This window comes from Streptomyces sp. NPDC054783 (assembly GCF_053611725.1).
The window spans coordinates 55472-143142 of record NZ_JBSHAY010000024.1 but is presented as its reverse complement, the minus strand read 5'-3'; the positions used below and the strand labels follow the sequence as shown (position 1 = coordinate 143142).

The window sequence follows — 87671 nt, the reverse complement described above, 5'->3', positions numbered from 1 at the left end:
GCTGCGGACTCGACACCCTCGTCCTTGGCCACGTTCTCACTGGTCATCGATGCATCTTCCATGATCGGGAGTTACACCGAACGATTTACAGTCCCGTCAAGGAGAGCGATGCGTCAGGGGTAAAGAGCACCCAGTTCCCGTGCTCGGCGGCGTGGTCCAGGAGGAACTGGTGGCCCTGCGCCGGATCGCTGCCTGCCAGCGGGAAGTTTGCCAGGAAGACCTGCGGACCGGCGACTGCATCCAGGGCGACGCATGCAAGCTTGCCCGTGTCGTAAAACGCCATCAGGCCGCCCGGGAAGTCTTCCTGCCCGTACGGGCCGCCAACCCGTGCCTCCGGCTCGGAGACCAGCAGTGCCTCGGCGACCTCTGCCGGAGACATCCCGTACCGCAGCGGCCCCACGCCGCTTCCGGCCCGCAGCTCCCAGCGCTCGCGCTCCACACTTACGCTCATCCACCCCGCCCCTACGTTTGACCGGCCGATACTCGTGTCCGTTGGTGTGCAGACGGACCGCACGGTGCCCGCGAATCCTGAGACCAGGTGCTGAGGCTATCCCTCGTACCCACCACTCACCCCGCTCCCATCCCGTACGCCGTCGACCCACACGGGACGGCGAGCACATGCCGTGGGCGTGGGCCCGATGTACGGTCGCACTAGGGCACAGGTGCGTGGATCTCGCGGCCGGCGGACGGGCCGGTGGTCGGCACGCACCCGAGGAGCATCCATGTCCCAGCAAACGAACGTCGCCGCACAGACCGCTTTCGGCGAGGCCGTCGTCACCGGCGATCTCGACGCTCTCGAGGAGATCGTCGCGCCCGGCTCGGTCGACCATGACCCAGCGCCGGGACAGGTGCCGGGGCCCGAGGGGTACAAGGCCATGTTCGGCGAGCTGCGCACGGCCTTTCCCGACCTGCGGATCGTGGTGGACCACCTGGTGGCCACCGACGAGGAGGTGGCCTTCGCCTACACCGTCAGCGGGACGCATCTGGGACCGCTGATGGGGCATCGGCCGACCGGCAGGAAGGTGAGCTACCGAGGCATGCAGATCAGCCGCTTCGACGGTGACGGCAAGCTCGTCGAGCGCTGGGGCAGCAGCGACGAACTCGGCATGCTGCGTCAACTCGGCCTCGCCGAAGCCGGACCCACCTCCGGGCGCCCTTCACACGTGTGGTGACGGGCGCCCGGTCATGCCGGCAGCCCGGCCGCGAACCGCCTCAGTGCCGTGAAGTCCGTCTCCCGCAGTCCGACGCGCGGATCGACGTGCCGGAGCAGGGCGGCGCTTGTGTGATGTGCCGTCACATACGCGGTGTCCGCCGCGCCCTGCTCGTCGTCCACCCAGGCGAAGGGACGGCCCGCGGCGTACGCCACGATCGCCTCCGTCTTCCAGTGCACGCCGTCGGGCCGCTCGGCGAACAGACCCGTACCGAAGTCGACGTACGGCAGCTGCGGCAGCCCGAGGACCGGGGCGATCCAGACGTTGGCCTCGGCCATCCAGCTCGTCGCCCAGCACAGGTCGTAGCCGAGCCGGAGCAGGGCCGGGCCGTGGTCCGGATTCAGCCAGACCCGCAGCGGGCGCCGGGCGAGCAGGGGCACCCGGATCGTCGTACAACCCTCGGGCCGGCGTTCCGGCTTGGCCGCGTACGGATTGAGAGGCCCGTCGACGTCAAGGAACAGCAGGGGGCGGCTCACTGGGACACCGTACGGCAGGACAACCGACCGGCCGCCGGAATTTTCTCCCGGTCGGAAGGCATGACGGGCGGCGGGGCCGCACAGGCAGTCCGCGCGCCGAGGACCGCCGTCCTGCCGACCGGCGGCGCCCGGCTCGCCGCCGGGGAGCTGCCGCAGAACGCGCTGGTCAAGGTGGCCGGACGGTGGCAGCGGATCGGCGACTCGAGGGCGTACGTCCGGCGATCCCGTACCGGCAGCAGATCAGTCGGCGGCCGCTGTAGTGGCCGCGGCGGGAGGTGACCGTCACCGAGCTGCGCGCCTGGGAGCGGGGCCCGGACGTGGAGCGGTGCCGGCCCCGGCTGGTGGTGGTCACGATCGGCAGGGCGGAGGCCGTTCCGCTCGGCGGCTTTCAGGAGCCGGAAGCCGGCTGCGGCGAGCAGGACCGGCAGCCGGTTCGCCGGCCGCTGGTCAGGCCGTCGTCAGCTGCTCGTGGTGCGCCAGCAGCGCGTCGGCCGCCTCCCGGTCGGCGGGCAGGAGTGGGGCGCGTACCGGGCCCGAGGGCAGGCCGAGGCGGGTGAGGAGGGCCTTGGCGGTGACCGTGCCGGGCAGGCCCGCGCCCATCATCGCCTCGATCAACGGCGTGGCGCGCAGCTGGAGTTCGGTCGCCCGGGCGGTGTCGCCCGCGTCGAAGGCGTCGAGGATCGCGGCGATCCGGCCGGGTACGGCGTTGGCGACCGTGCTCACACAGCCGGCCGCGCCGACCGCGTACAGCGCCAGCACATGCTCGTCGCAGCCCGCGTAGTACGCCAGGTCCGTGCGGGCCAGCACCTTCTGGGTGCCGAGGAAGTCGTAGGAGCAGTCCTTGACGGCCACGATCCGCGGGTGCGCGGCGAGGCGGATCACCGTCTCCGGCTCGATCCTGGTGCCGGTGCGGCCGGGGATGTCGTACAGCATCACGGGCAGCTCGCTCGCGTCGGCGACCGCGCGGAAGTGCGCCTCCACCGCCTCCTGCGGCGGCCTGCTGTAGTACGGCGTCACCACCAGCACGCCGTCGGCGCCCGCCTCCCCGGCCGCCAGGGCCAGCTCTACGGTGTGCCGGGTGTCGGCGCTGCCCACGCCCGCGACCAGGGACACCTCCTCGCCGACCGCCTCCCGCACGGCCGTGACCAGCTCCGCCTTCTCCGCGTCCGTGGTGGTGGGCGACTCGCCCGTGGTGCCGCTCAGCACCAGGCCGTCGCAGCCCTCGGCCACCAGCCACGCGGCCAGCTTCCGGGCACCGTCCAGGTCGAGGGCGCCTTCCTCGGTGAAGGGCGTGATCATCGCGCAGAGCGTGCGGCCGAAGGGGCGGGCGGTGGTGCTCGAGGTCGTCATAGGGGTAGTGTCGGCGGGCCCTTGGTGAAGCTCTACTTAATTCTGCTACACGGTATGGGTAAGCATTGCTGATGTGTGGGGGTGGCGGCCGAAGGTCCTGTGTCCAACTCGGCCCCTCATGGGTCACTATGGCCGGAGGGTCACCGACGTTCGTCATGGGAGGCACCATGAAGCTCGGCAAGGCACTGGCCACGGGAGTCGCCGAGGAGCGGCCGCTCGTCGACGAGGAGCAGACCCCGCTCGCCGAGGAGACCGCCCGCATCGAACCGGCCGAACCGGCCGAGCCGGCCCGCGAAGAGGCCCCGGCCGACCGATGAGGCTCCGGCTCCCCGCGGAACGCCCGACGGAGCCGCCGACCGGATACAAGATCGCCCACCCGGTGCTGTCCCAGGACGGCACCCGGGCCGGGTTCACCGGTGTCTCGCTCGGCGGCGCGCTGCCGTACGCCGCGCTCGACGACGCCTCCTGCGTCTACGGCCGCCGGCACCGCCCGCCGGCCCGGCTGTGCGACTGCGGCTTCCACTGCGTCCACGACCGCGGTGCCGCCGAGGCCATGCTGTGCACCGCCGAGCACCGGACCGCCCTGCTGCTGGAGGTCTCCGTGCTCGGCGCGTACATCCGCTTCGAGCGTGGCTTCCGCTACGCCCGGCAGCGGGTGCGCACGGCCACCGCCGGACCGTGCTCCTGCGGCGCCGCAGCCGTCGCGGTCGCCGACGCCGGCTGGGGCAGACCCGGCTGGCGGGCCCTCGCCCCCGTCTGCGGCGGCTGTGTGCACGGCCGTACGTCCGTCTCGCTCGCCGGCTTCGCCCGGCTGGCCGGGCAGGGGCTGCGGGTCGTGGCGCAGGGCGGCGGTACGGCACTCCCGTCCGCCGAGTTGGCGCACGGCGCAGAGCTGGGCGTGCCCGAACTCGTCGCGGAGGCCGCGCTGTTGCAGGCTCGACTGGACTGGTTCCAGAGCCAGCTCGCGCGGCTGGGCGGGCTCGGGAACGGGGGCGCCGAGCGGGGCTGAGGGGCCGCGGGCCGGGTACCCGGACCTGTGGGTGCGTACGTGCGGATGGCTGTGGCGGCCCGTGCGGGTGCGTCGTGGCCGGGGTCGCGCCTACGGTGGTCTGTGAGTCGGTGCCGCGCCGGTTGGTGTCCGTCCTCGGTCCGGAGCACTGTCCTTCGACGGGCGCTCCGCGTTTTCGCCGGCCGCTGTGGGCGGACACCACCTGCCACGTCCCCTCCCCGCCGTGCGCGGCGCCAGGACGGATCACGCGCCCGCCTCAGGCAAGACGCTCGGCAGCGTCCGGGCGGACGTCGACGAGATCAGGGAAAGGGCACACCGATGAGGCACAGGATCCCGCACCGCTCGGGCGCCAAGGGCCCCGACGAGCTGCGGCAGCAGATCGAGCACGCCAGGCACCAACTCGGTGACACCGTCGCCCAGTTGGTCGGCAAGGCCGATGTGAAGGATCGGGCCCGGGTGCGGGCCGCCGACCTGAGGGACAAGGCCGGCGCCATGACCGTGCAGCTGCGGGTGAGCGCCGCCCACGCCGGTCACGGCATGCAGGACAGGGCCGCCAAGGCCGGTCATGCCGTCCAGGGCCGGGCGGCCCAGGCCGGTCACGCCATGCAGGGCAAGGCCTCCGAGATGGGGCACGCGCTGCAGGGGCGGGCCGCGCAGGCCGGGCATACGGCGCAGGGGCGGGCGGCCCGGGCCGGGCATGCGGTGCAGGGGCGGGCCGGACGTGCGGGGCATGCCGTCGAGGGCGCCGTCCCGCAGCCGCTGCGCGGCTCGCTGCGCGCGGGCATGCGTCATCCGGGACCGGTCCTCGCCGTGGGGGTGCTGGGCGCCGCCGCGGTGGCGGCCGGCATCGCCTGGCGCAGGCAGCGCCACCACCACTGACCGAACCGGTCCGCACGGGAGGGCGTCGCGTCACCCTCGCGCCGAAAACTTGGGCCGCCTGGACAAAATAAGTTTTCGGTGCGAGGGTGGACGCATGCTGGACGTGACCGTGATCGAGGACCCCGAGGCGGCGGCCGTGTCGCTGGACCCCATCCGGGCCCGGCTGCTCGCCGAGCTGGCCGCCGAGCCGGCGTCGGCGGCGATGCTGGCCGGCAAGGTCGGACTGCCCCGGCAGAAGGTGAACTACCACCTCAAGACGCTGGAGCGGCACGGCCTGGTCGAGCTGGCCGGAGAGCGCCGCAAGGGCAATGTCACCGAGCGGCTGATGCGCGCCACCGCCGCGTCGTACGTCATCTCGCCGGCCGCCCTGCCCGCCGTGCAGCCGGACCCGGACCGCTTCCGCGACCAGCTCTCCGCGCACTGGCTGCTCGCACTCGGCGCCCGCCTGGTGCGCGACGTCGGCGCGCTGATCACCGGCGCCGCCATGGCCAGGAAGCGGCTGGCGACCTATGCCCTCGACGGCCAGGTCCGGTTCGCCTCCGCCGCCGACCGCGCGGCCTTCGTGCAGGAGCTGACGGCGGGCGTGAGCGCCTTGATCCGCAAGTACGACGCCCCGGATGCCGAGGGCGGCAGGGACCACCGGATCGTCGTCGCCCTGCATCCCTCGGTCAAGGAACAGCAGCCCGCCCCCGCACTGGACCAGTGAGAAAGAGCCCCGCCATGTCCGAGGAATTCGAGATCGTCCGCGAGTTCGAGGTCGACGCCCCGCCCGAGAAGGTCTGGGATGCCGTCACCACGGGTACCGGCGGCTATCTGTGGCCCATGGACCCGCCCGAGCCCAGGGAGGGCGGCAAGGGGCCCTTCGGGTCCACCGTCACCGCCTGGGACCCGCCCCACCGCTACACCAACCGCAGCGAGGACGTCGGCTTCCCGATCCAGACCGTCAACCAGCTCGACTACACCATCGAGCCGCGCGACGAGGGGCGCCGCGCGTGGGTGCGCTATGTCCACAGCGGGATCTTCACCGACGACTGGAACAACCAGTACGACGGCGCGAGCAAGCACACCAACTTCTATCTGCACACCCTGTGCGAGTACCTGACGCACTTCGCGCCCCGGCCGGTCACCTTCGCCCAACTGCAGGGCCCCGCCGCCTCGCAGACCCCGAGGGCGCTCGCCGCCGTCGGGCACGCCCTCGGTCTGACGGACGACACGGCGGCGGGCACGAAGGTCGGCGTGCGCGGACCCGGCGGGCGGACCCTCGACGCCGTACTCGACTACCGCAACCCGTACTTCATCGGGCTGCGCACCGACAACGCGCTCATTCGCTTCTTCGGGCGCGGCCACTGGGGCGCCCCCCTCGGCATCAGCATCCACGACTTCGCGCCCGACGCCGACGCCGAGGCGAACGAGGGCGCGTGGCAGGCCTGGCTGAACGAGGTGTTCAGCCAGGCGTGACCATCCCGGTCAGGGCCGGAAGCGCAGCACCTGCGGGTCGTGGTCGCTGATCTGGTCGTTGAACTCGGCGTTGATGTGCACGCTGTCGTACTCGAAGTCGCAACCGCGCCGGACCGCCGGGCTGATCAGGATCTGGTCCAGGACCTGCTCGTTGCCCTGGTAGTCGTAGGTGTAACGCTCGCTCCTCGGCAGCGACTTGATCGCCGACCACAGCTCGCCGTCACCCTCGAGGATCTTCGCGGTGTCGGAGAACTCGAAGTCGTTCATGTCGCCGAGCGCGATGACGTTCGCGTTCTTCTGGACCTTCAGGATGTCCTTGACGAACGCGTTCACCGCGGTGGCCTGCGCGTGGCGCTGGATCTCCGAGCTGCGGGTCGGCGGCTGGTACTGCGAGGTCAGGCCCTGGTCGCCGCCCTTGGAGATCAGGTGGTTGGCGATCACGAAGACCGTCTTGCCGTGGAAGACGAACTGGCCGGCCAGCGGCTTGCGGCTGTCCTTCCAGGCGGCGTTCGCCGGGTCGATGCGGCCGGGGGAGGCCGTCAGTTCGGCCTTGCCGTTCTCCTCGGTGACGCCGACCGGCGTGGTGGAGTCGCCGCCCGCGCGGTCCACGAAGGACACCCGCTCCGGGTTGAACAGGAACACCTGGCGGATGTTGCCGCCCGGCTGGCCGCCGTCCTGGTCGTTGACCGGGTTGATCGAGCGCCAGTCGTACTTCGGGCCGCCCGCCGCGACGATCGCGTCGATCAGTTTGTTCACGGTGACACTCGCGTCGACCGTGCCGTCGTCCGTGGCGCCGTCGTTGTCCTGGATCTCCTCCAGGGACACGATGTCCGGCGACTGCAGGTTGTTCACGATCGCGGCGGCGTGCTGGTCGAACGTGTTGTCCGACGGGTCGAGGTTCTCGACGTTGTAGGTGGCCACCGCCAGCTCGCGGCTCGACTGCTTCCGCGTGGTCTCGCGCTCCAGGCCGCCGCTCTGCAGGGTGCCGAGCTTGCTCGCCACCAGCGTGTAGCCGCCGAACTGGTTGAAGTCCAGCGGGCCGGTGGTGGCGCCCTCCAGGGTGTCGCCGACGTTCGCCTTCGGGAAGTCGGCGGTCGAGCCCAGCGACTGGATCTGCAGCCGGCCGGTGTTCTGCCCGTCGTAGGAGCCGTAGACCGTGCCGCCGCGACGGCTCGGGTGCTCCCACGGCTTCACCGTGACCCACAGCTCGCTGTAGGGGTCGGTGGCGGTGACCACGCGGGTGTCCTCGACCTGGACGTTCATGCCCTCCAGGGACTCGTAGTAGTCCAGGGCGTACGCCGACGGGTCCAGGGTGAGGCCGTTGATCGAGCCGCCGGCCGCGGTGTCGCCCTCCGGCGCGTACTCGTCCGGCACCGAGTCCTCGTCGATCACGACCGGCGCCGGGACCGTGTTGCCGGTGGAGACCGTCGTGATCGTCGGCTTGGTGATCTCCGTGACCGACTGGTTGCCGGAGGAGGTGCCGCCCGGGACGTACTCGGAGACCGTGCCGGTCACCGTCACCGAGTCGCCGGCCGCGACCTTCGGCGTGGAGCCGGTGAAGACGAAGACACCCTCGCTGGTGGCCGGATCGTCGTCCGGGTTCGGATCCTCGATCCAGAAACCTCTGGAGGAGCCGTATGCGCGCGTGGCCGTGACGATGCCGGGCACGTCCGTCACCTTCTGGCCCGCGAACGGCGATATTCGGGTGGTGCCCTGAATGTCGTGGATACGCACCGAGTCGGCGTGCGCGGGAGAGGTGAGGACGACGGCGGACGCCGCGCTGCAGACGGCGGCGACGGTGAGCGCGGCGAGGCGCGCGGAAGACCTGCTCGGCAAGGGATCCCTCCAGGGACATGACAAAGTGCCGGGACAAGGGTGGAACGGGAGCGTGTGGGGGTCGTAGCCCTCCGTGACACGCGTAGAGCCGAGTGAACAGTTGTCCCCCCAGCTTCTACGCGCGTCAATCTCCTGCCTGGCGACGGGAGTTGTCAAGGTTTCGGCCATGTACGACTGCTGACGCAGAGATGAACCGGGCGGCATGGGTGGAAATCCGTCTAGGCTGAGCGGCTGAGCCCGTTCACGGTCCGAGGAGAACCAGCCGATGTCAGACAGCTCCCCCCTGCCGCCCGTACGGCTGCGCCCCGAAGCGGAGCTGGCACACGCCGCGCTGTCCACTCCGCTGCTCTCCCGCGCCGCCCGCCTCGCCCGCTGGGCCGGGCCCGACACCCGCGTGGACGCCGGTGGCGGACTGGTCGAGGAGCAGCTTCCGGCCGCCGCCGAACTGCTCGGACTGAGCGACGACGACGCCGCCGCGTACGCAAGCGAGGCCTGGCGGGTCGCCGTGGACGCCGGACTGGTCGAGATCGTGGACGAGGAGGCCGGGACGGTCCGGGCCGGCGAGGAGCTGAACCTGCTCACCGGGGGCGCCCCGGCCGATGTGCTCGCCGTGTGGCTCAGCGCGCTGGAGACCGTCATCGCCGACGCGAGCGTCCCCGACCTGGACGACCTGGTCGACGCCCTGGACGAGGGCGGCGAGATCGATTTCTCGTCACTCGACTGGGATCCCGAGGCCGAGGCGGAGTTCCTGGACGGCGTCCTCGGCAACCTCTATCTGCTGACGGTGAGTGAGGACGGACCCGGCGGGGACGCGGTCCCGCTGCCCGCCCTCGCCGCCTCCGTGATCGTCCCCGACGGCATGGGCGAGCCCACCAACGACGTCCTGGAGCAGGTCTCCGACGCGATGATGCGGCTCGACGACCAGTTCCGGGTGCTGGAGCCCGTCGGGCTCGTGGAGTACCAGCCGGTGGACGAGGCGTTGATGGCCGACGCCGGGGAGGAGTCCGCGGCGTCGCTGGACGACACCGACGTCACCCGGTACGGCATGGTCCGGCTCACCCCGCTCGGTGCGTACGGGCTGCGGGCCCGGCTGCTGGAGGCCGGGTTCCGGGCGCCGGCCGTCGGGGACCTCGCCGACAAGGGTGCGGACGCGCTGCTCGACGCCACGGCCGTGTTCGGCCAGGCGGCCGCCCAGGCCGAGACCGAGCAGTGGCTCGCGCGCCGTGAACCACTCGCCGCGGCACGGGAGTTGCTGGCGGCGGCGCGGGGTGTGGACCCGGGCGCGCCGCTGCGCCGGCTGCGCTGCCAGCAGGCCCTGTCCCTGGTCGGCACCGAGGCCGAGCCGGCGCTGCGGGAGGTGCTGGACGATCCGGAACTGGGCGGCCTGGCCCGGGTGTGGCTCAGCGAACGCGGTGCGGCGGGGGTGCCGGCGCCGTCCGAGGAACTGGTGTTCTGGCTGACCATCGACACGGTGGCCGCGCAGCTGGCGGCCGAGGGCAACTCCGAGGAGCTGCAGGCGCTGGTGGAGGGGCTGGCCGCGCAGCACAGCGGGTTCTTCTCCGCGGCCTGGCGGGTGGAGCACCCGGCCACGGCCGACGTGCTGGAGGCGATGGGGCGGCTGCACCCGGACAAGAAGGTGGCGAAGGAGGCGCGGAAGGCGGCGTTCAAGGCGCGGTCGCAGCACGGGGCTTGAAAGGTGTCCTTGAGCCGGTCATGGGATGGCGCATACGGATTCTTGAACAAAGGCCTCTGAAGTAGTCCGTTGTTCAACCCCCGTTCAAGGTGTGGCGGGAGCGTGTGCGCCGAACCGAGGTCCGCCATCCTCCACGGCACTCCGACCGTCTCAGGAGACACACCATGTCGCTCACCCGCAGGGACTTCGCCAGAAAATCCGCGATCACCGGTGCCGGGGTCGCCCTGGCGGGCAGCGTCGGCGTGCTCTCCACCGCGCCGAACGCCCTCGCCGCGACCGACATCGACAGCACCGGGACGGAGTCCGCGCACGAGGGCCACCACGGCGTCGGCTACGGCCCGCTGATCTCCGACCCGAACGGCATCCTGGCCCTGCCCGCGGGCTTCACGTACAAGATCATCACCTACAGCGGCAGGACGAAGCTGGAGTCCGGCGAGTTCACCCCGTCCAACCACGACGGCACCGCCACCTTCGATGGCCCCCGCGGCACGACCCTCCTCGTCAACAACCACGAGCTCGCCGGCGCCCGCGCCCAGTGGCCGCACCCGGTGCCGCTGACCGAGGGGCTCGTCTACGACCCGGCGGCGGCCGGGGGCTGCACCGTCGTCGAGGTCCGCCGCGGCGGCGAGGTCGCCGAGTGGGTCGGCATCGCGGGCACCGCCACCAACTGCGCGGGCGGCAGCACTCCGTGGGGCACCTGGCTGACCTGCGAGGAGACCGAGGACAAGGCCGGGAGATACGGCTTCACCAAGGACCACGGCTATGTCTTCGAGGTCGACCCGGAGGACCGCCGGGCCAATCGCGACCCCAAGCCGGTCAAGGCCCTCGGCCGCTACGCCCACGAGGCCGTCGTCGTCGACCCCAGGCGCGGCCACCTCTTCCTGACCGAGGACGCGGCCGGCCCCAACGGCCTGTTCTACCGCTGGACCCCGCCGGAGGGCTTCAGCCACGGCCGCGGCAAGCTGCGCACCCTCGCCGACGACGCGGGCCGGCTCCAGGCCTTCAGGTGCTTCGACTCCGGCGGCAAGTTCGTGGACGACCTGTCCCGCGCCACGAGGATCGGCACCGTCTACGGCGTCGACTGGGTGGACGTCCCCGACCGCGACGCGAAGACCGTGTCGGTGCGCAAGCAGTTCACCGACGGCCAGGTCACCCGCGCCCGCAAGCTGGAGGGCATGTGGTGGGGCGACGGCGGCGCCTACATCGTCTCCTCCTACGCCCGCGCGGAGAGCCCGGTCCAGCACGACGGTCAGGTCTGGTTCTACGACCCGCGGCGCCGCACCCTGACGCTCAAGGTCCTGCTCGGCGTGAACCCGGACCCGGGCAGGGACGGCGCCTTCGACGGCCCCGACAACATCACCGTGTCCCCGTACGGCGGCCTGGTCATCGCCGAGGACGGCGAGGGCGTCCAGCACCTGTTCGGCGCCACCGAGAGCGGCCGCACCTACCCGATCGCGCGTAACGAGCTCAACATCGGCACCGAAGCGGAGCCGGAGTACAGCGAGTTCACCGGCGTCACCTTCTCGCCCGACGGCCGGACCCTGTTCGCCAACATCCAGACGCCCGGCATCATGCTCGCGATCACGGGGCCGTGGAAGCGGCAGAAGCGGTAACGGCGGAAGCGGAGATTAATTCGCTCGCACGTCCGGTGCTGCGCCTCCTACAGTGAGATCACAACGTCACGCACCTCCCGGTGCGAGGGCAGCGGCTACTTCCCTTCCCAGGAATGAAACAACAGCCGCAGCCGACCTGATCTCGGGAGGCGCAGCTCGTGGTGGATGTCCGGTGCGCAGGCAGCGGATACTTCGGGACCCGGTATGTTGCGGGTTCGAATCCCGTCATCGACTTGTGTCGGTGTGGCGGAAGTGGAAGACGCGCCGGGTTATGTGACCGTCGCCGACCTCTGAACTCGGACACCCTCCAGTTGCTGCGCCTCCCTCCGAAACCGCAATGAATTCGGGGGAATTCACCATGGCGCGATTCAACACGCGTGCCGCCAAGGCGCTGCCGACCTCGCCCGTCGTCACCACCGGCCGGAACGTGCACACGTATGAGGGCGGCCGGGGCCAGGAACGGGACGCGCGTTCGGAGCTCTTTCTGCTGGCGGTGTCCCACTTCCTCGGGAGCACATTCTACGAGAATGCCCGAGACCGCGACGACCGGTTCGCCCGGCTCGTGCGCGACCTCGCCGTCAGCGACCCGGACTGGACCGCCGGCCTGCTCGGCTGGCTGCGCGGTGAGGGCCACATGCGGACGGCGTCGCTGGTGGGCGCCGCCGAGTACGTGCACGCACGTCTGACGGCCGGCGCGACCGACGGCCCGTCGAACCGGCAGGTCGTGGACTCCGTACTCCAGCGCCCGGACGAGCCCGGCGAGTTGCTCGCGTACTGGACGTCGGCGTACGGCCGCGCCGTGCCCAAGCCCGTCAAGCGCGGCGTCGCCGACGCCGTACGACGGCTGTACCACGCCAAGTCGCTGCTGAAGTACGACACCGCGTCCAAGGGCTACCGCTTCGGCGACATCCTCAACCTGGTGCACGCGGCACCGGACCCGGACAAGCCGTGGCAGGGCGAGCTGTTCCAGTACGCGCTCGACCGCCGGCACCACCCGGACACCGCTGTGCCGCCCGCGTCCCTGCCGGTGCTCACCGCGCACCGCGAACTGATGGCACTGCCGGTGCGGGACCGGCGGGCGGTCGTCACCGCGCCCGGCGGCGCCGAACGGCTCGCGGCGGCCGGCATCACCTGGGAGGCGCTGGCCGGCTGGCTCCAGGGCCCCATGGACAAGGCGGCCTGGGAGGCCGTGATCCCGTCGATGGGTGCGATGGCGCTCGTGCGCAACCTGCGCAACTTCGACGAGGCCGGGGTGTCCGACGAGGTCGCGGCCCGCGTGGCGGCGAAGATCAGCGACCCGGAGCAGGTGGTGCGCTCGCGGCAGTTCCCGTTCCGCTACCTCGCCGCCCACCGGCACGCGCCGTCGCTGCGCTGGTCCTGGTCGCTGGAGCAGGCGCTCGGCCACTCGCTGGCCAACGTGCCCGCGCTGCCGGGCCGGACGCTGGTCCTGGTCGACCGGTCGGGCTCGATGTTCTGGGCCCAGTCGCGCGACCGCTCGGAGCTCACCCGGGCGGATGCGGCGGCGATCTTCGGCACTGCGCTCGCGCTGCGGGCGGCCGACGCCGACCTCGTCCAGTTCGGTACGACCAGCGACAAGGTGACGTTCCGCAAGGGCGAGTCGGTGCTGAAGATCCTGGAGCGCTTCGGCGACCTGGGCGGCACCGACACCACCGACGCGGTGCGCCGGCACTACAGGAAGCACGACCGGGTGCTGATCGTCACCGACGAGCAGTACGCGCCGAACCGGCACGGCGACCCGACCGCCCGGATCCCGGCCCATGTGCCCGTCTACACCTGGAACCTGGAGGGGTACCGGGCGGGCCACGGACCGTCGGGAAGCGGAAACCGGCATGTGTTCGGCGGCCTCTCGGATGCTGCCTTCCGCATGGTGTCACTGCTCGAGGCGGCCGACGACAGCCGCTGGCCGTGGCAGAACTGAGCGGCGTCCGGCCCTGAGCGTGGCCCGCACTTCTACGGGGGGTGCGGGCCACATCCTTGTCCGCGCGCCTGACTGACATCTAACATTTCAGTCCATGCAGGCCCTACGACCCGTTCCCCGCACCCTGCTGCGGGACCGTGCCTACGCCGCGATCCGGGACGCCATCGTGGCCGGGGAGATCGAACCCGGCGCGGTGGTGCGCGACGCCGACCTGGCCGAGCGGCTGGGGCTGTCCCGGGCGCCGGTGCGTGAGGCCTTCTCGCGGCTGGCGGACGAGGGGCTGCTGGAGAGCAAGCCGCAGAGCTACACCCGGGTCACCCCGCTGGTCGCCGCCGACGTACGGGACGCGGCGGCCGTGGTCGGTGCCATGCACGAGCTGGTCACCCGGGTCGCCGTACCCCGGCTGCGGCCGGCGGACGTCGCGGAGATGCGCGCGGCGAACGACCGGTTCGCCGCCGCCGTGCGCTCCGGCGACGTGGACGAGGCCCTGCGCGCCGACGACGACCTGCACGACGTGCTGGTCCGGGCGGCCGGCAACCGTGCGGCCGCCGCCACCGTCGCCCGCTACACCCCGCTCATCCGCCGCCTGGAGCGGCAGCGCTTCGGCGAGGGCGGCTCGTGCCGCTCCGCCGGACTGCACGAGCGGCTGATCGAGGCCTGCGCCGGCGGTGACGTGGACGGCGCGGTCCGGGTCACGGAGGAGATCTGGCGCACGCTCACCGACCTGGCCGACCCCGACTGACCCCGTCTTCCGCCACTGGAGGTCCCGTGTCCCTGTCGTCCTACGCCCGCTACCCCCTTCTCTTCGGCCCCTCCCCGGTGCACCCCCTGCAGCGCCTGACCGCCCATCTCGGCGGCGCCTCCCTCTGGGCCAAGCGGGAGGACTGCAACTCCGGGATCGCCTACGGCGGGAACAAGACCCGCAAGCTGGAGTACCTGGTCGCCGACGCGCTCGCCCAGGGCTGCGACACGCTGGTGTCGATCGGCGGCGTGCAGTCCAACCACACCCGTCAGGTCGCGGCCGTCGCCGCCCGCGCCGGGCTCAAGTGTGTGCTGATCCAGGAGAGTTGGGTCGAGTGGCCGGACTCCGTGTACGACAAGGTCGGCAACATCCTGATCAGCCGGCTCGCCGGGGCCGAGGTGCGGCTGGTGCGGGCCGGGTTCGGCATCGGGTTCAAGGAGAGCTGGGAGCAGGCGCTCAGGGACGTCGAGGCGGCGGGCGGTAAGCCGTACGCCATCCCGGCCGGCGCCTCCGACCACCCGCTCGGCGGCCTCGGCTTCGCAAGCTGGGCCCATGAAGTCGCCGCTCAGGAGCGAGAGTCGGGCGTGTTCTTCGACACCGTGGTCGTGTGCTCGGTGACCGGGTCCACGCAGGCGGGCATGGTCGCCGGGTTCCGGGCACTGGAGGAGGCGGGTGGACGGCGGCGCCGGGTGATCGGCGTCGACGCGTCGGCCGAACCGGCCGCCACCCGTGGGCAGATCACCCGCATCGCTCACGCCACCGGCCAACTCATCGGTGTGAAGGACGAGTTGACCGAAGCGGACATCGAGCTGGACGAGCGGTACCACGGGGGGACGTACGGCATCCCCGACGAGGCCACCCTTGAGGCGATGCGGCTGGCCGCGCGGACCGAGGGCATGGTCACCGACCCGGTGTACGAGGGCAAGTCCATGGCCGGGCTCATCGATCTCGTCCGCCGCGGTGAGATCGGCAGGGACTCCACCGTGCTCTACGCCCACCTCGGTGGCCAGCCGGCGCTGAACGCGTACAGCGCACTGTTCTAGTCGGCGTGCCCGGGCCTCAGATCTCACATTACTACGATCTGCATATCTATCCTCACGCTGAGTAGTAGCACCATCACACTCTGATGAGAAAGGGCACAAGCATGCGCACGTTTCAGCGCGCCGCACTCGTGGCGGCGGTGGTCGCGGGACTGTCCACCCTGGGCGCCGGCGTCGGCTTCGCCGACGGCAACGACGGTCCGCACCAGGTCTCCGCCGTGGCTTCCGCGCAGGCCACCGCGGTGGTCACGTGGGGCTCCCCGCACATCGAGACGCACTCGAAGCCGGGCCACAAGCACGAGGAGTCGAAGCCGGAGCACAAGCACCACAGCTCGAAGCCCTGTCACAAACACCACAAGTGCAAGCACCATCACAAGCGGTGCAAGCACCACCACAAGCGCGCGGCTGAACGCTTCTCCGACGCTTGGGTCGACGTGAGCGCTTCGGTGGCGTGAGGAGCCTGATCGTGCTGCGGGGATGGTGAGCCACCCGCCGGAGTTCACGTACGGCGGCCGGCGGCGGGCGGGGGTCATGATGGCGGTATGTCCCGCCCCCCGACGCCCCGCCCGGCCGCCGCTCCCGGCCGCCTGGAGTCGGCACCGACGCCCCGGACCGCCGTGGCCTGGCTGCCGCCGGCCGGACTGTGGCCCGTCATCCAGGACATCCGCGCCGAGCACGACCCGCAGATCCGCCGCTGGCCGCCCCATGTGAACCTGATCTTCGGCTTCGTGCCGGAGGAGGACTTCCCGGCGGCGTTCCCGCTGCTGGCCGCCGCGGCCTCGGAGTGCGAGCCCTTCGACATCCGGCTCGGCGGGGTCCGCTCCTTCCGCCACCGGTCCTACTCCACCGTGTGGCTCGATCCCGCGGCGGCCGGCGCCGCGCCCTGGACGGAGCTCCGGCGCGTGCTGGCGGAGCCCTTCCCGTCCTGCAGGGACCGCTTCCCGCGTTTCACCCCGCACCTCTCGCTCGGCCGTACCCACGCCCCGCGCGTCCTCGCCGACGAATGCGCCGCCCGGCTCGGCGTACTGCACGCGCGCGTGGCCGAGATCGCGGTGCTGTCCCGCCGTGACGACGGCCCCATGCGGACGCGTGCCGTGATCGGCCTGGGCACCGGTGCCGTACGCCGCGACCTCGGACCGGACCCGGCCGGCGGCGGGTACGAACCTCCGGAAGCGCGCTGACCGGGCGGACCGGGTCCCGATAGGATTCAGGGGACCCCGGTTCGCGAGGAGTTTGTGGATGCCGCAGGCCAGGCCCATGCGCGCGGACGCTCGGCGCAACTATGAGCGGCTGCTGAAGGTCGCGGCGGAGGCCTTCGCCGAGCACGGGGAGAACGCGTCGCTGGACGACATCGCCAGGCGGGCGGGCGTCGGCTCCGGCACGCTCTACCGGCACTTCCCGACCCGGCAGGCGCTGCTGGAGGCCGCGTACGTGGACCGGATCGAGGCCATGGCGGCCCGGGCCGACGAACTGGCCGCCGAACTCCCGCCGGGCGAGGCGCTGGTGGAGTGGCTGGGCGAGGTGTGTGCCGGGGCGATCCAGGTGCGCGGCCTGAAGGCCCTCCTGGGCTCGGCCGTCACCGACGGCAGCACCGTCGCGGCCACGGCCTGCGGCACCCATATGCAGGACGCGGCACGGCGGCTGGTGGAGGCGGCCCAGCGGGCGGGCAGCCTGCGGGGGGACGTCGAGCCGATCGAGGTCCTGCGCCTGGCGCACGGCGTTGCGTCCGCGTCGGAGCTGGCGGACGGGCAGGGGAGGCAGATCTGCCGCTACCTGTACCTGCTGACGGAGGGACTGCGACCGGGCGCCCCCTGACGGACGGGGGCGCCACCGGCTCTCGTACGACCGTCTACAGGGCCCGCGCCCCCGGTTCCACCATGTTTCTCACCGTCCGCGCCTTGACGAAGTCGCCCAGCGCCGTCATGTCCCACTCGCCCGAGAACTGGCGGATGAGCTTGGCCATCATCACACCCGTCTGGGGCTCGGCGTGGGTGAGGTCGAAGCGGACCAGTTCCTCGCCGGTGGTGGCGTCCAGCAGGCGGCAGTAGGCCTTGGCGACCTCGGTGAACTTCTGGCCGGAGAAGGAGTTGACCGTGAAGACCAGGCCGGTGACCTCCTGGGGGACGCGGCCGAGGTCGACCGTGATCACCTCGTCGTCGCCCGCCCCCTCACCGGTGAGGTTGTCGCCGGAGTGCTTGATCGCACCGTTCAGGATCGTCAGCTTGCCGAAGTAGCAGCTGTCGACGTGGTTGCGCTGCGGGCCGTAGGCGATGACCGAGGCGTCCAGGTCGATGTCCGCACCGCGGAACGCCGGCTCCCAGCCGAGCCCCATCTTGACCTGGGCGAGCAGCGGGCGGCCGCCCTTGACGAGGGAGACGGTCTGGTTCTTCTGGAGGCTGACCCGGCCCTTGTCGAGGTTGATCTTCCCGGCGCCCGGAGCCGGCGCGGGCGGGACCGGGGGAGGGGACACCGGCGGGGCGGGCGGGGTGACCGGGGTCTGCACGGTGGGCACCGGCGGGGCCACCGGCTGCGGAGGAGCCGCCGGGGCCGCCGTCGGCTCCTCCACCGTCACCCCGAAGTCCGTCGCGATGCCGGCCAGCCCGTTGGCGTACCCCTGGCCCACCGCGCGGGCCTTCCAGGTGCCGCCCCGGCGGTAGATCTCCACGACGACCAGCGCCGTCTCCGCGCCGAGCTGGGGCGGGGTGAACGTGGCCAGCACCGCGCCGCCGTCCGCGTCGCGGATCGTGGCCGTCGGCTCGATGCCCTGGAAGGTCTGGCCGGTCGCGTCCGGACTGGCCGTGACCACGATCTTCTCGATGTCCGGCGGGACGGCGGCGGTGTCGACCGTGATCGCGTCCGGTGCGGCACCGCCGCCGGAGGCGTACGTCACGCCCGGCCCCGCCGGCTGGTTGTAGAAGATGAAGTCGTCGTCCGAGCGCACCTTGCCGTCGGCGGTGAGCAGCAGGCCCGACACGTCGAGCCGCACCGGAGCGGCGACGTCCACCGTCACGCGCGCGGCCGGCAGAGGGATGTTCGAGCCAGGGGTCATAGCTGTCATGCCGGGTGAACGAACGACACCGCTTTACCGTTCCCTTACCCGCAGAAACCCGTCGTACGGCCTACGGCACCACCACGATCTTCCGCCCCACCCCCGCCGCGAACTGTTCCAGCGCCTGCGGGTACCGCGCCAGCGGGATCCGGTCGCTGATGAACACCTGCGGGTCCAGCACCCCGTTCGCGAACAGCTCGGCCGCCCGCTCGAAGCTGTGCAGCACCGCCATGGAGCCGGTGATGGTGATCTCCTGGTTGTAGATGCGGTACGGGTCGATCGTCACCCGGGTCGCGTAGTCGGCCACCCCGAACTGCAGGAACGTACCCGCCTTCGCCACCCGGCCCAGGCCGTCCTGGATCGCCGCCGCGTTGCCGGTCGCGTCCACGACGACGTCCCAGCCCTGCGGGCGGTCCAGTTCGTCGGCGTTCGCCGCCGACGCCGAGACGCCCAGCCGTACGGCCGTCTCCAGGCGCGCCGGGTTCACGTCCACCACGTCCACGCGGGCCGCGCCGGTCCGCTTGGCGAGCTCCAGCATCATCAGGCCCATCGTCCCCGAGCCGTAGATCAGGACGTGCGCGCCCAGGCGGGACTGCAGGACGTCGTAGCCGCGCACCGCGCAGGACAGCGGCTCGACCAGGGCCGCGTCCTCGGTGCGCACGTGGTCCGGCAGCTTCACGCAGTTCGCCACCGGTGCGACGGCGTACTGCGCCGCTCCGCCCGCCGTGGTCACGCCGATCGCGGCCCACCGCTCGCACAGGTTGTTGTGGCCGGTACGGCAGTAACGGCACTCGTAGCAGTACAGGGAGGGGTCCACGGCCACGCGGTCGCCGACCGCCACCTCGGTGACCTGGGTGCCGATGCCGACCACCTCGCCCGCGAACTCGTGGCCGGGGACGATCGGCAGCCTGGGCGCGAACTCGCCCTGGAGGATGTGCAGGTCGGTGCCGCACAGGCCGCAGGCGGCCACTTCCACGACGACCTCGCGCGGGCCGGGCGTCGGGTCCGGCACCTCGGTGACGACGGCGCGGCCCACGGACTCGATGACGGCGGCCTTCATTTCACGGCTCCCAACGACAGGCCCTGGACGAGCTTGTCCTGGGCGGCGAACCCCGCGGCGAGCACCGGCAGGGAGACGACGAGCGACGCGGCGCACACCTTGGCCAGGAACAGGCCCTGGCTGGTGATGAAGCCGGTCAGGAAGACGGGGGCGGTCTCGGCGACCACGCCCGTGAGGACTCGGGCGAAGAGAAGTTCGTTCCAGCTGAAGATGAAGCAGATCAGTGCGGTGGCTGCGATGCCGGGCAGGGCGATCGGGGCGACCACGCGCGCAAGGATGGTCGGCAGCCGGGCGCCGTCGATCTGCGCCGCCTCGATCACCGCCACCGGGACCTCGGCGAGGAACGACTGCATCATCCACACCGCGATCGGCAGGTTCATGGAGGTGTAGAGGATGACCAGGAGCCAGATGTTGTCGAGCATCCCGGTGTTCTTCGCGAACAGGTAGATCGGCAGCAGACCGGCCACCACCGGCAGCATCTTCGTGGACAGGAAGAAGAACAGGACGTCCGTCCACTTGCGTACCCGCCGGATGGACAGCGCGTACGCCGCGGGCAGGGCGAGGAGCAGCACGCAGACCGTCGACACCACGGACGCCACCGTGGAGTTGATCAGCGCCGGCCAGGGGCTCGCGCCGCCGCCCGATCCGAAGAACTCGCGGTAGCCGTCGAGGGTCAGCGAGGCGGCGAAGGACGGCGGGTTGGTCGCCGCGTCCGCCTCGGAGTGGAAGGACGTCAGCGCCATCCAGGCGATGGGCAGGAAGAACACGATCCCGACCAGCCAGGCGACGAGACCCAGGCCGTTGCGGCGGAGCACGGCGTTCATGCGCGGGACACCTCCTCGCGGAACAGGGACGACACCACGCGCAGGGCGAAGGTCGCGATGATGATCGAGCCGATGACCACCAGGACGCCGGCGGCCGAGGCGAGGCCGTTCTCGTGGGCCTGGTAGAAGCTCTGGTAGACGGTGTAGGGCAGGTTGGCGGTGCCGAGTCCGCCGGACGTGATCGTGAAGACCGCGTCGAAGTTCTGGACGATGTAGATCGAGCCCAGCAGGGCGCCGAGTTCGAGGTAGCGGCGCAGGTGCGGGAGCGTCAGATGACGGAAGACCTGCCAGTCGTTCGCGCCGTCGACCCGGGCGGCCTCGATCTGCTCGGGGTCACGGCTCTGCAGCCCGGCGAGCAGGATCAGCATCATGAACGGCGTCCACTGCCACACCAGAGAGGCCTCGACGGCGAGCAGCGGCGTGTTGGAGATCCAGTCGGGCTGTGGGCCGCCCACATAGTGCAACAACCCATTCAACAGGCCGTATTCAGGGTTGTAGAGCACATGCTTCCAGAGGAGGGCCGCGGCCACCGGCACCACCAGGAAGGGCGCGATGAGGAGGGTGCGCACGATGCCCCGGCCGCGGAACTTCCGGTTCAGCAGCAGCGCCAGCGCGAGCCCGAGGACCAGGCTGACCAGCACCACCGTCACCGTGAGCAGCACGGTCGTCCAGACCGAGTGGCGCAGGTCCGCGTCGGTCAGGACCTGACGGTAGTTGTCCAGGCCCGTGAAGTGCCGGGCCTTGGGATAGAGGGCGTTCCAGTCGAAGAGGGAGATCACCAGCGTGGCCACGAACGGCAGCTGGGTCACCACGATCACGAAGACGAGGGCGGGCATGAGCGGGGCCCGGGTGGCCCAGGCGCGCAGGCGGGCGGAGGGCTGCCGCGTGGCGCGTACCGGTGCGGTCGCAAGGGGTGCTGTCGTCGCGGTCATCGTCCCTGGTACTCCTTGGAGATCTTCTCGGCGAGCGCCTGCGAGTTCTTCAGGGCCGAGTCGACGGACTGGCGTCCGGCGACGGCCGCGCTGATCTCCTGGGAGACCTTGGTGCCGAGGTCGGTGAACTCGGGGATGTCGACGAACTGGATGCCGGGCGCCGGACGCGGCTGCACACCGGGATCACCGGGACGGGCGCTCTCGATGGCCTGCTTCGTCATGTCCTGGAAGGCGGCGGCCGACGCGCGGTAGTCGGCGTTGGTGTACGTCGACGCCCGTTTGCCCGCCGGGACGTTCGGCCAGCCGCTGGTCTGGCCGACCAGCTGCTCGTACCCCTTGCCGGACGCCCAGGACACGAACTTCCAGGCCTTGTCCGGATTGCGGGAGGCCTTCTGGATGCCCCAGGCCCAGGTGTAGAGCCAGCCGGAGGACGGGGTCTTCTCCACGGGGGCGGGGGCGTAGCCGAGTTTGCCCTGGACGGGGGAGCCCTTCGCCTCCAGCAGGCCGGCCGCGGATGTGGCGTCGTACCACATGGCGACCTTGCCCTGGGTCATGTCGTTGAGGCACTCGGCGAAGCCGGACTGGGCGGCGCCGGACTCGCCGTGCTTGCGGACCAGGTCGACATAGAACTTCGTCGCCTTCTCGAACTCGGGGGAGTCCAGGTGCGCCTTCCAGTTCTTGTCGAACCAGGTGCCGCCGAAGGTGTTCACCACCGTGGTCAGCGGCGCGATCATCTCGCCCCAGCCGGGCAGGCCGCGCAGACAGATGGCCTTCATGCCCGGCCTGGCGCCGTCCACCTGTGCGGCGAGGTCGGCGACCTGCTGCCAGGTGGGGTGGGCCGGCATGGTCAGGCCCTTCGCCGCGAACACGTCCTTGCGGTACATCAGGAAGGACGACTCGCCGTAGAAGGGCTGGCCGTAGAGCTTGCCGTCGGAGGCGGTCAGGGACTGGCGCATGGGGCCCAGGACGTCCTGTTCGTCGTACGACGGGTCCTTGGCGACGTACGAGTTCATCTCGTGCAGCCAGCCGTTGCGGGCGTAGATCGGTATCTCGTAGTTGCTCAGGGTCGCCACGTCGTACTGGCCGGCCTGGTTGGCGAAGTCCTGACTGATCTTGTCGCGGACGTCGTTCTCGGGCAGGACCGTGAAGTTGACCTTGATGCCGGTCTCTTTGGTGAAGCGGGGGGCGAGCTTCTGCAGCTCGGTCATCTGGGGGTTGTTGACCATCAACACGTTGATGGAGTCGCCGCCACCGGTCCCGCCCGCGCCGACCCAGCAGCCGGAGAGCAGCGGGGAGAGCAGCGTCCCTGCGGCGGCCATGGCGAGCGTGGCTCGCGGCCTCCGTCGGCTCTGGGTTCGCATGGATCGCTCCTGAAGATATCGGGATATAAGGGGCACTTGGCGATGTGGAACGCCGCTGGGGGGAGTGAGTTGGACTTTCAGACCCGGATGACCTGCGGGCCCAGCAGGGAGTAGCGGTGGGCCTCGGCGGCCGCGAGCTGGGTGCTCGTCACGATCGCCTCCAGCGCGCCGACCTCGGCGAACCGGCAGAAGCTGACCGCGCCGAACTTGGTGTGCACACCCGCGAAGACGGTGCGGCGCGCGGCCCGAATCGCCTGCGCCTTGACCTCGCTGACCGCCGGGTCGGGGGTGGTGAGGCCGTGCTCGCGGGAGATGCCGTTGGCGCCGATGTAGGCGAGGTCGATGACGAAGCCGGCGAGCATCTTCGTCGTCCAGTGGTCGACGGTGGCCAGAGTGCCGGCCCGGACCCGGCCGCCGAGGAGCAGGACCTGGATCTGCTCGGCCTCCGCCAGCGCGCCCGCGACCGGCAGGGATGCGGTGACCACGGTCAGTGCCCGGTCGGTGGGCAGGGCCTCGGCGATGAGCTGCGGGGTGAAGCCCTCGTCCACGAAGACCGTCTCCGCGTCCCCGAGCAGCTCGGCCGCGGCGGCCGCGATCCGGCGCTTCTCGGGCACGTGGCTGGTGGCGCGGAAGGCGAGCGTCGTCTCGAAGCCGGCGCTCTCCACCGGATAGGCGCCGCCGTGCGTACGGCGGACCAGCCCGTGGTCCTCCAGGGCGCGCAGATCGCGCCGGATGGTCTCCTTGGCCACGCCCAGCTCGGCGGCGAGCACGGTGACGTCGACCGATCCGGTGGCGCGCGCGGCCCGCACGATCGCGCGCTGGCGTTCTTCCGCCGTCCCGGTGCTCATGCCATCACCCGCCTTCCCGCGGAACTGCCCGTTCGGGCCCTTGGGGGAAGTTCTACAGCGGCCGTGGGGCAGTGGCCAGGCCTGTTGCGGGCCCGATACTGCCCGTTTGTACCCGTTTACCGAGGGCGGTGCCCGGCGCGGACCTGCGAGGCAGTGCCCGGCGGGGTGGGAGCGGGCGCCGTGGATGCCCGAACATGGTGGCGGGCGGGCCCGTTCGGTGCCCGCCCGCGCGCGTGGACGATCGTTTTGAGCCGCCGGAGCTCTTTCGGCCGGAGTTCTTCCGGGGCCTCCCGCGCCGGCCTCGGCTCCGTGCTGCGCGGTGGCCGGGTCGCAGTCGCCGCCGGGGGCCTGCCGGCTGTCGGGACTGCCCCCGGGTGCGGCCGGCGAGGCAGGGGTTCGTCGTGGGCCTGCGTGCACCGCCGGCTGTCTTTGGGGCAGTCGTGGCCGTCACCGTGGCACTTGGCCGGCCTCGTGGCACGGCGTCCGGCCGGGGCGCGACTCCCCGGTCCGGCAGGCTCAGTACGGCCAGATCGGCGGGTCGTTCACGAAGTGCCCGCCCAGGTGGCTGTGCGCCGGGTTCGCCGGGTCCAGCTCGCCCTGCTCGGCGATCAGCTTCTCGGCGTACGGCTCGGAGTCGTCCTGCGGCTCGTAGCCGAGCGCCCGCGCGGTGGCCAGGTCCCACCACAGCCGGGTGTTGGCGGAGGAGCCGTAGACGACGGTGTGGCCGACCTCCTCGGCGGTCAGGGCCGCGTGGAAGAGGCGGGCGCCGTCGGCGGGGCTCATCCACACCGAGAGCATGCGCACGCTGGTCGGCTCCGGGAAGCAGGAGCCGATGCGCACGGACACGGTCTCCAGGCCGTGCTTGTCCCAGTACAGCTGGGCGAGGTCCTCGCCGAAGGACTTGGACAGGCCGTAGAAGGTGTCCGGGCGGCGCGGGGTGTCGACCGGGATCGGCGGCTCGCCCGGGCGCGGGGCCGGGGTGAAGCCGACGGCGTGGTTGGAGGAGGCGAAGACGATCCGGGGCACGCCCTCCTGGCGGGCGGCCTCGTAGAGGTTGTAGGTGCCCTCGATGTTGGACCTGAGGATTTTCTCGAAGGGGGCCTCCAGGGAGATGCCCGCCAGGTGCAGGACCGCGTCCGCGCCCCGTACGGCCTCGCGCAGGGCCGCCGTGTCGGTGAGGTCGGCGGTGATCGCGTCCGGCGCGTCCTCGATGGGGCGCACGTCGAACAGGCGCAGCGTGTAGCCGTACTCCGGCAGCAGGGACCGCATCAGGGTGCCGAGCCCGCCGGCGGCGCCGGTGAGCAGAACGGTGTGGGGAGCGGGCATCCTCGGTTCTCCTTGTGGCCGGCATTCACATACATGGACACGCTAGAGAATTTCGACGCGCACCGTCAAGTGTTGCGTGAAGTCGGCGAATTCGCTCTCGGTGTCGCGAGTTTGCCTGCTTGACCTGCCACAAGAAGCCCCCTTAGCGTGGTCGCGTTCAGAAATATAGACGTGGATCAGAAACATGCACCCGGAAACGCTGCACCGGCGTGTCCCAAGGGAGAGCCCGTGACGCCAGCCCCTCTCACCGAACGGCTCGACGAACCGAGTGGGCCGCTCTTCTTCCCCGTCACGGCCTACGGCCCCGACGGCTCGCTCGACCTCGACGTCTACCGCACCCACGTCCGCCGCGGCGTCGCCGCCGGTGCCGCCGCCGTGTTCGCCTGCTGCGGCACCGGGGAGTTCCACGCGCTGCTGCCGGAGGAGTTCGAGGCCTGCGTCCGGGTGGCCGTGGAGGCGGCCGAGGGACGCGTCCCGGTCGTCGCGGGCGCCGGCTACGGCACCGCGCTCGCCGTCCGCTACGCCCGTCTCGCCGAGCAGGCCGGCGCCGACGGCCTCCTCGCCATGCCGCCGTACCTCGTGCTCGCCGGTCAGGAGGGCCTGCTGCGGCACTACCGGGAGGTCGCCGCGGCCACCGGGCTGCCGGTGATCGTCTACCAGCGGGACAACGCCGTCTTCACCCCGCGGACGGTGGCCGAACTCGCCCGCACCGACGGGATCATCGGCCTCAAGGACGGCCTCGGCGACCTCGACCTGATGCAGCGGATCATCAGCACCGTACGCACCGAAGTCCCCGGCGACTTCCTGTACTTCAACGGCCTGCCCACCGCCGAGCAGACCCAGCTCGCCTATCACGCCCTCGGCGTCACCCTGTACTCGTCGGCCGTCTTCTGCTTCGCCCCCGAGATCGCCCTCGCCTACCACCGGGCCCTGACCGCGGGCGACACGGCGACCCTGCGCCGCCTCCTGGACGGCTTCTACCGCCCGTTCGTGGAACTGCGCGCCCAGGGCCGCGGCTACGCCGTCTCGCTCGTCAAGGCGGGCGTACGGCTGCGCGGCCTGGACGTCGGCGAGGTCCGGCCCCCGCTGCACGAGCCGGCGGAGGACCATGTCAAACAGCTCGCCCAGCTGATCGAGCGGGGCTACGCGCTGCTGGAGGAGGACGCGTGAGCGAGCGTCGGTACGGCTCGAAGGGGGACGCGTGAGCGAGCGCCCGTGCGGCTCGAAGGAGGGCGTGTGAAGGCGTCTGCGTTCGTCTACCCATGGGACGTGGGCGGGGACCCGGAGGCCCCCGCGCGCATCGCCGGGCTCGGCGTGGAACAGGTGACCCTCGCCGCCGCCTACCACTCCACCCGCGCCCTGACCCCCCGCCACCCCCGCCACCGCATCGTCACCGCCGAGTACGCGGCCGTCCTCTATCCGCCGGGCGGGCGCTGGGCGGGCCGGGGCCTGAGGCCGTACCCCGCCGGCCGCTGGGCCCCCGGCGACTCCTATGGCGCGGCGGCGGCCGCCCTGACCGCGGCGGGCCTCAAGGTGCACACCTGGGTCGTCCTCGCGCACAACTCCCGCCTGGGCGCCGAGCATCCGGACATCTCGGTGGTCAACGCCTACGGCGACCACTACCCCTGGGCGCCCTGCATCGCCCAGCCCGCCACGCGCGCGTACCTGGTCGACCTGGCCGCCGAGGCCGCCGTACGCCCCGGCGCGCAGGGCACCGAGCTGGAGTCCCTCGGCTGGTACGGGCTCCAGCACCTGCACGCCCACGACAAGACCGGCGGTGTCGGTCTCGGTGAGGCCGGGCAGTACCTGATGTCCCTGTGCTTCTGCCCGTCCTGCCGCGCCGGATACGGCGAACAGGGCCTGGACCCCGAGGAGTCGGCCGCCTCCGTGCGGGCCGCGCTGGAGCCGCTGTGGCGGGGCGCGGCGGGCGACGAGGGCTGGCCGACGGTGGAGAAGCTGCTCGGCGAGGAGAGGGCGGCCCGCACGCGCGCGTGGCGCGACGAGGTCGCCGGCACGCTCCAGGAGGAGGCCGTCGCCGCCGTGCGCGCCGCCGCACCGGCCGGCTTCCAGGTCCTGCTGCACGCCGACCCGGTCTCCTACCACTGCGGCGCCAACGCCGGCGTCGACCCCGCCCGCGTCCTCGCCGTCGCCGACGGCGTGGTGGTGCCCTGCACCGGCGGTACGGCCCCGCTGGCGGCCTTCGCCGGAGCGGGCCGGGAGGGGACGGTGCTGGCCGCCAACCTCACCGTCGTCTCCGGCATGGGCGGCAGCCCCGGCACACTCGCGGCGGACGCGGCACGCGCGCGTGCGCAGGGCGCGACCGAACTGCGGCTCTATCACGCCGGGTTGGCGTCGGACTCGGACCTCGCCTCGGTGCGCGAGGCGCTGTCGGCGCGCTGAGCCAGGCAAGCCGCCGTCCCGAGCAGTGCGAGGCCGTACAGCGGCAACAGCAGTGTGGGGGAGGCCAGTTCGACCAGGGCCGCGCCGACGGCCAGTCCGACGGCGTTGGGGGTGAGGACCAGGGTGCCGGCGGTGGCCGTCGCCCGGCCGAGCAGCGGGCCGGGCGTCTGCTGCTGCACGGCGGTGAAGACCGCGACGAGCACGCAGGGCAGGCCGAGACCGGCCGCCGCGGACGACGCGAGGGCCACCGGGTCCGACGGCACGGCACGCGCGGCCACCGCGAGTGCCGTCAGCGCGATCCCCGCCGCCGCGAACCGGCGCGCACCGAGCCGCCGCAGCGCGGCGCCCGAGACGAGCCCGGCCGCCACCGAACCGGCGCCCTGGACGGCGTACAGCACGCCCGTGTACGCGGGGGAGTGGCCGAGCCGGTCGACGACGGCGTACAGCGTCGTGCCGCACAGCGAGGTGAAAAGCATCGTCGTACCGCCCGCCCGGACCAGCGGGCGCAGTTCCGGGTGGCCCCACAGGTGCCGGACGCCCTCCGCGGTCTCCTCGCGCCAACTGCCGCCGGACCGGACCGGCCGTTCCTCGCGCACCCGCAGCAGGGCGTACAACCCGGCGGCGGCCACCAAGGTGCCCGCGTCCAGGCAGGCGACGGCCGGACCGCCGAAGGCCGTGTACAGACCCGCGCCGGTCAGCGGGGCGACGAGCTTCATGCCCTCGGTGACGGCCATGCGCAGCCCGTTGAAGTCGCCCAGGCGCTCCGGGCCGATCGCCGAGGTCACCAGGGCCGTCTCGGCCGCGTCATGGACGACCTCGGCGGCGCCGTAGACCAGCAGCACGGTGAAGAGAAGCCACAGGCCGCCCGGGGAGTCCACGGTGCACAGAGTGAGCAGCAGGGCCGCCAGGCCCGCGTTCAGGGCCACCAGCAGGGGCTTGCGCCGCACCCGGTCGGCGATCGTGCCCAGCGGCGGGCCGGCCACGGTGGGGGCCCACATGGCGAGCATGCACAGCGCGGCCAGGCCGTCGGATCCGGTGAGGTCCTTCACCCACACACCCGATGCCAGAAACAGCGCGGAGTTGCCGAAGCCCGACACCACCACCGCCGCCAGATACAGCCCCGCGTTGCGCTCGCGCAGCACGCGGAGCAGGGTCCAGGAAGTCGTCATGCCTGTTCATCGTGGGTCTAAGGCGGGCGGGCGCGGATCGGTAAGGTGCCTTATCCGCCGGGTCGGACGCGGCGGCGGCAATCCGTCGGAACCTGTCGGTAATGCCCCTGGGGCGTGCGCCGGGCCGAACCTACTGTCGGCGTCATGCGCTACCTCGCCCCGATTCTGATCGGTCTCGTCTACGTCCTGCTGATGTCCCTCGTCCCGGAGCGACACCGGCGCCGCCTCAACGCGGTCATGGTGGCCGGCGCGGGCGCCGCCTATCTCAGTGGCGGTGGGCTCGGCGGCTGGGAGTTCGCGTTCACCGCGGTGGCCACCTACGTCGCCTACAAGGGCCTGGACTCCTGGGCCTGGATCGGCGCAGGCTGGCTGCTGCACACGGCCTGGGACGTCGTGCACCACCTCAAGGGGCACCCGATCGTCCCCTTCGCCCACGACTCCTCGTTCGGCTGCGCGCTGTGCGACCCGGTGATCGCGGTGTGGTGCCTCGGCGGCGGACGGTCGCCGTGGCGGCGGCCGCGCGGCACCGATGAGTTTTCGGGCGCCGGCCGGTCTGCCCTTCGTACGAGGAGTGCAACCGTGAAGGAGTAGTGGCATGACCATGATCGACCTGGGCCCGCAGACCCGGATCGTGGCGCGGCTCGCCGAGTCCGTGTCCGACGAGCAACTGTCGGCCCCCACACCGTGCCCCGGCCTACTGCTGCGGAATCTGCTGGGCCACATCCAGATGCTCTCGGTGGCCTTCCGTGACGCCGCCCGCAAGGATCTCGGTACGACGACCGACACCAACCCGACCGCCGCCGTGCCGGACATCGGCCCCGGCTGGCGCGCGGAGCTGCCCAAGACCCTGGACGAACTGGCCGACGCCTGGCGCGATCCGGACGCCTGGACCGGGATGACCCGCGCGGGCGGGGTGAACCTGCCGGGCGAGGTCGCCGGTGCCGTCGTCGCCGACGAACTGGTCATCCACGGCTGGGACCTGGCCCGCGCCATCGGCCGGCCCTACGCTCCCGACCCCGCGGCGCTGGACTCGGCCCACGGCTTCCTGCTCGCGGCCGCCGAGGACCCGAACCGCGGCGGCGGCCTCTTCGGTCCGGTCGTCCCGGTGCCGCCGGAGGCACCCCTGATGGACCGGGCGCTGGGGCTGAGCGGGCGGAATCCGGGATGGCGCCCGGAGTGAGAACCACACCGGCTGCCGACCGCGGTGTCGGACGAGCGTGCCGCGCAAGCTCAAGTCCCTCGCTCCCCGACACGCGCGAGGCCCGGTACGTCAAGGCTGGAGGGTTCGGAGCTGCCGCCGGGTGAGAGCGCGTGAGCGTGTTGTGGTGTGTATGAGTGGGTGCGGCGGCCGCCCGGGCTCCGGATGCAATCGGCAGAACCAAAGTTTCGGGCCGTCCGTACCCGGCTGAAGCACCTCTCGGCCGGTGACGAGGAGGTGCCCCGGCCGGCCGGCGCGCATCCGGGAACCTCCCGAACGGCCACTACCGCACCCGCTACGAGGCCCAGGCCGCCCAGTACGCCCCCGTACCGGGCGCCTGATGCCCCGGTTCCGCTTGCCCGAGTGGGCCGAAGCGGAACCCCGGCCGTCGTACTCTCCCCCCATGCCACTCACCCTCACCGTCCTCGGAGCCGCCTCTCCGCACCCCGGCCCCGACCGGCCCTGCTCCGGATACCTGCTGTCCGGCGGGGGTGCCGAGGTGTGGGTGGACGCGGGGTCCGGCACGTTCGCCGCGTTGCAGCGGCACACGGACCCCTCACGGCTCACCGCGATCTGGATCTCCCATCTGCACGCCGACCACAGCGCCGATCTGCTGCCCGCCGCCTACGCCTTCGCCTTCGGCGGGATGACCCCGGCCGTGCCGATCCCGGTGTACGCCCCACAGGACTGCGCCCGCAGGCTGGCCGGCTTCTTCGGGCGGGCGGACGTCGACTTCCTCAAGGGCGTCTTCGACTTCCGGGCCCTGTACGACGGCCATGACGTCCGGCACTGGAACCTCCGCCTCTCCGCACGCGCCGTCGCCCACGACACCGAGGCGTACGGGCTGCGCGCCGAATGCCAGGGGAGCGTGCTCGCCTATTCCGGGGACAGCGGGCCGTGTGCCGCGCTCGGCGAACTCGCCTCCCGCGCCGACCTGTTCCTGTGCGAGGCGGACATCGACGCACATCGCGGTGGCGAACACCAGGAGCAGGTCCATCTGACGCCCGAGGACGCGGGGCGGATCGCCCATGCGGCGCGTGTCCGCGAGCTGCTGGTCACCCATGTCGGACCCACGCTCACCCGCGAGGCGGCCACCGCCCGGGCCGCGGTGGTCTCCGGCCGGCCCACCCGAGCCGCCGTCGAGGGTGCCGTCCACACCGTCTGAGCCGCAGCTCGACCCTCTTTTGTCATAGGCATTGACGAAACACCCGCCCCCTCCTACCTTCAACCGCGTCGTACTTCGTACGTCATACATGAGACGCGATATGTGAGATCCGAGAGGGCCGCATGACCTCTGTGCCCACCCCGATCCCGTCCCGCACGCAGTACGTGCTGGACGCGATCAAACACCGCATCCTGACCGGGCAGCTGACGCCCGGTCAGGCCCTGGTCGAGACGGATCTGGCCGCGCAGTTCGGGGTGTCCAAGACCCCGGTACGGGAGGCGCTGAAGACGCTCGCCGGGACCGGACTCGTCGTGATGAGCCAGTACAAGGGCGTCACGGTGCGCATGGTGGACGCGGACATGGCACGCGAGGTCTACGACGTGCGGCTGCTGCTGGAACCCGAGGCACTGAGAAGAACCGTCGGGCGGGGCGCCTCACTCGACGCCGCGCGCGACGCGCTGAACCGGGCCGACGCCGCCCACGACACCGCCGAACGGTCGCTCGCCAACCGGGAGTTCCACCGCGCCCTCTATCTGCCGTGCGGCAACCCGCTGCTCGGCCGGATGCTGGACGAGGTCCGCGACCAGGCCGCGCTGGTCTCCGCCGTCGCCTGGGCCGCCGAGCCCTCCTGGGAGCGGGAGGCCGCCGAGCACCGGGAGATCCTCCGGCTCGCGCTCGACGGCGACGCCGACGGCGCGGCGAGCGCCCTGCACGCCCACATCGCCTCCTTCGTCCGGCGCGCATTCCCCCGAGCGGCGAACCAGGAAGGTCAGGAATGAGCAGCATGGCGTGCGAGATCCAACGGGCCGCCCTGGCCGACGTGGTGGCGATCCCGGTGACTCCGTTCGCCGAGGACGGAAGCGTCGACACCGGCGCCCACCGGGCCCTGCTGCGCCGGCTCCTCGACGGCGGGATCCGTATCCTCACCCCCAACGGGAACACCGGCGAGTTCTACGCCCTCACCCCCCAAGAACGGCAGCTCGTCACGGAGTTGACCATCGGGGAAGCCGACGGCCGTGCCGTGATCCTCGTCGGCGTGGGGCATGACGTACCCACCGCCATCGCCTCCGCCCGTCATGCCCGGGAACGCGGTGCCCAGATGGTGATGGTGCATCAGCCCGTGCACCCGTACGTGTCGCAGGCCGGCTGGGTCGACTACCACCGCGCCATCGCCGAGGCCGTCCCCGAGCTCGGCGTCGTGCCCTACGTCCGCAACGCCCAGCTCACCGGCGCCCGCCTCGCCGAACTCGCCGACGTCTGCCCGAACGTGATCGGAGTCAAGTACGCCGTCCCGGACGCCGCCAGGTTCGCCGCCTTCGCCCGCGACGCCGGCCTCGACCGCTTCGTCTGGGTCGCCGGTCTCGCCGAGCCGTACGCCCCCGCCTACTTCTCCGCGGGCGCCACCGGTTTCACCTCCGGGCTCGTGAACGTCGCCCCGGCCGTTTCGCTGAACATGATTGAAGCGCTTCGATCCGGCGACTATCCGGCCGCCATGAAGATCTGGGAGCAGATCCGCCGCTTCGAGGAACTCCGCGCCGCCCACGGCTCCGCGAACAACGTCACCGTCGTCAAGGAGGCCCTCGCCGCGCTCGGCCTGTGCCGCCGCGACGTCCGCGCGCCGAGCAAGCCGCTGCCCGAGGACGAGCGCGCCGAGGTCGCCGCCATCGTCGCCGGATGGTCCATTTGACCTCCTCCCCCTCCTGCAGAAGGGGGACTCCACGGGTCGCCCCCGTGGGTTTCCTGCTTCACCGCCGACTGCCCGCCCGGAGAACTCCGTTGAGGTCTTACACCGGCTCCACAGGCCGACACCGCCAGCCCGGCGGCCAACAGGTTGCGCGCCGCGTTCACGTCCCGGTCGTGGGTCGTGCCGCAGCGGTCGCACGTGCAGGTGCGGACGCCGAGCGGCATGCGCTCGGCGAGCGCGCCGCAGTGGGAGCACAGCTTCGAAGAGGGGAACCAGCGGTCCACCGCGATCACTTCGCGGCCGTACCACTGGGTCTCGTACTCCAGTGTCCTCCGGAACTCGGTCCACACGGCATCGGAGATGGCGCGGGCCGGTCGGCCGTTCTTCAGCAGGTTCCGAACGGTCAGGTCCTCGATCACGACCACTTGGTTGTCGCGGACGAGTCGAGTGGCGAGGCCAGGGTGCTCAGGGAGGTACACCGGTGATCGCGCCCCGCAGGAAGCCGGAGGAACTCCGCAGCCACCAGTGGTATGGCACCGACGGGTTGCGCTCCTTCAGCCACCGCGCCCGCACCCGCCAGCTCGGCTATCTCCCCGAGGAGCACCTCGGCAAGCCGGTCATCGCGATCCTCAACACCTGGTCCGACATCAACCCGTGCCATGTGCATCTGCGGGACCGCGCCCAGGCCGTGAAGCGGGGCGTGTGGCAGGCCGGGGGCTTCCCTCTCGAATTCCCGGTCTCCACCCTCAGCGAGACCTTCCAGAAGCCGACCCCCATGCTCTACCGCAACCTGCTCGCGCTGGAGACGGAGGAACTGCTGCGGTCGTACCCCGTCGACGGCGCGGTGCTCATGGGCGGCTGCGACAAGTCCACCCCGGCCCTGCTCATGGGTGCCGCGTCCGTCGACATCCCGGCCGTCTTCGTCCCCGCCGGGCCCATGCTCCCGGGCCACTGGCGCGGCGAGGTCCTCGGCTCCGGTACCGATATGTGGAAGTACTGGGACGACAAGCGGGCCGGTCTCATCGGCGACTGCGAGATGACCGAGCTGGAGAGCGGGCTCGCGCGTTCCCCGGGGCACTGCATGACCATGGGTACGGCGTCCACGCTGACCGCCGCCGCCGAGGCCCTCGGCGTGACCGTGCCGGGCGCGTCGAGCATTCCCGCCGTCGACTCCGGACACGAACGGATGGCCGCCAGGGCCGGGATGACGGCAGTGGAGCTGGTGCGGAACGACCGGAGGCTGTCGCGGATCCTCACGCGTGAGGCCTTCGAGGACGCGGTCACCACGGTCCTGGGCCTCGGTGGCTCCACCAACGCCGTGATCCACCTGATCGCCATGGCCGGCCGGGCCGGGGTGAAGCTCACCCTGGACGACTTCGACCGCATCGCCCGGACCGTGCCCGTCCTCGCCAACGTCCGCCCCGGCGGCCGGAAGTACCTCATGGAGGACTTCCACTTCGCGGGCGGACTGCCCGGCTTCCTGTCCCGGATCACCGACCTGCTCCATCTGGACCGGCCGACGGTGTCGTGCGACACCCTGCGCGAGCAACTGGAAGGCGCGCAGGTGCACCACGACGACGTCATCCGTCCCCGCGACAACCCGGTCGCCGGCGAGGGCGGGGTCGCCGTCCTGCGCGGCAACCTCTGCCCGGACGGCGCGGTCATCAAGCACATCGCGGCCGAACCCCGCCTGTTGAAGCACACCGGCCCGGCCGTCGTCTTCGACGACTACAGGACCATGCAGCGCACCATCAACGACCCCGCGCTCGGCATCACCGCCGACAGTGTGCTGGTGCTGCGGGGCGCCGGACCCAAGGGCGGCCCGGGCATGCCCGAGTACGGCATGCTTCCGATCCCCGACCACCTGCTCAGACAGGGCGTGCGGGACATGGTCCGGATCTCCGACGCCCGGATGAGCGGCACGAGTTACGGCGCCTGTGTGCTGCACGTCGCCCCGGAGTCGTACGTCGGCGGACCCCTGGCCCTCGTGCGCACCGGCGACCTCATCACCCTGGACGTCGAGGCCCGCAGCCTCCGTCTCCACGTGGACGACGCGGAGCTGCAGCGGCGGCGCGCCGCGTGGACCCCGCCGCCCGCCCGGTACGAGCGCGGCTACGGCGTGCTCTACAACGGACAGATCACGCAGGCCGACACCGGCTGCGACTTCGAGTTCCTGGCCCGGCCGGGCCACGTGCCGGACCCCTACGCCGGCTGAGCCACGCATCGAGAGAGGTGAAGCGCTTCACCCATGTGTATGTAGCAAGCGCTTCCTGCACCCGCTGTAACCGCCCCGCCCGTCACCCGACCACCGTCCGTCACCGACGCCCTTCGGGCGGCCCCTCCCTATGCGAACGGAGAACAGTCATGGCCCAAGCCGCAGCCGTGGCGAAACCGCCCGCGCCACCCCGGCGGCGCCGTGCCTCCGCGACCCCGCGCAGGCTGCCGTACCTGCTGATCGCCCCGGCGGCCCTGCTGATGCTGGGCTTCATCGCCTACCCGGTGCTCAGCGTCTTCTACTACAGCCTGCAGAACTACAACCCGACCAAGCCGTGGCGGAACGGCTTCGCGGGCCTCGGCAACTTCACGCAGATCTTCGCCCACGACCCCCAGTTCTGGGACACGCTGACCTTCAGCGCCAAGTGGGTCGTGGTCGAGGTCGGCCTGCAGCTGCTGTTCGGCCTGGCGCTGGCGCTCATCGTCAACCAGACCTTCGTCGGGCGGGCGCTGGGCCGCGCCCTGGTCTTCTCCCCGTGGGCCGTCTCCGGCGTGCTGACCTCCGCTATCTGGGTGCTGCTCTACAACTCCCAGACGGGCGTCACCCGTTACCTCGCCGACGCGGGGCTCGGGCCGTACGGCACCAGCTGGCTCTCGGACGCCTCGACCGTCTTCCCGGCGGCCGTCGTCGCCGATCTCTGGCGCGGGGTGCCCTTCTTCGCGATCCTCGTCCTCGCCGACCTGCAGTCCGTCTCCAAGGACCTGTACGAGGCCGCCGAGGTCGACGGGGCGAGCCGGCTCAAGCAGTTCTGGCACATCACCCTGCCCCATCTGAAGGACGCGATCGTCCTGTCCACGCTGCTGCGGGCGGTGTGGGAGTTCAACAACGTCGACCTGCTCTACACCCTGACGGGCGGCGGCCCGGCGGGGGAGACCACGACCCTTCCCCTGTACATCGCCAACACCAGCGTCGACGCCCACGACTTCGGCTACGCCTCCGCCCTGACCACGGTGGCGTTCGTGATCCTGCTCTTCTGCTCGATGGTCTATCTGCGGCTGAGCAAGTTCGGAGGTGAGACCAGGTGATCACCGAGGTCGCTCCCGCACCCGAGCGCGTGGCCGCCGGGCCCGCCCGGGCCCGCAGGAGGCGCCGCGCCTGGGACGAGGTCCCGCGCCGGCACATCTATGTCCCCTTGTCGATCTATCTTCTCTTCACCCTGATCCCCTTCTACTGGATCCTGCTGTTCGCCCTGCGCCCGGCCGGCTCCACCTCGCTCGTGCCGTGGCCGATGACCTTCGAGCACTTCCGGAAGGTGTGGACCGACCGGGACTTCGGCACCTACTTCACCAACAGCGTCTACGTCGGTCTGGCCACGCTGGTGCTGACCACGGTCGTCGCCCTGGCCGCCGGCTACGCGCTCGCCCGCTTCGACTTCCGGCTCAAGCGGGGCTTCATGCTGGCGCTGCTGTGCTCGCAGTTCGTGCCGGGCGCGCTGCTGCTGGTCCCGCTGTTCCGGATCTTCGCCAGCTTGCGGATGATCAACTCCCTGGCCGGCGTGATCATCGCCGAGACCGTCTTCCAGCTCCCGCTGTCGATGATCCTCATCAGCGGGTTCATCCGGAACGTGCCGTACTCCCTGGAGGAGGCCGCCTGGGTGGACGGCTGCAACCGGATGGCGGCCTTCCGGATCGTTGTCCTGCCGCTGCTGCGGCCCGGGCTGATCGCCGTCGGCTCCTTCGCCTTCGTGCACGCCTGGAACCACTTCCTGTTCGCCCTGATGTTCCTCTCCGACCAGAGCAAGCAGACCATCCCGGTCGGCCTCAACACCCTGATGAGCGCCGACAGCGTCGACCTGGGCGCGCTGGCGGCCGGCGGCATCATCGCGGCCGTACCGGTGGTGATCGTGTTCGCCTTCATCCAGAAGTGGCTGATCACCGGCTTCAGCGCGGGGGCGGTGAAGGGATGATGACCCTGCCGATCGTTCTCGCGGGCGCGCGCGGCCACGGCCGCCGGCACCTGGACAACATCCGCCGGCTCCAGCGGCAGGGCCTCGTCCGCCTCGCCGGCATCTGCGAACTGACCCCGCTGGCGGAGGAGGAGATCCCCGACGGGCTCGGCGCGCCCGAGCAGTCCGCCGACCTCGGCGCCCTCCTCCATGCCACCGGCGCCCGGATCGCGGTGATATGCACGCCGATCCCCACCCACACCGACCTCGCCCTGACCGCCGCCGAACGGGGCGTGCACGTGCTGCTGGAGAAGCCGCCCGCGCCGTCGTACGCCGAGTTCCGGCGGATGGCCGACGGGGTCGCGAAGGCCGGCGTGGTCTGCCAGATCGGGTTCCAGTCGCTGGGCTCGCACGCCGTGCCCGCGATCCGGCGGCTCATCGCCGAAGGCGCGATCGGCGCGGTCCTCGGGGTCGGTGGCGCCGGGGCGTGGGCGAGGGACGAGGCCTACTTCCGGCGGGCGCCCTGGGCGGGCCGACGGCGCCTGGACGGCGTCGACGTGGTCGACGGTGTCCTCACCAACCCGCTCGCCCACGCCGTCGCCACCGGGCTCGCCCTGCTCGGCACCACCCGTGCCGGGGACGTCACCGGCATCGAGACCGAGCTGCGGCGCGCGAACGACATCGAGTCCGACGACACCTCCTGCGTCCGCGTGAGCACCCCGCGCGGCCCGGTCACGGTCGCCGCGACCCTGTGCGCCGAGGAACCGGGCGAGCCCTATGTGCTGGTGCACGGCAGCAGCGGCCGGATCACGTTCTGGTACAAACGGGACCGGGTGCTGCTCCAGCGCGCCGGCCACGGCCCGGAGGAGACCGAGTACGGCCGCACCGACCTGCTGGACAACCTGGTCCGGCACGTGGAGGGCGGCGCGGAGCTGCTCGTCCCGCCCGACGACACGGGCGCCTTCATGCGGGTCGTCGAGGCCGTCCGCACCGCCCCCGACCCGCTCCCGCTCCCGGAGGACGCCTGGCGGCCGCTGCCCGCCGAGCACCGCCGGGTCGTGCCCGGCGTCGACGGCCTGGTCGCGGCCGCCGCCGACACCCTCGCCCTCTACTCCGAACTGGGCGCCGGCTGGGTCCTGCCGAAGGCGCCGAACGAGGTGAGCACCCGATGACCTCCCCCGACACCCTGGTCCTTCGGGTCGCGGGCCGCCCGGTCGCCCGGTACGTCACCCGGCCCGAACTGCCCGCCCGCCTCTCCCCGCGCCCGTATCTGCACCCCGTCACCACCCTGGCCGGCACGGCGGTCACCGAGCTGGGTCCCGCCGACCACACGCACCACCTCGGCGTCGGTGTCGCCGTTCCCGACGTCGAGGGGTACAACTTCTGGGGCGGACGCACCTTCGTGCGCGACCGGGGCCCGACCGAGCTCGACAACCACGGCACCCAGCGGCACACCGCCTTCCAGCTCCGCGACCCCGACGGGTTCGTGGCTCAGCTGCGCTGGGTCGCCGCCGGACGCGAGCTGCTGCGCGAACGCCGTACCGTCGCCGCCACCGAACTCACCGACCGGGCCTGGGCGCTGGACTTCACCTTCTCCCTCACCAACGTCACCCCGGGCGCGCTGTCGATCGGCAGCCCCGCCACCAACGGGCGGCCCGGCGCGGCCTACGGCGGCTTCTTCTGGCGGGCCCGCAAGGAAGACGCGGGGGCACAGACAGCGGACGTCTTCACCGCCGACCGCGCGGGCGAGGCCGAGGTGCACGGCGGCCCCGCCGGCTGGCTGGCCCTCGCCGGGGCCGGATGGACGCTGGTCTTCGCCGGGGCCACCGAGGAGACCCGCCGCGACCCGTGGTTCGTGCGCGCCGCCGAGTACCCCGGCGTCGGCTCGTCGCTGGCCCACACCGAGCGGCTGACCGTCGAGCCCGGCGACACCGTCGTACGGCGGATCGTCACCGTCGTCGCCGACGGCCGGCTGGACCGGGACGAGGCGGCCGCACTCGTGCGGAAGGCGGTGAGCCCGTGAACACCTACGCCGCCCCTGTCCTGAACGCGGACTGGTCCGACCCGGACGTGGTCCGTGTCGGCGACGACTTCTACCTCACCGCCTCCAGCTTCGGCCGCGCCCCCGGCCTGCCCCTGCTGCACTCGCGCGACCTGGTGAACTGGACCCTCGTGGGGCACGCCCTCGAACGCCTGCAACCCGAGGCGGAGTTCGCGTCCCCACGGCACGACCGAGGGGTCTGGGCACCCTCGATCCGGCACCACGACGACCGCTTCTGGAACGGCATCAAGAACCGCCTCACCGGCCACCGGATGCACCCCGACGGCACCTCCCTGCTGGACGAGGGCAAGGTGATCGTCGACGGCGACCGCATCCCCGGCTGGTTCACCCTGGAGGGCCCCAAGCTCTACCGGCACGACGGCTGGTTCTGGATCCTCGCGCCCGCCGGGGGAGTGGAGACCGGCTGGCAGGGCACCTCCCACGCCTTTCGGGCAGTGGGGGAGGGAGCGGGACGTCGCGGTGTCCTGTCCGGCGCCCGAGGGGCGGGCCCGGCTGCGGATCGAGGCCGGGACGGGCGCGCGCTGCCGGTTCTCGTACGAGGCCGGGGACGGCTTCCGCCCGTCCGGACCGGTGTTCGCGGCCGCCCCCTGGCGCTGGGTGGGCGCCCTGCTCGGCCTGTTCGCCGTCGCCCCCGAGGGACCGGGGCACGCGGGGGCAGCCACCTTCACCCGGTTCCGGATCACGTCGTCGTAGTCCTTGCGCAGTCCTTCGAGAAGACTTCGAGAAGAAGAGAGCCGACGCATGAAGAGCAGCAGCATCCGCAGAAGCAGGCGCGCCGCCATGGCCGTCGCCCTCGGTTCCGTCCTCGCGCTGACCGCCACCGCCTGCGGCGACGACGGCAGCGGCGGCGCGGGGGACAAGGGCGGCGAGGGTTCCGGCAAGGGCACGATCACCTTCTGGGACAACAACGGCGGTGTCCGCACCGACATCTGGAAGCAGATCATCGCCGACTTCGAGAAGAAGTACCCGGACATCAAGGTGGACTACGTCGGCATCCCGGCGGCGAGCGCCCAGTCCAAGTACGACACCGCGATCCAGGGCGGCGGGCTGCCCGACGTCGGCGGCGTGGGCACCGCGATGCTCGCCGAGGTCGTGGCCCAGAACGCGCTGGAACCGCTGGACACCCGCCTGCAGAAGAGTTCCCTGAACGGCAGGCTGAGCCGGAACCTGATCGACGTCAGCAAGGCGGCAGGCGGCGGGGACACGCTGTACCAGGTGCCGACCTCCGCCAACAACGGCACGCTGTGGTACCGGACGGACCTGTTCAAAAAGGCGGGCCTGGACGCCCCGACCACCTGGTCGAAGTTCTACACGGCCGCCGGCAGGCTGACGGACAGGGGCAAGAACGAGTTCGGCTTCACGATCCGGGGCGGCGAGGGCTCCATCGCGCCCGCTCTGGACGCGGTGTACGGGCAGACCGGCATCACCTCGTTCTGGAACGGGGACAAGACCACCGTCAACGACCCCAGGAACGTCGCCGCGCTGGAGAAGTACGTCGCGCTCTACAAGAAGGACACCCCGTCCGCCGACGTCAACAACGACTTCACGAAGATGGTCGCCCAGTGGGACAGCGGCACGATCGGCATGCTGAGCCACAACCTGGGGTCCTACCAGGACCACCTGAAGGCACTGGGCGAGGACAGGTTCCGGGGCATTCCGAACCCCACGCTGGACGACGGCACCCGAGTGCAGGTGTCCAATCCGGTGGACGGGCTCAGCCTGTTCAGGTCGAGCAGGAACAAGGCGGCCGCCTGGAAGTTCATCGAGTTCGCCGTCTCGCACGAGGAGAACTCCAAGTTCAACGAGTCGGCGGGGCAGGTGCCGGCTAACACGGACGCTGCGAAGGACGCGTGGATCCAGTCCGCCGAGCCGACGAAGCTGGCCGCTGACGCGCTGAACGGGGCCGACACGAAGATCGTCCAGTTGCCGTACTACCTGCCCGACTGGAACACCATTTCCAAGGCCGGCAACGAGCCGAACTTCCAGAAGCTGCTGCTGGGCAGGATGAGCGCGAAGCAGTTCCTGGACACGCTGGCCGACCAGATCGACAAGGCTCAGGCGGACTGGAAGAAGAACCACTGATGTCCCTACAGCAGTACCTGCGGCTCTACGTCGACGGCGCCCGCTCTCATGGCGCCCGCCCCGTCCTCGCCACCCCCGTGGAGCGGCGCAGGTTCGACGCCGACGGGAACGCCGTGCCCACCCACGGCGACTATCCGGCGGCCATGCGCGCGCTCGCGAAGGAGGAGGACGTCCCGCTGCTCGACATCGAGGCGCTGTCGCTCGCGCTGTGGCAACGGCTCGGGGTCGAGGAGACGAAGAACTACTTCAACTGGACCGCCACCGAGCAGGACGACACGCATTTCAATCCGCCCGGCGCCATCGCCGTGGCCCGGCTCGTGGCGCAGGAGTCGCTGCGCACGCGGGTGCTGGACCGGCCGGACGTCGTACGGCTGCACGAGGACATCCCGGCGTCCTGGATCACCTGGCCGCCGGCTCCGGAATCCTGACCTTTCCGACGAGGAGAGCCGCACGGTGCGTACACAGAAATGTCATGGACGTGTCATAGCGACGCTCGTGGGCTGCACGGCGCTCGTACTGGCGGTCACCGGCACCGCCTCGGCCCGGACCGGCCCGCGCGCCGGTCTCGACCGCGAGGTGCTGCCCGCCAAGGACGGCTGGGCCGCGTACGGCACCGGGACCACCGGCGGTGCCGCCGCCGACCCCGCGCACGTCTACACCGTCACCACCTGGGACCAGTTCAAGGCGGCCCTGACCGACGGCGGCACCGCGCCCAGGATCATCAGAGTGCGGGGCACCATCGACGCCGACGGGCCCAGTTGCGACACCTTCGCCGTGCCCGGCTACGACTTCGCCACCTACCTGAAGACCTACGACCCGGCGGTGTGGGGCCGCGGCAAGAACCTGGACGGCGAGCCCGACGACAGCCCCGAGGGACTGCGCCGCGCCTCCGAGGCCGAACAGGACGCCTACATCAAGGCCTACGTCCCCGCGAACACCACGATCGTCGGCATCGGCAAGGACGCCGGCTTCAAGGGCGCCAGCCTGCAGATCAAGGGCGTCGACAACGTCATCGTCCGCAACCTGAGCTTCGAGAGCCCCCTCGACTGCTTCCCGCAGTGGGACCCGACCGACACCGCCGACGGCAACTGGAACTCCGAGTACGACAGCATGGACATCTACGGCGGCACGCACGTGTGGGCGGACCACAACACCTTCACGGACGGCGCCCATCCGGACAGCGCGCTGCCGTACTACTACGGCCGCATCTACGAACAGCACGACGGCGAGATGGACATCGTCAAGGGCGCCGACCACGTCACCGCCTCCTGGAACGTCTTCGAGAACCACGACAAGACGATCCTCATCGGCAACAGCGACAGCGCGTCCACCGCCGCCGTGGACCGGGGGCACCTGAAGGTCACCTTCCACCACAACCTGTTCGCGAACCTCGTCGAGCGGGCCCCGCGCGTGCGGTTCGGGCAGGTGGACTCGTACGACAACCACTTCGTCGCCGGGGACGGCTACGGCTACAGCTACGGCATCGGCATGGAGTCCCAGCTCGTCGCCGAGCACAACGCCTTCACGCTGCCGGACGGGGCGCAGGCGGGCCGCATCCTGAAGAAGTGGAAGGAGGCGCCGCTCACCGCCGACGACAACTACGTCAACGGCGCCCCGACCGACCTGATCGCCGTGCACAACGCCCAGGTGCCGGGCGAGATCCTGCAGTCCGCCGCCGGCTGGACCCCGACCCTGCGCACCAGGGTCGACCCGCCGCAGGCGGTCCCCGGCCTCGTCGACCACTGCGCCGGCGCCGGACACCTGCGCTGACCCCACCGGCCGGGGCGCGCCGCCCCGGCCGTCCCCTTCCAGAGCCGCACAGCGAAGGAGCACAGCCATGCCCTCCCCCCGACTCCCGCTGTCCAGACGGGGTTTCGTCGCCGCGAGCGCCGGGGCCGGCGCCGCGCTCGCCCTCACCTCCGTGCCTGCCCAAGCCCTTCAGGCCCTGCGCCCGTTCGGCCGATACGGCTCCCCGGCCCGCCGCCTCACCCCGCAGACCCTGTACGCCGACCCCCAGGGCCGGGGCGACTTCACCACCGTCCAGGCCGCCGTCACCGCCGCCTCCGGCAGCGGCCCCACCCTCGTCCTCGCCCCCGGCACCTACCGGGAGACGGTTGCCGTCGATGCGAGCCGTACGGAGATGACCTGGATCGGCGCCACCGATAACCCCCGGGACGTCGTCATCGTCTACGACAACGCGGCCGGCACCCCCAAGCCCGGCGGCGGCACCTACGGCACCACCGGCTCCGCGACGACGACCCTGCAGGCCGACGGCTTCACCGCGCGCTGGATCACCTTCGCCAACGACTGGCTGCGCGCCGACCACCCCGGCATCAGCGGCACCCAGGCGGTCGCCGTCAAGGTGCAGGGCGACCGCAGCGCCTTCCTGCACTGCCGCTTCCTCGGCCACCAGGACACCCTGTACGCCGACTCCATGGCCCTGTCCGCCTTCGCCCGCCAGTACTACGCGCACTGCTACGTCGAGGGAGACGTCGACTTCGTCTTCGGCCGGGCGACGGCGGTGTACGAGCACTGCCACTTCCACACACTGAACCGCACGGACCTGGCCACGGCCCCCTACGGATTCGTCTTCGCCCCCTCCACCGCCGTCGCCAACCCGCGCGGCCACCTCGTCGTCCGCGGCCGGATCAGCAGTGCCGCCCCGGACGCGTACTACAAGCTGGCCCGCCCCTGGGTGCCCGGCTCCGACCCCACCGCCCGCCCGATGCTCACCGTCCGCGACACCTGGCTCGGCCCCGGCGTCGACGCGGCCGCCCCCTACACGAACATGTCGGACGCCTACCCCTGGCAGCGGCAGCGGTTCGCCGAGTACCGCGACACCGGCCCCGGAGCGGTCGTCACCGTCCCGGAAAACCGTCCCCAACTCACCGACGGGCAGGCCGAGTCGGCGACCTGGGAGGGCCATCTGGGGGACTGGACGCCGTGGGAGCGGTGCTGATGCTCCGCAGGCGCACACTCCTCGGGGGACTCGCCGGTGGCGCGACGGCACTCGGCACCCCGGACGGCCTTCGCCCGCGACCGCCGCCGGATCCTGCACGTCCGTCCCGGCGACTCGGTGCAGGCCGCAGTGGACGCGACAAGTGGCCCCGGGGACACGGTCCTCGTGCACCCGGGGACGTACCGCGAAGTGGTCGGCGTACCCGCGGACGAGGCGGAGCTGACCCTGCGCGGGATCACCGGCGACCCCGTGACGTCGTCGTGGCGCGGTGGTCACCCTCCCCGCCAACCGGCCGCAGCTCACCGATGCCGAGGCCGCGCTGCACACCCCGGCGGCCCACCTCGGCGACCGGAACCTCCGTCGACCGACCCGCTCGCTCTGAGCCGACGAAAAGGACCCGTACGTCATGCGTCGCATCAAGAGCACGCTCCTCGCCCTGTCCATGGCCGGTGCCGGCCTCGGCCTGCTCAGCACGCCCGCCCACGCGGCCACCCTGGTCGGCAACTCCACCGACCTGGCGAACGCCATCAAGAACGCCACCGCCGATGAGGTCATCCAGGTCCGCGGCGGCACCTACTACCCGACGGCCACCCTGCAGTCCACGGCCGACGGCACTGTCTCGTCCCCGATCACGCTCACCGCGTACGGCTCGGAGACGGTCAGGATCGACGGCTCCTCGCTCCCGTCCGGCGCGTGGATCTTCAAACCGACGGCCGACCACTGGAACGTCTCCGACATCACCTTCCAGAACTCCCCGGACAGCGCGGTCGTCTGCCAGTCCTGTACCGGGACGTACTGGAACAGCATCAAGACGATCGACGGCGGAGACTCCGGCTTCACGCTCACCGGAGACGGCACGGTGAACAACACCGTGAAGAACCTGGACAGTTACGGCAACTGCGACCGTACGCGAACGCCAAGCGGGGTCACTACTTCGCGACGAGCTCCGCGAGGCTCGGCAAGAACCTGGCGGTCGGCAACGGCAGCGGCCTGGTCGGCAAGGGCTCGAACGTCGTCTCGGCCGGCAACAACTGGGACTCCGGCATCTCCACGCCGTCCTTCGTCTCCACGGACGCGACGACGGTGTACAACGCCGGGAGCCGTCCGGCTTGCGGCTGCCGGGCACGACGTTCCAGACGCAGACGTCGCGCAGAGCGCCGTCCGCGACGAAGTCCTCCGGCCGGTAACCCGGGTTCGTTCTCCCGGTTCCCCTGCCCGTGCACGCCGATCACGCAGAACACTGTATCGATCGGATAACAGGCCTCCCAGCGCCGGTTGTTATGCGCGTAGATAGTCCCTGACCTGGTACATCACTCTCATCCACCAGATCCGGAGAATCCATGCGGAAGTCCCACAGAGTCGTTGCCGCCGGTGCGGCCTGTGCTCTCGCCGGTGTCGCGCTGTACGGCGCGGGCGTGGCCACCGCCGGGCAGTCGACGGCGAACTCCACCCACGAGCCCTACAACATAGGGCAGTTGGTTAAGGACATCGACACCTACTACGGCACCCACGCCGACAGCAACGGCGTCTATCAGGCGTCCCCGGACAGCCCGTACGCCCAGGACCTGGCCGGCATCGACGCCGCCGCCAAGCGCTATATCGACAAGGCGGCCCGCAAGGCGCACCGTCATGGTGAGAAGCCGGCCGTCGTCTTCGACATCGACGACACGCTGCTGCTCAGCCTCGACTACGAGAAGCGCTACAACTACACGTACAACCCCACCACGTGGAACGACTACGTGAACCGCGCCGACCGCCCGGCCGTCTTCGGCAGCCCCGAGCTGGTCCAGTACGCCGAGTCCAAGGGCGTGGAGGTCTTCTACAACTCCGGTCTGAGCGAGGCCCAGCGCGTCGCCGCGGTCGCGAACCTGAAGAAGGTCGGCGCCGACGTGAACCTCGACACCGACCACATGTTCCTCAAGGACAAGGCCAACCCGCCGGCCTACCTGAGCGACTGCGCCACCCCGACCGCCTGGAACTGCACGACCGTGCAGTACAAGTCCGGGACGCGCAAGCACATCGAGGACGACCTGGGGTACGAGATCATCGCCAACTTCGGCGACCAGTACTCGGACCTCGACGGCGGCTACGCCGACCGCACGTACAAGCTGCCGAACCCGACGTACTTCGTCAGCTGAGCGCCGGCCGTACGTCCTGAGCAGCCGCTCGTACCCGGCCCCCGTCACCGGCAGCACCATGCCGTGGCGGGGGCCGGCGGGGCGGCGACCGTGGATTGAGCCCTGCGGCTCTCCTTGAGTCAACCGTGGGTGGTGAAGTCGCCCTTCACCACGTACTGGTTGTCATCTGCGGTGCCGGTGATGGTGTAGCTGTCGTCCTTCGCGTCCCGTCCGCCCCGCGCATGGTCGTACTGCCCCGCGAACACCCACTGCCCGGCGGGAACTGCACGGCCGTCCTTGAGGGTCCAGGTGCAGACGACGAACCCGTCCCTTTCCACGACGCTCTGCGTGAAGTCCTCCTCCGGCAGGGATCGCCAGGCCCCCGCCGAAGACACCCCGCCGGTCTGTGCGACCTTCAACTGGACAGTGAGGGCGGTCAGTTGCTTGGAGGCCTTCAGGGTCACGTCGCTCTGCGCCCAGAAGTCGTTGCTGTGCGGGTCCACCGAGCCGTCCGACCACAGGGGCCCGTCCTGCGCGCCATGGGCCACGTGCGGTCGCCGGGAGGCCGTCGGTGTCCGGGAGGTCGTCGGTGTCCGGGAGGGCGTGGCAGCACTCGGGGTGCGGGACGGGCCCGGGGTGCCCGGGCCGGGCACCGGATCGGCGGAATGCGCCGCAGGACGCCCGGTCCTCTCCGGCGAGGAGACCGGCGTCGGGGAGACCGCGACCGTCTGCCGGGCCGGCCGGTCGCCGCGGACCGCGGAGGCCACCGCGTAACCGCCGACGGCGAGTACTCCGGCCGCCGCCGTGGCGCCGGCCACCCGCAGCCAGCCGGACACCGGCCGACGCGTGGTCCGGTGGCCGGAGGGGCCGGTCCGCGCGGCCATGCCGCGCTCCACGCGGGCCAGGATGCGCGCGCGGTCGGGTTCGTGGGCCTCGGCCGCCTCGTGCAGCCGGGCGCGCAGCTCGTCGTGCACGTCCTGCCGCCTCATCGGTTCCGTCCTCCGCTCTCGCCGCCGCGGGCCGCCATCGCCGCGTGCAGCCGCCGCGGATCGCCCTGGGGGCCGAGCAGGCGCTGGAGTTCGGCCATCCCCCTGGACGTCTGGCTCTTCACCGTACCCACCGAGACGCCGAGCGCGAGCGCAGTGTCCTTCTCCGACAGGTCGAACGCATGCCGGAGCACCACACACGCCCGTTTGCGGAACGGCAGTCTGCGCAGCGCCTCCTGTACGTCCACGACCCCGGCCACGTCCGGGTTCTCGGTCCTCTCCTCGTGGTGCGGCCAGAACAGCGCGATCCTGCGGCGTTCGCGCACCGCGCTGCGGATCCGGGTGCGGGCCAGGTTGGCGACCACGCCCCGCGCGTACGCCACCGGGTGGTCGGCCGCGCGCACCCGGTCCCAGCGGTGCCACAGCGCCAGCAGCGCGTCCGCCGCCAGGTCGTCGGCGGCGTCCTTGTCCCCGGTCAACAGGGCAGCCAGACGGGAGAGTTCGGTGTAGTGCCGTTCGAAGAAGGCATGGAACTCCACGGAGGCGGCGTCGTCGACGACTGTGCCCACGGGGGACCTCCTCTCGGTGCGGCTCTGGAGGTGACTGTACGGGGGGCCGGACAACGTGTGGTCCACCGAACCGGATTCCGTAACACAGGGAAAACCTGAAACAGGTTGAACAGGGGAACAATCCAGCCAGCATCCGCAAGCCGATCACCAGGTCACGAGGAGTGGCACCATGTCAGTGGACCGGTACTTCAGAGTCTCCGAGCGGGGATCCACGTTCGGCCGGGAGATACGCGGCGGCTTCGCCACGTTCTTCACCATGGCCTACATCCTTGTCCTGAACCCGATCATCCTGGGCAGCGCCAAGGACAAGTTCGGGCACACGCTGGACACCGGCCAACTCGTCACCGCCACCGCGCTGGTGGCGTGCGTGATGACGATCGTCATGGGCGTCGGCGGCAACCTCCCGCTCGCCATCGCCGCCGGCCTCGGCCTCAACGCCGTCGTCGCCCTCCAGCTGGCCCCGCTGATGAGCTGGCCCGACGCGATGGGCCTGGTGGTCCTGGAGGGCCTGCTCATCTGCCTGCTGGTCCTCACCGGACTGCGGGAGGCCATCATGAACGCGATCCCGCAGCAGCTGAAGCAGGCCATCGGTGTCGGCATCGGCCTGTTCATCGCCTTCATCGGCTTCGTCGACGCCGGGTTCGTCAGCCGCATCCCGGACGCCGCGCACACCACCGTGCCCGTGCAACTGGGCGCCGTCGGACGCCTGACCGGCTGGCCCGTGCTCGTCTTCTGCCTCGGCGTGCTGCTGACCATCGCGCTCATCGCCCGGAAGGTGAAGGGCGCGATCCTCATCAGCATCGTGACGATGACCGTCGTCGCGATCATCGTCAACGCCGTCGCCGACATCAAGAGCTGGGGCCTGACCACGCCCAAGGTCCCCGACAAGATCGTCGCCGCACCGGACTTCGGGCTCATCGGTCACTTCAGCCTGTTCGGCGGCTTCGCCAAGGCCGGCGTCCTCACCGCCGTCCTGCTGGTCTTCACCCTCGTCCTGTCCGACTTCTTCGACGCCATGGGCACGATCGTCGGCATCAGCGCCGAGGCCGGGCTGCTGGACGAGAAGGGGCAGGTGCCCGGCATCGGCCGGGTGCTGTTCATCGACGGCGCCGCGGCCGCCGTCGGCGGTCTCGGCTCCGCCTCCTCCAACACCGCCTACATCGAGTCCGCGGCCGGCGTCGGCGAGGGCGCCCGCACCGGCCTCGCCAACCTCGTCACCGGCGGCCTGTTCGGCCTCGCCCTCTTTCTCACCCCGCTGCTCACCATCGTCCCGCTCCAGGCGGCGGCGCCCGCGCTGATCGCCGTGGGCTTCCTGATGATGACCCACGTCAAGCACATCGACTGGGACCGGTACGACATCGCCGTCCCGGCGTTCCTCACCATCGCGGCGATGCCGTTCACCTACTCCATCACCGACGGGATCGGGGCCGGCTTCCTGTCCTACGTCGTCATCAAGGCGGTGCTGGGCAAGGCGCGGGAGGTCAACTGGCTGTTGTGGGCCGTGTCGGCGCTGTTCCTCGTGTACTTCGCGATCGACCCGGTCGAGCAGATTCTCGGGGTGAAGTGAGGGCTGCTCACTTCAGCGCCGCCTGCATCATCGCCTTCGCCACCGGCGCCGCCAGACCGTTGCCGCTGACCTCCGACCTCGCCGCGTCCGACTGCTCCACCATCACGGCGACAGCCACTTCCCTGCCGCTGCTGTCGGACTTGGCGAAGGACGTGAACCAGGCGTACGGCGTCTTGCTGTTGTTCTCGCCGTGCTGGGCGGTGCCGGTCTTGCCGCCGACGGTGGCGCCGTCGACCAGGGCGTTCGTGCCGGTGCCGTCCTTGACCACCGTCTCCATGGCCGACTGCAGCTGCTCGGCCGTGGAGGAACTGACGATCTCCTTGGTGTCCGCGTTGTCGTCGTAGTTCTGCAGCACAGCACCGCCACTGTCGGTGATCTGCGACACCAGATGCGGCGAGACCAGCTTGCCGCCGTTGGCTATGGCCGCGGACACCATGGCCATCTGCAGCGGGGTCGCGGTGACGTCGAACTGGCCGATGCCGGACAGTCCGGTCTGCGCCTTGTCCATGTTCGAGGGGTACACGCTGGGGTAGGCCCGCACCGGAACGTCCTGCGCGTCGTCGTTGAAGCCGAACTTCTCGGCCATGGACCGCACCTTGTCCTGGCCGAGCTGGACGGCCATGTGGCCGAAGACGTTGTTGCAGGAGTACTGCAGGGCGACGCGGATCGGGGCGTTCCTGCACGGTGCGGACCTGTTCTCGTTGGTCAGCTCGCGGACCGTGCCCGGCAGGGTGTACGGGTCGGGGCTGTCGGTCCGTTCGTCCACGTTCTTGTACAGCCCGTCCTCCAGCGCGGCCGCCGCCACGACCAGCTTGAAGGTCGAGCCCGGCGGCAGCGGCTGGCGCAGCGCGCGGTTGGTGAGCGGCTTGTCCTCGTCCGCGTTGAGCTGCTTCCAGGCCGAGCCGGCCGTGTTGGCGTCGGTCAGCGCGGAGGGGTCGTACGACGGTGTGGACACCGCCGCGAGGATCTTGCCGGTCTTCGGGTCGATCGCGACGGCGCCGCCCTTCTTGTCGCCGAGCGCGCGGTAGGCCGCCTTCTGCACGTCCGGGTCGATCGTGCTGAGCACGTTGCCCGGGTCGGCGCGCTTGCCGGTGAGCGTGTCCAGCACGGTCTTCAGCCGGTTGTCCGTGCCGTTGAGCAGGTCCTTGTAGATGCCCTCCAGCTGCGTGGGGGCATAGGCCTGCGAGGCGTAGCCCGTCACCGCCGCGTAGAGCCTGCCGTCCGTGTACGTCCGCTTGTATGCGAGGTCGCTCCCCTTGGTCCGGGTGGAGCCGGTGATCGCGTTCCCGGCCACGATGATGTTCCCGAGCGGCCGCGAGTACGTCTGGATCGCGTTGCGCCGGTTGTCGTTGTCGTCCGCGAGGGCCTTGCCGTCGTAGAACTGCACCCAGGTCGCCCTGACCAGCAGAGCGAGCACGAGCAGCAGCGCGAAGACGGACGCCCGCCTGATCGTCTTGTTCATCCCGCTCCGAAGACGATCGGGACGGGGTCGATCGTTCCCGTACGCCCCGTTTTCTCATCCCACGCTCAGGAAACCGGCCTCGTACGCGGCGATCACCGCCTGCGTGCGGTCCCGGGTGCCCGTCTTGGCCAGCACCGCCGCGACGTGCGACTTCACGGTGGCGGGGCCCACCTCCAGCCGCCGGGCGATCTCGGCGTTGGTCAGTCCGTCGGCCATGTGCCGCAGCACGTCGCGCTCGCGTCCGGTGAGCTTGCTCACCCAGGGCGCGGACGGGGCTGCCCTGCGCCCGTGTTCGGCCGCGAGTGCCCGGACGGCCGAGGGGAACAGCAGGCTGTCGGTGCGCGCGACCAGCCGTACCGCCTGCACCAGGGCGTCGGCGTCGGACCGCTTGAGCAGGAAGCCGGCGGCTCCGGCGCGCAGGGCGTCGTACACGTAGGAGTCGTTCTCGAAGGTGGTCACGACCACGATCCGCGGCGGTTCCGCCATGGTGGCGACGAGCTGCTCGGTGGCCCGGATGCCGTCGACCTCCGGCATGCGGACGTCCATGAGCACGACGTCGGGCCGCAGTTCCCGGACCACGGACACGGCCTCGGCGCCCGTCGTGGCCTCGCCGACCACCTCCAGGTCCGGCTCGGCGGAGAGGATGGCGCGCAGGGCGGTGCGGACCATGCGCTCGTCGTCGGCGAGGACGAGCCGGATGGCGGGCCGGGTCATGCGGATCCCTTCGGGAGCGGTCGGGTGAGCGGGCCGGGTGGTGTCGTGGGCGTGGTCAGGGGCAGTCGTACGGACAGGCGCCAGATGTCCGCCGACGGTCCCGCCTCAGCCGTGCCGCCGAGCAGCCGCACCCGGTCGGCGATGCCCCGCAGGCCGTGGCCGCCCCCGGGGCGGGGAGCCGGGCCGGCGCCCAGGGGGTTCTCGACGGTGATCTCCAGGTGTCCGGCGGCGGTGGCGATGCGGACGGCGACGGGCGATCCGGCGTGTTTCAGCGCGTTGCTCAGGCCCTCCTGCACGATCCGGTACGCCTCCCGGGAGACCAGCGGCGGCAGGGCGGCCGGGTCGATGCCGACGGTGGCCGTCACGCGCTGCCCGGCGGCCCGGGTCCGGCGCAGCAGCCCCTCCAGGTCGCTCTCCAGGGTCGGCGCGGGCGCGGTGCCCGGCGCGTCCCCGTCCCGCAACACGCCGAGTACGGCGTCGAGTTCGCCGACCGTGCGCCGGGTGGTCTCCTCGATGGCGGCGAGTGCCTCGCGGACGAACTCCGGGTCGGTGCCGAGGAGCCGGCGGGCCGCGCTCGCCTGGAGGGTGACGGCGCTCAGGGCGTGGCCGACGCTGTCGTGCAGCTCGCGGGCGAGCCGGTTGCGCACGGCGAGGTCGGCGGCGCGGGCCTCGGCGGCGGCCAGCCGGTCCTGCGGGGTGGGCCCGAGCAGCGCGGTCGCCCAGCGGGCCAGCAGGGCCCCGCAGCCGGCCGCGCACGCGGCGAGCGCCAGCAGCATGGCCAGGCCCGCGACCGGGGACAGCGCCAACGCCCAGTCGTGGGCGAGGACATGGGGCAGGCCGAGCGGGGAGCGGCGCAGCCCGGCGAACACCGGCAGGACGATCAGGACCACCGCGAACGGCGGCACGGCCAGCGACATCCCGGCGATGATCCCGCCGAGGCCGAGGTGCAGCGTGAACCAGGCCGCCGTACGGGCCCGTTCGGTACGCGTCCGGGCCGGGCCGTGGGCCAGCGAGTAGGCGTCGATCCCGCACAGGGCCCTCACCGCCGCCGACTCCAGCGGCCTGGTCAGCGGGAACAGCGACGTGACGGCGGCGATCGGCAACCCGACGGCGAACGAGCCGAGTTGGAGCGGCAGGGACCGGAAGACGTCGTCCACGCCGGTGAGCGGCCCGACGATCACCGAGCCGACGAGGACGTACGGCATGGCGAGCGCGCCACCGAGGATCAGATGGATCCAGCGGCGCCGCGCCCGCCCGCCGAGGAGCAGCCCCAACGCCCCTGTCACTGCGGCGCCTTGACGGGCCGGTCCGTCAGGAAGCGGGCGATGACGCCCGCCACGAGGATGCCGGTGATCATCTGTCCAGCGTAGGCGAGGCCGGTCAGCGGCGCCGGCCGGTCGCCCGTCACCACCGCCGCCAGCGACATCCATCCGCCCCAGCAGGCCACCGCCCCGGAGCCGATCCAGGCCGACGCGAGCGGTACGGCGACCGGCAGCACACCGCCTCGGCGGAAGGCGAGCTGCCAGGCACCGGTGACGGCCGCGGCGAGGAAGAGGACGTACACGCACTGCATGGACCGGTCGCCGCTGCCGTCCGGTGCGGCCGCCCCGCAGGCCCGCAGCAGCCGCACCGCGCCCGGGACCAGCGCGAGCAGGGCCGCCGCGAGGGCCGTCCGCCGCTGCGCCCCTCCCGCGCCCCCGGCCGGGAGCTCCCGCATCCGCCCCCGCCACAGGTGCCCCCAGCGGTCGCGGGCGTACCCGGTGAACAGCGCCCCCAGCGCCAGCCCCTGCACGATGAACCCGCTGTACACCACCCCGAAGACCCAGTCGTCGAGGAACGGCCTGTCGCCCGAGCCGCCGCCCCCGCCGCCGGTGCCGTGGAGGACGAGTTGCAGCGGGAAGCCCACCATGATGGGCGCGAGGAGTCCCACGGCGAACCACATCGGCACCGCGAGCAGCCAGGCCGGCACCCGCCGCCCCCACGGGCGGGTCAGCAGCAGCGCCAGCACCACGACGGCCGCGTCCATCACGACGGTGAGACCGTTGGCGAGGATCATGGTCAGCCGGTGCTCGAGCAACGGGCTGCCGTCCGGGATGCCGAGGTGACTACCGGCGATCCAGGCGAACTTGAGGGACAGATAGGGCAGACAGGCGGCGACGGCGACGAGCCGGAGCGAGCGCCGTCCGGCGGAGACACCGGCGGGGGCAGGGGCGGTTGAGATCGTCATGGCTCAACGCTCCCGCGTGAGCGGGGGCGTTCACCTCCTGCGGACCGACGATCCGTCTCCGCCGCACGGGGGAGGGGGTTCAGTCGTCCAGGACGAGCACGACCTCCTCGATCTCCCGGCCCCGCCCGTTCGCAAATCCGCGGGCCCGGGCCGTCTCGCGGAAGCCGCACTTGTGCAGCACCCGCAGCGACGCGGCGTTGTCGGCCGCCGCCCGCGCGTACAGCGGCCGTTCGGGTACCTCGGCGAGCAGGGCCCGCAGCGCCGCCGTGGCGACACCGCGGCCCCAGTAGGCGCGGTCGATCCAGTACGTCACCTCGCGCTCGCCGGCCATCCCGTAGACCGCCGCGTTACCGGCCACCTCGCCGTCGGCCAGGACCGCGCGCAGCACGTGGGCGGAGTCGCGCACGCGCCGCCAGTAGGCCGCGAAGGCGTCCTGGTCGTACGGGTTCTCCGGGCCGAACGCGGCCATCCGGACGGCCTCCGGGTCGGTCATCTGCCGGTGGAACACCGGCAGGTCACTGTCCTCGACGGCACGCAGCGCGATCTCCATGGGACCCGAGCCTACGACGGCACGGGCGCCTGGCCCCACGACAGTCCCCGCTCAGAGCCTGCGGGTCGCCAGCGTCAGCCGGTCGCGCGCGTCGAACAGCGCGTCCTTGATCATCTGTTCGTGGGCGGGGGTCAGCCGGGCCACCGGCACCGAGCAGCTGATCGCGTCCCGGGCCGGGGTGCGATAGGGGATCGCCACGCCGAAGCAGCGCAGGCCCAGCGTGTTCTCCTCGCGGTCGACCGCGAAGCCCTGCTCCCGCACCTGGCGCAGCTCCTCGATGAGCTTCTCCCGGTCGGTGATGGTGTTCTCGGTGAGCGCGGGCAGGGTCTCCGGCAGCAGCTTGCGCACCTGTTCGTCGGTGTACGTGGCGAGGATCGCCTTGCCGAGGGAGGTGGAGTGGGCCGGCAGCCGGCGCCCGACCCGGGTGAAGGGGCGCAGGTAGTGCTGGGACTGGCGGGTGGCCAGGTAGACGACGTTGGTGCCGTCGAGGCGGGCCAGGTGGATGGTCTCCGTGGTGTCGTCGGAGAGCCGGTCCAGGGTCGGCCGGGCGGCGGCCACCACCTCGTCGCCGTCGATGTACGAGGTGCCCACCAGCAGTGCCCGCACCCCGATGCCGTACCGCGTGCCCGTCGCGTCGGTCTCCACCCAGCCCAGGTCCACGAGCGTGCGCAGCAGCATGTACAGGCTGGACTTGGGGTACCCCACGGCCTCCTGGACGGCCGCGAGGGAGTGCATACCGGGCTTGCCGGCGAAGTACTCGAGCAATTCAACGGTCCGCACCGCGGACTTGACCTGCGCCCCGCCTGTCTCGCCAGCCGACATCGCCCTTGACCCCTTCAATCGCCGGGAAATAGTCTCCGAGCAGCATATTCATCATCAGAGACAGCGTTCAGTATATCGAACGCGGCTGATCGGTGACCCTAGTTCTTGCGGCCTTACTGGAGGGACCCGCGGTGGCAGCAGCACCAGTCTGGAGCGTCGACCCGCGTACCGGGAAGCAGCGTGAACAGGTTGCGGTGGAGGCTACAGCCCAGGAGGTGGACGCGGCGGTCCGGGCGGCCCACGCCGCACGCGGCGCCCTCGCCGACCGCGCGGTGCGCTCCGCCTTCCTGCGCTCGGCCGCCGCGGGCCTGGCGGCGGCCGGCGACGGTCTGGTCGAGACCGCCGACGCCGAGACCGCCCTCGGCCCGGTCCGGCTGACCGGCGAACTCGCCCGCACCTGCTACCAGCTGCGGGCCTTCGCCGGCATCGTCGACGAGGGCGCCTTCCTCGACGTCGTCATCGACCACCCCGACGACACGGCGACCCCGCCCGTCCCGGACCTGCGCCGCTACAAGGTGCCGCTCGGCGTCGTCGCCGTCTACTCCGCCTCCAACTTCCCCTTCGCCTTCTCCGTCGCCGGCGGCGACACCGCGAGCGCGCTCGCGGCGGGCTGCCCGGTCGTCGTCAAGGCCCACCCCGACCACCCGGCCCTGTCCGAGCTGGTCGCCAAGGTGCTGCGCCGGGCCGCCGCCGAACACGGCATCCCCGAGGGTGTCGTCGGCCTCGTGCACGGCTTCGAGGCGGGCGTCGAACTGATCAGGCACCCGCTGGTCGCCGCGGCGGGCTTCACCGGTTCGGTACGGGGCGGACGTGCCCTCTTCGACGCGGCCGCCGCCCGTCCCGTGCCGATCCCGTTCCACGGCGAGCTGGGCTCGCTGAACCCGGTCCTGGTGACCGAGGCCGCCGCCGCCGAGCGCGCCGAGGAGATCGGCACCGGGCTCGCCGGATCGATGACGCTGGGGGTCGGGCAGTTCTGCGTGAAGCCCGGTCTGGTGCTGGTGCCGTCCGGCGCGGCAGGCGACGGCCTGGTCAAGGCCCTGACGGCCGCGGTGAGCAACACCGAGGCGGGCGTGCTGCTCGACCACCGGATGCGGGACAACTTCGTTGCCGGGGTGGCCGAGCGCGCGCAGCTGGCCGGGGTCGACTCCCCGGTCACCCCGGGCGCGGGCGGCGAGCACACGGTCAGCGCCGGGTTCCTGACGGTGCCGGCGGGCAGGCTGGCCGAGGAGGGGGCGTACGACCTGCTCCTGGAGGAGTGCTTCGGCCCGGTCACCGTGGTGGTGCGGTACGAGGACGAGGGCGAGGCCGCGGCCGTGCTGTCCCGCCTTCCGGGCAACCTTACGGCCACGGTCCAGCTGTCCTCGGAGGAAGCCGCAGGCAACGGCCGGGGCGCGGAGCTCCTGGCCGAGCTGACCCCGCTGGCCGGCCGCGTCCTGGTGAACGGCTGGCCGACGGGCGTGGCGGTGGCCCCGGCCCAGCACCACGGGGGGCCGTACCCCGCGACCACCTCCACGTCCACCTCGGTGGGCGGGACGGCCATCGAGCGGTGGCTGCGGCCGGTGGTGTACCAGAACGCGCCCGCGGCCCTGCTGCCGGACGAGCTGCGGGACGACAACCCCCTCGGCCTTCCCCGGCGGTTCGACGGGCGCCTCGAACGCTGAAGACCGGCGCGAGCGGAACGGGAAGCTGAGAGACTCGCCCCATGGACCTGAAAATCCCCGAACTGCCCTTCCCCCTCCGGACGTACGGGCCCGACGGACACTGGGTTCATGAGGACGGCGTGCTCACCGGATGGGCGGGCCCCCGGCAGGACCGGTTCGTCACGCCCACCGGGGAAGCCCTGGACCCCGCCTCCGACGCGCCCCGGCTGCTGGGGGCGCCGGAAGGGGACTTCCAGCTGATCGCCCGGGTCACCGTCGGGTTCAACGCCTCCTTCGACGCCGGCGTGCTGTACGTCCACGTCGGCGACCGGGCCTGGGCCAAGCTCTGTCTGGAGTACTCCCCGGACGTGCCCACCGTCTGCACAGTGGTCACCCGGGGACACTCCGACGACGCCAACTCCTTCATGGTGGAGGGCAGTTCGGTGTGGCTGCGGGTCAGCCGGACCGGGCGGGCCTTCGCCTTCCACGCCTCCCGGGACGGCGAGCGCTGGACCTTCGTCCGGCTGTTCACCCTCGGCGACGAGGAGAGGACCGGTGACGCGCTGGTCGGCTTCATGACCCAGTCGCCGCTGGGGGAGGGGTGCGTGGTCACGTACGACCACATCGAGTTCAGGACGTCCTGGCCGAGCGACCTGCGAGACGGAAGCTGAGCGCGAACGTCGCCGTGAGCAGGGCCGCGCTGACGGCCAGGCTGCAGCGCATGCCGGCCTGGAAGCCGTGGCCGAGCAGCGCCCCGAACACCGCGATGCCCAGGCCGCCGGCCACCTGCCGGGCCGAGTTGAGCACCCCGGCCGCCAGGCCCGCCCGTTCGGCGGGTACGGCGTCCATCATCGCGGCGGTCAGCGGCGGCACCGTCAGCGCGCAGCCCAGCGCCAGCGGCACCAGCAGCACCGACACCAGGGCCGGGGGTGTGCCCGCGTCGACGTACAGCAGCAGGAGCAGGCCGGCGACGGCGAGGGGCTGGCCCACGAGCATCGGCAGCCGGGGGCCGTAGCGGCCCGCGAGCTTGCCCGCCACCACGTTCGTCACCGCGATCAGGCCCGTCATCGGCAGGAACATCAGCCCGGCGAACAGCGCGGAGTGCCCCTGGACCTGCTGGAAGAAGAGCGAGAAGACGAACACCATGCTGTAGAACGCCACACTGACCGCGGAGCCCGCCGCGACCGCCGTCGCCACGGTCCGGTCGCGGAACAGGCCGAGGGGCACCACCGGGTGGGGCCGGTGCGCCTCGATGCGCAGGAACGCCGCGGCCGCGAGGACGGCCACCGCCAGTGCCGCCCAGCCCGCCGTCCCGCCCTCGATCACCGCGAAGGCCAGGGACACCAGGGCCGCCACCGCCGTCAGCTGCCCGGGCAGATCCAGCGGTGCCGGGCGGGGCCGCGAGCGCGGGGCACGGACGAGCAGGGCCAGGACCGCGGTGCCCACCGGGAGGTTGACGAAGAAGATGCCACGCCAGTCCCAGGCGGTGGTCAGCGCACCGCCCGCGACCGGACCGAGGGCCACGGCGAGCGAACCGCCCGCCGCCCAGGCCGCCACCGCGCGGGCCCGCCGCGCCGGTTCCCGGTACGCCTGCCGCACCAGCGCCAGCGACGCCGGGAGCACCACGGCCGCCGCGACACCCTGGACCACCCGCGCGCCGATCAGGGCCGGCAGGTTCGGCGCGAGTCCGCAGGCCGCCGAGGCGAGCGTGAACACCGTGGTACCGAGGGCGAAGGCCCGGCTCGCCCCGGCCCGGTCGGAGAAGGCCCCGGTGGACAGCATCAGTGCCGCGAAGGCCAGCGTGTAGGCGTCCACCACCCACTGCAGACCGGACATCCCGCCGCCCAGGGAGGAGCCGATCGCGGGCAGGGCCACATTGACCACGGACGCGTCGAGACAGATCAGCGCGAAGCCGAGCAGGGCGGCGGTGAGGGTGAGCGCGGCGGAGGGGCCGGTGGGCTCCAAGTCACCTTCCTCAGGGGCGAGTTGTCCGACCCTGGGCATCTGGTTCGTTGACATGTCCCCATGCTGCGGATCCCCGTCGTCGTACAGTAGTGGCCTGAACGCCATGCATCCGGAGGTTCTGGCCATGCCGCACCGCGTCGCCGTCATCGCTCCCTCGCCGGTCTCGATGTTCAACCTCGCCATCCCCGAGCTGCTGTTCGGCAAGGTGGAGGTGGACGGCCGGCCGGGCTACGAGGTGTTCGTCTGCGCCGCGGACCCGGGCCCGGTCCCCACCACCGCCGGACTCGACCTGTCCGTACGCCACGGGCTCGACGCCGTGCGGGAGGCGGACACGGTGGTCGTCGCCGGCACCGGCGCCCCGTTCGAGCCGGAGCCCCGGATCGTGGCGGCCGTCCGTGCGGCCGCCGCCGACGGCAAGCGGATCGCCTCCATCTGCACCGGCGCCTTCCAGCTCGCCGAGGCGGGCCTGCTGCACGGCCGCAAGGCCACCACGTACTGGGCGCACGCCGACGAACTGCGCAGACGGTACCCGCAGGTGCTACTCCAGGGCGACGTCCTGTACGTCCAGGACGGGCCGTACCTCACCTCCTCCGGCTACGCAGCCGGCATCGACCTGTGCCTGCACATCATCCGCACCGACTACGGCGCCGCCGTCGCCAACGCGGTCGCCCGGCTCGCCCTGGTCGCCCCGGTCCGCCCCGGCGGCCAGACCCAGTTCACGCACACCCCGCTGCCGCCCGAGCGGGGCAGCGCCTGCGCCGACACCCGCGGCTGGGCCATGCGCAACCTCGACAGGCCGCTCACCCTCACCGATCTGGCCCGGCACGCCGGAGTCTCCGTACGCACCCTCACCCGGCGCTTCCACGCCGAGAGCGGTGTCAGCCCCCTGCAGTGGCTCCTCCACCAGCGCATCGAGCGCGCCAAGGAGCTCCTGGAGACCACCACGCTTCCGATGGACCAGGTGGCCGGCGCCTGCGGCCTCGGCACCGCCGACTCCCTGCGCGCCCACATGGTCCGCCGCACCGGGCTCACACCGAGCGCGTACCGGGCCCAGTTCAACCGCCTCGGAACCGGGTCCGGCGCGGTCACGTCCTTCGTTGCATGATCAGTCAACGTGTGACGGCCGGCCCGGTGATCCGCACCGCCCTGCCGGCCGAAGCCGAGGTCATCACCGAGCTGCACTTCCGGGCCCGTTCGACGTACTACCCGGACGGCGTCCCGCAGGCCGACGTCGACTGGACCGAGGCCTGGCGCCGTTCCATCGAGCGCACCGACGGTCATGTGCTGTGCGCCGTCGAGCAGGGCCGGATCGTCGGCATCGCCTCCTTCCGCACCCCGGAGGGCGCCCCCGCGGAAACGGTCAAGCTCTTCCAGTTCCACGTCGACCCCGACCACTGGCGCTCCGGTATCGGTACGGCCCTGCACGCGGCCTGTGCGGAGGAGTGGCGGGCCGACGGCAAGCGGACGGCGGTCCTCGACGTCCACGTGGACAACCGGCGGGCCCAGGCGTTCTACGACCGCCAGGGCTGGGTCCCGGACCCGGAGAACCCACCGGCGGAGGGCGACCACCACCTCTTCCTGCGCTTCACCGTGCCCCGGGAATGAACCAGGCTGTTTGAACGTTCACGTACTGGGTGGAGAGAGCCTCCGCGCCCGTACGACCTGGAGAGAGCCGAAGACATGCGCGTCGAGATCTGGAGCGACATCGCCTGCCCCTGGTGCTACGTGGGCAAGGCCCGCTTCGAGAAGGCGCTCGCAGCCTTCCCGCACCGCGACGACGTCGAGGTCGTGCACCGCTCCTTCGAGCTGGACCCGGGCCGCGCCAAGGGCGACGTCCAGCCGGTGATCACCATGCTGACCAGGAAGTACGGCATGAGCGAGGCGCAGGCCCAGGCCGGCGAGGACAACCTCGGCGCCCAGGCCGCCGGCGAGGGCCTGGACTACCGCACCCGGGGCCGCGACCACGGCAACACCTTCGACATGCACCGCCTGCTGCACTTCGCCAAGGAGCAGGGCAGGCAGGACGAGCTGATCCAGGTCCTGTACCGGGCCAACTTCGCCGAGGAGCGGTCCGTCTTCACCGAGGGCGACGAGCGGCTCGTCGAGCTGGCCGTGGCGGCCGGTCTCGACGCCGAGGCAGCCCGTGCGGTGCTCGCCGACCCGGACGCGTACGCCGACGAGGTCCGCGCCGACGAGCGCGAGGCCGCCGAGCTCGGCGCGACCGGCGTGCCCTTCTTCGTCCTCGACCGCAAGTACGGCGTCTCCGGCGCCCAGCCCGGCGAGGTCTTCACCCGGGCGCTGACCCAGGCCTGGGGCGAGCACTCGCCGCTGAAGCTGGTCGAGCAGGCGGACCAGGGGGACGGGGCGGCCTGCGGGCCCGACGGGTGCGCGGTGCCGCAGCAGGGCTGAAACCGCAGGCCGGGGCGGACGTATAAGCAGTCCTGAGCGGATCCACGGAAGAATTCGCAATGGACGGGGACTTCACCGGGCCGCAGAGTGGACCCATGAAGAACACGGAGACCACGGAGACGTTCGACAACCTCGTCCGCGCCGAGTTCGCCCCGAGGAACACCTACCTGAACACCGCGAGCAGCGGCCTGCTCCCGGCCCGTACGGTCGCCGCGCTGCACGAGGCGGTGGCCATCCGGGCCGAGGGCCGGCCACTGGACCCGCTGTTCGACGACGTGGAGGTCGCCCGGGCCGCGTTCGCCCGGCTGGCCGCAGTGCCGGTCACCCGCGTCGCGGCGGGCCCGTCGGTCTCCGCCCAGACCGGGCTGATCGCCGCCTCGCTGCCCGCGGGCGCCGAAGTCCTCACCGCCGAGGACGACTTCACCTCCGTACTCAACCCGTTCCACGCGCGCGGCGACCTCAAGGTGCGCGCGGTGCCGCTGGAACGGCTCGCCGAGTCGGTCCGGCCCGGCACCGCCCTGGTCGCGGTCAGCGCCGCGCAGTCCGCCGACGGGCGGATCGCCGACCTGCCCGCCCTGCGCGGGGCGGCCCGCGCGCACGGTGCGCGCACCTACGTCGACTTCTCCCAGGCCGCCGGCTGGCTGCCGATGGAGGCCGGCGCCCACGACTTCACCGTCTCCACCACCTTCAAGTGGCTGCTCGGTCCGCACGGGGCGGCCTTCCTCGTCGTCCCCGAGGACTTCGGCGGGCTGTCCCCGCTGCTGGCGGGCTGGGTGGCGGCCGAGGAACCGTGGAACAGCTGCTACGGCCCGGTGACCGAACTCGCCCACTCCGCACGGCGGTTCGACGTCAGCCCGGCCCTGTTCACCTACACCGGGGTGGCGCGGTCGCTCGCCCTGATCGAGGAGCTGGGCGTGACCGCCGTACAGGCGCACGACCTCGCGCTGGCCGACCGGTTCCGCACCGGACTCGCCTCACTCGGTCACGAACCGCTGCCCGCCCCCGGCTCGGCCATCGTCTCCGTACCCGGACTGGGCGCGCGCCAGCCGGAGTTGAGCCGCGCGGGCATCGAGGTCTCCGACCGGGCCGGCAACCTGCGCGCGTCCTTCCACCTCTACAACACGGAAGCGGACGTGGACCGGCTGCTGGACGTGCTGTCCGGCTGACGGCATGACCGGGCCGGAGCCCCCCGTCCCACACGAGGAGGCCCCGGCCCGGAGCCGTACGTCTGGCGGCTACCTCACCGGAGTGAAGTCCTGCGCCCCGATGAACTCCGGCCGCCGCACCGGAGCCGCGAACGGTTCGACGGCCGTGTTCTCCACGCTGTTGAACACGATGAAGACGTTGCTGCGCGGGAAGGGCGTGATGTTGTCGCCCGAGCCGTGCATGCAGTTGCAGTCGAACCAGGTCGCCGAGCCGGCCTTGCCGGTGAACAGCCGGATGCCGTGCTCGCCCGCCAGCGAGGTCAGCGCCTCGTCCGAGGGCGTGCCCGCGTCCTGCATCTGCAGTGACTTCTTGTAGTTGTCCTTGGGCGTGGCGCCGGCGCAGCCCAGGAACGTCCGGTGCGAACCCGGCATGATCATCAGACCGCCGTTGGTGTCGTGGTTCTCGGTCAGTGCGATCGAGACCGACACCGTGCGCATGTTCGGCAGACCGTCCTCGGCGTGCCAGGTCTCGAAGTCCGAGTGCCAGTAGAAGCCGCTCGCGCCGAAACCGGGCTTGACGTTGATCCGGGACTGGTGGACGTACACGTCCGAACCGAGGATCTGCCGGGCGCGCCCGACCACCCGCGGATCGCGCACCAGGTTCGCGAACACCTCGCTGGTCCGGTGCACCTCGAAGACCGAGCGGATCTCCTTCGACTTCGGCTCCACGATGGAGCGCTCGTCGGCGCGGATCGCCGGGTCGGCGACCAGCCGGTCCAGCTCGCGCTTGTAGACCTCGACCTCGTCCGGGGTGATCAGCTGGTCGACGGCGAGGAAGCCGTCACGCTCGTACGCCTGCAGGTCGGCCGCGGGGACCGGGCCCGGGGTGTCCGGGGAGCCCCAGACGACCGGGTCCTGACGCGGGACGGTCACCTCGGTGGTGCCGCGGGTCGGGTAGAGATCGGTGACGCTGGCAGTGGTCATGGGTTCTCACACCTCCTCGGGCTCGGTGAGCAGCGGGTAGACGCCGTTCTCGTCGTGGTCCTCCCGTCCGGTCACCGGCGGGTTGAACACGCAGATGCAGTGGAAGTCCTCCTTGACGCGCAGCGTGTGCCGCTCGTGCCCGTCGAGGAGGTACATGGTGCCGGGCGTGATGGTGTACGTCGTCCCGGCCTCGTGGTCGGTGAGTTCGGCCTCGCCCTTGGTGCAGACGACGGCCTCGACGTGGTTGGCGTACCACATCGACGTCTCGGTGCCGGCGTACAGGATGGTCTCGTGCAGGGAGAAGCCGACCCGCTCCTTGGCGAGGACGATCCGCTTGCTCTCCCAGGTACCGGACTTCGCCTTGATGTGCCGGTCGGTGCCTTCGATGTCCTTGAACGATCGGACGATCACGGTGGTGTTCTCTCTCCGGGTTGATCAGAGGGTTGATCAGGGGGTTGATCAGGGGGGTGACCAGACGGTCGGTCAGACCGTTTCGCGGACGGCGCGGGCGACGATGCTCAGGCCCTCGTCCAGCTCGTCGGGGGTGATGGTGAGGGCGGGCAGCAGCTTGACGACCTCACCCTCCGGGCCGGACGTCTCGATGAGCAGCCCGAGTTCGAAGGCCCGCCGCGCGATCCGCGAGGCACGATCCTTGTCGTGGAACTCCATGCCCCACACGAGCCCGCGGCCGCGGTACTCCTTGACGTCGGCGAGGTTCTCCTCGGTGATGGCGATCAGCGCCTGCTCGACCTGCTCGCCGCGGGCGCGGGTCTGCTTCTCCATGGCCGAGCCGTCGGTCCAGTACGCCTCCAGCGCCGCGGTGGCGGTGACGAACGCGGGGTTGTTGCCCCGGAAGGTGCCGTTGTGCTCGCCCGGCTCCCAGACGTCCAGCTCCGGCTTGAACAGGCACAGCGACATCGGCAGCCCGTAGCCGCTGATCGACTTGGAGACGGTGACGATGTCGGGCGTGATCCCGGCCTCCTCGAACGAGAAGAAGGCACCCGTCCGCCCGCACCCCATCTGGATGTCGTCGACGATCAGCAGCATGTCCTGCCGCTCGCACAGCTCCTTCAGCGCCCGCAGCCACTCGGGCCGGGCCACGTTGATGCCGCCCTCGCCCTGCACGGTCTCCACGATCACCGCGGCGGGCTTGTTCAGGCCGGAGCCCTGGTCCTCCAGCAGCCGCTCGAACCACAGGAAGTCCTCGACCGTGCCGTCGAAGTAGTTGTCGAACGGCATCGGCGTGCCGTGCACCAGCGGGATCCCGGCGCCGGCCCGCTTGAAGGCGTTGCCGGTGACGGCGAGGGAGCCCAGGGACATCCCGTGGAAGGCGTTGGTGAACGACACGATCGCCTCGCGCGACTTCACCTTGCGGGCCAGCTTCAGCGCCGACTCCACGGCGTTGGTGCCGGTCGGCCCCGGGAACATGACCTTGTACGGCAGATCGCGCGGGCGCAGCACCAGGTCCTGGAAGGTCTGCAGGAAGGACCGCTTGGCCGTGGTCGACATGTCCAGGCCGTGGGTCACCCCGTCCCGGGACAGATAGTCGATCAACGCCCGTTTGAGTACCGGGTTGTTGTGGCCGTAGTTGAGTGAGCCGGCACCTGCGAAGAAGTCGAGGTAGGCATGGCCGTCCTCGTCGAACATCCGGCTGCCCTGCGCGCGGTCGAAGACCGTGGGCCAGCCGCGGCAGTAGCTGCGCACCTCGGACTCGAGGGTCTCGAAGACGCTGAGGTCGGGCTGGGTGATGGTCACGGTGAATCGCTCCTCAGTGGGCGGTGGGGTCGGTCAACGGGCCGATGCGGTAGAGGACTTCGGGATCGTGCGGGCCGTCCGGGAACAGCTCGGCGGGGAACAGCACCTCGCGCTCCAGCCGCGCGCCGTGCCGGGCGGCGAACGAGGTGAACAGCCGCTCGGAGGCGGTGTTGCCCGGGGTGATGGTGGTCTCCACGTCGGTGATGCCGCGCTCGGTGGCGAGCCGGGCCGTCAGCCCGTCCAGCAGCGCGGCGGCGATGCCGAGACCCCGGTGGGCGGAGTCGACGGCCACCTGCCAGACGAGCAGCGTGCCGGGGCGCTCCGGTCGCACATAGCCGGTGACGAAACCGACCGGCTCCCCGTCCGCACCGCGCGCCACCGCCGAGGTGCCGGCGAAGTCCCGGCACCACAGCAGATAGCTGTACGAAGAGTTCAGATCGAGGGTTTTCGAGTCCTTGGCGAGACGCCAGAGCGTGGCTCCGTCCGTCACCGCCGGCTGGTCGACGATCAGGTCTGCGGGTGCGGCAGTCATGCGGCACGAATTTAGCGAGGCGAATTAGGAAATGCACGGCCGCTGTCGCTGCGCTGTACAGAGGGTGCGGCGAAATGCCCTGATTGACCCGCATCAAATCGGGTCAAAACGGTCGCGCTGTGGAGTGTGTCACACCGCGGAAACCGTCAAAAAACCGCCAGGAAACTTCCCCGTTTAGGCTTGCAAAAAGCGGGCAGGAGAAGATGGGAAGCTACCACCGGGAGAATTGGCAGAAATTGTGAAACTGAACTGAATAATGAATTCAGGCTCCGGTGGTCCCGTCGATTCGTTCACGCAGAATGTCGGCATGCCCGTTGTGCCGGGCGTACTCCTCGATGAGGTGGATCAGCACCCAGCGCACACTGACCTCGACGCCGGTCATCGGTTCGTCCACGATCCGCCCGGTGTCCTCCAGGGACCGCCCGGCCAGCAGCTCCCGGCCACGCGCGACCTCCCGCCGCCACGCGCCCAGCGCCTCTTCGAGCCCCCGCCGCGGATCGAGGACGTACCCCGTCTCCTCCTCGAACACCGGCGGCACGTCCAGCCCGGCCAACACCCGCTGGAACCATGTGCGTTCGACCTCGGCGAGGTGCTGCACGAGCCCGAGCAGCGTCAGGGACGAAGGCTCGGCGGAGGCCTGTCGCACCTGCGCGTCGTCCAGCCCCCGGCACTTCAGCTCCAGCGTGGCCCGGTGAAAGTCCAGCCAGCTCTCCAGCATGGGGTGCTCGGGGCCCGTCAGGAGGGGCACGGGGCGGCCGTCGGGGAGGGTGTGGGGCGTCTGTGGTGTGGTCATGCGAGCAGGGTGACACGGACCACTGACACCGGTACCCGGCAGACCTCAGACGCCGAGCGCCGCAGCGATCGCCGCCAGACACCTCCGCACGGTGTCCGGCGAAGCGTCCGGCCCGTAATGGTTGACCCGGATCATCTCCTCGGCCAGCGCCCCGCCGCCGGCGGCGATCGGCAGCGTCGCGTCGCTCTCCAGCGCCCGAGCCACCACCTCCGACGCCACCACCCCCGACGGCACCCGAAGCGTCGTAGCCACCGGCGCCGCGTCCGCGGCCTCGTGCACATAGGGCTCAAGGCCCCCGCCCAGGGCGACCGCACCCGCCCGCGCGGCCAGCGCCGCGCTGCGATGCCGGTCCATCACCGCATCCAGCCCCACCGACTCGATCCGTTCCAGACAGGCCTCCAGCGCCAGCATCTCCAGCTGCGCCGGAGCGTGCGGCAGCGCCGTGCGGCCGGCGTCGAGCCAGCGCTCCTTCCAGTCCAGCAGGGACAGGTAGGAGCGGCGCGGCGCGTGGGGGTTGGCCGCCATCCGGGCCCACGCCCGCTCGCTCACCGAGATCGCCGACACCCCCGCCGGGCCGCCCATCGCCTTCTGCGCGCCGATCACGCACAGGTCCACACCCCACGCGTCCGGCAGTACCGGCTCCGCGCCCACGGAGGCGACCGCGTCCAGGTAGAACAGCGCGCCCTGCTCCCGTACCGCCTCACCGATCTCCGCGACCGGGTTGGTGTTGCCGGTCGCCGCCTCGGCGTGCACCAGCGACACGAAGTCGATCTCCGGGTGCTCGGCGAACGCCTCCCGGATCCGGTCGGCGGTCACCGCCGTGTGGAAGGGCACGGAGAGGTCGTACACGGTCGCACCCGCGTCCCGGAGCCAGTTGCCGAAGGTCTGCCCGTAGGGGCCCGTGATCACGTTCAGGGCCACCGTGCCCGGACCGGCCGCCGCGCGGATCGCGCCCTCCAGCGGCAGCAGCGCCTCGCCCTGCGTGATCAGCACGTCCTGCCGGGTGTCCAGCAGCCGGGCCACCCCGTCCTCGATGGCGGCGAAGCGTTCGGCGCTCAGCGGGGGCAGGTCCAGGAACGGGTGGGTCACGGCGGCGCTCTCTTCGTTCTCGGGGGTCGATGTCCGGGGGCAACTCCACCGATCTTAGGTCCAACGCCGTCGTAACCATCGGTTTAATTTGAGAGACTCAAACTCTTCCTTATAATCAGAACCCACAGTTTCCCCACAGAGAAGATCCCCCCATGAAAACGCTCCTCGGACGCCGGACCCGACTCCTGGCCGCCACCACCGCGACCGCCGGGCTGGTCCTCATCGTGGCCGGCTGCTCCTCGAACGGGGGGAGCGGCGGTGCCACCGTCAAGGGGGTCCACCTCGTCAAGGCCGGTCAGCTGACCACCTGCACCCACCTGCCCTACCCGCCGTTCCAGTCGGAGATCAACGGCAAGGTGCAGGGCTTCGACGTCTCCCTCATCGACCTCGTAGCCAAGAACCTCGGCGTCAAGCAGCAGATCGTCGACACGCCGTTCGAGAACTTCAAGACCGGCGCCTTCCTGAACTCCGGCCAGTGCGACCTGGCCGCCGCCGGCATGACGATCACGCCCGAGCGCAAGAAGAACGTCGACTTCTCCGACCCGTACTTCGAGGCCACCCAGGCCGTCCTGGTCGACAAGAGCAGCGGCATCAACTCCCTCGCCGACGTCAAGGCCAAGGGCAAGAAACTCGGCGCCCAGGCGCAGACCACCGGCGAGGACTACGTCAAGGGCAAGGGCTACGACCCGATCTCCTTCGAGTCCTCCGACGCGGTCCTCAACGGCCTGCGCACCGGCCAGGTCCAGGCCGTCGTCATCGACTACCCGGTCGTCCAGGGCTGGCTGAAGGACAAGGCCAACGCGGCCAAGTTCAAGGTCGTCGACAACCTCAAGACCGGTGAGCAGTACGGCTTCACGGTCAAGAAGGGCAACACGGCGCTGCGCGAGGCCATCGACAAGGCCCTGAAGGACGCCAAGGCCGACGGCACCTACAAGAAGATCTACGAGCAGTGGATCGGCCCGTACAACGCCTCCGCGGCCTCTCCCGCCGCCTCATGACCGATACGGACGTACGACTCCAGCCGAGGAAGAAGGGGCTGACGCGGCGCCAGCGGCGTCGGCTGTCGCGCGGCATCCAGTACGTCGTCTTCGTCGCCGCCGTGATCGCCATTGCGGTCTCGGCGGACTGGGGGCGGCTGCAGAACCAGTTCGCGCAGGGCGGCATCGCCAAGCAGATGTGGCCGGACGTCATCACGCTGGCGCTGAAGAACACCGTCCTGTTCACGGTGTCCGGCTTCGTCCTCGGACTGGTGCTCGGCCTGGTCATCGCGTTGATGCGGCTGTCCTCCGTGGGGCCGTACCGCTGGGTGGCGGGCATCTACATCGAGATCTTCCGCGGCCTGCCCGCCCTGCTGATCTTCGTCTTCATCGCGGTCGCCGTCCCGCTGGCCTTCCCGGGCACGGAGATCCCCGGCGGCACCTACGGCAAGGGCGCCCTCGGCCTCGGACTCATCGGGGCCGCCTACATGGCGGAGACGTTCCGTGCCGGCATCCAGGCGGTGCCCAAGGGGCAGATGGAGGCGGCGCGTTCGCTGGGCTTCTCGCCGGCCAGGGCGATGATCTCCATCATCATCCCGCAGGCGTTCCGGATCATCCTCCCGCCGCTCACCAACGAGCTGATCATGCTCTTCAAGGACTCCTCCCTGGTGCTGCTGCTCGGCGTGACCCTGGAGGAGCGCGAACTGTCCAAGTTCGGCCGGGACCTGGCCAGTACGACCGCCAACTCCACGCCGATCCTGGTCGCGGGCCTGTGCTACCTGCTGGTCACCATCCCGCTCGGCTTCGTCGCCCGCCGTCTGGAGGCCAAGGCCCAGAAGGAGATCAAGTGACCCGCCCCGAGATCCGCGTCCGGGACCTGCACAAGTCCTTCGGCGACAACCACGTCCTGCGCGGCATCGACCTGGAGATCAACCAGGGCGAGGTCGTCTGCGTCATCGGCCCCTCCGGCTCCGGCAAGTCCACGCTGCTGCGCTGTGCGAACCTGCTGGAGGAGCCCACCGAGGGCCAGGTCTTCGTCGGCGGCACCGAACTGACCGACCCGGACGTCGACATCGACGCCGTACGCCGCCGGATCGGCATGGTCTTCCAGCAGTTCAACCTCTTCCCGCACCTCAGCGTCACCGAGAACCTCACGCTGCCGCAGCGCAGGGTGCTCGGGCGGGACAAGGCGAAGGCCGCGAAGATCGCCGCCGAGAACCTGGCCCGCGTCGGCCTGGCCGAGAAGGCGGAGGCCTACCCCTCCTCCCTCTCCGGCGGCCAGCAGCAGCGTGTGGCGATCGCCCGGGCGCTGGCGATGGGCCCGGAGGTCATGCTCTTCGACGAGCCGACGTCCGCCCTCGACCCGGAACTCGTCGGCGACGTCCTCGCCGTCATGCGCATGCTCGCCCGCGAGGGCATGACGATGATGGTCGTCACCCACGAGATGACCTTCGCCCGCGAGGTCGCCGACCGGGTCGTCTTCATGGACGGCGGCGTGATCGTCGAGGACGGCAGCCCCGAGCAGGTCATCGGCGACCCGCGGCACGAGCGCACCCGCCACTTCCTCTCCCGCCTGCTCGACCCGGCGATGGCCGAGGTCGAGGAGGAGATCCCGGACCAGGTGGGCGGGCCCGAGCAGTAGCTCATTAAGGTGCAGTACATGAGCGATGGCGCCGTGCTGCACGTGAAGGGGAGGGTCCTCGTCGGACCCGAGGACGTCCGCGACGAGCTGTGGGTGGTCGGGGGCCGGGTGACCTACGACCGCCCCGCCGGAGCCCGGGACGTCCGTACCGTCGAGGGCTGGGCGCTGCCCGGCCTGGTCGACGCGCACTGCCATGTGGGCCTCGGCGCGGAGGGCCCGGTCGACGCCGCCACCGCCGAGAAGCAGGCGCTCACCGACCGGGAGGCGGGCACCCTGCTGATCCGGGACGCCGGCTCGCCCTCCGACACGCGCTGGGTCGACGACCGCGAGGACCTGCCGAAGATCGTCCGGGCCGGCCGGCACATCGCGCGCACCCGCCGCTACATCCGCAACTTCGCCTGGGAGATCGAACCGGACGACCTGGTCGCCTACGTCGCCCAGGAGGCCCGGCGCGGCGACGGCTGGGTCAAGCTGGTCGGCGACTGGATCGACCGCGACCTCGGCGACCTCGCCCCCTGCTGGCCCCGCGGGGCGGTGGAGGCGGCCATCGCCGAGGCCCACCGGCTCGGCGCCCGCGTCACCGCGCACTGCTTCGCCGGGAGCTCCCTGCGCGACCTGGTCGAGTCGGGCATCGACTGCATCGAGCACGCGACCGGCCTGACCGACGACCTGATCCCCCTCTTCGCCGAGCGCGGGGTCGCGATCGTCCCCACCCTCGTCAACATCGCCACCTTCCCACGGCTCGCAGCCGGCGGCGACACCAGGTTCCCGCGCTGGTCCGCGCACATGCGCAGGCTGCACGAGCGCCGCTACGACACCGTGCGCGGCGCCTACGACGCCGGGATCCCGGTGTTCGTCGGCACGGACGCCGGCGGCTCGCTGGCCCACGGCCTGGTCGCGGAGGAGGTCGCCGAGCTGGTCACCGCGGGCATCCCGCCGGTCCAGGCCCTGTCCGCGACCAGCTGGGGCGCCCGCGCCTGGCTCGGCCGCCCCGGCCTGGAGGAGGGCGCCCCGGCCGACCTGGTGGTGTACGAGAGCGACCCGCGCGCCGACGTCCGGGTGCTGGCGGCGCCGCGCCGGGTGGTGCTGAACGGGATCGTGGTCGAGTAGCGGCCGGGGGCTACGGGAACGTCTGTGCCCGGTGATTCGAATCGGCATGCGGGGAATCCACGTTTGAGTGAAGTAACCCAGGATCGCTGACCGTTCACCCACAGTGCGTACAAGGTTGACGGGTCCCAAGCATGTTCCCACTGGGGGTCCCACCGCCTTGAACAGCAACAACTTCCGTATGCCCGCACGCCGTCTCGCCACCGTGGCGACGGTCACCGCCCTGGCCACGGCTCCCGCGGCCCTGGGCGCGGGCGCCGCGCACGCGACCACCGACCACGGTCGCGCCTCCGCCGTCGTCCTGCGCACCGGGCTCGACGTGTCCCTGCTCAACAAGACCGTCGACGTCCCGCTCGCGGTCTCCCTCAACGAGGTCCAGGCACCGCGGAGCGCCGACAGGACAGCTCTGACCGCCCGGCTCGACGGCGTGGCCGGCGGCAAGCCGTTCACGGTCCTCGGCGCGGAGGCCGCCTCGGCGAAGGCCACCGTGACCGCCCGGCGCGCCGAGGGCTCGGTCCGGCTCGTCCACGCCAGGCTGCACGTCCCCGGCTTGCCCCTGCTGTCCCTGATCGAGGTCGGCACGGTCACCGCCGACGCGACCTGCGAGGCCGGCAGGGCACCGGCCGCCTCCGCGAACGTCCTCGGCGCCGTCACCGTCCTCGGCAAGCGCGTCACCCTCACCGCCGGTGGCCCGACCGAGGTCAAGGTGCCCGGCGTCGGCGAGGTCCGCCTCGACCTCGCCCAGCGCAGCACCACGACCCGCACGGCCGCCGCCACCGCCCTCGAACTCAAGGTCTCCGTCAACCCTCCCGCAGACTCCGTCCGGGGGTACCCCCAGCTCAACGTCGCCGACGTCGAGGGCACGGTCACCCTGGCCAGGGCGACCTGCGAGTCCCCGACGGCCCCGCCCACCGGACACCCGGTGCCGAGCCACGACCCGGCCGCCGACGTGAAGCCCCAGGGAGCCAGACAGGACCTCGCGGAGACCGGCGGCAGCTCCGCGACCCCGTACATCGCGGGCGGCGCGCTGGCGCTGGTGCTGCTCGGCGCCGGAGCGGTGACGGTGGCCCGACGCCGCAAGAGCTGACGCCACTTCCCCGTGCCGCTCCCCGCTCGGCCGTCACGCCGGGCAGGGAGCGGAACCCGCTGGCCGGGTCCGGCTACGGAAGCACGGCCGACAGTGCCTTCAGGAAGCCGTTCACGGTCACCCGGTCCCGCACGGCCACCCGCACCCATTCCTCCCCGAGCCCCGGAAACGTGTCCCCCCGCCGCACCGCATAACCAAGCTCGCGCAACCGGTGTCGTACCACGGCGGCGCCCGGCATACGGACCAGCACGAACGGCCCTTCCGCAGGCTGCACCACCCGCACACCCCGGTCGGCGAAAGCCGCCAACCCGGCCACCAGATGCGCCCGGTCCGCCGCGACGCGGTGTGCCGCATGCCCCGCCTCGGCCAGCGCCCGCGGTGCGACACACGCCTCGGCCGCGGCCAGCGCCGGCGTCGACACCGGCCACAACGGCTGAGCCCGCTCCAGCTCGGCGACGATCTCCGCGGGAGCCAGCACATACCCGATGCGCAGCCCGGCCAGTCCCCACGTCTTGGTGAGGCTGCGCAGCACGACCAGCCCCGGCACATCGGTCCGCCCGACCAGCGCCGCCCGCTCACCCGGCACCGCGTCCATGAACGCCTCGTCGACCACCAGCACCCGCCCCGGCCGGGCGAGCCGGGCGATCGCTTCCGCCGGATGCAGCACGGACGTCGGATTGGTGGGATTTCCGATCACCACCAGATCGGCGTCCTCCGGCACCGCCGCCGGATCCAGCCGGAACCCGTCCTCCTCCCGCAGCAGCACCCGCTCCACGGTGTGCCCCGCGTCCCTGAGCGCCGCCTCGGGCTCGGTGAACTGCGGGTGCACGACGACCGGTTGCCGTACCTTCAGCGCGCGGGCGAGCAGGACGAACGCCTCCGCCGCGCCCGCCGTCAGCAGCACCCGCTCCACCGGCAGCCCGTGCCGCGCCGCCACCGCCGCCCGTGCGGCCCGCCCGTCCGGGTAGGCCGCGAGGGACGACAGCGAGCCGGCGATCTCCTCCCGCAGCCACGAAGGGGGCGTGTCCGCACGGACGTTGACGGCGAGGTCGACCAGCGCGGCCCCGTCGTCCCGCACCTCGGCGTCCCCGTGATGACGCAGATCCGGTCCCCTGCCCTCAGTGCGCATGGCTGTGCGAGTGCCCCCCGTGATGGTGATGCCCGTGGCCGTGGTGGCCGTCGTCGTCCGGGTGGTAGTGCGGCTGCTGCGGCAACCCCACCTTGTCCTCGAAGCCCGGCAGCGCGATCCGGTACACGCACGAGTCGCAGTTCATGCGCAGATCGCCCTTGACGGCCTCCTCGTACCGCTCCAGCACCAGGTCCAGCAGCTCCGGCTCGGGCCCGATGACATCGGCCGACCGCACCTCGATCTCCGGGTGCGCGGCCGCCCACCCCTCGGTCTGCTGCCGCACCCGGTCCGGCAGGATCCCGGTGAACAGGAAGTAGGGGAGTACGACGATCCGCCGTGCCCCGAGCGCCGCGCACCGGTCCAGTCCACTCGGCACGTCCGGCGCCGCCAGTGACACGAACGCCGTCTCCACCCCGGCGTACCCACGGCCCTCCCACAGCAGCCGTGCCGCCTTGAACACCTCGGCGTTGGCGTCGGGGTCCGTCGAACCGCGGCCCACCAGCAGCACCGTCACATCGGCCCGGTCCTCGGGGCTGCGCCCGGAGGAACCCAGCGCGTCGTCCAGCCGCCGCTCCAGCACGCTCAGCAGCGCCGGGTGCGGGCCCAGCGGACGGCCGTAGGTGTACGAGATGCCCGGGTGCCGCTCCTTCTCGCGGGCCAGCGCGGCCGGGATGTCACCCTTGGCGTGCCCGGCGGACACCAGCATCAGCGGCACGGTGGCGAACCGCCGTACCCCCCGCGCCACCAGTCCGGCGACGGCCTCGCCCAGCGGCGGCGCGGACAGCTCGATGAAGCCGCCCGCGACCGGCATGTCGGAGCGGAGCTGCAACTGCCGTACGAAGTCGCGGAACGCCTCGGCGCCGGCGTCGTCACGGGTGCCGTGGCCGGCGATGAGCAGGGCGGGCGGGGTGGTCACGAGGTCTCCTCAGACGAAACGGGGTGGTACAGCAGGGCGTTGAGCGCGGCGGCGGCGACCGCCGAGCCGCCCTTCTCGGACACGTTGCTCACGGCGGGCAGCCCGCTCATCCGCAACGCGGCCTTGGACTCGGCGGCGCCGACGAAACCGACGGGCAGGCCGATGACGAGCGCGGGGGAGGCGTCCAGGGCGAGCAGCTCCTCCAGGGCGGTCGGCGCACAGCCGATCACCCACAGCGCGCCGGGCCCGACCTGCTCATAGGCGAGCCGGACGGCATGGGCCGAACGGGTCAGCCCCGGGCCGGCCCCGGCGTCCTTCAGCCGGCAGACGGTCTCCCGGCGGGTGATGCCGGCCGCGACCATCTCCACGTCCACGACGACCGGCGCCCCGGCGTGCAGCGCGGCGTGCGCCGTCACCAGGTCGCCTTCGTCCATGACGAGATCGGTCGCGTACTCCAGGTCGGCGGCGGAGTGGATGACCCGCTCCACCACCGCCCGGGTCAGCGGCGGGAAGTGCGAGGTGTCCAGGCGGGCGCGCAGCCGCCGGAAGGACTCCTGCTCGATCGGATGGACCACACGGGCCACGGGGTTCACCGGGCGCCCTCCTGGGTGCGTTCCTGCCAGCGGTAGCCGCGCGGGGTCACCATGCGTCCCGCGATGATCCGGGTGGCCGTATTGCCCACGGTGACGACCGTCATCATGTCGACCGTCGCCGGGTCCAGCCCGGCGAGGGTCGTGACCCGGCTGGACTCGTCCGGCCGGGACGCGTTGCGGACGACCCCCACCGGCGTCGCAGGCTCGCGGTGCCCGGCGAGGATCGCGAGCGCCTTCGGCAGCTGCCAGTCGCGGCCCCGGGAGCGCGGGTTGTAGAAGGTCACCACGATGTCCGCCTCGGCCGCCGCCCGCACCCGCCGCTCGATGACCTCCCACGGCGTGTGCAGGTCGGACAGGCTGATGGACACGTGGTCGTGGCCCAGCGGCGCGCCCAGGACCGCCCCGGCGGCCAGCGCGGCCGTCACCCCGGGCACCCCGACCACGTCGATGTCGTCGGAGGCCTCGGCGAGCGCCGGGGACGCCATGGCGTACACGCCCGCGTCCCCGCTGCCGATCAGCGCGACCGCATGCCCCTCGCGGGCCTCGGCGACCGCCGTACGCGCCCGCTCCTCCTCGGCGCCCAGCCCCGACTCCAGCACCCGGGTGCCGGGCCGCAGCAGATCGCGGATCTGGTCCACGTACTGGTCCAGCCCGACCAGCACCGAGGCCCGGCGCAGCTCCGCCGCCGCGCGCGGGGTCAGCAGGTCCCGGGCGCCGGGTCCGAGCCCGACCACCGCGAGCCGCCCGCGCCCCGGACGCCGTACGACGGCACAGGTCGCCATCGCGGGCTGCCCGTCCTCCCGCACCGACTTCCGCTTGGGCACGAGGAGTTCACCACCGCGCACCAGAGCCGCCGCCTCGGCGACCGACGGGGTGCCGACGGCCGCGAGCGGTGCGTGGGACGGATGGGGCACCTCGACGGCGGCCAGCTCCTCGGCGGAGTACGTCACCAGCGGCACCCCCAGCCGCCCGGCGGCGGCCACGATGCCCGGCTCCTCCGACTTGGCGTCCACCGTGGCGAGTTCGGCCACGGACCTCGGTGACAGCCCCGCCTCGCGCAGCGCCCCCTCGACCAGCCCGAGGACCTCCTCCACCGGAGCGCCCCGGGACGCGCCGACCCCGACCACCAGCGACGGCGGCCTCAGCAGCACCTCGCGCTCGCCGGGTGCGACGTCCCGGTCGGTGAGCCGGATCGTGTACGCGCCCTGCGGCGAGGTCGGCAGCGGCGGCAGCGGCCAGGCCGACTCGGCCTCCAGCGCGACCGGTTCACCGTCCAGCAGGGCGCGCGACACGGTCGCGACCGAGCCCTCGTACGGCAGCCCCAGCGTGTCCAGGCCGGCCAGCCCGACCGCGTCCGTCGCGGTCGTCACCACCGGCTGGGCGCCCAGCAACTCGCCGACCTCCCGGGCAAGTTCGTTGGCGCCGCCGCCGTGGCCGCCGAGCAGCGACACCGCGAACCGGCCGCCCTCGTCCACGCACACCACACCGGGGTCGGCCGCCTTGTCGTCGAGCAGCGGCGCGAGCAGCCGTACCACCGCGCCCGTCGCCAGGAAGCACACCAGCTGCTCGCACTCGGCGAACGCGGTCCGCACCGCCTCCCCGACGGGCCCCTCGTACACCCGCGTCCGGTCCGGCCAGGCCGCGGCCAGCCGGTCCCGTGCCGCCGCCCCCGCCGCGGTGGCGGAAATCAGGCCGATCACTCGAGAACTCCTTCACTAGGCACCGGGGTTCCGACATTTCTGACACCCCAGAGCAGAAAGACAGGATTGGTCGCCGCGAGCCGGGTAACATCCCCCGGCAGCGGCGCCAGGCGCGAGGACTGCAACAGCACCCCGTCGCAGGTGAACCCGGCGGCCGTGAGCGCCTCGCGCGCCGCCGGCACCCGGTCGAGGGCGGCCATGGCGACGACGACCGTACGCCGGGCCCGCCGGGCGCACGCGGTGACGACGGCGGGCAGTTCGCGCCCCCCGCCGCCGACGAACACGGCGTCGGGATCGTCGGCGAGTCCGGCCAGCACGTCCGGCGCCGAGCCGTGCACCACGTCCACGTCGACGCCGTGGGCGTGCGCGTTGGCGCGGATCCGCTCCACCCCGTCGGCCGCCTTCTCCACGGCGACGACGGCCGCGCCGAGCCGCGCGCACTCCACCGCCACCGAGCCCGAGCCGGCGCCCACGTCCCACACCAGGTCGCCCAGCCCCGGCCCCAGCCGGGCCAGGGCCAGCGCGCGCACCTCGAACTTGGTGATCATCGAGTCGCGGTGGGCGAACCCGCCCTCGGCCAGGGCCCACTGCGCAGGCCGCGCGGGCACCCCGGCGACCGTGCGCACCGGCCCGAGCGCCCGCGCCTCGTCCAGACACAGCACCACGCTCACCGCCGTACCCCAGTCCCGGGCGGCGGCCTCGGCGGGCGTGACCCGCTCGACACGCTCGTCCGCGGAGCCGAGGGCGGAGGCGACGACGAGGACACGCCCCGGCTTCCGCGGCTCGTGCAGCAGCGCCGCCCCCAGTTCCGACGGCCCCGCGCCCGGCCCCGTCAGCACCGCCACCTTCGGCCGCGCCCGGCACACGTTGACCGCCGTACGCAGCTCCCGGCCGTGCGCGCTGACGACCACGGCGTCGTCCCACGGCAGCCCCGCCCGCGCGAACGCGGCGGCGACGGACGAGACCCCGGGCCGCACATCCAGCAGCCGCGACCCGAACCGCTCGGCCAGCACCCGCACGATCCCGAAGAACCCCGGGTCGCCGGAGGCCAGCACCACCACCGGAAGCTCTTTGTCGACATACCCGGCGATCGTGTCCATGGCGGGCGCCAGCGGCCCGAGTGCGACCCGCTCGGCCCCCTCGGGCAGCCGTACCGCGTCCAGGTGCCGGCGCCCGCCGACCACCAGCGCGGCCCCCGCGAGGACGTCCTCGGCGACCGGCGCGCCCGTCCCCGTGCCGACGACCGTGATCAACTCTTCGCCCTCTGCTCGCGCAGGGCCCGCCGGGCCTCCGGGTCGGCCTTGCGGTAGCCGTGGAAGTGCCCCGGGTGGTACAGGTGCGAGCGGGTGCCGTGCGCGTCCAGCGCCGGGCCGACCAGGAAGAGCGTGTGCTTCCAGAGCCTGTGCTCCTTGACCGTCTCCTCCAGTGTGCCGACCGTGCACCGCACGACCAGTTCCTCCGGCCAGGTCACCTGATGGGCGACGACGACCGGGGTGTCCGTCGGGTAGCCGCCCTCCAGCAGCTCGCGCACCAGCTGCCCGCTGCGGGCGGCGGAGAGGAAGATCGCCATCGTCGTACCGTGCCGGGCGAACTCCCGTACCTCTTCCCCGGGCGGCATCGGCGTCTTGCCGCCGCCAAGCCGCGTGAGGACGACGGACTGCGCGACCTCGGGAATGGTCAGCTCGCGCTGCGCGAGGGCGGCGACGGCGGAGAAGGACGAGACCCCGGGTACGACCTCTGTGCCGATCCCGATCTGCGCGCAGCGGTCCAGCTGCTCCTGCGTGCCGCCCCACAGCGCCGGGTCGCCGGAGTGGATGCGTGCGACCCTCAGCCCCTCGGCGTGGGCGCGCCGGTAGACGGCGACGACCTCCTCCAGGGGCATGGTCGCCGAGTCCAGGATCTCCGCGTCCTCGCGCGCGTGCTCGAGGACCTCCGCCTGCACCAGGCTCGCCGCCCAGATCACCACGTCCGCCTCCGCGATGGCGCGCGCGGCGCGGAACGTCAGCAGATCGGCGGCGCCGGGGCCGGCACCGACGAACGTCACCTTGCCGGTGGGGGCATCGGCCATGGGAAGGGTCCTCTCGTACGGGAAACACACATCAAAAGTGGGTGAAATGTCAGGGTCTGGCAGGGTGTGATCGGTGCCGGATGTGCGCGAAGGCGCCTCCATCGGATAGCAAGGGCCTATGGCGGTCTTCGTCGCGCTCGGCGCGTTCCTGATGACGCTGGCCGGCGGCTGGACGGCACAGCGCGTGACCGACCGGCGCCATCTCGTCCTGGGACTCGCCGGCGGCCTGATGCTGGGTGTGGTCGGCCTGGACCTGCTGCCGGAGGCGCTGCACACGGCCGGCCGCGAGATCTTCGGCGTACCCGCCGCCCTGCTGCTGTTCGTGGCCGGCTTTCTCCTGGCCCACCTGGTGGAGCGCACCCTGGCCGCCCGCCAGGCCGCGCACGGCGGCGCCGAGGGGCACAACCACCGGGCGCCCGAGGTGGGCCTCGTGGCGGCCGCCGCGATGGTGGGCCACAGCGCGATGGACGGCGTGGCCATCGGCGCGGCCTTCCAGGTGGGCGGCGGCATGGGCGCGGCCGTGGCGCTCGCCGTGATCGCGCACGACTTCGCCGACGGCTTCAACACCTTCACCATCACGAGCCTGTACGGCAACGCCCGCCGCCGGGCGATCGCCATGCTGGTGGCCGACGCCTGCGCACCCGTGCTGGGCGCGCTGTCGACCGCTTTCCTCCACATCCCCGAGGCGGCGCTCGGCGGCTACCTGGGCCTCTTCGGCGGCGTCCTGCTCTATCTCGCCGCCGCCGAGATCCTGCCCGAGGCCCACCACGAGCACCCCGCGCGCTCCACCCTGCTGTGCACGGTGGCGGGCGCGGCGTTCATCTGGCTGGTGGTCGGCCTCTCCGGCGGCTGAACGGACCGGTGACGGGTGGCCGGTGTCTTCGGTGGCCGCCGTCCCGGCCGGCCGGCCCGGTCGCTTCACAGCTTTCCGCCCCGTCCGCCGTCCCGCCGTGGGGGCGCGATCAGCGTCGACAGGTACGGCAACGGCGTCCCGTCCAGCTCGGCGGCCGGCCGTACCGACTCCTCCGGCAGCCCCAGCGCCGATCCCCACACGGCGTCCGCCAGCCGCCCGTTCTCCTTCAGCGCCTCGGCGACCTCGGCGGCCTGCCGCCCGAACTTGTACGCGACGACGGTCCCGGGCCCGGCCAGTGCCTCCTTGAGCACGGCGGACCCCGCGGTCACCGGCACCAGCGTCAGCGGCTCGGTGCCCTCGGTCAGCACGGCACCGGACCGGGCCGCCAGATCCTGCATGGCGGTGATCCCGGGCACGGTCTCCACGACGACACCGGGCACCAGCCCGGCGATCGTCTGCGCGAGATACGTGAACGTCGAGTACACGTTGGGATCGCCGATGGTGGCGAAGGCGACCGACCCGTGCCGCTCCAGCAGCCCGGCGACCGCGGCACCCGCCGCGTCCCAGGCGGCCTCCCGGCGCGCCCGGTCCGTCCGCTCGTTCAGCGCGAACACCACCCGGACGACCTTGTCCTCGGGCACGTAGTGCAACACGGTCGCCTCGGCCCGGCCCCGCTCCCCCGTGTCCATCACGGGTACGACGACGACATCGGCGGCCCGCAGGGCGTTGACCCCCTTGACGGTCACCAGCTCCGGATCACCGGGACCGACCCCGACTCCGACCAGCCTGCTGCTCATGACGTCAGGCACCTCTCCACGAACCGACGGGCGACACCGGGCTCGGACGCCCAGTGCGTGTGCAGATAACTCGCGTGCACGCCGTGCTGTACGAAACCTTCGACCCGCCGCACGGGCGCCCGCACACCCCACGCCGGAGCAGCCCCGGCGCCGGGCTCGACGACGGTCCGATGGAACTCGTGCCCCCGCATCCGCGTCCCCGTGGCGGCCAGCACACTGTCCCCGACCGCCACGGCGTCCCGGTAGCCGAGCGTCAGCCGTTCCGTCATCCGCGCGGTGGCGTCCAGCACGCCGCACATCGGCTGCCCGTCCAGCTCCCGGCAGAGGTAGAGCAGCCCGGCGCATTCGGCTGCCACCGGGGCACCGCTCAGCGCCAGCTCGGCAATCGCTTTCCGCAGCGGCTCGTTGGCCGACAGCTCGGCGGCGTAGACCTCGGGGAAACCACCGCCGATGACCAACCCGGCGGCATCGTCCGGGAGTTGCTCATCACGGAGCGGATCGAAGGTGACGACCTCGGCACCGGCGGCGGTGAGCAGCTCGGTGTGCTCGGCATAGGAGAAGGTGAACGCGGACCCACCGGCTACGGCGACCACGGGCGCTCGCCTTTCAGCCGACGGTTTCGGGTGGTGGGTGGCCGAGGCGGGGGTCCAGGGGGCGGGGCCCCCTGGGAGGGCGCCTGCAGTACGGGCAAGCGTTTCGAGGGCGTCCAGGTCACACCCCTGACCCACCTGCACCGCCATCGAGGCCACAGCCTCCACCGCCGCAGCGCCCCGCTCCGCAACCGGCACCAACCCCAGGTGCCGAGAAGGCGTCGACACCTGCTCGGCCCGCCGCAGGGCACCCAGCACCGGTACCCCCGCCGAGTCCAGCGCCTCCCGCAGCAGCTCCTCATGCCGGTCGGACGCGACCTTGTTCAGGATCACGCCCCCGACCTGCACCTGGGGATCCCAGGAGGCGAACCCGTGCACCAGCGCCGCCACCGACCGCGACTGCGACGAAGCGTCGACGACCAGCACCACCGGTGCCCTGAGCAGCTTGGCGACATGCGCGGTGGACGCGAGTTCACCCTCGCCCGCCGCCCCGTCGTACAGCCCCATCACACCCTCGACCACGGCGATGTCACACCCCCGCGCCCCGTGCAGGAACAGCGGAGCGACCAGCTCCGGCCCGCACAGGTACGCGTCCAGGTTGCGCCCCACCCGCCCGGTCGCGAGCGCGTGGTACCCGGGGTCGATGTAGTCCGGCCCGACCTTGTGCGGGGACACGGCGAGCCCCCGCGCGGCGAACGCGGCCATCAGCCCCGTGGCGACGGTGGTCTTGCCGCTGCCCGAGGAGGGCGCGGCGATGATCAGCCGAGGCACCGACGACGTCACCACTCGATGCCCTTCTGGCCCTTCTGGCCCACGTCCATGGGGTGCTTGACCTTGGACATGTCGGTGACGAGGTCGGCGAAGTCGACCAGCTTCTCCGGCGCGTTCCGCCCGGTGATCACCACATGCTGCGTACCGGGCCGGTTCCGCAGCACGTCCACCACCTCATCGGTGTCCACCCACCCCCAGTGCAGGGGGTAGGCGAACTCGTCCAGCACGTACAGCCGATAGGTCTCGGCGGCCAGGTCGCGCTTGACCTGCTCCCAGCCCTCCCGGGCCTTCTCCTCGTTGTCCATCTGGGCGTCCCGCTGGACCCACGACCAGCCCTCGCCCATCTTGTGCCAGTCGACGCTGCCGCCCTCGCCGGAGGCGCCGAGCACCCGCAGGGCGTTCTCCTCGCCGACCTTCCACTTCGCGGACTTGACGAACTGGAACACCCCGATCGGCCAGCCCTGGTTCCAGGCGCGCAGCGCGAGCCCGAACGCGGCGGTGGACTTGCCCTTGCCGACGCCCGTGTGCACGACGACCAGCGGCCGGTTGCGACGCTGACGAGTCGTCAGGCCGTCGTCCGGTACCACACTCGGCTGTCCCTGCGGCATTACGCGGCCCTCCTCTGTACGTCCTTCACCAGCCCGGCGATCGAATCCGCCCGCAACTCGTCGAGCGTCACCGCCGTACCGCCCAGCTCACCCGCGAGCTGTCCGGCGAGCCCGAGCCGCACCGGACCCGACTCGCAGTCCACGACCACCGACGCGACCCCCCCGGCCGCGAACAGCCGTGCCGCCCGACCGGCCAGCGCGACCGGCTCCGGGCCACCGGTGGCCCGCCCGTCGGTCACGACGACCACAAGGGCCCGCCGTGCCGGATCCCGCAGCCGCTCCACGCGCAGCACCTCGTGCGCCTTGAGCAGTCCGGCCGCGAGCGGCGTACGGCCACCGGTCGGCAGCGACTCCAGCCGGGCCGCCGCCGCATCCACGGAGGAGGTCGGCGGCAGCGCGACCTCCGCGGCCGACCCCCGGAAGGTCACCAGGCCCACCTTGTCCCGCCGCTGGTAGGCGTCCAGCAGCAGCGACAGCACGGCACCCTTCACGGCACCCATGCGCTGCCGTGCCGCCATCGACCCGGAGGCGTCCACGACGAACAGCACGAGGTTGCCCTCGCGCCCCTCCCGGGTCGCCTGCCGCAGATCGTCCCGGCGGATCACCAGCCCCGGCCCCGACCGGCCGCGCGCCCGCTGGTGCGGGGCCGCCGCCTGCACGGTGGCGGCCAGGTGCAGCTTGGACAGCGCACCCCGGGGCCGCCGTGCCCCGGTCGTCCGCCCGTGCTCGGTGCGCGCCCGCGACCGACGGCCCGCGGCACCCTCCCCGATCCCGGGCACGCTCAGCACCTTGGTCCGGAACGGCTCGGCGGCCCGTACGGCCGACTGCTCCCGGGCGCCGGAGGCCTGCGGTTCCCCGCCCTCACCGGCCTCGGGCCGCGCGGCGGTGTCCCCGTCGCCCTGGGGGCCGCTGTCGGGCGCAGGCCGGCCACCGCCGCCACCGGGACCGTCGGGATCGGGGTCGTCCTCGCCCTCGTCCTCGCCGGAGAACTGCTCCATCGTCTCGTCCAGCTTGTCCTCGTCCAGGCCCGGCGCGTCGAACGGGTTACGGCGCCTGCGGTGCGGCAGCGCCAGCAGCGCCGCCTGCCGCACGTCCTCGGCGAGCACGTCGGTCCGCCCGGCCCACGCGGCCAGCGCGGTCGCCGTACGCGCCATCACGATGTCGGCGCGCATGCCGTCCACCTCGAAGGCCGCGCAGGTCGCCGCGATCTGCCGCAGCGCCCCGTCGCCCAGCCGCACCTGCGGCAGCAACTCCCTTGCCGTGATGATCCGGTGACGTACGGCGGCCTCCTCCTCGGCCCACCGGGCGGCAAAGCCGGCCGGATCGTCGTCGTACGCCAGCCGGCGCCGCACCACCTCGACCCGCTGTTCGGGCTCCCGCGAGGCCGCGACCTCCACGGTCAGCCCGAACCGGTCCAGCAACTGCGGCCGCAGCTCGCCCTCTTCGGGGTTCATCGTGCCGACGAGCAGGAAACGGGCCGCGTGCCGCACGGAGACGCCCTCGCGCTCCACGTACGAGGCACCCATCGCCGCCGCGTCCAGCAGCAGGTCGACCAGGTGGTCGTGGAGCAGGTTGACCTCGTCGACGTACAGGATCCCGCGGTGCGCGTCGGCCAGCAGGCCCGGCTCGAACGCCTTCACGCCCTCGGCGAGCGCACGCTCGATGTCCAGGGCACCGACCAGCCGGTCCTCGGAGGCGCCGACGGGGAGTTCGACCATCCGGGCCGGGCGCGCCGTACCGCGCCCCGGCTCGTGCGGCCCGTCCGGGCAGGACGCGTCCGGGGCTGCTGCCGGGTCACAGGAGAACCGGCAGCCCGGCACCACGGGGACCTCCGGCAGCAGCGCCGACAGGGCACGCACCGCCGTCGACTTGGCCGTGCCCTTCTCGCCGCGCACCAGCACACCGCCGACCGCCGGGGACACGGCGTTCAGCAGCAGCGCGAGCCGCAGGTCGTCCTGACCGACAACGGCCGTAAAAGGGAAGGGGGTCGTCACTGGTCGTCGCCCTCCAAGTCGCCTTCCAGCTCCAGGTAGGTGGCGCGCAGCCGCTCCAGCGTCTCCGCGTCCGGCTCCGCCCACAGGCCACGGTCCGCCGCCTCCAGCAGCCGCTCGGTGATGCCGCGCAGCGCCCACGGGTTGGACTTCTTCATGAAGTCCCGGTTCTCCGGGTCGAAGACGTACTCCGCGCTGAGCTTCTCGTACATCCAGTCGTCGACCACGCCCGCGGTGGCGTCGTAGCCGAACAGGTAGTCCACGGTCGCCGCCATCTCGAAGGCGCCCTTGTAGCCGTGCCGGCGCATGGCCGCCATCCAGCGCGGGTTGACCACGCGGGCCCGGAAGACACGGTGGGTCTCCTCGCCGAGCGTGCGGGTCTTCACCTGGTCGGGTACGGCAGAGTCGCCGACGTACGCCTCGGGGTTGGCGCCGGTCAGGTGCCGGACCATGGCGACCATGCCGCCGTGGTACTGGAAGTAGTCGTCGGCGTCGACCAGGTCGTGCTCGCGGGTGTCGACGTTCTTCGCGGCGACCGCGATCCGCTTGAACGCGGTCTCCATGTCCCCGCGCGCCGCCCGCCCGTCCAGCCCGCGCCCGTAGGCGTAACCGCCCCAGACGGCGTACACCTCGGCCAGGTCGGCGTCGCTGCGCCAGTTCCGGGCGTCGATCAGCGGCAGCAGACCGGCGCCGTACGCTCCCGGCTTGGAGCCGAAGATACGGGCCGTCGCGCGCCGCCGGTCACCGTGACCGGCGGTGTCCTCGTCGGCGTGCGCCTTCACGAAGTTGCTCCCGGCGGGCTCGTCCAGCTCGGCCACGGCGCGTACCGCGTCGTCGAGCAGGCCGACGACGTGCGGGAACGCGTCCCGGAAGAACCCGGAGATACGGATCGTCACGTCGATGCGCGGCCGCCCCAGCTCCTGCAGCGGAACCACCTCGAAGCCCGTGACCCGGCGCGAGGCGTCGTCCCACACGGGGCGGCAGCCCAGCAGCGCCAGGATCTCGGCGATGTCGTCGCCCTGGGTGCGCATCGCGGACGTACCCCAGACCGTCAGGCCGACGGACTTCGGGTACTCCCCGGTGTCCTGCAGATACCGCTGCACGAGAGAGTCGGCGAGCAACTGCCCGACCTCCCAACTCAGCCTGGAAGGAATGGCCTTGGGGTCGACCGAGTAGAAGTTGCGGCCGGTCGGCAGGACATTGACGAGACCACGGGTCGGGGAGCCGGAGGGACCGGCCGGGACGTAACCGCCGTCAAGTGCCTTGAGGATGTGGTCGATCTCGTCGGTGGTCCTCGCCAGCCGGGGCACCACCTCGTTGCAGGCGAACTCCAACACCGCTACAGCGTCCGGCAGTTCGCTGCCGAGGACGTCGGAGACAAGGGCGCGGCTCTCGGCGGTGGCCCACCCGCGCTCCTCCATGCCCTCCGCGATGCGCCGGCACAGCTGCTCCAGCAGGTCGATGGCGTCGGCGGCCGTACGGGACGGGCCCTCGACCAGATCCGTCAGCTCGACCGGGACCTTCACCGGAGCACCGGGCTCGGCCAGCAACTCCTTCTCGACGAGCCCGAAATGGGCCGCGAGCGAGGCCCTGAGCCCCGGCAGCGCGTTGGCCTGACCGCCCCACACCTGCGAGGCGCGCAGCACGGCGAGCACCAAGTTCACGCGCGGCTCGCCGACCGGGCCGCCGCCCAGGATGTGCAGGCCGTCGCGGATCTGCACGTCCTTGATCTCGCACAGATAGCCGTCGATGTGCATGACGAACCCGTCGAACGCTTCGTCGTCCGGCTGCTCGTCCACATGCAGGTCGTGGTGCAGCTCGGCCGCCTTGACCAGCGTCCAGATCTGGGCGCGGACGGCCGGGGCCTTCGCCGGGTCCAGGTCCGAGACGAGCGCGTACTCGTCCAGCAGCTGCTCCAGCTTGGCCAGGTCGCCGTAGGTGTCGGCGCGGGCCATCGGCGGCACCAGGTGGTCGACCACCGTGGCGTGCCCGCGCCGCTTGGCCTGGGTGCCCTCGCCGGGGTCGTTGACGATGAACGGGTAGATCAGCGGCAGGTCGCCGAGGACCGCGTCCGGCGCGCACCCGGCGCTCAGCCCCAGCCCCTTGCCCGGCAGCCACTCCATCGTGCCGTGCTTGCCCATGTGCACGATCGCGTCCGCGCCGAAGCTGTTGTCCAGCCACCTGTAGGCCGCCATGTAGTGGTGCGAGGGCGGCATGTCGGGGTCGTGGTAGATCGCGATCGGGTTCTCGCCGAAGCCGCGCGGCGGCTGGATCATCACCACGACGTTGCCGAACCGGAGGGACGCCAGCACGATGTCGTCGCCGTCGACGTACAGGCTGCCCGGCGGCTCGCCCCACGCCTCCAGCATGGCTTGCCTGAGGTCCGGGTCCAGCTTCTCGAACCAGGCCCGGTAGTCGGCCAGCGGCACCCGCGCGGGCGCCGCCGCCAGCTGCTCCTCCGTCAGCCACTCCACGTCGTGGCCGCCGGCCTGGATCAGCCGGTGGATCAACTCGTCGCCGCCGGCAGGGTATGCGGTGAGGGAGTACCCCGCGTCCCTGAGCGCGTCCAGCACCCGCACCGCCGAAGCGGGGGTGTCCAGACCGACCGCGTTGCCGACCCGGGAGTGCTTCGTCGGGTAGGCGGTGAAGACCAGCGCGATGCGCTTCTCCGCGTTCGGCTTGTACTTCAACTGCGCGTGCCGCAGGGCGATTCCGGCCACCCGCGCGGCCCGCTCCGGGTCGGCGACGTACACCGGGACCTCGTCCGGACCCTGCTCCTTGAAGGAGAACGGCACGGTGATCAGCCGGCCGTCGAACTCCGGGATCGCGACCTGCATCGCCGCGTCCATGGGGGAGAGGGCGGCGTCCGACTCCTCCCACGCGGCCCGCGAGGAGGTGAGGCAGAGCCCTTGCAGGACGGGGATGTCGAGGTCGGCGAGCGCGCCGATGTCCCAGGACTCCTCGTCACCGCCCGCCGAGGCCTGCGAGGCGTGTGTGCCGCCGGCCGCCAGTACGGTGGCCACCAGCGCGTCGGCCTTCCCCAGCAGCTCGTACAGCCCGGCGTCCGCGCCGCGCAGCGAACCGCAGTACAGGGCAAGCGCGTTGGCGCCCTTCGCCTCGATGGCGTCGCACAGGGTGTCCACGAAGGCGGTGTTGCCGCTGAGCTCGTGCGCCCGGTAGAAGAGCACGCCCACGGTGGGGCGTCCGTCGACGACAGCACGATCACCGTGGACGCCGTACTCCGGCATCCTGCACGGCTCCTCGAAGCCCTCGCCGGTCAGCAGCACGGTGTCCGAAAGGAACCGGGACAGCTCCAGCAGGTTCGCGGGCCCGCCCTCGACCAGGTACCTCAGTGCCTCCGCCACCACACCGGCCGGCACCGACGACTCGGCCATCAGCTCGGCGTCCGGTACGGCCTCGCCGCCCAGCAGCACGGTCGGGATACCGGCCGCCTTCAGCGCGGCGAGCCCGTCCTCCCAGGCGCGCTTGCCGCCCAGCAGCCGTACGACGGCGAGGTCCGCGACCTCGATCAGCCCCGGCAGCTCCTGCTCGGCGTCCACCCGCGTCGGGTTGCCGATGCGGTAGTCCGCGCCGGAGGCCCGGGCCGCCAGCAGATCCGTGTCGGCGGTCGACAACAACAACACTGTGCTCATGCAGGCGCTCCCGGTGCGATGAAAGGCAGTCCTTGCGGCGCGCCCGACTCGATGAGCCGCCACAGCGCGTCCGTGTCCGCGTGCTGTTCGATCAGGTCGCCGAGCCGGTCGAGCTGCTCCTCGCGCAGCGCGGCGAAGGAGGTGTCCGGCGCGGGCACGAAGCGGCGGCCCGCGGCGGCCGCCACCTCGCGCAGGAAGGCCCGCCGGAAGCCGTCCGACTCCAGCGAGCCGTGCCAGTGCGTGCCCCAGGTCCGGCCGACCCGGCAGCCGTCCAGGAAGGCCTCGCCGCCGAGGATTTCGGCCACCCCGTGGTGGATCTCGTACCCCTCGACCCGCTC

Annotated in this window: 82 protein-coding genes and 4 pseudogenes (1 of these 86 cut by a window edge); 46 read left to right on the top strand and 40 right to left on the bottom strand. The window is 71.9% G+C overall.

Annotated elements, in window-relative coordinates; all coding sequences use genetic code 11:
- Window positions 1-85 precede the first annotated feature (85 nt).
- Complete coding sequence (locus ACWGJ5_RS33070; RefSeq protein ID WP_453313302.1) at window positions 86-439, bottom strand: hypothetical protein; 354 nt, start codon at window positions 437-439, stop codon at window positions 86-88.
- Window positions 440-722: 283 nt separating this feature from the next.
- On the opposite strand from ACWGJ5_RS33070, the gene ACWGJ5_RS33065 reads away from it, so the two are divergent.
- Window positions 723-1172 (top strand): ester cyclase, encoded by a 450-nt coding sequence (locus ACWGJ5_RS33065; RefSeq protein ID WP_453313301.1) that lies wholly within the window; start codon window positions 723-725, stop codon window positions 1170-1172.
- 11 nt (window positions 1173-1183) lie between these two features.
- Here ACWGJ5_RS33065 and ACWGJ5_RS33060 read toward each other — a convergent pair whose 3' ends face one another.
- Together ACWGJ5_RS33060 and dapA are read right to left on the bottom strand one after the other, a co-directional pair.
- Complete coding sequence (locus ACWGJ5_RS33060) at window positions 1184-1687, bottom strand: hypothetical protein (protein ID WP_453313300.1); 504 nt, start codon at window positions 1685-1687, stop codon at window positions 1184-1186.
- Between the two features lie 447 nt (window positions 1688-2134).
- A complete protein-coding gene (gene dapA, locus ACWGJ5_RS33055) occupies window positions 2135-3037 on the bottom strand; it encodes a 4-hydroxy-tetrahydrodipicolinate synthase (RefSeq protein WP_453313299.1) in 903 nt (300 codons plus the stop codon).
- Between the two features lie 167 nt (window positions 3038-3204).
- On the opposite strand from dapA, the gene ACWGJ5_RS33050 reads away from it, so the two are divergent.
- From ACWGJ5_RS33050 to ACWGJ5_RS33030, 5 genes are all read left to right on the top strand, one after another.
- Window positions 3205-3354 carry a hypothetical protein gene (locus ACWGJ5_RS33050; RefSeq protein ID WP_453313298.1) on the top strand — a complete coding sequence of 50 codons (150 nt, stop codon included), beginning with the start codon at window positions 3205-3207 and terminating at the stop codon, window positions 3352-3354.
- Window positions 3351-4046, top strand: a complete 696-nt coding sequence (locus tag ACWGJ5_RS33045) for a hypothetical protein (RefSeq protein ID WP_453313297.1) — start codon at window positions 3351-3353, stop codon at window positions 4044-4046. The genes ACWGJ5_RS33050 and ACWGJ5_RS33045 overlap by 4 nt, the downstream gene beginning before the upstream one ends.
- A 318-nt stretch (window positions 4047-4364) precedes the next feature.
- A complete protein-coding gene (locus ACWGJ5_RS33040; protein ID WP_453313296.1) occupies window positions 4365-4925 on the top strand; it encodes a DUF3618 domain-containing protein in 561 nt (186 codons plus the stop codon).
- 94 nt (window positions 4926-5019) lie between these two features.
- Window positions 5020-5631, top strand: a complete 612-nt coding sequence (locus tag ACWGJ5_RS33035) for an ArsR/SmtB family transcription factor (RefSeq protein WP_453313295.1) — start codon at window positions 5020-5022, stop codon at window positions 5629-5631.
- A gap of 14 nt (window positions 5632-5645) precedes the next feature.
- A complete protein-coding gene (locus ACWGJ5_RS33030) occupies window positions 5646-6383 on the top strand; it encodes an SRPBCC family protein (protein WP_453313294.1) in 738 nt (245 codons plus the stop codon).
- A gap of 9 nt (window positions 6384-6392) precedes the next feature.
- Here the strand turns inward: ACWGJ5_RS33030 and ACWGJ5_RS33025 are convergent, their stop codons facing one another.
- A complete protein-coding gene (locus ACWGJ5_RS33025; RefSeq protein WP_453313293.1) occupies window positions 6393-8219 on the bottom strand; it encodes an endonuclease/exonuclease/phosphatase family protein in 1827 nt (608 codons plus the stop codon).
- A 265-nt stretch (window positions 8220-8484) separates the two neighbouring features.
- On the opposite strand from ACWGJ5_RS33025, the gene ACWGJ5_RS33020 reads away from it, so the two are divergent.
- The 8 genes from ACWGJ5_RS33020 to ACWGJ5_RS32985 all read left to right on the top strand — a co-directional run bounded on the left by ACWGJ5_RS33020 (window position 8485) and on the right by ACWGJ5_RS32985 (window position 17061).
- Window positions 8485-9912, top strand: a complete 1428-nt coding sequence (locus ACWGJ5_RS33020) for a hypothetical protein (protein ID WP_453313292.1) — start codon at window positions 8485-8487, stop codon at window positions 9910-9912.
- 164 nt (window positions 9913-10076) lie between these two features.
- Window positions 10077-11525, top strand: coding sequence for an alkaline phosphatase PhoX (locus ACWGJ5_RS33015; RefSeq protein ID WP_453313291.1), 1449 nt, complete (start codon window positions 10077-10079; stop codon window positions 11523-11525).
- A gap of 358 nt (window positions 11526-11883) precedes the next feature.
- On the top strand, window positions 11884-13464 hold the full coding sequence (locus ACWGJ5_RS33010; protein WP_453313290.1) for a TROVE domain-containing protein: 1581 nt from the start codon (window positions 11884-11886) through the stop codon (window positions 13462-13464).
- A gap of 94 nt (window positions 13465-13558) precedes the next feature.
- Window positions 13559-14206 carry a GntR family transcriptional regulator gene (locus ACWGJ5_RS33005; RefSeq protein WP_453313289.1) on the top strand — a complete coding sequence of 216 codons (648 nt, stop codon included), beginning with the start codon at window positions 13559-13561 and terminating at the stop codon, window positions 14204-14206.
- Window positions 14207-14232: 26 nt separating this feature from the next.
- Window positions 14233-15249: a 1-aminocyclopropane-1-carboxylate deaminase gene (locus ACWGJ5_RS33000; RefSeq protein ID WP_453313288.1), complete on the top strand. Its 1017-nt coding sequence runs from the start codon at window positions 14233-14235 to the stop codon at window positions 15247-15249.
- 101 nt (window positions 15250-15350) lie between these two features.
- Window positions 15351-15701 carry a hypothetical protein gene (locus tag ACWGJ5_RS32995; protein WP_453313287.1) on the top strand — a complete coding sequence of 117 codons (351 nt, stop codon included), beginning with the start codon at window positions 15351-15353 and terminating at the stop codon, window positions 15699-15701.
- An 87-nt stretch (window positions 15702-15788) separates the two neighbouring features.
- A complete protein-coding gene (locus tag ACWGJ5_RS32990) occupies window positions 15789-16427 on the top strand; it encodes a 2'-5' RNA ligase family protein (RefSeq protein WP_453313286.1) in 639 nt (212 codons plus the stop codon).
- Between the two features lie 58 nt (window positions 16428-16485).
- The gene (locus ACWGJ5_RS32985; RefSeq protein ID WP_453313285.1) at window positions 16486-17061 is read left to right on the top strand and encodes a TetR/AcrR family transcriptional regulator; all 576 of its coding nucleotides are present in this window, start codon (window positions 16486-16488) and stop codon (window positions 17059-17061) included.
- A 34-nt stretch (window positions 17062-17095) separates the two neighbouring features.
- On the opposite strand, the gene ACWGJ5_RS32980 is transcribed toward ACWGJ5_RS32985, so the two are convergent.
- The 7 genes from ACWGJ5_RS32980 to ACWGJ5_RS32950 form a co-directional block, all read right to left on the bottom strand.
- On the bottom strand, window positions 17096-18295 hold the full coding sequence (locus ACWGJ5_RS32980; RefSeq protein ID WP_453313284.1) for a TerD family protein: 1200 nt from the start codon (window positions 18293-18295) through the stop codon (window positions 17096-17098).
- Window positions 18296-18365: 70 nt separating this feature from the next.
- On the bottom strand, window positions 18366-19355 hold the full coding sequence (locus tag ACWGJ5_RS32975) for a zinc-dependent alcohol dehydrogenase family protein (RefSeq protein ID WP_453313283.1): 990 nt from the start codon (window positions 19353-19355) through the stop codon (window positions 18366-18368).
- Window positions 19352-20179, bottom strand: a complete 828-nt coding sequence (locus tag ACWGJ5_RS32970; protein ID WP_453313282.1) for a carbohydrate ABC transporter permease — start codon at window positions 20177-20179, stop codon at window positions 19352-19354. The genes ACWGJ5_RS32975 and ACWGJ5_RS32970 overlap by 4 nt, the downstream gene beginning before the upstream one ends.
- A complete protein-coding gene (locus ACWGJ5_RS32965) occupies window positions 20176-21111 on the bottom strand; it encodes a carbohydrate ABC transporter permease (RefSeq protein ID WP_453313281.1) in 936 nt (311 codons plus the stop codon). The genes ACWGJ5_RS32970 and ACWGJ5_RS32965 overlap by 4 nt, the downstream gene beginning before the upstream one ends.
- Window positions 21108-22472: an ABC transporter substrate-binding protein gene (locus tag ACWGJ5_RS32960; protein WP_453313280.1), complete on the bottom strand. Its 1365-nt coding sequence runs from the start codon at window positions 22470-22472 to the stop codon at window positions 21108-21110. The genes ACWGJ5_RS32965 and ACWGJ5_RS32960 overlap by 4 nt, the downstream gene beginning before the upstream one ends.
- A gap of 77 nt (window positions 22473-22549) precedes the next feature.
- A complete protein-coding gene (locus tag ACWGJ5_RS32955) occupies window positions 22550-23320 on the bottom strand; it encodes a DeoR/GlpR family DNA-binding transcription regulator (protein ID WP_453313279.1) in 771 nt (256 codons plus the stop codon).
- A gap of 516 nt (window positions 23321-23836) precedes the next feature.
- Complete coding sequence (locus tag ACWGJ5_RS32950) at window positions 23837-24646, bottom strand: NAD-dependent epimerase/dehydratase family protein (protein WP_453313278.1); 810 nt, start codon at window positions 24644-24646, stop codon at window positions 23837-23839.
- A gap of 228 nt (window positions 24647-24874) precedes the next feature.
- Here ACWGJ5_RS32950 and ACWGJ5_RS32945 point away from each other — a divergent pair, with 228 nt between their 5' ends.
- Both ACWGJ5_RS32945 and ACWGJ5_RS32940 read left to right on the top strand, forming a co-directional pair.
- Window positions 24875-25816 (top strand): 5-dehydro-4-deoxyglucarate dehydratase, encoded by a 942-nt coding sequence (locus tag ACWGJ5_RS32945; protein WP_453313277.1) that lies wholly within the window; start codon window positions 24875-24877, stop codon window positions 25814-25816.
- A gap of 66 nt (window positions 25817-25882) precedes the next feature.
- Entirely contained in the window at window positions 25883-27046 is a 1164-nt protein-coding gene (locus ACWGJ5_RS32940) for a hypothetical protein (RefSeq protein WP_453313276.1), read from the top strand.
- Here ACWGJ5_RS32940 and ACWGJ5_RS32935 read toward each other — a convergent pair.
- Window positions 26983-28215: an MFS transporter gene (locus ACWGJ5_RS32935; protein WP_453313275.1), complete on the bottom strand. Its 1233-nt coding sequence runs from the start codon at window positions 28213-28215 to the stop codon at window positions 26983-26985. The genes ACWGJ5_RS32940 and ACWGJ5_RS32935 overlap by 64 nt on opposite strands.
- A 144-nt stretch (window positions 28216-28359) precedes the next feature.
- Between ACWGJ5_RS32935 and ACWGJ5_RS32930 the strand changes: the two genes are divergently transcribed.
- The 5 genes from ACWGJ5_RS32930 to ACWGJ5_RS32910 all read left to right on the top strand — a co-directional run bounded on the left by ACWGJ5_RS32930 (window position 28360) and on the right by ACWGJ5_RS32910 (window position 32265).
- A complete protein-coding gene (locus ACWGJ5_RS32930) occupies window positions 28360-28806 on the top strand; it encodes a DUF6010 family protein (protein ID WP_453313274.1) in 447 nt (148 codons plus the stop codon).
- 4 nt (window positions 28807-28810) lie between these two features.
- A complete protein-coding gene (locus ACWGJ5_RS32925; RefSeq protein ID WP_453313273.1) occupies window positions 28811-29395 on the top strand; it encodes a TIGR03086 family metal-binding protein in 585 nt (194 codons plus the stop codon).
- Between the two features lie 421 nt (window positions 29396-29816).
- A complete protein-coding gene (locus ACWGJ5_RS32920; RefSeq protein WP_453313272.1) occupies window positions 29817-30578 on the top strand; it encodes an MBL fold metallo-hydrolase in 762 nt (253 codons plus the stop codon).
- 122 nt (window positions 30579-30700) lie between these two features.
- Window positions 30701-31357, top strand: coding sequence for a GntR family transcriptional regulator (locus ACWGJ5_RS32915; protein WP_453313271.1), 657 nt, complete (start codon window positions 30701-30703; stop codon window positions 31355-31357).
- On the top strand, window positions 31354-32265 hold the full coding sequence (locus tag ACWGJ5_RS32910) for a dihydrodipicolinate synthase family protein (RefSeq protein WP_453313270.1): 912 nt from the start codon (window positions 31354-31356) through the stop codon (window positions 32263-32265). The genes ACWGJ5_RS32915 and ACWGJ5_RS32910 overlap by 4 nt, the downstream gene beginning before the upstream one ends.
- A 32-nt stretch (window positions 32266-32297) precedes the next feature.
- Here the strand turns inward: ACWGJ5_RS32910 and ACWGJ5_RS32905 are convergent.
- A pseudogene (locus ACWGJ5_RS32905) lies at window positions 32298-32717 on the bottom strand (RNA-guided endonuclease InsQ/TnpB family protein); the annotation flags it as partial.
- Between the two features lie 29 nt (window positions 32718-32746).
- On the opposite strand from ACWGJ5_RS32905, the gene araD reads away from it, so the two are divergent.
- The 12 genes and pseudogenes from araD (at window position 32747) to ACWGJ5_RS32845 (ending at window position 45663) form a co-directional block, all read left to right on the top strand.
- Window positions 32747-34477: an L-arabinonate dehydratase gene (gene araD / locus ACWGJ5_RS32900; RefSeq protein ID WP_453313307.1), complete on the top strand. Its 1731-nt coding sequence runs from the start codon at window positions 32747-32749 to the stop codon at window positions 34475-34477.
- Between the two features lie 149 nt (window positions 34478-34626).
- Window positions 34627-35562, top strand: a complete 936-nt coding sequence (locus ACWGJ5_RS32895) for a carbohydrate ABC transporter permease (RefSeq protein ID WP_453313269.1) — start codon at window positions 34627-34629, stop codon at window positions 35560-35562.
- Entirely contained in the window at window positions 35559-36443 is an 885-nt protein-coding gene (locus tag ACWGJ5_RS32890) for a carbohydrate ABC transporter permease (protein WP_453313268.1), read from the top strand. The genes ACWGJ5_RS32895 and ACWGJ5_RS32890 overlap by 4 nt, the downstream gene beginning before the upstream one ends.
- Entirely contained in the window at window positions 36440-37594 is a 1155-nt protein-coding gene (locus ACWGJ5_RS32885) for a Gfo/Idh/MocA family protein (RefSeq protein ID WP_453313267.1), read from the top strand. Before ACWGJ5_RS32890 ends, ACWGJ5_RS32885 begins: the two co-directional genes overlap by 4 nt.
- Window positions 37591-38445, top strand: a complete 855-nt coding sequence (locus ACWGJ5_RS32880) for a DUF6807 domain-containing protein (RefSeq protein ID WP_453313266.1) — start codon at window positions 37591-37593, stop codon at window positions 38443-38445. Before ACWGJ5_RS32885 ends, ACWGJ5_RS32880 begins: the two co-directional genes overlap by 4 nt.
- Window positions 38442-39177, top strand: a pseudogene (locus ACWGJ5_RS32875) (family 43 glycosylhydrolase). Before ACWGJ5_RS32880 ends, ACWGJ5_RS32875 begins: the two are co-directional and overlap by 4 nt.
- 48 nt (window positions 39178-39225) lie before the next feature.
- On the top strand, window positions 39226-40566 hold the full coding sequence (locus ACWGJ5_RS32870) for an ABC transporter substrate-binding protein (protein WP_453313265.1): 1341 nt from the start codon (window positions 39226-39228) through the stop codon (window positions 40564-40566).
- Between the two features lie 8 nt (window positions 40567-40574).
- A pseudogene (locus ACWGJ5_RS32865) lies at window positions 40575-40994 on the top strand (rhamnogalacturonan acetylesterase); the annotation flags it as partial.
- Between the two features lie 25 nt (window positions 40995-41019).
- On the top strand, window positions 41020-42336 hold the full coding sequence (locus tag ACWGJ5_RS32860) for a pectate lyase family protein (protein ID WP_453313264.1): 1317 nt from the start codon (window positions 41020-41022) through the stop codon (window positions 42334-42336).
- 67 nt (window positions 42337-42403) lie between these two features.
- Window positions 42404-43525: a pectinesterase family protein gene (locus tag ACWGJ5_RS32855; RefSeq protein WP_453313263.1), complete on the top strand. Its 1122-nt coding sequence runs from the start codon at window positions 42404-42406 to the stop codon at window positions 43523-43525.
- Between the two features lie 406 nt (window positions 43526-43931).
- Window positions 43932-44712 (top strand): annotated as a pseudogene (locus tag ACWGJ5_RS32850) (hypothetical protein).
- A gap of 153 nt (window positions 44713-44865) precedes the next feature.
- On the top strand, window positions 44866-45663 hold the full coding sequence (locus tag ACWGJ5_RS32845) for an HAD family acid phosphatase (RefSeq protein ID WP_453313262.1): 798 nt from the start codon (window positions 44866-44868) through the stop codon (window positions 45661-45663).
- 119 nt (window positions 45664-45782) lie between these two features.
- Here ACWGJ5_RS32845 and ACWGJ5_RS32840 read toward each other — a convergent pair whose 3' ends face one another.
- The gene (locus ACWGJ5_RS32840) at window positions 45783-46631 is read right to left on the bottom strand and encodes a hypothetical protein (RefSeq protein ID WP_453313261.1); all 849 of its coding nucleotides are present in this window, start codon (window positions 46629-46631) and stop codon (window positions 45783-45785) included.
- A complete protein-coding gene (locus ACWGJ5_RS32835) occupies window positions 46628-47197 on the bottom strand; it encodes a SigE family RNA polymerase sigma factor (protein ID WP_453313260.1) in 570 nt (189 codons plus the stop codon). Before ACWGJ5_RS32835 ends, ACWGJ5_RS32840 begins: the two co-directional genes overlap by 4 nt.
- 169 nt (window positions 47198-47366) lie before the next feature.
- Here ACWGJ5_RS32835 and ACWGJ5_RS32830 point away from each other — a divergent pair, with 169 nt between their 5' ends.
- On the top strand, window positions 47367-48764 hold the full coding sequence (locus ACWGJ5_RS32830; protein ID WP_453313259.1) for an NCS2 family permease: 1398 nt from the start codon (window positions 47367-47369) through the stop codon (window positions 48762-48764).
- Between the two features lie 7 nt (window positions 48765-48771).
- On the opposite strand, the gene ACWGJ5_RS32825 is transcribed toward ACWGJ5_RS32830, so the two are convergent.
- The 6 genes from ACWGJ5_RS32825 to ACWGJ5_RS32800 form a co-directional block, all read right to left on the bottom strand.
- Complete coding sequence (locus ACWGJ5_RS32825) at window positions 48772-50226, bottom strand: peptidoglycan D,D-transpeptidase FtsI family protein (protein WP_453313258.1); 1455 nt, start codon at window positions 50224-50226, stop codon at window positions 48772-48774.
- A gap of 54 nt (window positions 50227-50280) precedes the next feature.
- Window positions 50281-50940, bottom strand: coding sequence for a response regulator transcription factor (locus tag ACWGJ5_RS32820; RefSeq protein ID WP_228624014.1), 660 nt, complete (start codon window positions 50938-50940; stop codon window positions 50281-50283).
- Window positions 50937-52226, bottom strand: a complete 1290-nt coding sequence (locus ACWGJ5_RS32815; RefSeq protein WP_453313257.1) for a sensor histidine kinase — start codon at window positions 52224-52226, stop codon at window positions 50937-50939. The genes ACWGJ5_RS32820 and ACWGJ5_RS32815 overlap by 4 nt, the downstream gene beginning before the upstream one ends.
- The gene (locus tag ACWGJ5_RS32810) at window positions 52223-53167 is read right to left on the bottom strand and encodes a hypothetical protein (protein WP_453313256.1); all 945 of its coding nucleotides are present in this window, start codon (window positions 53165-53167) and stop codon (window positions 52223-52225) included. The genes ACWGJ5_RS32815 and ACWGJ5_RS32810 overlap by 4 nt, the downstream gene beginning before the upstream one ends.
- A gap of 79 nt (window positions 53168-53246) precedes the next feature.
- Window positions 53247-53717, bottom strand: coding sequence for a GNAT family N-acetyltransferase (locus ACWGJ5_RS32805; RefSeq protein ID WP_453313255.1), 471 nt, complete (start codon window positions 53715-53717; stop codon window positions 53247-53249).
- Window positions 53718-53768: 51 nt separating this feature from the next.
- Window positions 53769-54539, bottom strand: a complete 771-nt coding sequence (locus ACWGJ5_RS32800; RefSeq protein ID WP_453313254.1) for an IclR family transcriptional regulator — start codon at window positions 54537-54539, stop codon at window positions 53769-53771.
- A gap of 131 nt (window positions 54540-54670) precedes the next feature.
- On the opposite strand from ACWGJ5_RS32800, the gene ACWGJ5_RS32795 reads away from it, so the two are divergent.
- The gene (locus tag ACWGJ5_RS32795; RefSeq protein ID WP_453313253.1) at window positions 54671-56200 is read left to right on the top strand and encodes an aldehyde dehydrogenase (NADP(+)); all 1530 of its coding nucleotides are present in this window, start codon (window positions 54671-54673) and stop codon (window positions 56198-56200) included.
- A 41-nt stretch (window positions 56201-56241) separates the two neighbouring features.
- On the top strand, window positions 56242-56850 hold the full coding sequence (locus tag ACWGJ5_RS32790; RefSeq protein ID WP_453313252.1) for a DUF1349 domain-containing protein: 609 nt from the start codon (window positions 56242-56244) through the stop codon (window positions 56848-56850).
- On the opposite strand, the gene ACWGJ5_RS32785 is transcribed toward ACWGJ5_RS32790, so the two are convergent.
- A complete protein-coding gene (locus ACWGJ5_RS32785) occupies window positions 56810-58198 on the bottom strand; it encodes an MFS transporter (protein WP_453313251.1) in 1389 nt (462 codons plus the stop codon). The two genes, ACWGJ5_RS32790 and ACWGJ5_RS32785, sit on opposite strands and share 41 nt — an antisense overlap.
- 70 nt (window positions 58199-58268) lie before the next feature.
- Between ACWGJ5_RS32785 and ACWGJ5_RS32780 the strand changes: the two genes are divergently transcribed.
- From ACWGJ5_RS32780 to ACWGJ5_RS32765, 4 genes are all read left to right on the top strand, one after another.
- The gene (locus ACWGJ5_RS32780; RefSeq protein ID WP_453313306.1) at window positions 58269-59249 is read left to right on the top strand and encodes a GlxA family transcriptional regulator; all 981 of its coding nucleotides are present in this window, start codon (window positions 58269-58271) and stop codon (window positions 59247-59249) included.
- Window positions 59246-59749, top strand: a complete 504-nt coding sequence (locus ACWGJ5_RS32775; RefSeq protein WP_453313250.1) for an N-acetyltransferase family protein — start codon at window positions 59246-59248, stop codon at window positions 59747-59749. Before ACWGJ5_RS32780 ends, ACWGJ5_RS32775 begins: the two co-directional genes overlap by 4 nt.
- A gap of 75 nt (window positions 59750-59824) precedes the next feature.
- Complete coding sequence (locus tag ACWGJ5_RS32770) at window positions 59825-60553, top strand: DsbA family oxidoreductase (protein ID WP_453313249.1); 729 nt, start codon at window positions 59825-59827, stop codon at window positions 60551-60553.
- Between the two features lie 59 nt (window positions 60554-60612).
- Entirely contained in the window at window positions 60613-61719 is a 1107-nt protein-coding gene (locus ACWGJ5_RS32765; protein ID WP_453313248.1) for an aminotransferase class V-fold PLP-dependent enzyme, read from the top strand.
- Window positions 61720-61788: 69 nt separating this feature from the next.
- Here ACWGJ5_RS32765 and thpD read toward each other — a convergent pair whose 3' ends face one another.
- The 6 genes from thpD to ACWGJ5_RS32735 all read right to left on the bottom strand — a co-directional run bounded on the left by thpD (window position 61789) and on the right by ACWGJ5_RS32735 (window position 66851).
- Window positions 61789-62682, bottom strand: a complete 894-nt coding sequence (thpD, locus tag ACWGJ5_RS32760) for an ectoine hydroxylase (RefSeq protein ID WP_453313247.1) — start codon at window positions 62680-62682, stop codon at window positions 61789-61791.
- A 6-nt stretch (window positions 62683-62688) separates the two neighbouring features.
- Complete coding sequence (locus ACWGJ5_RS32755; RefSeq protein WP_453313246.1) at window positions 62689-63093, bottom strand: ectoine synthase; 405 nt, start codon at window positions 63091-63093, stop codon at window positions 62689-62691.
- Between the two features lie 72 nt (window positions 63094-63165).
- Window positions 63166-64437 (bottom strand): diaminobutyrate--2-oxoglutarate transaminase, encoded by a 1272-nt coding sequence (gene ectB / locus ACWGJ5_RS32750; protein WP_453313245.1) that lies wholly within the window; start codon window positions 64435-64437, stop codon window positions 63166-63168.
- A 13-nt stretch (window positions 64438-64450) separates the two neighbouring features.
- Window positions 64451-64969, bottom strand: a complete 519-nt coding sequence (ectA, locus tag ACWGJ5_RS32745; protein WP_453313244.1) for a diaminobutyrate acetyltransferase — start codon at window positions 64967-64969, stop codon at window positions 64451-64453.
- 262 nt (window positions 64970-65231) lie between these two features.
- On the bottom strand, window positions 65232-65762 hold the full coding sequence (locus ACWGJ5_RS32740) for a DinB family protein (protein ID WP_453313243.1): 531 nt from the start codon (window positions 65760-65762) through the stop codon (window positions 65232-65234).
- A 45-nt stretch (window positions 65763-65807) separates the two neighbouring features.
- Window positions 65808-66851 carry a pyridoxal-phosphate-dependent aminotransferase family protein gene (locus ACWGJ5_RS32735; RefSeq protein ID WP_453313242.1) on the bottom strand — a complete coding sequence of 348 codons (1044 nt, stop codon included), beginning with the start codon at window positions 66849-66851 and terminating at the stop codon, window positions 65808-65810.
- A gap of 152 nt (window positions 66852-67003) precedes the next feature.
- Here ACWGJ5_RS32735 and ACWGJ5_RS32730 point away from each other — a divergent pair, with 152 nt between their 5' ends.
- The 5 genes from ACWGJ5_RS32730 (at window position 67004) to ACWGJ5_RS32710 (ending at window position 71664) form a co-directional block, all read left to right on the top strand.
- Window positions 67004-67849 carry a transporter substrate-binding domain-containing protein gene (locus ACWGJ5_RS32730; protein ID WP_453313241.1) on the top strand — a complete coding sequence of 282 codons (846 nt, stop codon included), beginning with the start codon at window positions 67004-67006 and terminating at the stop codon, window positions 67847-67849.
- Window positions 67846-68679, top strand: coding sequence for an amino acid ABC transporter permease (locus tag ACWGJ5_RS32725; RefSeq protein ID WP_453313240.1), 834 nt, complete (start codon window positions 67846-67848; stop codon window positions 68677-68679). The genes ACWGJ5_RS32730 and ACWGJ5_RS32725 overlap by 4 nt, the downstream gene beginning before the upstream one ends.
- Entirely contained in the window at window positions 68676-69470 is a 795-nt protein-coding gene (locus ACWGJ5_RS32720) for an amino acid ABC transporter ATP-binding protein (protein WP_453313239.1), read from the top strand. The genes ACWGJ5_RS32725 and ACWGJ5_RS32720 overlap by 4 nt, the downstream gene beginning before the upstream one ends.
- 18 nt (window positions 69471-69488) lie before the next feature.
- Window positions 69489-70580 (top strand): amidohydrolase family protein, encoded by a 1092-nt coding sequence (locus ACWGJ5_RS32715; RefSeq protein WP_453313238.1) that lies wholly within the window; start codon window positions 69489-69491, stop codon window positions 70578-70580.
- Between the two features lie 157 nt (window positions 70581-70737).
- A complete protein-coding gene (locus ACWGJ5_RS32710; protein WP_453313237.1) occupies window positions 70738-71664 on the top strand; it encodes an SCO1860 family LAETG-anchored protein in 927 nt (308 codons plus the stop codon).
- 73 nt (window positions 71665-71737) lie between these two features.
- Here the strand turns inward: ACWGJ5_RS32710 and cobC are convergent, their stop codons facing one another.
- The 6 genes from cobC to cobM are packed head-to-tail and all read right to left on the bottom strand — an operon-like array spanning window position 71738 to window position 78070.
- Window positions 71738-72793 (bottom strand): Rv2231c family pyridoxal phosphate-dependent protein CobC, encoded by a 1056-nt coding sequence (gene cobC, locus ACWGJ5_RS32705; RefSeq protein ID WP_453313236.1) that lies wholly within the window; start codon window positions 72791-72793, stop codon window positions 71738-71740.
- A complete protein-coding gene (locus ACWGJ5_RS32700) occupies window positions 72783-73709 on the bottom strand; it encodes a sirohydrochlorin chelatase (RefSeq protein WP_453313235.1) in 927 nt (308 codons plus the stop codon). The genes cobC and ACWGJ5_RS32700 overlap by 11 nt, the downstream gene beginning before the upstream one ends.
- Window positions 73706-74293 carry a precorrin-8X methylmutase gene (locus ACWGJ5_RS32695; protein WP_453313305.1) on the bottom strand — a complete coding sequence of 196 codons (588 nt, stop codon included), beginning with the start codon at window positions 74291-74293 and terminating at the stop codon, window positions 73706-73708. Before ACWGJ5_RS32695 ends, ACWGJ5_RS32700 begins: the two co-directional genes overlap by 4 nt.
- 5 nt (window positions 74294-74298) lie before the next feature.
- Window positions 74299-76002 (bottom strand): precorrin-3B C(17)-methyltransferase, encoded by a 1704-nt coding sequence (gene cobJ, locus ACWGJ5_RS32690; RefSeq protein WP_453313234.1) that lies wholly within the window; start codon window positions 76000-76002, stop codon window positions 74299-74301.
- Window positions 75999-77255: a precorrin-6y C5,15-methyltransferase (decarboxylating) subunit CbiE gene (gene cbiE / locus ACWGJ5_RS32685; protein WP_453313233.1), complete on the bottom strand. Its 1257-nt coding sequence runs from the start codon at window positions 77253-77255 to the stop codon at window positions 75999-76001. Before cbiE ends, cobJ begins: the two co-directional genes overlap by 4 nt.
- Window positions 77252-78070, bottom strand: coding sequence for a precorrin-4 C(11)-methyltransferase (cobM, locus tag ACWGJ5_RS32680; RefSeq protein ID WP_453313232.1), 819 nt, complete (start codon window positions 78068-78070; stop codon window positions 77252-77254). Before cobM ends, cbiE begins: the two co-directional genes overlap by 4 nt.
- Window positions 78071-78188: 118 nt before the next feature.
- Between cobM and ACWGJ5_RS32675 the strand changes: the two genes are divergently transcribed.
- A complete protein-coding gene (locus ACWGJ5_RS32675; protein ID WP_453313231.1) occupies window positions 78189-78923 on the top strand; it encodes a ZIP family metal transporter in 735 nt (244 codons plus the stop codon).
- 65 nt (window positions 78924-78988) lie between these two features.
- Here ACWGJ5_RS32675 and cobI read toward each other — a convergent pair whose 3' ends face one another.
- The 6 genes in view from cobI to ACWGJ5_RS32645 are tightly spaced (each overlapping or abutting the next) and all read right to left on the bottom strand, a layout consistent with a single transcriptional unit that may run on beyond the window.
- Window positions 78989-79720: a precorrin-2 C(20)-methyltransferase gene (gene cobI / locus ACWGJ5_RS32670; protein ID WP_385308452.1), complete on the bottom strand. Its 732-nt coding sequence runs from the start codon at window positions 79718-79720 to the stop codon at window positions 78989-78991.
- Window positions 79717-81093, bottom strand: a complete 1377-nt coding sequence (locus tag ACWGJ5_RS32665; protein ID WP_453313230.1) for a cobyrinate a,c-diamide synthase — start codon at window positions 81091-81093, stop codon at window positions 79717-79719. The genes cobI and ACWGJ5_RS32665 overlap by 4 nt, the downstream gene beginning before the upstream one ends.
- The gene (gene cobO, locus ACWGJ5_RS32660; RefSeq protein WP_453313229.1) at window positions 81090-81689 is read right to left on the bottom strand and encodes a cob(I)yrinic acid a,c-diamide adenosyltransferase; all 600 of its coding nucleotides are present in this window, start codon (window positions 81687-81689) and stop codon (window positions 81090-81092) included. The genes ACWGJ5_RS32665 and cobO overlap by 4 nt, the downstream gene beginning before the upstream one ends.
- Complete coding sequence (locus ACWGJ5_RS32655; RefSeq protein WP_453313228.1) at window positions 81689-83683, bottom strand: putative cobaltochelatase; 1995 nt, start codon at window positions 83681-83683, stop codon at window positions 81689-81691. Before ACWGJ5_RS32655 ends, cobO begins: the two co-directional genes overlap by 1 nt.
- Window positions 83680-87333: a cobaltochelatase subunit CobN gene (gene cobN / locus ACWGJ5_RS32650; RefSeq protein WP_453313227.1), complete on the bottom strand. Its 3654-nt coding sequence runs from the start codon at window positions 87331-87333 to the stop codon at window positions 83680-83682. The genes ACWGJ5_RS32655 and cobN overlap by 4 nt, the downstream gene beginning before the upstream one ends.
- Window positions 87330-87671 carry the end of a cobyric acid synthase gene (locus ACWGJ5_RS32645; protein ID WP_453313226.1) on the bottom strand. Its footprint extends 1203 nt past the window's final position, so the window shows 342 of its 1545 coding nt (coding positions 1204-1545); its start codon lies beyond the right edge, outside the window; it ends in the stop codon at window positions 87330-87332. The genes cobN and ACWGJ5_RS32645 overlap by 4 nt, the downstream gene beginning before the upstream one ends.

Excerpts from the sequence above, each read along its gene's own strand:
- ACWGJ5_RS33065 (WP_453313301.1), top strand. The coding sequence starts at position 723 with ATGTCCCAGCAAACGAACGTCGCCGCACAGACCGCTTTCGGCGAGGCC.
- dapA (WP_453313299.1), bottom strand. The coding sequence starts at position 3,037 with ATGACGACCTCGAGCACCACCGCCCGCCCCTTCGGCCGCACGCTCTGC.
- ACWGJ5_RS33050 (WP_453313298.1), top strand. The coding sequence starts at position 3,205 with ATGAAGCTCGGCAAGGCACTGGCCACGGGAGTCGCCGAGGAGCGGCCG.
- ACWGJ5_RS33045 (WP_453313297.1), top strand. The coding sequence starts at position 3,351 with ATGAGGCTCCGGCTCCCCGCGGAACGCCCGACGGAGCCGCCGACCGGA.
- ACWGJ5_RS33040 (WP_453313296.1), top strand. The coding sequence starts at position 4,365 with ATGAGGCACAGGATCCCGCACCGCTCGGGCGCCAAGGGCCCCGACGAG.
- ACWGJ5_RS33035 (WP_453313295.1), top strand. The coding sequence starts at position 5,020 with ATGCTGGACGTGACCGTGATCGAGGACCCCGAGGCGGCGGCCGTGTCG.
- ACWGJ5_RS33030 (WP_453313294.1), top strand. The coding sequence starts at position 5,646 with ATGTCCGAGGAATTCGAGATCGTCCGCGAGTTCGAGGTCGACGCCCCG.
- ACWGJ5_RS33020 (WP_453313292.1), top strand. The coding sequence starts at position 8,485 with ATGTCAGACAGCTCCCCCCTGCCGCCCGTACGGCTGCGCCCCGAAGCG.
- ACWGJ5_RS33015 (WP_453313291.1), top strand. The coding sequence starts at position 10,077 with ATGTCGCTCACCCGCAGGGACTTCGCCAGAAAATCCGCGATCACCGGT.
- ACWGJ5_RS33010 (WP_453313290.1), top strand. The coding sequence starts at position 11,884 with ATGGCGCGATTCAACACGCGTGCCGCCAAGGCGCTGCCGACCTCGCCC.
- ACWGJ5_RS33005 (WP_453313289.1), top strand. The coding sequence starts at position 13,559 with ATGCAGGCCCTACGACCCGTTCCCCGCACCCTGCTGCGGGACCGTGCC.
- ACWGJ5_RS32995 (WP_453313287.1), top strand. The coding sequence starts at position 15,351 with ATGCGCACGTTTCAGCGCGCCGCACTCGTGGCGGCGGTGGTCGCGGGA.
- ACWGJ5_RS32990 (WP_453313286.1), top strand. The coding sequence starts at position 15,789 with ATGTCCCGCCCCCCGACGCCCCGCCCGGCCGCCGCTCCCGGCCGCCTG.
- ACWGJ5_RS32985 (WP_453313285.1), top strand. The coding sequence starts at position 16,486 with ATGCCGCAGGCCAGGCCCATGCGCGCGGACGCTCGGCGCAACTATGAG.
- ACWGJ5_RS32980 (WP_453313284.1), bottom strand. The coding sequence starts at position 18,295 with ATGACCCCTGGCTCGAACATCCCTCTGCCGGCCGCGCGCGTGACGGTG.
- ACWGJ5_RS32975 (WP_453313283.1), bottom strand. The coding sequence starts at position 19,355 with ATGAAGGCCGCCGTCATCGAGTCCGTGGGCCGCGCCGTCGTCACCGAG.
- ACWGJ5_RS32970 (WP_453313282.1), bottom strand. The coding sequence starts at position 20,179 with ATGAACGCCGTGCTCCGCCGCAACGGCCTGGGTCTCGTCGCCTGGCTG.
- ACWGJ5_RS32965 (WP_453313281.1), bottom strand. The coding sequence starts at position 21,111 with ATGACCGCGACGACAGCACCCCTTGCGACCGCACCGGTACGCGCCACG.
- ACWGJ5_RS32960 (WP_453313280.1), bottom strand. The coding sequence starts at position 22,472 with ATGCGAACCCAGAGCCGACGGAGGCCGCGAGCCACGCTCGCCATGGCC.
- ACWGJ5_RS32955 (WP_453313279.1), bottom strand. The coding sequence starts at position 23,320 with ATGAGCACCGGGACGGCGGAAGAACGCCAGCGCGCGATCGTGCGGGCC.
- ACWGJ5_RS32950 (WP_453313278.1), bottom strand. The coding sequence starts at position 24,646 with ATGCCCGCTCCCCACACCGTTCTGCTCACCGGCGCCGCCGGCGGGCTC.
- ACWGJ5_RS32935 (WP_453313275.1), bottom strand. The coding sequence starts at position 28,215 with ATGACGACTTCCTGGACCCTGCTCCGCGTGCTGCGCGAGCGCAACGCG.
- ACWGJ5_RS32930 (WP_453313274.1), top strand. The coding sequence starts at position 28,360 with ATGCGCTACCTCGCCCCGATTCTGATCGGTCTCGTCTACGTCCTGCTG.
- ACWGJ5_RS32925 (WP_453313273.1), top strand. The coding sequence starts at position 28,811 with ATGACCATGATCGACCTGGGCCCGCAGACCCGGATCGTGGCGCGGCTC.
- ACWGJ5_RS32920 (WP_453313272.1), top strand. The coding sequence starts at position 29,817 with ATGCCACTCACCCTCACCGTCCTCGGAGCCGCCTCTCCGCACCCCGGC.
- ACWGJ5_RS32915 (WP_453313271.1), top strand. The coding sequence starts at position 30,701 with ATGACCTCTGTGCCCACCCCGATCCCGTCCCGCACGCAGTACGTGCTG.
- ACWGJ5_RS32910 (WP_453313270.1), top strand. The coding sequence starts at position 31,354 with ATGAGCAGCATGGCGTGCGAGATCCAACGGGCCGCCCTGGCCGACGTG.
- ACWGJ5_RS32895 (WP_453313269.1), top strand. The coding sequence starts at position 34,627 with ATGGCCCAAGCCGCAGCCGTGGCGAAACCGCCCGCGCCACCCCGGCGG.
- ACWGJ5_RS32885 (WP_453313267.1), top strand. The coding sequence starts at position 36,440 with ATGATGACCCTGCCGATCGTTCTCGCGGGCGCGCGCGGCCACGGCCGC.
- ACWGJ5_RS32880 (WP_453313266.1), top strand. The coding sequence starts at position 37,591 with ATGACCTCCCCCGACACCCTGGTCCTTCGGGTCGCGGGCCGCCCGGTC.
- ACWGJ5_RS32870 (WP_453313265.1), top strand. The coding sequence starts at position 39,226 with ATGAAGAGCAGCAGCATCCGCAGAAGCAGGCGCGCCGCCATGGCCGTC.
- ACWGJ5_RS32855 (WP_453313263.1), top strand. The coding sequence starts at position 42,404 with ATGCCCTCCCCCCGACTCCCGCTGTCCAGACGGGGTTTCGTCGCCGCG.
- ACWGJ5_RS32845 (WP_453313262.1), top strand. The coding sequence starts at position 44,866 with ATGCGGAAGTCCCACAGAGTCGTTGCCGCCGGTGCGGCCTGTGCTCTC.
- ACWGJ5_RS32840 (WP_453313261.1), bottom strand. The coding sequence starts at position 46,631 with ATGAGGCGGCAGGACGTGCACGACGAGCTGCGCGCCCGGCTGCACGAG.
- ACWGJ5_RS32830 (WP_453313259.1), top strand. The coding sequence starts at position 47,367 with ATGTCAGTGGACCGGTACTTCAGAGTCTCCGAGCGGGGATCCACGTTC.
- ACWGJ5_RS32825 (WP_453313258.1), bottom strand. The coding sequence starts at position 50,226 with ATGAACAAGACGATCAGGCGGGCGTCCGTCTTCGCGCTGCTGCTCGTG.
- ACWGJ5_RS32820 (WP_228624014.1), bottom strand. The coding sequence starts at position 50,940 with ATGACCCGGCCCGCCATCCGGCTCGTCCTCGCCGACGACGAGCGCATG.
- ACWGJ5_RS32810 (WP_453313256.1), bottom strand. The coding sequence starts at position 53,167 with ATGACGATCTCAACCGCCCCTGCCCCCGCCGGTGTCTCCGCCGGACGG.
- ACWGJ5_RS32805 (WP_453313255.1), bottom strand. The coding sequence starts at position 53,717 with ATGGAGATCGCGCTGCGTGCCGTCGAGGACAGTGACCTGCCGGTGTTC.
- ACWGJ5_RS32800 (WP_453313254.1), bottom strand. The coding sequence starts at position 54,539 with ATGTCGGCTGGCGAGACAGGCGGGGCGCAGGTCAAGTCCGCGGTGCGG.
- ACWGJ5_RS32790 (WP_453313252.1), top strand. The coding sequence starts at position 56,242 with ATGGACCTGAAAATCCCCGAACTGCCCTTCCCCCTCCGGACGTACGGG.
- ACWGJ5_RS32785 (WP_453313251.1), bottom strand. The coding sequence starts at position 58,198 with ATGTCAACGAACCAGATGCCCAGGGTCGGACAACTCGCCCCTGAGGAA.
- ACWGJ5_RS32780 (WP_453313306.1), top strand. The coding sequence starts at position 58,269 with ATGCCGCACCGCGTCGCCGTCATCGCTCCCTCGCCGGTCTCGATGTTC.
- ACWGJ5_RS32775 (WP_453313250.1), top strand. The coding sequence starts at position 59,246 with ATGATCAGTCAACGTGTGACGGCCGGCCCGGTGATCCGCACCGCCCTG.
- ACWGJ5_RS32770 (WP_453313249.1), top strand. The coding sequence starts at position 59,825 with ATGCGCGTCGAGATCTGGAGCGACATCGCCTGCCCCTGGTGCTACGTG.
- ACWGJ5_RS32765 (WP_453313248.1), top strand. The coding sequence starts at position 60,613 with ATGGACGGGGACTTCACCGGGCCGCAGAGTGGACCCATGAAGAACACG.
- thpD (WP_453313247.1), bottom strand. The coding sequence starts at position 62,682 with ATGACCACTGCCAGCGTCACCGATCTCTACCCGACCCGCGGCACCACC.
- ectA (WP_453313244.1), bottom strand. The coding sequence starts at position 64,969 with ATGACTGCCGCACCCGCAGACCTGATCGTCGACCAGCCGGCGGTGACG.
- ACWGJ5_RS32740 (WP_453313243.1), bottom strand. The coding sequence starts at position 65,762 with ATGACCACACCACAGACGCCCCACACCCTCCCCGACGGCCGCCCCGTG.
- ACWGJ5_RS32730 (WP_453313241.1), top strand. The coding sequence starts at position 67,004 with ATGAAAACGCTCCTCGGACGCCGGACCCGACTCCTGGCCGCCACCACC.
- ACWGJ5_RS32725 (WP_453313240.1), top strand. The coding sequence starts at position 67,846 with ATGACCGATACGGACGTACGACTCCAGCCGAGGAAGAAGGGGCTGACG.
- ACWGJ5_RS32715 (WP_453313238.1), top strand. The coding sequence starts at position 69,489 with ATGAGCGATGGCGCCGTGCTGCACGTGAAGGGGAGGGTCCTCGTCGGA.
- cobC (WP_453313236.1), bottom strand. The coding sequence starts at position 72,793 with ATGCGCACTGAGGGCAGGGGACCGGATCTGCGTCATCACGGGGACGCC.
- cobM (WP_453313232.1), bottom strand. The coding sequence starts at position 78,070 with ATGGCCGATGCCCCCACCGGCAAGGTGACGTTCGTCGGTGCCGGCCCC.
- ACWGJ5_RS32675 (WP_453313231.1), top strand. The coding sequence starts at position 78,189 with ATGGCGGTCTTCGTCGCGCTCGGCGCGTTCCTGATGACGCTGGCCGGC.
- cobI (WP_385308452.1), bottom strand. The coding sequence starts at position 79,720 with ATGAGCAGCAGGCTGGTCGGAGTCGGGGTCGGTCCCGGTGATCCGGAG.
- cobO (WP_453313229.1), bottom strand. The coding sequence starts at position 81,689 with ATGCCGCAGGGACAGCCGAGTGTGGTACCGGACGACGGCCTGACGACT.
- cobN (WP_453313227.1), bottom strand. The coding sequence starts at position 87,333 with ATGAGCACAGTGTTGTTGTTGTCGACCGCCGACACGGATCTGCTGGCG.